General features: G+C 65.7%; 99 protein-coding genes and 2 tRNA genes (1 of these 101 running past the window's edge). 49 read left to right on the top strand and 52 right to left on the bottom strand.

Translation table 11 applies throughout. The features are described 5' to 3' along the window. Positions 1 to 4: 4 nt before the first annotated feature. The 3 genes from ASD75_RS08635 to ASD75_RS08625 all read left to right on the top strand — a co-directional run bounded on the left by ASD75_RS08635 (position 5) and on the right by ASD75_RS08625 (position 2,557). A complete protein-coding gene (locus ASD75_RS08635) occupies positions 5 to 718 on the top strand; it encodes a protein-L-isoaspartate O-methyltransferase (RefSeq protein WP_056744775.1) in 714 nt (237 codons plus the stop codon). Positions 719 to 751: 33 nt separating this feature from the next. After that, positions 752 to 1,105, top strand: coding sequence for a rhodanese-like domain-containing protein (locus tag ASD75_RS08630; RefSeq protein WP_055401749.1), 354 nt, complete (start codon positions 752 to 754; stop codon positions 1,103 to 1,105). Between the two features lie 117 nt (positions 1,106 to 1,222). Then, a complete protein-coding gene (locus ASD75_RS08625) occupies positions 1,223 to 2,557 on the top strand; it encodes a TolC family outer membrane protein (protein WP_056744773.1) in 1,335 nt (444 codons plus the stop codon). A gap of 52 nt (positions 2,558 to 2,609) precedes the next feature. On the opposite strand, the gene ASD75_RS08620 is transcribed toward ASD75_RS08625, so the two are convergent. Genes ASD75_RS08620 through ASD75_RS08610 form a run of 3 tightly spaced genes read right to left on the bottom strand, consistent with a single transcriptional unit; the run spans position 2,610 to position 6,168 of the window. Further along, positions 2,610 to 3,983, bottom strand: a complete 1,374-nt coding sequence (locus ASD75_RS08620) for a 3-deoxy-D-manno-octulosonic acid transferase (RefSeq protein ID WP_056744771.1) — start codon at positions 3,981 to 3,983, stop codon at positions 2,610 to 2,612. After that, complete coding sequence (locus ASD75_RS08615) at positions 3,980 to 4,759, bottom strand: carbon-nitrogen hydrolase family protein (RefSeq protein WP_056744769.1); 780 nt, start codon at positions 4,757 to 4,759, stop codon at positions 3,980 to 3,982. The genes ASD75_RS08620 and ASD75_RS08615 overlap by 4 nt, the downstream gene beginning before the upstream one ends. 20 nt (positions 4,760 to 4,779) lie before the next feature. Further along, positions 4,780 to 6,168, bottom strand: a complete 1,389-nt coding sequence (locus tag ASD75_RS08610) for a phosphomannomutase/phosphoglucomutase (protein WP_056744767.1) — start codon at positions 6,166 to 6,168, stop codon at positions 4,780 to 4,782. Positions 6,169 to 6,331: 163 nt separating this feature from the next. Here ASD75_RS08610 and ASD75_RS08605 point away from each other — a divergent pair, with 163 nt between their 5' ends. The 5 genes from ASD75_RS08605 to ASD75_RS08585 all read left to right on the top strand — a co-directional run bounded on the left by ASD75_RS08605 (position 6,332) and on the right by ASD75_RS08585 (position 14,007). After that, on the top strand, positions 6,332 to 7,933 hold the full coding sequence (locus tag ASD75_RS08605) for a DNA-3-methyladenine glycosylase 2 family protein (protein ID WP_235511582.1): 1,602 nt from the start codon (positions 6,332 to 6,334) through the stop codon (positions 7,931 to 7,933). An 80-nt stretch (positions 7,934 to 8,013) separates the two neighbouring features. Then, positions 8,014 to 8,565 (top strand): methylated-DNA--[protein]-cysteine S-methyltransferase, encoded by a 552-nt coding sequence (locus tag ASD75_RS08600; RefSeq protein ID WP_056744763.1) that lies wholly within the window; start codon positions 8,014 to 8,016, stop codon positions 8,563 to 8,565. Further along, on the top strand, positions 8,562 to 9,488 hold the full coding sequence (locus tag ASD75_RS08595; protein WP_056744761.1) for a DMT family transporter: 927 nt from the start codon (positions 8,562 to 8,564) through the stop codon (positions 9,486 to 9,488). Before ASD75_RS08600 ends, ASD75_RS08595 begins: the two co-directional genes overlap by 4 nt. Positions 9,489 to 9,645: 157 nt before the next feature. Further along, positions 9,646 to 13,467: an EAL domain-containing protein gene (locus tag ASD75_RS08590; RefSeq protein ID WP_056744759.1), complete on the top strand. Its 3,822-nt coding sequence runs from the start codon at positions 9,646 to 9,648 to the stop codon at positions 13,465 to 13,467. A gap of 93 nt (positions 13,468 to 13,560) precedes the next feature. Continuing rightward, the gene (locus ASD75_RS08585) at positions 13,561 to 14,007 is read left to right on the top strand and encodes a GNAT family N-acetyltransferase (RefSeq protein ID WP_056744757.1); all 447 of its coding nucleotides are present in this window, start codon (positions 13,561 to 13,563) and stop codon (positions 14,005 to 14,007) included. A 25-nt stretch (positions 14,008 to 14,032) separates the two neighbouring features. Here the strand turns inward: ASD75_RS08585 and ASD75_RS08580 are convergent, their stop codons facing one another. Further along, positions 14,033 to 15,934, bottom strand: coding sequence for a propionate--CoA ligase (locus ASD75_RS08580; RefSeq protein ID WP_056744755.1), 1,902 nt, complete (start codon positions 15,932 to 15,934; stop codon positions 14,033 to 14,035). Between the two features lie 186 nt (positions 15,935 to 16,120). On the opposite strand from ASD75_RS08580, the gene chrA reads away from it, so the two are divergent. Then, complete coding sequence (chrA, locus tag ASD75_RS08575; RefSeq protein ID WP_056744753.1) at positions 16,121 to 17,473, top strand: chromate efflux transporter; 1,353 nt, start codon at positions 16,121 to 16,123, stop codon at positions 17,471 to 17,473. Positions 17,474 to 17,558: 85 nt separating this feature from the next. On the opposite strand, the gene ASD75_RS08570 is transcribed toward chrA, so the two are convergent. The 4 genes from ASD75_RS08570 to ASD75_RS08555 all read right to left on the bottom strand — a co-directional run bounded on the left by ASD75_RS08570 (position 17,559) and on the right by ASD75_RS08555 (position 22,091). Continuing rightward, positions 17,559 to 18,161, bottom strand: coding sequence for an isochorismatase family protein (locus ASD75_RS08570; protein WP_056744751.1), 603 nt, complete (start codon positions 18,159 to 18,161; stop codon positions 17,559 to 17,561). A gap of 88 nt (positions 18,162 to 18,249) precedes the next feature. Next, the gene (locus tag ASD75_RS08565) at positions 18,250 to 19,164 is read right to left on the bottom strand and encodes a ribose-phosphate diphosphokinase (RefSeq protein WP_056744748.1); all 915 of its coding nucleotides are present in this window, start codon (positions 19,162 to 19,164) and stop codon (positions 18,250 to 18,252) included. Positions 19,165 to 19,166: 2 nt separating this feature from the next. Next, the gene (locus ASD75_RS08560) at positions 19,167 to 20,696 is read right to left on the bottom strand and encodes a thymidine phosphorylase family protein (protein WP_082564975.1); all 1,530 of its coding nucleotides are present in this window, start codon (positions 20,694 to 20,696) and stop codon (positions 19,167 to 19,169) included. Positions 20,697 to 20,918: 222 nt separating this feature from the next. Beyond that, positions 20,919 to 22,091 carry a PQQ-dependent sugar dehydrogenase gene (locus ASD75_RS08555; protein WP_056744746.1) on the bottom strand — a complete coding sequence of 391 codons (1,173 nt, stop codon included), beginning with the start codon at positions 22,089 to 22,091 and terminating at the stop codon, positions 20,919 to 20,921. Between the two features lie 195 nt (positions 22,092 to 22,286). Between ASD75_RS08555 and ASD75_RS08550 the strand changes: the two genes are divergently transcribed. After that, positions 22,287 to 22,874 (top strand): C40 family peptidase, encoded by a 588-nt coding sequence (locus ASD75_RS08550; RefSeq protein WP_056062930.1) that lies wholly within the window; start codon positions 22,287 to 22,289, stop codon positions 22,872 to 22,874. 44 nt (positions 22,875 to 22,918) lie between these two features. On the opposite strand, the gene ASD75_RS08545 is transcribed toward ASD75_RS08550, so the two are convergent. Beyond that, positions 22,919 to 23,359, bottom strand: coding sequence for a hypothetical protein (locus ASD75_RS08545; protein ID WP_235511581.1), 441 nt, complete (start codon positions 23,357 to 23,359; stop codon positions 22,919 to 22,921). A gap of 169 nt (positions 23,360 to 23,528) precedes the next feature. On the opposite strand from ASD75_RS08545, the gene ASD75_RS08540 reads away from it, so the two are divergent. The 3 genes from ASD75_RS08540 to ASD75_RS08530 all read left to right on the top strand — a co-directional run bounded on the left by ASD75_RS08540 (position 23,529) and on the right by ASD75_RS08530 (position 25,182). Then, the gene (locus tag ASD75_RS08540) at positions 23,529 to 24,236 is read left to right on the top strand and encodes an adenylate/guanylate cyclase domain-containing protein (RefSeq protein ID WP_056744744.1); all 708 of its coding nucleotides are present in this window, start codon (positions 23,529 to 23,531) and stop codon (positions 24,234 to 24,236) included. Positions 24,237 to 24,319: 83 nt separating this feature from the next. After that, the gene (locus ASD75_RS08535; protein ID WP_056744742.1) at positions 24,320 to 24,571 is read left to right on the top strand and encodes a GlsB/YeaQ/YmgE family stress response membrane protein; all 252 of its coding nucleotides are present in this window, start codon (positions 24,320 to 24,322) and stop codon (positions 24,569 to 24,571) included. 95 nt (positions 24,572 to 24,666) lie between these two features. Further along, complete coding sequence (locus ASD75_RS08530; RefSeq protein ID WP_056065019.1) at positions 24,667 to 25,182, top strand: hypothetical protein; 516 nt, start codon at positions 24,667 to 24,669, stop codon at positions 25,180 to 25,182. 81 nt (positions 25,183 to 25,263) lie between these two features. Here the strand turns inward: ASD75_RS08530 and ASD75_RS08525 are convergent, their stop codons facing one another. From ASD75_RS08525 to ASD75_RS08515, 3 genes are all read right to left on the bottom strand, one after another. Next, a complete protein-coding gene (locus ASD75_RS08525) occupies positions 25,264 to 26,943 on the bottom strand; it encodes a DUF6351 family protein (protein ID WP_156400978.1) in 1,680 nt (559 codons plus the stop codon). Positions 26,944 to 27,132: 189 nt separating this feature from the next. Beyond that, positions 27,133 to 28,170, bottom strand: a complete 1,038-nt coding sequence (locus tag ASD75_RS08520) for a tripartite tricarboxylate transporter substrate binding protein (RefSeq protein WP_199170814.1) — start codon at positions 28,168 to 28,170, stop codon at positions 27,133 to 27,135. 71 nt (positions 28,171 to 28,241) lie between these two features. After that, positions 28,242 to 28,718, bottom strand: a complete 477-nt coding sequence (locus tag ASD75_RS08515) for a DUF3237 domain-containing protein (protein WP_056744740.1) — start codon at positions 28,716 to 28,718, stop codon at positions 28,242 to 28,244. 162 nt (positions 28,719 to 28,880) lie between these two features. On the opposite strand from ASD75_RS08515, the gene ASD75_RS08510 reads away from it, so the two are divergent. From ASD75_RS08510 to alkB, 5 genes are all read left to right on the top strand, one after another. Then, positions 28,881 to 29,753 carry a helix-turn-helix transcriptional regulator gene (locus ASD75_RS08510; protein ID WP_233584251.1) on the top strand — a complete coding sequence of 291 codons (873 nt, stop codon included), beginning with the start codon at positions 28,881 to 28,883 and terminating at the stop codon, positions 29,751 to 29,753. 38 nt (positions 29,754 to 29,791) lie between these two features. Further along, the gene (locus tag ASD75_RS08505; protein WP_056744738.1) at positions 29,792 to 32,602 is read left to right on the top strand and encodes a DEAD/DEAH box helicase; all 2,811 of its coding nucleotides are present in this window, start codon (positions 29,792 to 29,794) and stop codon (positions 32,600 to 32,602) included. A gap of 227 nt (positions 32,603 to 32,829) precedes the next feature. Then, positions 32,830 to 33,963 carry a bifunctional DNA-binding transcriptional regulator/O6-methylguanine-DNA methyltransferase Ada gene (ada, locus tag ASD75_RS08500; RefSeq protein ID WP_056745157.1) on the top strand — a complete coding sequence of 378 codons (1,134 nt, stop codon included), beginning with the start codon at positions 32,830 to 32,832 and terminating at the stop codon, positions 33,961 to 33,963. Continuing rightward, positions 33,960 to 34,715 carry a 2OG-Fe(II) oxygenase gene (locus ASD75_RS08495; RefSeq protein WP_156400977.1) on the top strand — a complete coding sequence of 252 codons (756 nt, stop codon included), beginning with the start codon at positions 33,960 to 33,962 and terminating at the stop codon, positions 34,713 to 34,715. Before ada ends, ASD75_RS08495 begins: the two co-directional genes overlap by 4 nt. Before the next feature lie 55 nt (positions 34,716 to 34,770). Then, positions 34,771 to 35,424: a DNA oxidative demethylase AlkB gene (gene alkB, locus ASD75_RS08490; protein WP_056745153.1), complete on the top strand. Its 654-nt coding sequence runs from the start codon at positions 34,771 to 34,773 to the stop codon at positions 35,422 to 35,424. 25 nt (positions 35,425 to 35,449) lie between these two features. Here the strand turns inward: alkB and ASD75_RS08485 are convergent, their stop codons facing one another. After that, positions 35,450 to 36,562, bottom strand: coding sequence for a DUF3592 domain-containing protein (locus ASD75_RS08485; RefSeq protein WP_056744736.1), 1,113 nt, complete (start codon positions 36,560 to 36,562; stop codon positions 35,450 to 35,452). A 309-nt stretch (positions 36,563 to 36,871) separates the two neighbouring features. On the opposite strand from ASD75_RS08485, the gene ASD75_RS08480 reads away from it, so the two are divergent. Beyond that, on the top strand, positions 36,872 to 37,393 hold the full coding sequence (locus tag ASD75_RS08480) for an EVE domain-containing protein (RefSeq protein WP_056744734.1): 522 nt from the start codon (positions 36,872 to 36,874) through the stop codon (positions 37,391 to 37,393). Between the two features lie 31 nt (positions 37,394 to 37,424). Here the strand turns inward: ASD75_RS08480 and ASD75_RS08475 are convergent, their stop codons facing one another. Continuing rightward, the gene (locus ASD75_RS08475; protein ID WP_056744732.1) at positions 37,425 to 40,229 is read right to left on the bottom strand and encodes a PAS domain S-box protein; all 2,805 of its coding nucleotides are present in this window, start codon (positions 40,227 to 40,229) and stop codon (positions 37,425 to 37,427) included. Between the two features lie 152 nt (positions 40,230 to 40,381). Between ASD75_RS08475 and ASD75_RS08470 the strand changes: the two genes are divergently transcribed. Continuing rightward, positions 40,382 to 40,885 (top strand): flavodoxin family protein, encoded by a 504-nt coding sequence (locus tag ASD75_RS08470; RefSeq protein WP_056744730.1) that lies wholly within the window; start codon positions 40,382 to 40,384, stop codon positions 40,883 to 40,885. Between the two features lie 103 nt (positions 40,886 to 40,988). Here the strand turns inward: ASD75_RS08470 and ASD75_RS08465 are convergent, their stop codons facing one another. The 4 genes from ASD75_RS08465 to ASD75_RS08450 all read right to left on the bottom strand — a co-directional run bounded on the left by ASD75_RS08465 (position 40,989) and on the right by ASD75_RS08450 (position 44,541). Next, complete coding sequence (locus ASD75_RS08465) at positions 40,989 to 41,603, bottom strand: exosortase H-associated membrane protein (protein ID WP_056744728.1); 615 nt, start codon at positions 41,601 to 41,603, stop codon at positions 40,989 to 40,991. Continuing rightward, on the bottom strand, positions 41,593 to 42,108 hold the full coding sequence (gene xrtH / locus ASD75_RS08460) for an exosortase H (protein WP_056744725.1): 516 nt from the start codon (positions 42,106 to 42,108) through the stop codon (positions 41,593 to 41,595). The genes ASD75_RS08465 and xrtH overlap by 11 nt, the downstream gene beginning before the upstream one ends. A 208-nt stretch (positions 42,109 to 42,316) precedes the next feature. Then, entirely contained in the window at positions 42,317 to 43,285 is a 969-nt protein-coding gene (locus tag ASD75_RS08455; RefSeq protein WP_056744723.1) for a class I SAM-dependent methyltransferase, read from the bottom strand. A 158-nt stretch (positions 43,286 to 43,443) separates the two neighbouring features. Next, the gene (locus ASD75_RS08450) at positions 43,444 to 44,541 is read right to left on the bottom strand and encodes a GlxA family transcriptional regulator (RefSeq protein WP_235511580.1); all 1,098 of its coding nucleotides are present in this window, start codon (positions 44,539 to 44,541) and stop codon (positions 43,444 to 43,446) included. Between the two features lie 138 nt (positions 44,542 to 44,679). Here ASD75_RS08450 and ASD75_RS08445 point away from each other — a divergent pair, with 138 nt between their 5' ends. Beyond that, complete coding sequence (locus ASD75_RS08445; protein WP_056744719.1) at positions 44,680 to 47,052, top strand: penicillin acylase family protein; 2,373 nt, start codon at positions 44,680 to 44,682, stop codon at positions 47,050 to 47,052. A gap of 23 nt (positions 47,053 to 47,075) precedes the next feature. Here the strand turns inward: ASD75_RS08445 and ASD75_RS08440 are convergent, their stop codons facing one another. Next, the gene (locus ASD75_RS08440; protein ID WP_056744717.1) at positions 47,076 to 47,708 is read right to left on the bottom strand and encodes an NUDIX domain-containing protein; all 633 of its coding nucleotides are present in this window, start codon (positions 47,706 to 47,708) and stop codon (positions 47,076 to 47,078) included. A gap of 158 nt (positions 47,709 to 47,866) precedes the next feature. On the opposite strand from ASD75_RS08440, the gene ASD75_RS08435 reads away from it, so the two are divergent. After that, positions 47,867 to 48,628 carry a DeoR/GlpR family DNA-binding transcription regulator gene (locus ASD75_RS08435; protein ID WP_056744715.1) on the top strand — a complete coding sequence of 254 codons (762 nt, stop codon included), beginning with the start codon at positions 47,867 to 47,869 and terminating at the stop codon, positions 48,626 to 48,628. 8 nt (positions 48,629 to 48,636) lie between these two features. Here the strand turns inward: ASD75_RS08435 and ASD75_RS08430 are convergent, their stop codons facing one another. Beyond that, positions 48,637 to 49,542, bottom strand: a complete 906-nt coding sequence (locus ASD75_RS08430; protein ID WP_056744713.1) for a LysR family transcriptional regulator — start codon at positions 49,540 to 49,542, stop codon at positions 48,637 to 48,639. A 181-nt stretch (positions 49,543 to 49,723) separates the two neighbouring features. Here ASD75_RS08430 and ASD75_RS08425 point away from each other — a divergent pair, with 181 nt between their 5' ends. Then, positions 49,724 to 50,689 carry a DMT family transporter gene (locus ASD75_RS08425; protein WP_056745151.1) on the top strand — a complete coding sequence of 322 codons (966 nt, stop codon included), beginning with the start codon at positions 49,724 to 49,726 and terminating at the stop codon, positions 50,687 to 50,689. Between the two features lie 113 nt (positions 50,690 to 50,802). Here the strand turns inward: ASD75_RS08425 and ASD75_RS08420 are convergent, their stop codons facing one another. From ASD75_RS08420 to aceE, 5 genes are all read right to left on the bottom strand, one after another. Continuing rightward, positions 50,803 to 52,224, bottom strand: coding sequence for an aspartate kinase (locus ASD75_RS08420; RefSeq protein ID WP_056744710.1), 1,422 nt, complete (start codon positions 52,222 to 52,224; stop codon positions 50,803 to 50,805). A gap of 191 nt (positions 52,225 to 52,415) precedes the next feature. Then, entirely contained in the window at positions 52,416 to 54,479 is a 2,064-nt protein-coding gene (locus ASD75_RS08415) for a hypothetical protein (protein ID WP_235511579.1), read from the bottom strand. Positions 54,480 to 54,760: 281 nt separating this feature from the next. Next, entirely contained in the window at positions 54,761 to 56,611 is a 1,851-nt protein-coding gene (gene lpdA, locus ASD75_RS08410; protein WP_056744706.1) for a dihydrolipoyl dehydrogenase, read from the bottom strand. A 19-nt stretch (positions 56,612 to 56,630) separates the two neighbouring features. Then, positions 56,631 to 58,289 (bottom strand): dihydrolipoyllysine-residue acetyltransferase, encoded by a 1,659-nt coding sequence (gene aceF / locus ASD75_RS08405; protein ID WP_056744704.1) that lies wholly within the window; start codon positions 58,287 to 58,289, stop codon positions 56,631 to 56,633. A 19-nt stretch (positions 58,290 to 58,308) separates the two neighbouring features. Beyond that, positions 58,309 to 61,017, bottom strand: coding sequence for a pyruvate dehydrogenase (acetyl-transferring), homodimeric type (aceE, locus tag ASD75_RS08400; protein ID WP_056744702.1), 2,709 nt, complete (start codon positions 61,015 to 61,017; stop codon positions 58,309 to 58,311). Between the two features lie 167 nt (positions 61,018 to 61,184). Between aceE and ASD75_RS08395 the strand changes: the two genes are divergently transcribed. The 5 genes from ASD75_RS08395 to ASD75_RS08375 all read left to right on the top strand — a co-directional run bounded on the left by ASD75_RS08395 (position 61,185) and on the right by ASD75_RS08375 (position 68,129). Beyond that, positions 61,185 to 63,746, top strand: a complete 2,562-nt coding sequence (locus ASD75_RS08395; RefSeq protein WP_056744700.1) for a PAS domain S-box protein — start codon at positions 61,185 to 61,187, stop codon at positions 63,744 to 63,746. Next, positions 63,743 to 64,369, top strand: a complete 627-nt coding sequence (locus ASD75_RS08390; protein ID WP_007848524.1) for a response regulator transcription factor — start codon at positions 63,743 to 63,745, stop codon at positions 64,367 to 64,369. Before ASD75_RS08395 ends, ASD75_RS08390 begins: the two co-directional genes overlap by 4 nt. Before the next feature lie 73 nt (positions 64,370 to 64,442). Further along, positions 64,443 to 65,297, top strand: a complete 855-nt coding sequence (gene folD / locus ASD75_RS08385) for a bifunctional methylenetetrahydrofolate dehydrogenase/methenyltetrahydrofolate cyclohydrolase FolD (RefSeq protein ID WP_056062998.1) — start codon at positions 64,443 to 64,445, stop codon at positions 65,295 to 65,297. Between the two features lie 69 nt (positions 65,298 to 65,366). Further along, the gene (locus ASD75_RS08380) at positions 65,367 to 67,412 is read left to right on the top strand and encodes a M3 family metallopeptidase (RefSeq protein WP_056744698.1); all 2,046 of its coding nucleotides are present in this window, start codon (positions 65,367 to 65,369) and stop codon (positions 67,410 to 67,412) included. 60 nt (positions 67,413 to 67,472) lie between these two features. Further along, on the top strand, positions 67,473 to 68,129 hold the full coding sequence (locus ASD75_RS08375) for a glutaredoxin family protein (protein ID WP_056744696.1): 657 nt from the start codon (positions 67,473 to 67,475) through the stop codon (positions 68,127 to 68,129). Positions 68,130 to 68,263: 134 nt separating this feature from the next. Here the strand turns inward: ASD75_RS08375 and rpiA are convergent, their stop codons facing one another. Further along, positions 68,264 to 68,953 (bottom strand): ribose-5-phosphate isomerase RpiA, encoded by a 690-nt coding sequence (rpiA, locus tag ASD75_RS08370; RefSeq protein ID WP_056744695.1) that lies wholly within the window; start codon positions 68,951 to 68,953, stop codon positions 68,264 to 68,266. Between the two features lie 36 nt (positions 68,954 to 68,989). On the opposite strand from rpiA, the gene ASD75_RS08365 reads away from it, so the two are divergent. Further along, on the top strand, positions 68,990 to 70,042 hold the full coding sequence (locus ASD75_RS08365) for a quinone-dependent dihydroorotate dehydrogenase (protein ID WP_056744691.1): 1,053 nt from the start codon (positions 68,990 to 68,992) through the stop codon (positions 70,040 to 70,042). A 129-nt stretch (positions 70,043 to 70,171) separates the two neighbouring features. Here ASD75_RS08365 and ASD75_RS08360 read toward each other — a convergent pair whose 3' ends face one another. The 16 genes from ASD75_RS08360 to uvrB form a co-directional block, all read right to left on the bottom strand. Then, positions 70,172 to 70,492, bottom strand: a complete 321-nt coding sequence (locus ASD75_RS08360) for a hypothetical protein (protein ID WP_056745150.1) — start codon at positions 70,490 to 70,492, stop codon at positions 70,172 to 70,174. A gap of 17 nt (positions 70,493 to 70,509) precedes the next feature. Further along, complete coding sequence (locus ASD75_RS08355; RefSeq protein ID WP_056744689.1) at positions 70,510 to 70,905, bottom strand: phage holin family protein; 396 nt, start codon at positions 70,903 to 70,905, stop codon at positions 70,510 to 70,512. Positions 70,906 to 70,950: 45 nt separating this feature from the next. Next, a complete protein-coding gene (locus ASD75_RS08350) occupies positions 70,951 to 71,253 on the bottom strand; it encodes a DUF883 family protein (protein ID WP_008904788.1) in 303 nt (100 codons plus the stop codon). A 144-nt stretch (positions 71,254 to 71,397) separates the two neighbouring features. Beyond that, positions 71,398 to 72,495 carry an NAD(P)/FAD-dependent oxidoreductase gene (locus ASD75_RS08345; RefSeq protein ID WP_056744687.1) on the bottom strand — a complete coding sequence of 366 codons (1,098 nt, stop codon included), beginning with the start codon at positions 72,493 to 72,495 and terminating at the stop codon, positions 71,398 to 71,400. A gap of 35 nt (positions 72,496 to 72,530) precedes the next feature. Beyond that, the gene (locus ASD75_RS08340) at positions 72,531 to 73,568 is read right to left on the bottom strand and encodes a histone deacetylase family protein (protein ID WP_056744684.1); all 1,038 of its coding nucleotides are present in this window, start codon (positions 73,566 to 73,568) and stop codon (positions 72,531 to 72,533) included. Positions 73,569 to 73,723: 155 nt separating this feature from the next. Beyond that, positions 73,724 to 73,798: transfer RNA gene (locus tag ASD75_RS08335), tRNA-Val, on the bottom strand. A 51-nt stretch (positions 73,799 to 73,849) separates the two neighbouring features. Beyond that, positions 73,850 to 73,924: transfer RNA gene (locus ASD75_RS08330), tRNA-Val, on the bottom strand. Between the two features lie 37 nt (positions 73,925 to 73,961). After that, complete coding sequence (dnaQ, locus tag ASD75_RS08325) at positions 73,962 to 74,675, bottom strand: DNA polymerase III subunit epsilon (RefSeq protein WP_056744681.1); 714 nt, start codon at positions 74,673 to 74,675, stop codon at positions 73,962 to 73,964. Continuing rightward, on the bottom strand, positions 74,675 to 75,013 hold the full coding sequence (fdx, locus tag ASD75_RS08320; RefSeq protein WP_056744679.1) for an ISC system 2Fe-2S type ferredoxin: 339 nt from the start codon (positions 75,011 to 75,013) through the stop codon (positions 74,675 to 74,677). Before fdx ends, dnaQ begins: the two co-directional genes overlap by 1 nt. Before the next feature lie 42 nt (positions 75,014 to 75,055). Continuing rightward, positions 75,056 to 76,927: a Fe-S protein assembly chaperone HscA gene (gene hscA / locus ASD75_RS08315; RefSeq protein WP_056744677.1), complete on the bottom strand. Its 1,872-nt coding sequence runs from the start codon at positions 76,925 to 76,927 to the stop codon at positions 75,056 to 75,058. Between the two features lie 80 nt (positions 76,928 to 77,007). Continuing rightward, positions 77,008 to 77,526: a Fe-S protein assembly co-chaperone HscB gene (hscB, locus tag ASD75_RS08310; RefSeq protein ID WP_056744674.1), complete on the bottom strand. Its 519-nt coding sequence runs from the start codon at positions 77,524 to 77,526 to the stop codon at positions 77,008 to 77,010. An 85-nt stretch (positions 77,527 to 77,611) separates the two neighbouring features. Then, positions 77,612 to 77,935, bottom strand: a complete 324-nt coding sequence (iscA, locus tag ASD75_RS08305; RefSeq protein ID WP_056063043.1) for an iron-sulfur cluster assembly protein IscA — start codon at positions 77,933 to 77,935, stop codon at positions 77,612 to 77,614. A 25-nt stretch (positions 77,936 to 77,960) separates the two neighbouring features. After that, positions 77,961 to 78,362: a Fe-S cluster assembly scaffold IscU gene (iscU, locus tag ASD75_RS08300; RefSeq protein WP_056744672.1), complete on the bottom strand. Its 402-nt coding sequence runs from the start codon at positions 78,360 to 78,362 to the stop codon at positions 77,961 to 77,963. A gap of 39 nt (positions 78,363 to 78,401) precedes the next feature. Further along, positions 78,402 to 79,622 (bottom strand): IscS subfamily cysteine desulfurase, encoded by a 1,221-nt coding sequence (locus ASD75_RS08295; RefSeq protein ID WP_056744670.1) that lies wholly within the window; start codon positions 79,620 to 79,622, stop codon positions 78,402 to 78,404. 115 nt (positions 79,623 to 79,737) lie between these two features. Further along, positions 79,738 to 80,274: a Fe-S cluster assembly transcriptional regulator IscR gene (iscR, locus tag ASD75_RS08290; protein ID WP_015013980.1), complete on the bottom strand. Its 537-nt coding sequence runs from the start codon at positions 80,272 to 80,274 to the stop codon at positions 79,738 to 79,740. Between the two features lie 251 nt (positions 80,275 to 80,525). Next, positions 80,526 to 82,616 (bottom strand): excinuclease ABC subunit UvrB, encoded by a 2,091-nt coding sequence (gene uvrB, locus ASD75_RS08285; protein WP_056744668.1) that lies wholly within the window; start codon positions 82,614 to 82,616, stop codon positions 80,526 to 80,528. A gap of 105 nt (positions 82,617 to 82,721) precedes the next feature. On the opposite strand from uvrB, the gene ASD75_RS08280 reads away from it, so the two are divergent. Both ASD75_RS08280 and ASD75_RS08275 read left to right on the top strand, forming a co-directional pair. Then, complete coding sequence (locus ASD75_RS08280) at positions 82,722 to 83,918, top strand: amino acid aminotransferase (protein ID WP_056744665.1); 1,197 nt, start codon at positions 82,722 to 82,724, stop codon at positions 83,916 to 83,918. A gap of 34 nt (positions 83,919 to 83,952) precedes the next feature. Continuing rightward, positions 83,953 to 84,525: a nucleotidyltransferase family protein gene (locus ASD75_RS08275; protein WP_235511578.1), complete on the top strand. Its 573-nt coding sequence runs from the start codon at positions 83,953 to 83,955 to the stop codon at positions 84,523 to 84,525. Positions 84,526 to 84,641: 116 nt separating this feature from the next. Here the strand turns inward: ASD75_RS08275 and ygiD are convergent, their stop codons facing one another. After that, positions 84,642 to 85,547 carry a 4,5-DOPA dioxygenase extradiol gene (gene ygiD, locus ASD75_RS08270; protein ID WP_056744662.1) on the bottom strand — a complete coding sequence of 302 codons (906 nt, stop codon included), beginning with the start codon at positions 85,545 to 85,547 and terminating at the stop codon, positions 84,642 to 84,644. Between the two features lie 134 nt (positions 85,548 to 85,681). On the opposite strand from ygiD, the gene ASD75_RS08265 reads away from it, so the two are divergent. The 4 genes from ASD75_RS08265 (at position 85,682) to ASD75_RS08250 (ending at position 90,708) form a co-directional block, all read left to right on the top strand. Then, on the top strand, positions 85,682 to 86,572 hold the full coding sequence (locus tag ASD75_RS08265) for a CoA transferase (RefSeq protein ID WP_056744660.1): 891 nt from the start codon (positions 85,682 to 85,684) through the stop codon (positions 86,570 to 86,572). Positions 86,573 to 86,588: 16 nt separating this feature from the next. Continuing rightward, positions 86,589 to 87,293 carry a cold shock and DUF1294 domain-containing protein gene (locus ASD75_RS08260; RefSeq protein WP_056744659.1) on the top strand — a complete coding sequence of 235 codons (705 nt, stop codon included), beginning with the start codon at positions 86,589 to 86,591 and terminating at the stop codon, positions 87,291 to 87,293. A gap of 200 nt (positions 87,294 to 87,493) precedes the next feature. Further along, complete coding sequence (locus ASD75_RS08255) at positions 87,494 to 87,955, top strand: hypothetical protein (RefSeq protein ID WP_056745148.1); 462 nt, start codon at positions 87,494 to 87,496, stop codon at positions 87,953 to 87,955. Between the two features lie 320 nt (positions 87,956 to 88,275). Beyond that, positions 88,276 to 90,708, top strand: coding sequence for an EAL domain-containing protein (locus ASD75_RS08250; RefSeq protein WP_235511577.1), 2,433 nt, complete (start codon positions 88,276 to 88,278; stop codon positions 90,706 to 90,708). A 144-nt stretch (positions 90,709 to 90,852) separates the two neighbouring features. On the opposite strand, the gene ASD75_RS08245 is transcribed toward ASD75_RS08250, so the two are convergent. Continuing rightward, the gene (locus ASD75_RS08245) at positions 90,853 to 93,267 is read right to left on the bottom strand and encodes a YgiQ family radical SAM protein (RefSeq protein ID WP_056744655.1); all 2,415 of its coding nucleotides are present in this window, start codon (positions 93,265 to 93,267) and stop codon (positions 90,853 to 90,855) included. Positions 93,268 to 93,458: 191 nt separating this feature from the next. Between ASD75_RS08245 and ASD75_RS08240 the strand changes: the two genes are divergently transcribed. Both ASD75_RS08240 and ASD75_RS08235 read left to right on the top strand, forming a co-directional pair. Continuing rightward, complete coding sequence (locus tag ASD75_RS08240; protein ID WP_056744653.1) at positions 93,459 to 94,421, top strand: bifunctional helix-turn-helix transcriptional regulator/GNAT family N-acetyltransferase; 963 nt, start codon at positions 93,459 to 93,461, stop codon at positions 94,419 to 94,421. A gap of 63 nt (positions 94,422 to 94,484) precedes the next feature. Next, positions 94,485 to 95,030: a GNAT family N-acetyltransferase gene (locus tag ASD75_RS08235; protein WP_056744651.1), complete on the top strand. Its 546-nt coding sequence runs from the start codon at positions 94,485 to 94,487 to the stop codon at positions 95,028 to 95,030. Between the two features lie 41 nt (positions 95,031 to 95,071). Here ASD75_RS08235 and ASD75_RS08230 read toward each other — a convergent pair whose 3' ends face one another. Continuing rightward, the gene (locus ASD75_RS08230; RefSeq protein WP_056744648.1) at positions 95,072 to 95,272 is read right to left on the bottom strand and encodes a hypothetical protein; all 201 of its coding nucleotides are present in this window, start codon (positions 95,270 to 95,272) and stop codon (positions 95,072 to 95,074) included. A 226-nt stretch (positions 95,273 to 95,498) separates the two neighbouring features. On the opposite strand from ASD75_RS08230, the gene ASD75_RS08225 reads away from it, so the two are divergent. The 3 genes from ASD75_RS08225 (at position 95,499) to ASD75_RS08215 (ending at position 97,978) form a co-directional block, all read left to right on the top strand. Continuing rightward, positions 95,499 to 96,092: a YigZ family protein gene (locus tag ASD75_RS08225; RefSeq protein ID WP_056744645.1), complete on the top strand. Its 594-nt coding sequence runs from the start codon at positions 95,499 to 95,501 to the stop codon at positions 96,090 to 96,092. Positions 96,093 to 96,246: 154 nt separating this feature from the next. After that, positions 96,247 to 97,662, top strand: coding sequence for a dihydrolipoyl dehydrogenase (locus ASD75_RS08220; protein ID WP_056744644.1), 1,416 nt, complete (start codon positions 96,247 to 96,249; stop codon positions 97,660 to 97,662). Positions 97,663 to 97,762: 100 nt separating this feature from the next. Next, entirely contained in the window at positions 97,763 to 97,978 is a 216-nt protein-coding gene (locus ASD75_RS08215; RefSeq protein ID WP_056744641.1) for a YjfB family protein, read from the top strand. A gap of 28 nt (positions 97,979 to 98,006) precedes the next feature. On the opposite strand, the gene ASD75_RS08210 is transcribed toward ASD75_RS08215, so the two are convergent. From ASD75_RS08210 to ASD75_RS08195, 4 genes are read right to left on the bottom strand one after another with little or no spacing between them, the layout of a single operon-like run. Next, positions 98,007 to 99,152, bottom strand: coding sequence for an FAD-binding oxidoreductase (locus tag ASD75_RS08210; protein ID WP_056744639.1), 1,146 nt, complete (start codon positions 99,150 to 99,152; stop codon positions 98,007 to 98,009). A 13-nt stretch (positions 99,153 to 99,165) separates the two neighbouring features. After that, positions 99,166 to 100,728: an amidase gene (locus ASD75_RS08205; RefSeq protein WP_056744636.1), complete on the bottom strand. Its 1,563-nt coding sequence runs from the start codon at positions 100,726 to 100,728 to the stop codon at positions 99,166 to 99,168. 34 nt (positions 100,729 to 100,762) lie between these two features. Further along, positions 100,763 to 101,749 (bottom strand): tripartite tricarboxylate transporter substrate binding protein, encoded by a 987-nt coding sequence (locus tag ASD75_RS08200; RefSeq protein WP_056744633.1) that lies wholly within the window; start codon positions 101,747 to 101,749, stop codon positions 100,763 to 100,765. 58 nt (positions 101,750 to 101,807) lie between these two features. After that, positions 101,808 to 103,172 (bottom strand): D-serine ammonia-lyase, encoded by a 1,365-nt coding sequence (locus ASD75_RS08195; protein ID WP_056744631.1) that lies wholly within the window; start codon positions 103,170 to 103,172, stop codon positions 101,808 to 101,810. 93 nt (positions 103,173 to 103,265) lie between these two features. Between ASD75_RS08195 and ASD75_RS08190 the strand changes: the two genes are divergently transcribed. The 4 genes from ASD75_RS08190 to ASD75_RS08175 all read left to right on the top strand — a co-directional run bounded on the left by ASD75_RS08190 (position 103,266) and on the right by ASD75_RS08175 (position 107,117). Then, positions 103,266 to 104,243: a LysR substrate-binding domain-containing protein gene (locus ASD75_RS08190; RefSeq protein WP_056744629.1), complete on the top strand. Its 978-nt coding sequence runs from the start codon at positions 103,266 to 103,268 to the stop codon at positions 104,241 to 104,243. A 70-nt stretch (positions 104,244 to 104,313) separates the two neighbouring features. After that, entirely contained in the window at positions 104,314 to 104,616 is a 303-nt protein-coding gene (locus ASD75_RS08185; protein WP_056744627.1) for a helix-turn-helix transcriptional regulator, read from the top strand. 44 nt (positions 104,617 to 104,660) lie between these two features. After that, entirely contained in the window at positions 104,661 to 106,013 is a 1,353-nt protein-coding gene (locus ASD75_RS08180) for a type II toxin-antitoxin system HipA family toxin (RefSeq protein WP_056744625.1), read from the top strand. A 42-nt stretch (positions 106,014 to 106,055) separates the two neighbouring features. After that, positions 106,056 to 107,117 (top strand): phytanoyl-CoA dioxygenase family protein, encoded by a 1,062-nt coding sequence (locus ASD75_RS08175; protein WP_235511576.1) that lies wholly within the window; start codon positions 106,056 to 106,058, stop codon positions 107,115 to 107,117. 111 nt (positions 107,118 to 107,228) lie between these two features. Here the strand turns inward: ASD75_RS08175 and ASD75_RS08170 are convergent, their stop codons facing one another. Together ASD75_RS08170 and ASD75_RS08165 are read right to left on the bottom strand one after the other, a co-directional pair. Beyond that, positions 107,229 to 107,936, bottom strand: coding sequence for a VIT family protein (locus ASD75_RS08170; protein WP_056744623.1), 708 nt, complete (start codon positions 107,934 to 107,936; stop codon positions 107,229 to 107,231). Positions 107,937 to 108,050: 114 nt separating this feature from the next. Continuing rightward, positions 108,051 to 109,325: a sorbosone dehydrogenase family protein gene (locus ASD75_RS08165; RefSeq protein WP_369817465.1), complete on the bottom strand. Its 1,275-nt coding sequence runs from the start codon at positions 109,323 to 109,325 to the stop codon at positions 108,051 to 108,053. A 130-nt stretch (positions 109,326 to 109,455) separates the two neighbouring features. On the opposite strand from ASD75_RS08165, the gene ASD75_RS23675 reads away from it, so the two are divergent. Next, positions 109,456 to 109,629: a hypothetical protein gene (locus tag ASD75_RS23675; protein WP_156400975.1), complete on the top strand. Its 174-nt coding sequence runs from the start codon at positions 109,456 to 109,458 to the stop codon at positions 109,627 to 109,629. 31 nt (positions 109,630 to 109,660) lie between these two features. Then, a complete protein-coding gene (locus ASD75_RS08160; protein ID WP_056063117.1) occupies positions 109,661 to 109,945 on the top strand; it encodes a DUF6150 family protein in 285 nt (94 codons plus the stop codon). Between the two features lie 59 nt (positions 109,946 to 110,004). Here ASD75_RS08160 and ASD75_RS08155 read toward each other — a convergent pair whose 3' ends face one another. Next, the gene (locus tag ASD75_RS08155; protein WP_056744619.1) at positions 110,005 to 110,850 is read right to left on the bottom strand and encodes a fumarylacetoacetate hydrolase family protein; all 846 of its coding nucleotides are present in this window, start codon (positions 110,848 to 110,850) and stop codon (positions 110,005 to 110,007) included. A gap of 256 nt (positions 110,851 to 111,106) precedes the next feature. On the opposite strand from ASD75_RS08155, the gene ASD75_RS08150 reads away from it, so the two are divergent. From ASD75_RS08150 to ASD75_RS08140, 3 genes are all read left to right on the top strand, one after another. Beyond that, the gene (locus ASD75_RS08150; protein ID WP_056745143.1) at positions 111,107 to 111,703 is read left to right on the top strand and encodes a chromate transporter; all 597 of its coding nucleotides are present in this window, start codon (positions 111,107 to 111,109) and stop codon (positions 111,701 to 111,703) included. Beyond that, positions 111,700 to 112,314: a chromate transporter gene (locus ASD75_RS08145; RefSeq protein WP_056063123.1), complete on the top strand. Its 615-nt coding sequence runs from the start codon at positions 111,700 to 111,702 to the stop codon at positions 112,312 to 112,314. Before ASD75_RS08150 ends, ASD75_RS08145 begins: the two co-directional genes overlap by 4 nt. Before the next feature lie 78 nt (positions 112,315 to 112,392). After that, positions 112,393 to 113,089: the 5' portion of an aldo/keto reductase gene (locus ASD75_RS08140; RefSeq protein WP_056744617.1), read on the top strand. Its footprint extends 260 nt past the window's final position; the window shows 697 of its 957 coding nt (coding positions 1-697); it begins with the start codon at positions 112,393 to 112,395; its stop codon lies off the right edge, out of view.

Genomic DNA, 113,089 nt, shown 5'->3' with positions numbered 1-113,089 from the left:
TCCCATGAACCTGCCCCTGAACACGTCCGCCAACATCAGCGATCCCATCGCCCAGGCCCGCTACAACATGATCGAGCAGCAGATCCGCCCCTGGAATGTGCTCGACGCCGACGTGCTGGACCTGCTGGCCGTGGTGCGCCGCGAAGACTTTGTCCCCCCTGCCTACCGCAGCCTGGCCTTCATGGACATTGAAGTGCCCTTGCTGGGCAACGACGCTGAAGAAGCCGTGCGCAAAGGCCACAGCATGCTGCAACCCCGCGTGGAAGCGCGCGTCCTGCAAGACCTGCGGATTTTGCCCACTGACCGTGTGCTCGAAATCGGCGCCGGCTCGGGCTACATGGCCGCCCTGCTGGCCGCCCGCGCCGAGCGTGTGGTGTCCCTCGAAATCCACCCCGAGCTGGCCGAAATGGCCCGCGAGAACCTGCGCGACGCGGGCGTGCAGAACGCCGACGTTCGCCAGGCCGATGGAGCCCGCGATGCCATCCCTGACGGCCCGTTTGACGTGATTGTGCTCAGCGGCTCCGTGGCCGAGGTGCCCAGCCACCTGCTGTCCCTGCTGCGCGATGGGGGCCGCCTGGGCGCCATCGTGGGTGGCGAGCCCGTGATGCGTTTCACCCTGACCCGCCGCACCGGCGACCGCTTTGAGACCACATCGCCGTGGGACACCATCGCGCCGCGCCTGGTGAACTTCCCCGAGCCCTCTGGCTTCACGTTCTGACCCCCTGCCCTTCGGTTGCCTTCGGAGTTTTGCATGATCGATCACGTCCGCCCCGCCCAGCTGTCTGCCTGGTTTGCCGCAGCACCTGAAGGCAGCCAGCCCCTGGTGCTGGACGTGCGTGAGCCTTGGGAGCTGCAGACCGCCAGCGTGCGCGCCGACGGGTTTGAGCTGGTGGCCATCCCCATGGGCGAGTTGCCCGCGCGGCTGGCCGAGCTGGAGCCCGCCCGCCAGGCGCAACGCCCTATTGCCTGCCTATGCCACCACGGCGCCCGCAGCCTGCGCGTGGCCTCGTTCTTGCAGCACCACGGGTTCGAGCATCTGGCCAACATCACCGGCGGTATTGACGCCTGGTCGCACGAAAGCGATCCGGCGGTGCCGCGCTACTGACGCCCTTTGTGGTTGATGGACCGTTGTTGATGGACCGCACTTGCCGCACCCATGCCCCAGTGCTGCCCGCCGCTGCCCACCCCGATTCGATTCGCAGACTCTTCCGAAGGACCCCCAATGACACCGTTTAGGCCCCTGTCCCTGTCCATCCTGTCCCTGGCGCTGGGCGCAGCGCTGTGTGCGCCAGCCCAGGCCCAAAGCCTGCTGCAACTGGTGGAATCGGCCCGCACCTATGACACGGCCTGGCAGTCGGCGCGTGCGCAACTGGACGCCGCAGCCCGCAAGGCCGACCAGGCCCGCGCCGGCCTGCTGCCGTCCGCCGCACTCACCGGGGGCCTCACCCGCTCCAACGTGGAGCTGAGTAAACCCAAGATCGAGAACACCGGTACGGCACAGACCGTGGGGGTCAATGCCTCCCAGCCGCTGTACCGGCCTGCCAATCGCATCACGCTGGAACAAGGCCAACGCGGCGTGGATGTGGCCCAGGCCCAGCTGGATGCCGCCACCCAAGACCTGCTGGTGCGGGTGAGCCAGGCCTACTTCGACGTGCTGGCTGCACAAGACACGCTGACCTTTGTGCAGGCCCAGAAGGCCGCCGTGTCCGAGCAACTGGCCGCCGCCAAGCGCAATTTCGAGGTCGGTACCACCACGGTGACCGATTCGCGTGAAGCCCAGGCCCGTTACGACCTGGTGATTGCCCAGGAGATCGCCGCCGAGAACGATCTGCGCGTCAAGCGCCTGGCGCTGGACCAGCTGGTCGGCATCGCCGGCACCAAGCCGCAGCCCCTGGCACTGCCGGTGCAACTGCCTGGCGTAGTGCCGGACAACCTTGCCACCTGGGTGGACACCGCCCGCGACCAGCAGCCCGGCGTGCGCCAGGCCGCCATTGCGCTGGACATTGCGCGGCTGGAGACCAAAAAAGCCGAAACCGGCCACCTGCCCACGGTGGACCTGCAGGCGGGCTACAACGTCACGCGCAACCTGCACGGCACCATCACCTCGCCCGGCGTCACGGCCCGCAGCAATGCCGCCAGCGTGGGCGTGGCGCTGAACTTGCCCCTGTTTGCAGGCTTTGCCGTGCAAAACCGCGTGAAGGAAACCCTGGCCCTCGAAACCAAGGCCGAGGCCGACCTCGAAACCGCCCGCCGCAACGTGGCCCAGGCCACGCGCGCGGCGTTCTACGGCGTGCAGTCCGGCCAGGGCCAGGTGCAGGCCCTGGAAGCGGCCGAAGCCTCCAGCCAGAGCGCGCTGGACGCCAACAAGCTGGGCTACCAGGTGGGTGTGCGCATCAACATCGACGTGCTCAACGCCCAAAGCCAGCTCTACCAGACCAAGCGTGACCTGGCCCAGGCCCGCTACAACGTGCTGCTGGGCGGGCTCAAGCTGCGCCAGGCGGCAGGCACGCTGTCGCAGCAGGACATCGAAGCGGTCAACGCACTGCTGGCCAAGTAATGGGTCCTTGCACCCCGCGCCGGGGTGCATCCCGTGCATGAATTGCTGAGGCCTAGTGCAGGCCGCCCTCAGGCTGCACCAGTGCCACAATCGCACGCGCCGTGGCCTGCGCAGCCCCTCGGTGCGTGGCCGCGAACCGGGTGGCCCGCTCGCTGGCCTGTTCGTGGGCGCGGGCGTCCCCCGCCAGCGCTGCAGCCTGTGCCATTCCTTGTGCCAGGTCGGGCACCCGCTGGGCTGCCCCCGCCGCGCACGCCAGTTCGGCTGCCTCGGCAAAGTTGAAGGTGTGCGGGCCCAGCACCACGGGGCAACCGCAGGCAGCGGCCTCGATCAGGTTCTGGCCGCCCAGTGGGGCGAAGCTCCCGCCCAGCAAAGCCACATCGGCCAGGCCGTAATACAACGCCATTTCGCCGATCGAGTCCCCCAGCCACACGTCAGCGGCCGCAGGTGCCGCCGCCCAGGTGCTGCGGCGCGACACCGACAGGCCGGCCCGCTGCAGCAGCTGGTGGACCTCGTCAAACCGCTGCGGGTGGCGCGGCACGATGAGCCATTGCACGGGGGGGAAATCGTCGCCAGATGCTTCACTATTGATAGCTGCCAAGGCCTGATCCACTAGCGCTTGGGGCGATTTTTGCCGTATTTTCTGGATCTGCTCCAGCCACATGGCCTCCTCGCCCTCGCGGCTGCTGGCCAGCAAGACCACCGGGCGGCCAGTGCGCGCGCGCCACTCGCGGCCCCGCTCCAGCAGCTGTGCGTCGGGCACCACGTCAAACTTGAGGTTGCCCAGCACACCACGCACCGGCGCGCCCATGGCCGCGAGCCGCGTGGCGTCTTCCTGCGTCTGGGCCCAGACTGCCGTTAATCCGCCATACGCAGGCCGCGCCAGGGCTGACAGGCGCTGCGCCTTGCGCAGCGATATCTCGTTGAAGCGCGCATTGGCCAGCACCAGCGGAATGCGCCGCTGCCGGCAGCCCGCCACCAGGTTGGGCCACACCTCGGTTTCCATCAGGATGCCGATGGCCGGGCGGAACTTGCGCAAAAACCGACCCACGGCGCCCGGCGTGTCCCAGGGCTGCCACACCTGCACATCGCCCGGCAGCAGCAGCTTTTCGCCCTCGGCCCGCCCTGTGGCGGTGCCGTGGGTGAGCAACAGGCGCATGCCCGGCAGCTGTTCACGCAACTGGGCCAGCAAGATGGCGGCGGCCCGGGTTTCGCCCAGCGACACGGCATGCACCCACACAAACCGCCCCAGCGGGTCGGTGCTGCTGTGGGGCATCAGGCTGTCGATGGGTGCCGGGTAGCGGCCAAAGCGCTCTCCCACCGCGTAGGCGTAACCCGGCTCGGCTACTGCACGGCGGCGCAGCTTGCGGCGCAGCAGCGGCTGCGCGCTCCAGGTCAGCAGCGAATACAGGGCCCGCGCGGCGTTCATGCGGGCACAGACAGGCTCAGCACACCACCCGCCCAGCCGCTGTCGCTGCGCTGTGCCCAGACGATGCAGGGCGCGTCACCGGGCGCCGCCACCACACAGCGGCCACCGGGCGCCCAGAAGGCGCTGCGCCCCGCACTCACGTAGCCACCGGACGTGCCGCTGTAGTTGGCGGCAAGCACCGCCATGTCGTGGTCGCGCGCGTAGCCTTCCAGCATGGCCGATTCGGCCGCATAGGCCTTTTCAGAGATCAGCACGCCCGCCGCATACAGGGCCGCGCCTGCCCCGCGGGCCGCCTGGGCATGCTCGGGATGGGTGATGTCGGCGCACACAGCCAGTGCCGTGGGCTCGCCGGCCACCAGTTGCACCTGCGCGTCGTCCATGCCCACGCTGGCAAATTGCTCTTCGCTGTCGTGCAGATGGCGCTTGCGGTACAGCGCTACGCTGCCGTCCGGCCCCAGCAGCCAGGCACCAATGGCGGGCAATGCGCCCTGCTGCGCAGGCTCAGCCGGAGCACCCACCACCAGGGCCATGCCATGGCTTTGGGCGGCCTGGCGCAAGGCCAGCAGCACAGGGTGGTCGGCCGTCAGTACATGGTCTGCCATGAGCGCGGGCTCGTAGCCCATGAGCGACAGCTCCGGGAACTGCAGCAGTTGCACGCCCTGGTGGGCGGCAGCCCGCACGCAGGCCAGGTGCGTTTGCAGGTTGCGCTCCAAGTCGCCCGGCGCCGACGGCGTCTGGGCGGCAGCGACACACAGGGGGGTGGAGAGCGACAGCATCGGGCGTGCGGCAGGCAATATCAGTGGCTGGCTGCGCCCACATGGGCGTCGGGCTTGACCCGGTGCAGCAGCGCCAGCATGGCGGCCTCGATGCGTGCCAGGGCTTCGGGCGTGTGGCCCTCAAAGCGCAGCACCAGCACGGGGGTGGTGTTGCTGGCGCGGATCAGGCCAAAGCCATCGGGCCAGTCCACGCGCAAGCCGTCGATGCTGCTGATGGCGGCGGGCGCGGCAAAGGTTTCTGCGGCCAGGGCCTGCAGCTCGGCCGTCAGGCGGTGCGGCTCGCCCTCGGCACAGGCCACGTTCAGCTCGGGGGTCGAAAAGCTGGTGGGCAGCGCGTTCAGCACGGCGCTCGGGTCGCTGCTGCGGCTCAGGATCTCCAGCAGGCGGCAGCCGGCATAGGTACCGTCGTCAAAGCCGTACCAGCGCTCCTTGAAGAAGATGTGGCCGCTCATCTCGCCACCCAGGGGAGAGTTCGTCTCCTTCATGCGCGCCTTGATCAGCGAGTGGCCGGTCTTGAACATCACCGGCACGCCACCGGCCGCTGCAATGGCGGGGGCCAGGCGCTGGGTGCACTTCACGTCAAAGATGATCTCGCCGCCGGGCACGCGCGAAAGCACGTCTTGCGCAAACAACATCATCTGGCGGTCGGGGAAGATGTTGGTGCCGTCCTTGGTCACAATGCCCAGGCGGTCGCCGTCGCCGTCAAAGGCCAGGCCCAGTTCGGCATCGCTGGCCTTCAGGGCGTCGATCAGGTCACGCAGGTTTTCAGGTTTGCTCGGGTCGGGGTGGTGGTTGGGGAAGTTGCCGTCCACCTCCGAGAACAGCTCAATCACCTCGCAGCCCAGCGCACGGAAGATGGCCGGGGCCGACGCGCCAGCAATGCCGTTGCCGCAGTCCACCACGATCTTGAGCGGCCGGGCCAGCTTCACGTCACCCACAATGCGTTCGCGGTATGCGGGCAGCACATCCACGTGGCGGACCGAGCCACCGGCCACCAGCTGCCAGCTTTCCTGCTCCATGGTGCGGCGCAGGCCCTGGATCTCATCACCATAGATGGCGCGGCCGTTCAGCACCATCTTGAAGCCGTTGTAGTCCTTGGGGTTGTGGCTGCCGGTGACCTGGATACCACTGGAGCACAGCGTGCTGGCCGCAAAGTAGAGCAGCGGCGTGGTGACCAGGCCCACGTCGATCACCTCGATGCCCGCCTCCACCAGCCCCCGGATCAGCGCCGCCGACATGGCCGGGCCGGACAGGCGCCCATCCCGCCCCACCGCCACGGTGGTCTGCCCTTCCGCGCGTGCTGCGGTGCCAAAGGCCCGGCCCAGGCCCAGGGCCACGTCTTCGTTCAGGGTGGACGGCACGATGCCGCGGATGTCATAGGCTTTGAAGATGGCGGGGGTCGGTTGCACGCAGGGGGGCCTTTCGTGATGGGGTTGAAAAGTCCGCTGCATTGTAGGCGGCGGCCCTGGGGGTGTTTGTCAGTCGATGCCTCAGGCGTGCGCCCTGCCCTTGCCAAAGGCACAGGTCCGAAAACGGCCAGTGGTACGAATCCAGGCTCCTATGATCTGGCCCATGACCCCGACCGCCCCCCCCTCGTACACCGCCACGGATGTGGCATCCGACGAAGGCCGCTACCTGGCGCTGCAGGCGCGCGACGCGCGGTTTGACGGGCATTTTTTCACCGGAGTGACCTCCACCGGCATCTACTGCCGCCCCGTCTGCGCCGTGCGCACACCCCGGCGCGAGAACTGCCGGTTTTTTGCGCTGGCGGCGCAGGCCGAAAGCGCCGGGTTTCGCCCCTGCCTGCGCTGCCGGCCGGAGCTGGCCCCCCAGGCGATGGTGTGGTCGGTGCAGGACGCCAGCGGCATTCTGGTGCAGCAAGCCGTGCGCCTGCTGGACGCGCCCGACCTCTGGCCCACACCGGCCGCACCCGGCGAGGGCAGCGCCACCGTGGCCCGCCTGGCCGAGCGACTGGGCGTGAGCGACCGGCATCTGCGCCGCATTTTTGAGGCGGCCCTGGGCGTTTCGCCGCTGCAATATCTGCAGACACGGCGGTTGCTCACGGCCAAGCAGCTGCTCACCGACACCGCCATGCCCGTGACGCAGGTCGCACTGGCCAGCGGGTTCGCCAGCGTGCGCCGCTTCAATGCCGCCTTTGTGGGGCACTACGGGCTTAACCCCACCCAGCTGCGGCGCAACGGCGGTGGCAGCGCCGCATCGGGCGCGGGGCGCACCAGCGCCGTGCGCCTGGCGTGGCGCCCGCCACTGGACGTGGCGGCGTTGCTGGCCTTTTTTGAAAAGCGGCAGTTCCATGGCGTGGAGTGCGTGGTGCATGGTGCGGACGGCCCCGGCCTGCGCCGCACCGTGCGGCTGGCCAGGACCTGCACCGGCCTGCCGCAGGAGACCACCGGCTGGCTGAGTGCCCGTTTTGACCTGGCGCGCCACCAGGTGCTGCTGCAGACCAGCGACAGCCTGTACCCCGTGCTGCCGCTCGTCATCCGCCGCGTGCGCGCCATGCTCGACCTGGACGCCGACCCCGCGGCCATCAACGCCGTGCTGCACCCGCACTTTCCGGAGGGTGATGGCCTGCGTGTGCCCGGAGCGTTTGACGGCTTTGAGCTGGCCGTGCGCGCCGTGCTGGGCCAGCAGATCACCGTGGCGGCCGCGCGCACGCTGGGCCAGCGGCTGGTGGAGCGGCTGGGTGAACCGATCGCCACGCCCTGGCCCGGGCTGCACCGGCTGTTTCCCACCGCAGCCACCCTGGCCCGCGCCGATGGCGACACGCTGGGCCAGCTGGGCATCGTGCGCCAGCGTCAAGCGGCCATCGTGGCACTGGCCCGCGCGGTGGACAGCGGCAGCCTGCCCCTGCACGCGGGCGCCGACGTGCCCAGCACCACCGCCGCCCTGTGCGCCCTGCCCGGCATTGGTGACTGGACGGCGCAGTACATCGCCATGCGGGTGCTGCGCTGGCCCGACGCCTTCCCGGCGGGGGACGTAGCGCTGCACAAGGCGCTGGGGGTGCAGCAGCACAAGAACCCCGCACGCGCCGCGCAAGAGGCCTCGCAGGCCTGGCGACCCTGGCGCAGCTACGCGGTGCTGCGCGCCTGGGCTGCCGGTGGCAGCAGTGCCGGAGCGGCTCAGCCTACAGATGCTCAGAAACTATCAAAACAGTAGCAAACAAGGCAATAAACACTGGCGCATAGTGCCAATTTCGACCCAAAACGGCCTCTCCCACTCTTTCAAGACCTCTCAGCATGCAGTTCCACTCTTTCACCGTGCAGGCACGGGCCGACACCCCGCTGGGGCCCGTGCGGCTGGCCGCATCCCCCACCGGCTTGTCGGGCGTCTGGTTTGAAGGCCAGCGCCACGAGCCCACCTCTCACCTGCACGGCACTAACGCCTGGGCAATGGGGCCGGGCCATCACCCTGTGCTGCAAGAAGCCGTCCACCAGCTGCAGCAATACCTGGGCGGGCAGCGCCAGCATTTCGACCTGCCGCTGGACCTGTCGGGGGGCACGGCATTCCAGCAATCGGTGTGGCGCGCGCTGCTGCAGATTGGCCGGGGCCAGACCATCAGCTACGGCATGCTGGGCCGCCAGCTGGGCAACCCCAGCGCCGTGCGGGCCGTGGGTGCCGCCGTGGGTCGCAACCCGCTGAGCGTGGTGGTGCCCTGCCACCGTGTGCTGGGTGCCGACGGCAGTCTGACGGGCTATGCAGGCGGCCTCGATCGCAAGAGGGCTTTGCTGACGCTGGAGAATGCACCCCTTTTGGCCGCCGCAGCCCACCCCATGAAAGCCACCGCATGAACAGCCCCGCCACCCGGCCCGTCTCCACCTGGATAGGCGAATTCATCCTGCTGGCCGCACTCTGGGGCGCGTCGTTCCTGTTCATGCGCCTGGGTGCGTCGGACTTTGGTCCCCTGCCCACCGCCGGCCTGCGGGTGGCGTTGGCCACGGTGTTCCTGTGGCCCATCATGCTGCGCCAGGGCCACTGGCCTGCGCTGCGCCAGCACTGGCGGCCCATCCTGTTTGCGGGGGTCATCAATTCGGCGATTCCGTTCTCGCTGTTTTCCTGGGCGGTGCTGCACATCGCCACGGGCCTGACCTCGATCCTCAACGCCACGGTGCCGCTGTTTGGTGCGCTGATCGCCTGGATGTGGCTGGGTGACCGCATCAACCGCCTGCGCTGGGTGGGGCTGGCCCTGGGTTTTGTGGGCGTGGCCCTGCTGGCCTGGCGCGCACCTGCCGGCACCGGGTTCAAGACCGACCACGCCCACTGGGCGATTGCGGCCTGCCTGCTCGCGTCGGCGTTCTATGGCGTGTCGGCCAGTTTTGCGCGGCGCCACCTCACGGGGCTGCCGCCGCTGGCCACGGCCGCCGGCAGCCAGCTGGGCGCCGCGCTGGGCCTGGCCTTGCCCACGCTGTGGCTGTGGCCGGCGCAGATGCCCGGTGTACGCGCCTGGGCGGCCATCCTGGCCATTGCCGTGCTGTGCACCGGCATTGCCTACATCCTGTACTTTCGCCTGATCGAGCACGCGGGCCCCAGCCGCGCGCTGGCCGTGACCTTCATCACCCCGGTGTTCGCCGTGCTGTATGGCACGCTGTTCCTGGGCGAGACCATCACGCCGTGGATGGTGGGCTGCGCGCTGGTGATCGTGTGCGGCACTTTGTTGTCAACCGGACTTATCAGGACGCTGCGGCCCGCCCGGCCCACCTCAGAACAGGCCTAAACTTGGCGGATGGTTTTTTTATCGGGTGCATGCCTTCTGAGCAAGGCCACATGCGGCACAGGTCGCGACATGCACCCGCTCCTTCTTTTGGCTTGTCCGCCACGTTCCAGACCCGCAGCCGCCCGCTTCAGCGACCAGACCACCCAAGGAAAACACCATGGGTAACAACACGCTGCTGGCGGGCACTGCCCTCATGCTGCTGCTGCTGGTGCCGGTCTGGCTGTCGCCGCAGGAGTCTCTGCACCCGTCCCGGCGCACCCTGATCCTGCTCGGCGTGGCAGGCGGGCTGGTCTCCATCGCAGCTTTCGAGGCGCTGCGCTGGAATGCGCCGGAACTCCACATCGTGGCCTACCCCACCGCCACGGCGTTCGTGGCGCTGTTTTTTGGCGTGCCGGCGGCGGCCATCACCGCCGTGCTGGCCTTGCAGGCCGCGCTCTGGACAGACACCTCGGCCGTCTGGCCCGCCACCACCGTTCTGGGCGGCGCGCTGGCTACCGGCTGGGCGTGGCGCCGCCTGGGACAGCGCTGGGCCTGGCCCGACTGGGCGCCACTGGCCGGACTGACCCTCACACTGCCGCTCGTGGTTTCGCTGGTCACAACGGCCACCAGCGCGGCCCCCGAAGGCACCAGCAACATGCACTGGCACCACGGCGCCGGCGTGCTGATGCTCGGGATTGGCTGGCTGGTGATTGCCAGCCGGGCCCGCGCCGAGCTGGCGCGCAACGAGATCCAGCAGACGCTGGGCCAGCAGGAGCACCAGCTGCGCCTGGCGCTGGATGCCCTGGGCGGCGGCCGCTGGGAATGGGATGTGGTCGAACGCCGGTTTTTGTGTGATGGCCGGTTTTACGAGGCCTATGGTATTACCAATGCCGACTTGCAGTCGCCCGACCTCTGGCAGCGCTGGTACGCCCGGCGCCACCCGCTGGACGCTGAACGCAATGCCGCCAAGCTGGCCCGTGCCATGGACGGGCTGGAGGAAAGCTACGAGGCCGAGTTCCGCGTGATGGACACCCAGGGGCGGTGGCGCTGGCTGATGTCCCGCGGCACCGTCGCCCGGCGCGATGCGCAGGGGCGCCCGGCCAGCCTGATCGGCATGGACGTGGACATCACCGCCCACCGCGAGACCGAGGAGGCCCTTCAGTCTGCCGAGGCCAAATACACCACCTTCTACCAGACGCTGCCCGACCCGGCAGGCATCACCCGCATAACCGACGGGCGCTACATCGATGTGAACCCGGCGTTCTGCGAGCTGCTGGGCTTCACGCGCGAGGAGGTCCTGGGCCGCACCTCGTCGGAGCTGCACATCTGGGCCAACGAGCACGAGCGCAAGCGGCTGCTGGACACCTATCAGCGAGAAGGCAAGGTGGACCGGTTGCCCCTGGTCGCGCAAAGCAAGGGGGTGCAGGTTCCGGGCCTGATGTCGGCACGCTCTGTGCTTGTGAATGGCGAAAACTGCTTTGTTTTCGTTTTCCACGACATGACCGAAGCCCAACGCACCAGCGACGAACTTCGGGCGCTCTACAACCAGCTGCAGCAAGCCGGCCGACTGGCCCGGCTGGGCGCATGGGAGGACGAGCGTGGCCGCGGCCTGGTGTACTGGTCGGACGTTTGTTTTGACATCCACGGCCTGTCACCCAACCAGCCGCCCCCCAGCGACTACATCGACCGCCATGTGGCCCCGCAGTACCGCGAGCCGCTGCGCGAAAAATTCCGCCAGAGCATCCGTTCACGCGCTGAGTGGAGCATGGAGATGGAGGTCTATCACGCCGACGGCCATCTTTTTTGGGTGCGCGCCCGGGGCGAGCCGGTGATCGAGAACGGCCGCGTGGTCAGGGTGCGCGGCGTGATGCAGGACATCGACGAAGCCAAGCGTGCCGAGCAGCGCCTGCGCCAGTCCGAGGAGCGCTTCTCGCGCATCTTCCATCTCATGCCCTACCCCATGGGCCTGTCGCACCGCAGTGACGGCCGCTATGTGGACATCAACCCCGCCTGGGTCGACATGCTGGGCATTCCCCGCGAGGAAGCCATTGGCCGCACCGCAGTGGAGCTGGGCATCTTCACCGCCGAAGACCGCCAGCGCCTGATGGAGCAGGTCAGCCAGAACGGCCACCTCAGCGATTACGAAGTGACCTTGAACGTGCGCAGTGGCCCCCGGCGCACGGTGCTGCAGTCCATGCGCGCCACCGAGTTCGATGGCGAGCCCTGCTGGTTGTTTTCGGTGCACGACATCACTGACCGCAAGCGCAACGAGGTGCAGGTGCGTGAACGCGAGGCCCTGCTGTCGCTCACCATCTCCGCCGCATCGCTGGGCCTGTGGGACTGGGACCTGCAGACCGGCCTGGTCACGGGCGACCGCCGCTGGCGTGCCATGCGCGGGCTGCCGGTGACCGGCGACACCTCAGCGGCCGTGCAATGGACCACGGCCATTGCGCCGGACGACATCGACCGCATCACCATCGAGCTGTCGCGCCACACCGCCCACCTGGGCACACCGTTTGACGCCACCTGGCGGCTGAACCAGCCCAACGAGCCGGTGCGCTGGGTGCGCAACCTGGGCAAGATCGTGGGCTTTGACGAGCAAGGCCGCCCGGCCCGCATGCTCGGTGTGGCCATCGACGTGACCCCCCAGCGCGAGCAGGAGGTCATGCTGCAGCGCCTGGCGCTGTACGACGCCCTCACCGGCCTACCCAACCGGGTGTTGCTGGCGCGCAAGCTGCAGGAATGCATGGCCCAGGCCCGTGACACCGGCAAGCAGCTGGGTGTGGCCTACCTCGACCTGGACGGCTTCAAGCCCGTCAACGACCGCCTGGGCCACGGGGCGGGCGACCGCCTGCTGGTGGTGGTGGCCGGGCGGCTCACGCGCGCACTGCAGCCGCTGGACACGGTGGCCCGGCTGGGTGGCGACGAGTTCGTGATCCTCATGCCTGGCCTCGGCTCGGTGAGCGACTGCGAACGCATGCTGGAACGCGTGATGGAAAGCGTTTCGGCCCCCTACACGCTGGACACCGAGCGCGTGGTCGTCACGGCCAGCATCGGCTACACCATCTTTCCGCAGGACGACGCCGACGCCGACACCCTGCTGCGCCATGCCGACCAGGCCATGTATGCCGCCAAGCAGGCGGGGCGCAACCGCTTCCACCAGTTTGACGCCGCCCAGGAGCGCGCCCTGCAGCTGCTGCGCGCGCAGGGGCACTACCTGCGCGAGGCACTGGCGCAAGCCCAGTTCATGCTGTACCTGCAGCCCAAGGTGGACATGCGCAGTGGCACGGTGGTGGGCGCCGAAGTGCTCTCACGCTGGCAGCACCCCGAGCGCGGCCTGGTGCCCCCCGGCGAATTTTTGCCGCTGCTGGAGGGCACCGATCTCGAGATCGGCTTTGGCGAATGGGTGGCCGAGGCCGCGCTCACGGTGCTGGAGCAGCTACAGGACCGGGGCATGCCCATGCCGCTGAGCATCAACATTGCTGCCCAGCACCTGCAGCAACCAGACTTTGCCGACTGGGTGGCTGGCTGTCTGGCGCGCCACCCCCGGGTGCCCGCGCACCTGGTCGAGATCGAGATCACGGAAAGCGCCGCCCTGTACGACCTGAGCGCCGTCGCCGACACCCTGAACGCCCTGCGCGCCATGGGCGTGACGGTGGCGCTGGACGACTTTGGCACCGGCTATTCGTCGCTGACCTACCTGCGCCGCCTGCCCATGGACACGCTCAAGATCGATCAGAGCTTTGTGCACGGCATGATGGGCGACCCGGGGGACCTGGCCATCGTGCAGGGTGTGATCGGCCTGGCACGCTCGTTCGGCTACCGGGTGATCGCCGAAGGGGTGGAAACCGTCGAACAGGGACAGATGCTGCTGCAGCTTGGCTGCCTGCAGGCGCAGGGCTACTGCATTGCCCGGCCCATGCCGCTGGAGGATTTCATCGGCTGGACGCCCACCTGGCAGCCGCCTGCGGGGTGGCAGCGGAACCGGCCGGTTTTGTAGCATTAAAACCTTGCCAGGTGCTAGTATCGTATGCGTCAGCAGCTATGAGTTTGGTAGCAATCAAGCATATTCTTCGCCCCCTGGAGGCTGGCCTTGAACATCCGTGAACTCAGCGCCGAAGACCTGGCCCCCCTGCTCAGTCTGTACACCCACCTGCACGCGCAAGACGACCCGCTGCCCCCACTACCCGAGGTGCAGACCGTGTGGGCCGAGGCGCTCGCCAACCCACGCATTCGGTACTTTGGTGGGTGGGATGAGGGTGCGCTGGTCTCGTCCTGCACGCTGACCGTCATCCCCAACCTCACGCGTGCATGCCGTCCCTACGGCGTCATCGAGAACGTCGTGACGCACTCGTCCCATCGCGGCCAGGGCTGGGGGCATGCGCAGCTGCAGCACGCCCTGGCCCATGCCTGGCGAGAGCACTGCTACAAGGTCATGCTGATGACGGGCCGCAAGGACGAAAACACCCTGCGCTTTTACGAGCAGGCGGGGTTTGACCGGCAGGGTAAACAGGCATTTGTTGCCAGGCCACCGCAGTGACCCGCCGGCCCGGGCGGGCCTGAACTCAGCCCACCAGGTCCTTCACCTGCTGCAGCGCCGCCGGGTCTTCCATCGTTGTCAGGTCGCCCGGGTCGCGCCGCTCGGCCACGGCCTGCAGGGCGCGGCGCAGCAGCTTGCCGCTGCGGGTCTTGGGCAGCACGGTCACAAAGTACACACGCGACGGCCGCGCCACGGCGCCCAGCTGGTGGTCCACCTGCTTCATCACCTCGCCTTCGAGCTTCAGGCGTGCAGCGTCATCGGTAAGCCCTGACGCATCACGCGCCACGGCAAACGCCATCGCCACCTGGCCTTTCAGGCTGTCGGCCACGCCCACCACGGCCACTTCGGCAATGTTGGGGTGGGAGGCAATGCTCTCCTCGATCTCGCGCGTGCCCAGGCGGTGGCCGGCCACGTTGATCACATCGTCCGTGCGGCCCAGGATGAAGTGGTAGCCGTCGGCATCGCGGATGCCCCAGTCAAACGTGCTGTAGATGAGGCGGCCGGGGATGCTCTTCCAGTAGGTGTTCACAAAGCGGGCGTCATCGCGCCACACCGTCTGCATGCAGCCGGGGGGCAGCGGGCCCTCGATGGCTACCACACCCTTCTGGTTGGCACCGGTCAGTTCTTCGCCCGTGGCCTCGTCGATCAGCTTCACGCCATAGCCGTACATGGCTTTGCCGGGGCTGCCGAAGCGTGTGGTCTGCTGCTGCACGCCGTTGGCAAGGGTCAGGATGGGCCAGCCGGTTTCGGTCTGCCAGTAGTTGTCGATGATGGGCACGGCCAGCGCGTCGCTGATCCACTGGGCCGTGGGCTCATCCAGCGGCTCGCCCGCCAGCCACAGGGCCTTGAGGCTTTTCACGTTGTACTTGGCCAGATAGGCCGGGTCCTGCTTCTTGAGCACCCGCACCGCCGTGGGGGCCGAGAACATGTGCGTGACCTGGTACTTCTCGACGATGCTCCACCACACGCCCGCATCGGGCCGCGTGGGCAGGCCTTCGTACATGATAGTGGTCATGCCCGCGATCAGCGGGCCGTAAACGATGTAGCTGTGGCCCACCACCCAGCCGATGTCGCTGGTCGCAAAGTACACATCGCCCGCCTTGGCGTCAAAGATGTGCTTCATGCTTGCCGCCAGCGCCACCGTGTAGCCGCCGGTGTCGCGCTGCACCCCCTTGGGCTTGCCGGTGGTGCCGCTGGTGTACAGCGTGTAGCTGGGGTGGGTGGACTCGACCCATTCGCAGGGCACCACGGTGTTCAGGTGCTGCTCTCGCAGCGGCGCCCATTCGTGGTCGCGGCCTGCCTGGAGGTGCATGGGGGCCAGGCCTCGGTTCACCATCAGCACGGCGCTGGGCTTGTGTTTGGACAACGCAATGGCCTCGTCCAGCAGCGGCTTGTACGGCACCACCTTGCCGCCGCGCGACCCGGCATCGGCGCTGACCACGGCCACCGGCTCGGCATCTTCGATGCGCGAGGCCAGCGAGCCCGAGGCAAAGCCGCCAAACACCACCGAATGCAGAGCGCCAATGCGCACGCAGGCCAGCATGGCAAACGCGGCCTCGGCAATCATGGGCATGTAGATGAGCACGCGGTCGCCCTTCTTCACGCCCAGGCCTTGCAGCACTGCCGCCATGCGCTGCACCTCGGCATGCAATTCGGCAAAGCTGTAGCTGCGTTCGGTGTCGGTTTCTGTAGAGATCGCCACCAGCGCGGCCTGGCTGGCGCGCGTGGCCAGATGGCGGTCTACCGCGTTGTGGCACAGGTTGGTGGTGCCACCCACAAACCATTTCGCAAACGGCGGGTTGCTGTAGTCGCACACCTGCTGCGGGGGCGTCTTCCAGTCGATCAGCTTCGCCTGCTCGCTCCAGAAGGTGTCTCGGTGCTCGATGGACTGGCGGTAGAAGTCGGCGTAGGTGCTGTGTGCGGTCATTGTGGGTGTCTCCTCGGCATCTCTCTCGCCCTGCCAGGACAGCAGGTTTTGAATTCATAATTATTCATGACGGGCTTGCGGCAAACTGACGCTGCCAACCCTCTGCCTCGTCATCCATGGCTCCAGATGCAGCAGGCATATTGATATGTCGGCAAACGTCATACCGGCCTGTCACACTCCCGGACCATGCACCCAGCACCGTCCCCTGCCCCCACGTCCGTCCCGTTCCGCGACGCCTTTCTGTTCTGGCTGAAGCTCGGGTTCATCAGTTTCGGCGGGCCTGCAGGCCAGATCGCCATCATGCACGCCGAGCTGGTGGAACGGCGCCGCTGGATCAGCGAAAACCGCTTCTTGCACGCCCTCAACTACTGCATGCTGCTGCCTGGCCCCGAGGCGCAGCAGCTGGCCACCTACATCGGCTGGCTCATGCACCGCACCTGGGGCGGCATCGTGGCGGGGGCGCTGTTTGTGCTGCCCTCGCTGTTCATCCTGATCGGGCTGTCGTGGGTGTATCTGCGTTTTGGCGATGTGCCCGTGGTGGCAGGCATCTTCTACGGCATCAAGCCCGCAGTGACGGCACTGGTGCTGCATGCCGCGCACCGCATCGGCACCCGCGCGCTCAAGAACGGCTGGATGTGGGGCATCGCTGCCGCATCGTTTGTGGCGATCTTCGCGTTCGACACGCCCTTCCCCGCCATCGTGCTGGCGGCCGGGCTCATCGGCTACTTTGGCGCGCAGCGCTGGCCCGCCGTGTTTGCATTGGGGGGCGGCCATGCCAATGCCCACAAGGGCTATGGCCCTGCGCTGATCGATGACGACACGCCAACGCCTGCCCATGCGCGCTTTTCTCGCGTCCACCTGGTCAAGGTGTTGGTGGCAGGGCTGGTGCTGTGGCTGGCGGCCATGGGCCTGCTGGTGGCCACGCAGGGCTGGCACGGCACGCTCACGCAGATGGGCTGGTTCTTCACCAAGGCGGCCATGCTCACCTTTGGCGGCGCCTATGCTGTGTTGCCTTATGTGTACCAGGGCGCGGTAGAACACTACCAGTGGCTCAGCGCCCCGCAGATGATTGACGGCCTGGCCCTGGGCGAGACCACGCCCGGCCCACTGATCATGGTGGTGGCGTTTGTGGGTTTTGTGGGCGGCTGGCTGCAGCAGGTGTGGGGGCCGGACGCCCTCTTTGCAGGCGCCGTGGCTGCGGCCACGGTCGTGACCTTTGTGACCTTTTTGCCCTCGTTCATCTTCATCCTGGCGGGCGGCCCGCTGGTGGAGGCCACGCACGGCAAGCTGGGATTTACCGCTCCACTGTCAGCCATCACGGCTGCTGTGGTGGGCGTGATCCTGAACTTGGCGCTGTTTTTTGCCTACCACCTGCTGTGGCCACAAGGATTTGGCGGCCACTTCGATGCCGTGTCGGCGGTAGTCGCCGTGGGTGCGCTGGTGGCACTGTTCCGCTTCAAGCTGGGCGTTATGCCGCTGCTGGGCGGCTGTGCCCTGGTGGGCCTGGCAGTCAAGCTGGCAACGCCCTACTTCGCCTGACCGGAAGCTGCATCAGTCACTATTATTTTGATAGCTGCCAGCGCATGAAAATCATGCGCTAGCAGCCAATTTGGCTTGAAAAGCGCTATTTGATCAGCCCGAGCACATCCTTGAACGCCGGGTGCTCGCAGCTGCCCAGCCATTCAAACGCCACCATCTCGGTGGTCACCAGCTCGGCGCCTGCGCCGGCCAGGCGGTCGAAGGCGGCGTCGCGGTTGCGTTCGGTGCGCGAGCCGCAGGCGTCGGTCACCACCCACACTTCAAACTCGTCGTCGATCAGGTCCAGCGCGGTCTGCAGCAGGCAGACATGGGCTTCGCACCCGGCAATGACGATTGTGCCGCGCTCTGAGGCCAGCGGGGCAGGCTTTTGCAGGTGCTTGGGCAGGCTGCGCGCGTTGCCGCCCTGGGGCTTGGCGGGAGGGCGCAGCCATTCGCCCAGGCCTTCTTCGGCGGCGCTGAAGTGCATCTTGGCCAGGGTTTTCTGGCACAGGGCGCGCAGCGCGGCGTCGTTGGCGCCCAGTCGCGAGGGGTTTTGTTCGGTGCCCCACACGGGCACATCCAGCATGCGGGCGATCTCGGCCAGGCGGCGGGCGTTGGCCAGCACGGCGGGGCCTTCGTGGATGGCGGGCATCAGGCGCTCCTGGTAGTCGACCAGGACGAGTTGGGATTCGGTGGCGTCAAGCAGCATGGTGGGACCGTTTCTGTGTTCGTTGAATCGCTGTGCGGGCGCAGCGAGGAAGGCAATGGCACATTGTCGCAGCCCGAGCCCGGGGTTTTCAGGTGCGAAGGACGGACTGCAGCGCCGTGGCCAGCGGCCCGGCCATGGCCACGGCGTTGCTCGGGTGCGGGATGCAGTCCGTGCTCCACACCTCCCCCACCCCGGCTTCATGCAGCACCTGCAGCGCATCGCCCGCAAACAGCGCATGCGTCACCGCCACATCCACCGAGGCGGCACCCGCCTGCAGCAGCAGCCGCGCGGCCAGCGCCAGCGTGCGGCCGGTGCTGGCCATGTCGTCCAGCAGCACCACCGCCCTCCCCTGGGCGTTGAGCGCGGGCAGTTCGATGGCCACGTGGCGGTCGCCATGGCGCACCTTGGTGCACACGGCATGGTCAAAGCCGTGGCGCGCGGCGGCCTGGGCGATCCACTGGGCGGATTCGCCATCGGGCCCCACCAACAAAGCATTGGGGCGGCGTTCAGCAATCAGATCGGCCAGCGGCTCGGCACCGCTGAGCACCACGGCCTGCGGCACGGGGATGGCCTGCTCCAGCCGTTCGATGCGGTGCAGGTGCGGGTCCACGGTGATGACGGCATCGAACAGCCCGGCCAAAAACCCACCCACCACCTGCTGGCTCACGGCCTCGCCGGGGTGGAAGGCGATGTCCTGCCGCATATAGGCCAGGTACGGCGCCACCAGCGTGAGGTGCTGCACACCCAGGCTGCGGGCCGTGCGTGCGGCCAGCAGCAGCTCCACCAGCTTTTCATTGGGCTGGTGCAGGCTGCGCAGCAACAGGGCGTGGCGTGGGAGGCGGCCAGTGGTCTCGTTCACCGGCAGGCGCAGCTTGAGTTCGCCATCGGGAAAACGGTGGCGTTCGATGGCCTGGGCAGGCAAACCGGCGGCCTGCGCCAGGCGCAGCGCAGGCGCGGCTTCGTCGTCGAAATACAGCAAACAGGCGGCTTCGGGCGGTGTCATGGTCAGAACTCCACAAACACGCGCGGCACCTCGTCGGCCGTGCCCAGCCGGTAGCCGCTGTCGCGTTCGCACGCGTGGCGCGCAAACTCGAGGTCCGCCGGGTAGCTGGCGTGCACGCGGTACAGCAGGTCGCCCGCCGCCACGGTGTCGCCCAGCTTGTGCATCAGGTCCACCCCGGCGCCGGGCACCTTGGGGGCCCCTGCCAGTCGGGCCACGCGGGCGATCTGGTAGTTGTCGATGCCCGCCACCACGCCGCTGGCGGGCGCCACCACGTCCAGCGTCAGCACACCCAGTGCCGGGTGGTTATGGTCAAACCCCGTGCTGCCCTGAGCGGCGATGATCGCGTTCATGCGCGCCAGCGCCCGGCCGGAGTCAAGGATGTCGCGCGCAATCGCGTAGCCGTCGCCGCCGCGCACATCAGGGTCGCACTCGATCAGGCGTCCGGCCAGGCGCAGCGCCTTCTGCCGCAGGTCGTCAGGCGCGCGCGGGTCGTTCTGCAGCACGCGCATCACATCGCGCGCCTCCAGCACCGGGCCCACGCCGTTGCCCACGGGCTGGCGGCCATCGGTGATGACCACGTCCAGCGACAGGCCCATGCGCCGCGCCACATATTCAAACAGGCGGCGCAGGCGCTGCGCGTCGGGCATGGACCGCACCTTGGCCGTGGGGCCGATGGGAATGTCGAGCACCAGGTGCGTGGCACCGGCCGCCACCTTTTTGGACAGGATGGACGCCACCATCTGCCCGGCAGAGTCGATGGACAGCGGCCGCTCCACCGAGATCAGCACATCGTCGGCGGGCGACAGATTGGCCGTGCCGCCCCAGGCCAGGCAGCCCCGGTAGTCGCGCACGATGTCGGCCAGTTGCTCCAGCGGCAGCTCTACCTTGGCCAGCACCTCCATGGTGTCGGCCGTGCCGGCAGGGGATGTGATGGCGCGCGAAGACGTCTTGGGGCACAACATGCCGTGCGCCGCGACGATGGGCACAACCAGCATGGTGGTGCGGTTGCCCGGAATACCGCCGATGCAGTGCTTGTCCACCACCAGCGGTTCGTGCCAGTCCAGCCGCCGGCCGCTGGCCACCATGGCATCGGTGAGGAAGAACACCTCCTCCCGGTCCAGCTCGTTGCGGTGGCAAGCCACCACAAAGGCGGTGAGTTCGATCTTGGAATACCGGTGGTCGGCAATGTCACGCACGATGGCGCCAAAGTCCTCCCGCGTGAGGCGCTCGCTGGCGATCTTGCGGAACAGCGCGCCCATGGACTCGGGCGGCTCGGCCTGTGCCACCGACACGGTGTGGCCGTTGTCCACGCTCAGCTGGGCAAACGCGTCTTCCGACAGGCCCAGCTCGTGGCAGCCCACGATGGCAGGGTCGTCCACCACGTTCACCGTGGCCAGGATGCGGCGGCCGTTGGCGCGCACCTCGATCTTGGACAGCGCCTGGAAGCCCTCGGCCCGGTACACGGCGCAGTCGCGGTGCAGGTAGGCGACGTTTTCTCGCCAGGTGTCGATCGCCACACGGCGCAGGGCCAGCTGGGACCGGGCGGGCGTGCTCGCCAGATCGTCGGGCGCGGTGCCCGGATTGACCGAGGCCGCAGGAGGAGCGGAGGGCGCGGCAGGGGAAGAGGTGGTGGGCTCAGCATGCATCGCACCAGCCTATACCGAAAATACGCGCCCAGCCTGCGGGATCACCCCGGGTCCGCCGGTTCGGTCACCCATCTCCGGGCTTGCTTGACCTGCATCAAGCAAAACCGGTCATGGGGCCGCAGCGGGCTGCAAGCGCAGCAACCGTCCCTGCGGGCTGTCGGTCAGCAGGTACAACAAGCCGTCTGGCCCCTGGCGTACGTCGCGGATGCGCTCGCCATTGCCTTGCAACAGCCGCTCCTCCTTTTGCACCTTGCCGCCAGACACTTCCAGCCGGTGCAGGGTGCCGAACTTGAGCGACCCGACGAACAAACTGCCCTGCCACGCCGCGCCGTAGCGCGTGCTGGTCAGAAACGCCATGCCCGAGGGGGCGATGGACGGTGTCCAGTGGTGCAGTGGCTGTTCCATGCCGGAGCGGGCCGTGCCCTCGCCCATCTTTCCGCCGCCGTAGTTCTCGCCGTAGGTGATGACGGGCCAGCCGTAGTTGCGCCCGGGCTGGGGCAGATTGATTTCGTCACCGCCCTGCGGGCCATGTTCGTGCATCCACAGCTTGCCGTCGGGGGCCATCGTGGCGCCCTGGGGGTTGCGGTGGCCGTAGCTCCAGATCTCGGGCAAGGCGCCGGGCTGCTTTACGTACGGGTTGTCGGGCGGCGCTGCTCCGTCGGGCGTGATGCGGATGACCTTGCCGTGGTGGTTGTCGAGCTTTTGGGCGTCGTCCTTGCGGTGATAGCGCTCGCCCAGCGCCACAAACAGGTTGCCGTCGCTGGCCTGGGCAATGCGGCAGCCAAAGTGCAGCGCGCTCTCCACCTTGGGCCGCTGGCTGAAGATGACGCGCACCTCCTGCAGGCTGCTGGCGTCGGCCGACAAGGTGGCGCGCGCCACCGCCGTGCTGTTGCCTGCCGCGCCGCCCGCTGCGGGCTCGGCAAAACAGAAGTAGATGCGGCGGTTGCGGGCAAAGTCGTTGTCGGTCACCACGTCCAGCAGGCCGCCCTGCCCGCCTGCCGCCACTTGCGGCACTCCCGCCAGCGCAGGCCCCACCTTTCCGGCCGCGCTGACCACGCGCAGACGCCCCGGCCGCTCGGTCACCAAGAACTGACCGCCCGGCAAAAAGGCCACCGCCCAGGGGTGGACCAGGCCGGTGGCCACCGGCACCAGCGACACCGCCGGCGGCGGCACGGGGACGCCTTGCGCCTGGCTGCCTGCGTGCGCACCGGCCGCTATCAAACATATAGCTACCCGTGCTTTGTTCACTAGCACTACCTGCCGATTTAGAGTCCAACCCATGCTCTCAAGCTCCTTTTGGCCCGTAGCCTTGCCACCGACCGCACCCGGGGCGGAGGCAAGCCAGTCTGGCGCGCATCTTGCAAGCGGCTTTTGCCTGTGAAAACACTGCGCCCATCGATTTATCTGAATCAAATCAACAGCTTGCAAAAATGCTTATTTTTGATAAATAACCATACCGTGTTACCCTTCGCCCCCATGTCCAGATGGTTTTGCATCCTCATCCTTGCCTGCGCCACCGCTGCGCATGCGGCGCCCCAGGGCACCAATTCTGACGATATGGACCGCTTGCTCGCGGACAAAGGGCTGTTTACCCGACTCGAAGACGTGAGCCACAAGGTGGCTGACAAGGCCCAGACCGTAGCAGGCCGCGCGGGTGACCTGGTGGTCAACGCCATGGGTTTTTTGGGCGTGCCCTACAAGCGTGGCGGCAACAGTGCCGAGACCGGCTTTGACTGCAGCGGCTTTGTGCGCGCTATCTATGAGCAGACGGTGGGGCTTTTGCTGCCCCGCCGTGCTGATCAGCAGGCAGCCGCCACCCAGGTCATCGACAAGAAAGAGCTGCAACCCGGCGACCTGGTGTTCTTCAACACCATGCGCCGCAACTTCAGCCATGTGGGCATTTATGTGGGGGACGGCAAGTTCATCCACTCGCCCCGCAGCGGCTCGGAGATCCGGGTGGAAGACATGGGCGTCGCCTACTGGGCACGCCGCTTCAACGGCGCGCGCCGTGTGACGCCGGGCGAAGGTGTCGAGAGCGCCCAGGCGCCCCAGGCGCAGAAATAAATCGTAAAACGCTCCCGGCTTCCCCCATTGGCGGGCCGTGGTGATCAGGGCTTGACCACGTACACCGTCTCGGTGCTGCGGATCGGGCCGCCAGTCACATTGACCGGCCCTGCAGACGGATCGCCCCGCAGCAGTGCCTTGGCTGCTGCCATGTCCGACTGATATCGCGCCCGGGCCTCGGACTCACACCGCTTGCGCTCCGCCGTCGGCATGGACCTGCACTCTTCCAGGCTCACCTTGAGCCCGCCCCCCGCTTCACGAATGGCCGACTGGTAGCGCTGCTGCGGCGTGGTGTCAGGCACGGCACCGCGCGCCAGGGATGCCTCGTCGCTTTGCGCCTGGGCGGCAGTGGGAAACGACAGCACACCGCCCAAGGCCATGGCGGCTACCAATACGGCGGCCGGGCGAGCCACCAACCGGCTCCATGACGAGCGCTGGGCCCCGGCCGGTGCAACGGAGTACGAAATGAATGGGGTGGATGACATAGTGAACATGGTGGGTACACCTTTCTGTCTTGAGAGAAGTCTGCGGCAGTTGTGGGTACGACAAGCACCCCACCACCCTTTGCGAACCTCACTGTAGCCCCGGGCACAACCTGCGCGGCGCCAGCACCGGCCGCGCTACCATGTCGGACACCACCCACAGGGCGTTGCCATGCACCACACCCCCGCGCTGCCCCCCGATGCTGCGACTGCACACGACAAGGGCTATCTCCGGCGCCTGCTGTCAGAGCGCAACCAGACCCCAACCGCCGGCACCGGGGCGATTGACGCCGCCATTGAACAGGCGTTTGTGCGCAGTGTCGCCATCCTGGTGCTGGACATGTGCGGCTTCTCCCGCATCACCCAGCGCCACGGCATCATTCACTTCCTGGCGATGATCCACCAGATGGAGCAGGCAGCGCGCCCTGCCATCGAAGGCAACGGCGGTGAGGTCATCAAGCAGGAGGCCGATAACCTGTTTGCGGTGTTCGCCACGCCCGAGCAAGCCCTGGAGGCCGCGCTGGACACCCTGCGCGCCCTGGGCGCCATGAACACCGTGTTACCGCCCGAGCGGGCGCTGAACGTGAGCGCAGGCATTGGCTTTGGGCCCACCCTGGTGATTGCACGCGAGGACCTGTTTGGCCCCGAGATGAATTGCGCCTGCAAGTTGGGCGAAGACATTGCCACAGCCAACGAGATCCTGCTCACCGAGGCGGCTTGGGCCAGCCTGCCGAACGGGCGCTACGTGTGCTCGCGCACCGACCACCAGATATCGGGCATGGACCTGCATGCGCACCGCTTTGAGCACTGCCTTTTTGAACGCCCCCTGCATCCGTGGGACTCCACACGGCACAGCACCACCTTGCCTGGGGGACGCTGACAGGGGACATTGTCCGACAGCGCTTTGACTGCCCCATCTGTAAAGTGACTCTATCGTCTGAACCAACTATCAAGGGGAAAAACATGCTGTCACTTCTGGGGATGTTGCTGATTGGTTTGGTGGTGGGCTTGATTGCCCGTGCCGTCAAACCCGGGGACGACAAGCTGGGCTGGATCATGACGGCGCTGCTCGGTGTAGCCGGCTCGTTTCTGGCCAACTACGTGGGCATGGCCATGGGCTGGTATGCGCAAGGCGACAGCGCTGGCTGGATTGCATCAGTGCTGGGCGCCGTCGCTCTGCTGGTGGTGTACGGCCTGGTCAAGGGCAAGTCCTGAGAGGTCCTGGATCTTGCCCCGCTCGCTGAGCTGCCCGCCATCTGCGCTTTGAATCACGCACTTTCGTCCGATCACCCTCCATCACGTTGTCACCCATGCCCACCTCATTGCAAATGGCCGCTGGAGACCCTGAACTGGCTGCGGTTGTACGCCGCGCCCGCAAGCTGCTGCACCGCCGCGCCATGGTGGCGGCAGCGGCCAGCGTGGTCCCGGTGCCGGGGCTGGACTGGGCGGTCGATGCTGCCCTGCTTTCCCGCCTGATTCCACAGATCAATACCGAGTTCGGCCTGTCGGCCGAGCAGATCGACCAGCTGGACCCGAAAAAGCGGGAGCAAGTGCAAAAGGCGGTGGGCCTGGTGGGTTCGGTGCTGATCGGCAAGCTCATCACCCGCGAACTGGTCATCCGTGCCACCCAGACGGTGGGTTTGCGCCTGAGCACCAAGCAGGCAGCCAAGTACGTGCCCCTGGCGGGACAGGCCATCGCGGCCACCCTTGGCTACGCCACCCTGCGCTACCTGGGCGAGCAGCATTTGCGCGACTGCATCCGCGTGGTGCAACAAGCCCAGCTGCGGTTGCCGCCGCCCGTGGAGTCCTCAACGGTCAAGCGCTGACCCCAGGACCCGGGTGTACAGACCCAAAAAAAGGGCCCGAGGGCCCTTTCCGCTTTATTGCAGCGTCGCTCAGGCCGCGCGTCAGCTGGCCGAGCAGACAAAGCTGCTGGCGTCTTCCACACTGCCCGAGCCCTTGTACTTGGCAAACTGCGGGTAGGGGCACAGCGGACGCGTGCGGTTGGGAAAGTCGGTGTTTGTGGGCAGCGCCTTGGCCGCAATGCTTTGCGGTGCAATGCCCTTCTCCACCCAGTCCACCATGGTCTGGATCGAATCGAAGTTGTCGGTGGCCGGCCCCCCCGAGCAGTGGTTCATGCCCGGCACCAGGAAGGTTCGCGCAAAGTTCTGCGTGGCCGCCATGCCGCCGTTGTTAGCGGCCAGACGTTCGTAGTAGTCCACCGTGTCAAACGCCGAGAAGATCGGGTCAGACATGCCATGGATGAACAGCAGCTTGCCGCCGCGCTGCTTGTAGGCCGCCAGTTTGTCGTCGGCATAGGTGTCGTAGACGGCAGAGTACGCGGCCATGCGTGCGGGGTCGGTATCAAAGTTGAAGGCCAGCGGGTTGAACGAGAGATCCGGCGGTGTGAAGAACTCGTTGACCAGGGCATCCACCATCAGCGTGATGTAGCGTGCGTCGGGTGTGGCCGTGGTCGAGTTACCCAGCGTCCAGGACCGCCAGCCGGGAGCCGCCAGCCCGGCGTCCCAGGGTTGGCCGGTGTACAGCGCCTTGCCCACGGAGTTGCGGGGCCCGGCAAACACGCTCTTGAGCGCACCCACCTGGGCGGACGACAGGCAGCTGTCGGTCTTGCCGCCCGCGCATTGCAGCACGCTGGGGTCAAACGCCTTGCAGGCGTTGACGTTCTGGGCCAGGCCGTCCACCACGCCATCGGCCGCGTCGCAGCGGGCATTGACCGCAGTGGCCACCAGTTTCAGGTCGGTGTTGCTGAAGGCGCGCGACAGGATGCGGTTGCCACTGGCGTCTTGGGGCGCAATGGCGTTGAACTGGATGGTGTTCCACATGGCGGCCACCGTGGCACCGCTGGACACGCGCATAGCGGGCGCTCCGGCGGTGATGCCGTCAAAGTAGTCCGGGAACCGCTGCGAGAACATCATGCCCTGGCGCCCGCCGCCGGAGCAGCCAGAGAAGTAAGAGTAGTCGGGCTTGCGGCCGTAGCGCGTGCTGATGAGCGACTTGGAGGCCACAGCCGTCTTGTCGTAAGAGTTGTAGGCATGGTCGGTGCGCGCCTGCGGGTCGGCGCCAAAGCTGGCGCTGGTGCCGGTATGGCCCGCATCGGTGGACACCACCGCAAAGCCCTGCCCCAGTGGCGATGGCGTGCCGCCCGAAATGCTGGAGCTGAGCGAGGTGTCGCGCAGGATGCCGTCGTTGCCGCCCCCGCCGATGAACAGAAAGCGTCCGTTCCAGCGGTCGGGCAGGCTCAACTGAAAACCGATTGCATAGTTCTTGCCATCCACACCCACACGCGGATTGATGGCACCCGTGACCACACAGTGCCCGGGCAAAAAGTCGCCCGTGGCAGCGCCGCCGGGGCGGCGCGTGCCCGGCGGCACATAGCTGGTGGACAAGTTGGTGTTGCTGAGCTGCGCGTTGGTGCTCAATGCGGCGCAAGCGGCGGCCGGGTTGGCGCTCTCGGTCACCAGCACAGCGTTGCCGCCGCCGCAGGCACTGAGCAATAACGGCAGCAGCACGGCGGCGGGCAGCGCAACGCGTTGCGCGATGGGGGTATCCAGCGAAAGGGACGGCATGGTGGTCTCCTCGGTTGATCGGTCTTGTGGGGTTGAACCTTTGGCGCAGCAACGCCCGGCGACGGCCGTCAGGGCGTCGCTGAGGAAGGTGCGCGGATTTTTTGGTAATCGGACGGCGTTGCCCCTATCGCCTGGCGCCGCCCTGCGAGCGGAATGCGTAGCGCCCGGCAATCACTGGGCAGTGCCGACTCAGTCGGCCTTGAAGCCCGTGGCGGCCACGGCCTTGCCCCAGGTCACCGTGTCGGCCGCGATGATGCGGGCGAACTCCTCGCGGTTGGTGCCCGTCACGCGGAAACCAGCCTCTTCCATCTTGGCCTTGCCCTCAGGCGACTGCACGGCCTTGATGATGTCGGCGCTCAGCTTGGCGACGATCTCGGGAGGCGTCTTGGCCGGGGCCACGATGCCAAACCAGGAGTTGAACTCCAGGCTGGGGTAGCCCTGCTCCTTGATGGTGGGCACATCGGGCAGTGCGTTGGACCGGGTGCCGCCTGTGGTGCCCAGCGCTACCAGCTTGCCAGCCTTCACGTTGGGCGCAGCCAGGCCCACGCTGGCAAACACGCCCTGCACATCACCGCTGAACAGGCCGCCCAGCGCGTCGGTGGTGTTCTTGTAGTGCACCGGTTCGGGCTTGAGCTTCACGGCCTCGCCAAACATGAAGGCGCCAAAGTGCCCCGGGGTACCCGCGCCAAAGGTGGCCAGGAACAGGCCCTTTTGCTGCTGGGTCCAGGCCACAAAGTCCTTCACATTGCGCGACGGCACCTTTTGTGGGTTGACGAGCAACGCGAAGTCGGCGGTGACCACCTGGCTCACGGGCGCGAAGTCCTTTTGCGGGTCGTAGGGCAGCTTGTTGTAGCTGCTGGGCGCAATGCTGAGCTGTCCGGTTTCGCCCAGCATCAGCGTGTAGCCATCAGGGGTGGCGCGTGCGGCCTCGGTCGCAGCGATCAGGCCCCCGGCGCCGGGCTTGTTGTCCACGATCACGCCCAGGTTGCCCCAGCCTTCCGACAGCTTCTGCGCCAGTAGCCGCGCCACGATGTCCGGCCCGGTGCCTGCGGGAAAGCCCACGATGATGCGCACCGGCTTGTTGGGGTAGCCCGCCGTCTGCGCCAGGGCGCCAGTGGCGGGGGCCAGGCCCGCCACCACCGTGGCTGCCAGGCAGACGCTGCGCAGGGCATGCCGACGGGAGAAGCTGCGGGACAGGGTGCGGGTGAGCGTCGAAAAAGAGGTCATGACAAGGTCTCCAGGGTGTTGTTGTGTGCTATCGGTCATCAAAAAAAGTGAAATGCGTGACTGCTGTGCGGCTACATCAGCTCCCAGAACCGCATGGCTACTGCATCGGGAAACCGCGCACCGGTGCCCGTGAACATGCGCTCCCCGATCCATCGCAGTGTGGGAGACGCTGTCTCGAACTGGGGGCTGCAGCGAAAGTAGATCTGTGCCGGGTCCACCACCTCGCCACGCACCAGGCGCGCCATCAGCTCGGGCGGCCCGGACCGCACGGCGCGGTTTTGCACATAGATCAAGTCGCCACCATCCGCCTCCAGCGTGTAGCGCGCGTCCAGCTCGGCCAGGGTGTCGCTCACGATGAGCTGAAAATCCGCCCCGCCGGGCATCACCCGGGCCTGCCAGCCATCGCCCTGGGCCTTACCGCCCAGGATGGGGATGAGCCGACGCAGGCCGTGTACGGTGCGGCCCACCTCCTGGGGCACGCCCACCTCCACGCGCAGGTCGGCAAAAAATCGCAAACGGGGTTCCACAAAGTGCACGGGTTCGGTCATGGGCTCCATCTTTCGGGTGTCTGGCAGGCAAGCGGCCAGGGGCGGCGTGCACCCAGCCTGCTTGCGGGGTTGCACCTAGCGTAAATCCCGTGGCGCTTGACCCCTGTCATCCCTGAAGATGACAGCAATGACAAAGCCCACCCGGCATACCCCGCGCAACCCATGAGGCACTGGCTCCCTGCAAGCACATCCGGCGGCGGCATCACGCCCCCGCCCAACCTCACGGGCTCGGCCCTGGGCGCCATGGTTCACCAGCTGGGCGACGACGGGTTCGCCTGCGGCATGCTGCAGGAGCTGGCACCCGTGCTGCCCGCAGCGTCGTGGTCGGTGTACCGCACCGGGCGCCATTGCAAACCCACCTTGTTCATGTCGGCCAGTTACGGCATTCCCGACACCACGCAGGACTGCTGGTGGGCGTACCTGTCAGGCCCCTACCGCACCGACCGCACCTGGGGCCGCTCGCTGGACGAAGCCGCACCGGCCGAAGCGCCCACCCAGTTGTGCCACCTGACGGCGCCCGAGGTGGACGCAGAACACCGCGCCCGCGTATACGAGGCCCATGGCGTGGCCGAGCGGGTGTCGGTGGTCGAACATGAGAGCGATGGCTCGGTCTTTGCCGTCAACTTCTACCGCCACCAGCACCAAAAGCCGTTCCAGGACCGGCAGATCAGCGACTTTGAGGGCATGGCCCCGGTGCTGCTGGCGCTGACCCGCAAGCACATCGCCCTGGCCCAGCGCCCCGGGGTGTTGCAACCCGCACTGCAGCCCCCGTCACAGGCCACGGCCCCCGCGCTGTCCCACAGCCTGCCCGCGCTGCGCGAACGCCTGCTGCGCGCCCACGCAGGGCTGACCGAGCGCGAGCTGGACGTGTGCGCCCGCCTGCTGCAAGGCATGACGCAGGAGGGCATTGCCTGCGACCTGGGCCTGAGCCTTCCCACTGTCAAAACCTACCGCAACCGCGCATTCAGCCGCCTGGGCATCCACTTTCGCAACGAGCTGTTTGCACTGGCGCTAGGCACCCAACGCAGCGTTTAGACGAAAGGGCACGCCACGCATGGGCACAATGCCAGCCCATGCCCAGCCTGCCGCAGTCACCCGTTCCACCCACGCCCCCCGCAGGCCGTGCCCATGTGGTTGCGCAATGGGCCCAGGCCCTGCGCAACCGGGCTGACAGTGCCGCCCTGCAGCAGCTGCCCCCGCTGACCGACGCCGAGGCCGCGCAGGTCATGGCCCAGCTGCGGGGCGACGGCAGCCACCCGCCGGGCCACAGCCCGGCGCCCAACACACCCGATGGCGTCGTCCCCGGCCACTTTCGCCCGCGCATCACCCTCATGACGCTGGGTCGGGGCGATGGTCTGCTGGGCATGGCGCCCCAGGGCAAGCTGGGCCCGCGTGGTGACAGCGTGACGCTGGTGCAGATTGACTGGACCTACCGCACCGACGATGGCGCCACCTGGCAGACGCCGGCCCCCACCTCCATCCTCAACGCGCGCTCGGCCCCGGTGCAAGACCTGTTCGACACCGGTGGCCCGGTGGTGCGCATGCAGCGCAACCTGGCGGCTGAAGCCGACGCCATGGACCGCGTGTGGGACCTGGGCCTGACCCCTGTAGACCCCAAAAGCCTGCAGTGGCGCCACCGGGCAGCCGCCACCACGCTGGGCCCTGTGTGGACGCTGGCGCAGGAGGCGCACTTTGGCGACTTCTGGGCCGACGTGGTTCCCGAGTTGCGAACCGAGGGCTGGAGCGTGGTGGTACACCCCGGCTTTGCGCACGAAAGCGTGCCCGTGTCGCGCTGGAAGCTGGTCATCGCCCCCGACACTGGCGAGCTGCTGGCCAAGGAAGTCGATGGCCCGCTGGGCACACGCCAGCGCCCCGTGCAAAAGCTCATGCTGCCCGAGCGCGAGGGCGCCTGGCTGCTCAGCCTGGGCATCGAGATCGACGGTGAAACGCTGGACCTGGCCCCCATGCTGGCCGACCTGTTGCGCCGCGACGCCTGTTGGCTCAACGCGCAGCAGATGGCCGCCATCGACGACATCGCCATCATTTCGCTGCGCGCACCCGGCGGCAAACGCATCGACGCGCCCGCCGGGCCGCTCAAGGCCATCGTGGGCGCCATGGTCGACCTGCTGACCGACCCCACCCGTAACCAGCGCAAGGATGGCGATCCGCTGCACCTGGGAGCGTGGGAGGCCCGCCGCATCGAAGCCCTGCGCGCCGGGCTCGTGCAGGTGCACCGCGTGGGCACGGTGAATGGCTGGAACAACGACTGGCAGCTGCAGGGCGACGTGGGCCTGGCGCAGCTCGCCAAGCGCCTGCGCTCTATCGGTGCGCCCCAGCCGGTGGCCGCACCGCAGGGCCTGCAGGTGCAGCTGCGCCCCTACCAGCTTGAAGGCCTGGCCTGGCTGCAGTACCTGCGCGCCCAGGGCCTGGGCGGCATCCTGGCCGACGACATGGGCCTGGGCAAAACCGCACAGGCGCTGGCCCATGTGCTGACCGAAAAAGAGGCCGGGCGGCTGAAGCGACCGGCGCTGGTCGTGCTACCCACCTCGCTGCTCTTCAACTGGCAGGCCGAGGCCGCGCGCATGGCGCCCAGCCTGCGCGTGCTGGCCCTGCATGGCGCCGACCGTGGCAAACGTTACCTGCACATCGCTGACCACGACCTGGTGCTGACCACCTACCCACTGCTCTGGCGCGATGTGGATGCGCTGACCGCCGAGCCCTTTCACTTGCTGATCCTGGACGAGGCCCAGATGGTGAAAAACGCCGGCAGCCGCAGCGCCCGCGCCCTGCGCAAGCTGCAGGCGCCGCACCTGCTGTGCCTGACTGGCACGCCGCTGGAAAACCACCTGGGCGAGCTGTGGGCGCAGTTCGACTTTTTGATGCCCGGCTTTCTGGGCGATGTGCGCAGCTTCAACGCCCGCTGGCGCAAGCCCATCGAGGAAAACGGCGAAACCCTGCGCGCCCAGCTGCTGTCGCAGCGTGTGCGCCCCTTCATCCTGCGCCGCCGCAAGCAGGACGTGGCCACCGAACTGCCGCCGCGCACCGAGACCATCCTGCGCGTGCAATTGCAAGGCAAACAGCGCGAGCTGTACGAGGCGGTGCGCACCACGGCCGACAAACAGGTGCGCCGCGCGCTGGAGCGCCAGAGCTTTGACGGCGCGCAGATCACCATCCTGGATGCATTGCTCAAGCTGCGCCAGGTTTGCTGCGACCCGCGATTGGTGAAGGGGACGACGAAGACAGCCCACGCCATGGAGCGCGCCAAGCTCGAACTGCTGGCCGACCTGCTACCCGCCCTGGTCGATGAAGGCCGCCGCGTGCTGGTGTTCTCGCAGTTCACCGAAATGCTGGGCCTGGCAGCCGAGCTGCTCGGCACCCTGGCCCTGCCCTACCTCACCCTCACCGGCCAGACGCCACCCCGCCAGCGTGGCGCGGTGGTGCGGCAGTTCCAGTCGCAGGACGCAACCAGCGCCCCCATCCTGCTGGTCAGCCTCAAGGCCGGGGGCCTGGGCCTGAACCTCACGGCCGCCGACACCGTGATCCACCTGGACCCCTGGTGGAACCCCGCCGTGGAAGAACAGGCCACCGCGCGCGCCCACCGCATCGGGCAGGACCAGCCGGTGTTCGTCTACAAGCTGGTGGTGGAAGGCAGCATCGAAGAACGCATGCTGGAGCTGCAGGCCCGCAAGGCCGCGCTGGCCCAGGGCGTGTTGGGGCACGATGCCGAAGGCGCAGTCAAGTTCAGCGAGGCCGACCTGCACGCGCTGCTGGCCCCCTTGACCGAACCGGCCAACAACCCGCTGGGCATCCCCGGCGAAGACGCGCTGCGCTGGGGTGGCACGGGCAAACGGCGGCCCCGGCCGCTGCAGCCACCTGAAACCTGAGTTTTGGGCGTTTTTACCTTGTAGCGCCAGTAAATCATGCGCTGGCAGCTATCAATAAGTGAGCAAACTCATCCGTGCGGGGAGCATTGCGCAAAAGCGCAGAATTCAAAAGCAAGCTTCGGAGTGCGCCCCACGGCCTCCGTCCCTAGAGTGCATGGCATTGCAACCCACCTTGTGAGCCCTGCACCATGATGAATGTGACCGCCCTTCTTCCCCGCAGCACCCCCATGCCCATCCGCCACCGTCCCAACACCAAAGCCGCGCAGGCAGCCGCCACCCAGGCAGACCCGCGCTGGGCGGCAGTGGTGGCGCGCAGCACTGAGGCCGATGGAACGTTCTGGTACTCGGTGCAGACCACGGGCGTGTACTGCCGCCCCAGCTGCGCATCGCGCACACCCCGGCCAGAGAACGTGCTGTTCCATGCCAGTTGCGACGATGCGGAGCGCGCCGGGTTCCGCCCCTGCCAGCGCTGCAAGCCGCGCCAGGCCACCGCGCTGTCGCACCACGCGGCGCTGGTGACGGAAGCCTGCCGCATCATCGAAAGCGCCGGGCCCGGTGAGGCCCCCACCCTCGATGCACTGGCAACCCGCGTGGGGCTGAGTGCCTCGCACCTGCACCGCATCTTCAAGCAGGCCACGGGCCTCACCCCCAAGGCCTATGCGGTGGCCCAGCGCGCGCAGCGGCTTCGCAGTGCGCTCGACAGCCCGACCATGGACTCGGTGACGGACGCCATCTATGGCGCGGGCTACCAGTCCAGCAGCCGGTTTTACGAACAGTCGGCCCAGGTGCTGGGCATGCGGCCCAGCCAATATCGCGCACGGGGCGCATCGCAAGACATCCGCTTTGCCATCGGCCAGTGCTCGCTGGGCGCCATTCTGGTGGCGCAGAGCGACCGGGGCATCTGCGCGATCTTGCTGGGCGACGACCCCGACGCGCTGCTGCGCGAGCTGCAGGACCGGTTTGCGCAGGCCCGACTGATTGGCGGCGACGCCGCGTTTGAAGCCCTGGTGGCGCAGGTGGTGGCGTTTGTTGAGGCCCCGGGCCTGGGGCTGAACCTGCCGCTGGATGTGCGCGGCACCGCGTTCCAGCAGCGGGTGTGGCGGGTGCTGCAGGCCATCCCGGCCGGGCAGACGGCCAGCTATGCCGAGGTGGCCCAGCGCATCGGCGCGCCCACTGCCGTGCGGGCCGTGGCGCAGGCCTGTGCGGCCAATGCGCTGGCGGTGGCCATTCCCTGCCACCGGGTGGTGAAAAGCGATGGCACGCTGTCGGGCTACCGCTGGGGCGTGGAGCGCAAACGCGCCCTGCTGGCGCGCGAGTGCGATGCTGAAGCGGCCCCGCTGCCAGCGGAGCGGGTGGCATGAGCGTGGCGGCTCTTTCCAGCCCGGGCACGCTGGCGGATAGCGTGTGGCACCAACGCGCGGCCACCATCGACTGGCAAACCGCCAGCGAGGTCCTGTGCCAGCAAGGCAATGCCGTGCTGCCGCAGTTGCTGAATACTGCCGAGTGCGCCGCCCTGGCGCAGTTGTACGGCCACGCGCAAGAGGGCACCTTTCGCAGCCGCGTGGTGATGCAGCGCCACGGCTTTGGCCAGGGTGAATACCGGTACTTCTGCTACCCGTTGCCCGACCTGGTGGCAGGTCTGCGCGAGGCGCTGTACCCGCATCTGGCCCCCATCGCCAACCAGTGGAACGCCGCGATGGGCATCGACGTGCGCTACCCCGCGCAGCATGCCGACTTCATCGCCCGTTGCCACGCCGCCGGCCAGGTGCGCCCCACCCCGCTGCTGCTGCAGTACGCCGCTGGCGACTACAACTGCCTGCACCAGGACCTGTACGGCGAGCATGTGTTTCCGCTGCAGGTGGCCATCCTGCTGTCGGAGCCGGGGCGAGACTTCACCGGCGGCGAGTTCGTGCTGACCGAACAACGCCCGCGCATGCAGTCGCGGGCCGAGGTGGTGCCGCTTTCGCGCGGCGACGCCGTGGTGTTTGCCGTGCACCACCGCCCCGTGCAGGGCACGCGCGGGCCCTACCGCGTGCAGATGCGCCATGGCGTGAGCCGCTTGCGCAGCGGGCAGCGGCACACGCTGGGCATCATCTTTCATGATGCTGAATGAGGTTGTCACCGCCAAAGCCGTTGCAGGCAGCCCCTCGCCAAAGATGACAGATGCCATGACTGCCAGCCTGTTCGACGACCCACCCCAGCCCGCCCGGGCACCCGAGGTGCTGGAGCCCGGCGCCCTGGTGCTGCGCGGCTTTGCGCTGGCGCAGGCGGCGGACTTGCTGGCTGCGGTGCAGCAGATCACCGCCCAGGCGCCCTTCAGGCACCTCGTCACCCCCGGCGGCCTGACCATGTCGGTGGCCATGACCAACTGCGGCGCGCTGGGCTGGGTGAGTGACCGCAGCGGTTACCGCTATGACCGCTCTGACCCCCAGACCGGCCAGCCCTGGCCCGCCATGCCGCCGCTGTTTCGCCAGCTGGCGCTCGATGCAGCGCAGGCCGCAGGCTTTGCCCACTTTGCGCCCGACGCCTGCCTCATCAACCGCTATGCCCCCGGCACACGCCTGTCACTGCACCAGGACCGCGACGAAGGCAACTACGCCCACCCCATCGTGTCGGTGTCGCTGGGTGTTTCGGCGATGTTTCTGTGGGGTGGTGCGCAGCGGGCGGACAAGACCCGCCGTATTGCGCTGCTGCACGGCGATGTGGTGGTCTGGGGCGGGCCTGCGCGCTTGCGGTTTCATGGGGTGCTGCCCTTGCCCGAAGCACACCACCTGCTGACGGGTGCACACCGCATCAACCTCACCTTCAGAAAGGCCGGTTGAAGTCGCCGGACCCACCCTGTTGAACTCAGCGCGTGGCGTAGCCGGTCCAGCCGCCGATGGATGCCAGCAGCTTGTCGGCCTGGGCGCGCCCCTTCAGGTCCTGGGCGATGGTGATCTGCCGCCCGCCCCGCAGCTCGGCCACGATGCGGAAATACACCTGGCGGTTGCCGTTGCTTTCGACCGTGTAGCTCTCCACCACCCGCAGCCGGGCAATGTCGTGCGGGGGCACCTGGTGCCAGCGCAGCATCAGGCCCAGCAGGCGACGCTCGGTGCGCAGGCCGGTGTGGTCCAGCTGCACGCGCAGGCTGTTGGCCAGGGCGTAGAAGCTGGCCAGCAGCACCACACCGCCCACACCGCCAAACAGCAGGCGGAACAACCACGGCGCCACATCGCCCGATGATTCCTGCTCCCAGGGCACCAGCGCCCCGACGGCCAAAAACACAGCCCCCACCAAGGCCAGCGCCAGCTTGAGTCCCCACCATCGGCCGGCAGGAAAGTACATGGCCACCCCGCCGGGCGTGCGCTCCACCCGCCCGGGCATGCCTGCCGCCAGCGCCTGGGCGCCACTGCCCGCACGGTCCTGCGCGGCCCGGGCTGGGCGCAGCACATGCACCAGCAGGCCCACACCCACACCGCCAAACACCACCACAAACACCATCTTCAGGGCCAGCAGGCCGGGCCGCAGGCTGCGGTCAATGACGGCGTCCGCCGGATCGGACGAACTGACCCAGACCTGAACGGGCACGCCATCGCGCAGTGCCTGCTCCAGCCGCGCACCGAGCGCTTCCTGAAAATCGCCCACGTTGTCGCCACCACCGCTGATCGCCACGCGCTCGCCCTGGTACTCACGGCCCGCCACCTGATAGCGGTAGGTGGCCTTGACGGTGTAGGAGCTGGATTTGCTGCTGCGGCTGGTTTCCAGCCGCGCAGCCACCACCGTGGCAGGAACGGGTTGCCACCACTGCATGCGTGCCCAGTCGTACAGCGTGGGCAGCACACTGAGCAGCAGCATGCCCACACCCACGGCTGCAAATGGCAGGGCAAACAGGCCCAGCAGCCAGCCCCCAGCGCGCTTGCCGCCACGGGCAGCCGGGTCGCGTGCACCCTGCGCATGGGTTGAGGGAGAGCGTTTGGTCATGGACAAAGTTCAGGGCAAATAAGACAACAAACCGACGCGGTGATGGCCCTGGTGAGTGCCGCCACATTCGGCCTGGACCGGGGCGACCAGCCTTGCACGGTCAGATTCTGCGGCGCGTCCCCGGGCTGCGCAATCTGCCATGCGGACAGCAGCCCATTTCAACGCGTTGGCAGCCGATTTATGGAGTTTTTGGCCAAAAGCGCTGGTGGAACATGCCTTTACAGCTATCATATAGATAGCAATTTCATTGCCTGCGACTTGGGCTACGGCGCCCGCCACCACCCTCGGCATCTTTGACAGAATGCGTCCATGGTCACCGCTCCCCCCCCTTCACACCCCTCGCACGCCGCCGCGGGCCGCCCGGCCCAGTTCTGGCTCATGAAGTCCGAGCCGGACGAGTGCTCCATCGACGACGCTCTGGCCGCGCCCAAAGCCACCGTCCCCTGGACCGGCGTGCGCAACTACCAGGCCCGCAACTTCATGCGCGATGCGATGCAGGTGGGTGACGGCGTGCTGTTCTACCACTCCAGCTGCCCCGAGCCCGGCATCGCCGGCCTGGCCCGCGTGGCCAGCGGCACCCGCCCCGACCCTACCCAGTTCGACCCCACATCGCCTTACCACGACCCCAAGTCCCCGGCAGACAACCCTCGTTGGCTGTTGCTGGACGTGCAGGCCGTGCGCAAGACACGGCTGATCAGCCTGGCCGAGCTGCGCGCCCACCCGGCACTGGCGGACATGCGGGTGCTGCAAAAGGGCAGCCGCCTGTCGATCACGCCGGTGGAGGCGTCTGAGTGGGACTACATCACTGGGGTGCTGATGCGGGGCGACTGATAGGTATTGGTGCAGCGGGGCCCAGGAAGGGTCACAAGCTGCGCTCGGCCGACACATGCCCCTTGTCGGCGTACATGGCCTGGTCCGCCGCACGCAGCAGCTCGAACGTGGTGGTGCCATCGCGGGGGTAAAGGGCGGTGCCGACGGCGGCCGACACGCTCACCACGCGGCCCTCACCCAGATCGATGGGCTGCTCGATGGCCGCCATCACCCGGCGCAGCGCCTGGTCGACCTCGGCCGGGTCCTTCACGGCGGTGAGCACCAGCACAAATTCGTCACCACCGATGCGGGCCGCCGTGTCGTTGCCCCGCACCTGCTTCAGCAGGCGGCGGGCGGTGACCTTGAGCACCTCGTCGCCCATGTCGTGCCCGTAGCGGTCGTTGATGGGCTTGAAGCCGTTGAGATCGAGATAACACACTGCCGCCTGGGTCTGGGTGCGGTCGCTCAGGGCAAAAGCCTGGGCCATGCGGTCGGCCAGCAGCAGCCGGTTGGGCAGGTGGGTGAGCCCATCGTGGAAGGCGATGTGCTCCACCTGCTCCTGGTACTGCTTCATGGCGGTGATGTCCTGCATGAGCCAGAGCGACTCGCCCTGCCCCTCCAGCAATACCCCATTGACGTCGATCCACACGATCTCTCCCGTCACCTTGCGCATGCGGCGCTGCTGCCGGTAGTGCTGGCCCGAGGCCAGCACCGCGTAGGCATCGCGGCCAAAAGCCAGAAAGTCCTCCTGGTCCACGTACATCTCTTCCGTCGTGCGCCCCTGCAGCGTGCCGGGCGCATAGCCAAAGATGCGTTCCAGCGCCGGGTTGCGCCAGACGATGACGCGGTCCTTGACCTTGGCGATGCCGATCAGGTCGTTGTCCAGCATCGCCTGCTGTTCCAGGTTCAGGGTGTGCAGCTGCTGGCGCGCGGCGTGCAGCTCGCTCACGTCGTACATGATGGAGCGGCTCATCACATAGTCGCCCTGCGCATTGAGGATGGCGGTGGACGACACGCTCACCCGCCGCTGGACGCCGCCACGGCCACACAGGTTGAACTCCAGCGGTCCGATCTTGCCCGTCTGCAAGAACACCGGAAAACACGCGGTGAACAGCGCCTTGCCCTCGTCATCAAAAAAGTCTGCGGGGCCCAGCTTGCCGATGACCTCCTCGCGCGGCAGGCCCAACCACTGCAGGGTGAGCAGGTTCAGGTGCACATATTTGCCCTGGTGGTCCAGCGCGTAGTACCCGCAGGGCGCGTGGTCATACAGGTCCTGGAATTGCTCTGAGGCCTTTGCCAGCTCGGCCTCCAGCTGGCGGCGCTCGGTGATGTCACGCCCCACAGACTGCCATTCCACCAGCTGCCCCGCATCGTCAAACAGCGCACGGTTGCTGAACTGGCACCAGCGGATGGAACCATCGCCCGACACCACGCGGTTTTCGATCACCACCAGCGGATTGCGAGGGTGGATGGCGGCGAGCTTCTGTGTGACCAAGGGCAAATCATCCGGGTACACGATGGGCGACCATACTCGCCCCAAGACATCCTCGCGGCGCAGATGAAAGAGCCTGCAGAACGCATCGTTCACAAACGTCATGCGGTTGTTAGCGTCAAAGCGGCAGATGATCTCGGTCTGGTCTTCGAGAATCGACAGGTAGCGCTGCTCGCTTTGCTGCAGGGCCTGGGTGCGCTCGATCACGCGATGCTCCAGCTCGGCGTTGGCCTGCTCCAGCGCGGCCTTGCCGTCTATCAGGCCCAGGGTCATGTTCTGCAGGGCGGAGCGCAGATGCTGGAACTCCACCGTGTCCATTTCAAAATCAAGCGCCGCCACCTGGCCCGAGGCCTGCACCTGGCGAGCCGCCTCGGCCAGCCGCTCCACCGGCTGGCTAAAGCGCCGCGCCGCCCAGTAGGCCAGAGCCACCAGCAGGGCCGCCATCAGTCCCAGCAGCAGCGCGAGCAGCGTGTGCAAGCGGTTGATGGGCGCAAGCGCCATCTCCAGCGGCTGCCGCGTGACCAGCATCCAGCCCAGGTCCGTGACCGTCTGCGCACGCACCGGCACCACGGCGGTCAGGTACGTCTCCTTGGGGTCATCGCCCCAGGACATGACCTGGAACGTACCCTGAGACGGAAGAATGGGCAGCGCCGCACGGGGCTGCTCGACCGCGCCTGCAGTATTGATGACGCCATCCTTGTTCACCAGCAGAACCTCCAGCCCGCCTGTCATCGGGGACTGTGGTGTGGCGCGGCGAATGATGTCCTGCACCCAGGCCCAGTTCACATGGGCCGACACCACGCCTTTGAGTACCGAGTCCTGTCCCCGGACGGGCGACGCATAGTCCATGAACCGCAGAGGCACCGGGCTGCCGGGTGCGCGCAGCAGTTTATCCAGCAACACCGCATCGTGGGCATCGCCCACATAGGGTCCTTGCTGGCCCGCGCTGAACCAGGGGCGCTGCGACACGTTTTGTCCCCGCAGCAGGTTGCCGGTGGACACCTGCACCACGCCCTGCGCGTCGGTCACGCCAATCCATGAGTAAAACGGGTAGGACTGGCGGATTTGCTCCAGGTGCGCCTGCAGTTGGGGTGCGTAGCCGTCGTCACGGGTCAGCATGGGCAGGTAGCTGAGCAACGCGATCTCGCGCTCACGCTCTTGCATGCCCTGGGCCAGCGCCAGCGCGATGGGCTGGCTGGCACTGACCAGTGATTGGCCACTCAGCTCGGTCAGGTGCCGCGTCAGCACCTGGTCGGCCACCAAGCCAATCGCCAACCCCGCCAGGACGGCCGTACCGCCAAACAGCAAGGTCAGCCGCGAGCGTGTGGTCTGCAGCCATGAAGACACAGCAGGCATCAGGGTCATGAGGCAGCGGGCATTTCAGTGTTTGACAGCCGTCGATTCTGGCATCGAAAGCGCTGTGCAAGTCGCCGCCCGGCAACGCTGCAGGGTGGTAGAAACCCGTTCGGTGACGCGCCCTGCTTCGCTGCCAGTGCCGCTGCCTCTATGCTGCCCCCATGACCGCTGCCAAAACCCTGCTGATCGTCTACCACTCCCACACCGGCGGCACCCGGCAGATGGTGGACGCGGCCTGCGCGGGAGCGGTGGCAGCCGACAGTGGCGTGGAGGTGCGGCTGCTGGCCGCGCCCCAGGCCCAGGCCGCCGATGTGCTGGCGGCGGACGGCTATCTGTTTGCCACCCCAGAAAACCTTGCAGCTGTCAGCGGCCTGCTCAAGGATTTTTTTGACCGCACCTACTACGCAGCGCTCGACCAGATCAATGGCCGCCCCTACGCCACCCTGGTCTGCGCCGGCAGCGACGGAACCAATGCCGCCCGCCAGATCGCACGCATTGCCACGGGCTGGCGCCTCAGGCCGGTGGCGGACCCGCTGATCGTCTGCACCCACGCGCAAACACCCGAAGCCATCCTGGCTCCCAAGCAGATTGAACCGGGCGACCTGGAGCGCTGCCGCGCGCTGGGCGAGGCCATGGCGGCAGGGCTGGGGATGGGGGTGTTTTAAGAACCTGTTCCAAGAGCCGGTTCAAAGAGCCGACCTTGATGGCGCCGGTGCGTGCTGACAGGCTTTCATGGCCCGCCCCGAGCCCGCTACCGGCAAGCCAACGCTACACCGTGCCGCGATGAACGGCAGCTGCCGCCCGTGCTTGTGCGTGCAGCTTGGCCAGGAAGGCCCTGTCAAGCCATAGCCACAGCATGACTGGCGCCAATGCGGTGAATATGAACAGGTTGAAATGGTAGAAAAACGCCACTGCATCGGCGATCCACTCTGGCGCGCGGGTCTGTGCCAGAACCTCGGGGCCGGCTCTGTTAAAGACATCGTTGCACCATTGCAAACCGACGTTGATTGTCTGGATAGGCAGCATGGCTAAAGAACCGATGAGCAGCTTGGTCCCCCAGCCTTTTGGCATCGACGCTATCACCAATGCCCAAAAAATCACGATGCCGTAACCCCAGAGACGGTAATCCACCATCGGAGCGAGCTTGCCTGAACGGTACTGGCCGTTTTGCACGGAAACCACCTTGAGCGCGGTGTTCAGCACGCCCACCGACTCCTTGGTGTCATAACTTTGCGCCCACTGGAATGTCATGGTGGCGGTCTCACCAGCCATGAAAAACACGGGCTTGGCGAGCTGCGGCGCAAAGTAGTACCACACCGGCATGAGGCATAGCAGGCTGACAATAGCCACCAGCAAGAATCGCCCGACCGAACTAAGCCGCATGGTTGACCACCGGTGCAGACGAAGGTTGTTGCTTGGCAATCCAGCGAATCCAGAGCATCCAGACCACGAGCACATCCAGCATGATGAGCGCCTGCCAGAGGTACAGGTGGGCGAACTCAAAAACCGTCATGTTCCACTTGCCCAGGTAGTACAGGCTGATGATGCGCAACAGGTTGACAACCTGCACGGCGGCAATGCCTATCCCAATGCCGACCAGCTTGTGTTTCCACTGGGACGGAAAGGCAATCATGCCTGCGATCAGGATGATCGCGGCTTCCACGCCGTTGCAGCCAGCCTCTATGGATACCGCAAATCCAGTGGCTTTGCTCATGAGGATCCGGCCATGGTGCACCACATCGGCATCGAGTGGACTCATCAACGCTGCGCTGGCGCTTGCGAGGAGGCCGGTCCAGGGTTGAATAGCGACCCGTTGCACGTCATCGAGCATGTCGATGCGAAAGAGAACGGCCAGGACCGCAATGAATATGAGAAAGAATCTGACCATGAAAAGATAAAGGCAAGCCTGTAAAGCGCTCAGCGCTCATGCGACGACGGCGGCAGGCGGATGCAGAAATTCAGGATGTGCAGATGCAAGCCATAGAGCAGCGCGCAGAATATCAGAAGCTCCCGCCAAAGCCGCCACTATTTGCGCAAGACTCCCCCGACCCGGCGGTGCCTTTACGCGCAGCTTTCCGGCCAAGAAGTCCCGAACATCACGGCAGAGGGACTGGCAGGGGCTGAGCGGCATACACCAGCACCTTCAGCGCCCGCTCCGGCTCCACATCCGCAAACACGGGGGGATTGGCCACGCGCTCCACAAACCGCAGATCGGGCGCCAGCTCCTGCATCTGGTCCTGCAAGAAGGCCAAGCCCAGCTCTGGCGCATTGAGGCACAACAGCGCGTGGCCGCCGGGGGCCAGCAGGTCGGGCAGCCGACGCATCAGGCGGGCGTAATCCTTGGTGGCGACAAAGCTGCCCTTCTGGTAGCTGGGCGGGTCCACGATGACCAGGCCATATGGGCCGCCGCGGTTGATCTTGCCCCAGCTGCTGAAGATGTCGTGCGGCAAGAAGGTGGCGCCCGTGGTGATGCCGTTGAGCTGGTGGTTCTGCTGCCCGATGCCGATGGCGCCATGGCTCATGTCCACGTTGACCACCTGTTTGGCGCCCGCCTGCAGCGCCACCACCGAAAACGCACAGGTGTAGGCAAACAGGTTCAGCACCTTGAGGCCATAGCGGTCTGCACTGCGCGCTGCGGCGTAGTTGCGCACCCATTGGCGGCCTGCGGCCATGTCCAGAAACAGGCCGTGGTTCTGGCCGCGCAGCACATGCACGCGGTAGCGCACACCCGCTTCGGTGACCACATGGGGGTCGGGCACCGCACCTGCCATCAGGCGGGTTTCGCTGCGTCCCTCGATGCGCAGGGCCTCGCCCCGGTGCTGGAAGACCCAGTTCAGCGGCTGGCCTTCCGGCGCAATCTGGGACCAGCGTGTCTGCAGCGCCTCACCGATGGTCTCCAGTTCAGCGTCGCTGGCCGGCGCAAAGCTCGTCAGCACGAACACCGGCGGATACGCATCCAGCACCCACTGCTCGCAGCCCGGAAACAGCCCACCCCGGCCGTGGAAGACGCGCTGGGCGTCGGTGGGCGGGGGCATGGAGGCAATGGCGTCGAGCAGGGCTTGCATGGAGAAAAGGGCTGGCAAAAAACAATTTCAGAATCAAAACGGCATGATGCGCTAGTCCAGCATGCCTGGGCAGCTATTGATTCAATAGCAATTCAGCATTATCGCCGCCAGCACTGGCGCAGACACCCACCAGCGACAGCGAATGGCCGTGGGCCCGGCTACACCCGCCCGTCGGTGCCAGGCAGCCCCTGCCGCCCCAGCCACTGTTTGCGCGATGTGCGCAGCTTGAAGCGCTGGCGGTACGCCCCTGGCGTCACCCCGGCCACGCGGGTGAACACTTTGCGAAAACTGCCTATGTCGTTGTAGCCGCATTGCTGCGCCACATCGTCCACCGTGAGGTAGGTGGTCTGCAGCAGCGCCTGGGCCTGGGCAATGCGCAGCCGGTGCAGGTAGTCCTGCGGTGTTTCGCCATGCACCTGGGCAAACCAGCGCAGCAAGGTGCGCGGGCTGGTGGCAGCGGCGCGGGCTGTGGCCTGCAGGCTGTAGGGCTCGTTGCGGTGGTCCTGCAGCCAGCGCCGCGCCTGCTCCAGTGCGCCGGCAGCCAGGGGGTGGCCCGTAGGGGTCTCCATGGCGGTGGTGGCGGTCAGCTGGCGCTGCGGGTCAAACAGCAGCGCGTGCGATGCGGCCTGCGCCAGCTCGGCCGCCGGTGTCTGGGCCAGCAGGTCCAGCATGGCTGCCAGGGTGTCCTGCAGGGATGCGGTGGTCCACAGGGCACCGTCACGCTGCCAGGTTCGTTCCCGCTGCCAGGCCACCTCGGCCACATCGGCCGTCCTTGCCACACTCTCTCTGGACTGCAGCACGATGGACGGCGCAAACACCCACGGCAGCGCCGCCTTGCGCCCAGCCAGCAAGCCACAGTGCGCCAGCAGGCTGGACCCGTTGAACAGCGCAGCCACCCGCCCGCCCCGCTGCAGGTGGCCCTGCAGCATGGCGCCAAAGTGCTCGCTGTAGCGCCGACTGATCTCACGCAACTGCGGCCCCGTGGGGACCAGCCAGCCGGGGATGACGACCACATCCAGCGGCTCCGAGCCCAGTTCCGCGCCGGGCACTGGCGGTGGGGTGGCGTCGCGCTCGTGCGGCATCTGCAGCCACAACCAGCGCACCACGGGCTGCGCGCCCCCGAGGCGCATCGCCGCCAGCATGTTCATGGCGCGCAGGGCGTCCACCGCAGCGGCGGCGGTGCTGGCAATGCTGCCGTGCCCCCAGAGGATGCCCACGTTCAGGCAGGACGGCGGCGCAGTGTTGGCAGGGGACATGGTGGCGATCTTGCCACCCTTTGTGGCCAAACCGCCACCGCTTCGCGGTGTTACCGGGCAGTAGCATGACCGTGCGACGACAGCGCCCCGCAGCCGTTGCCCTGCGCTGCGGGCCCACATAAACGGAGACACCCACCCATGCACGAATCCTCAACCCATCGCGGCCTCTCGATGGCCCTGACCACCCTGGCCGCGGCCTGCACCGCCCTCTTTCTGGCGGGCTGCGCCAGCCAGCCAGGCGCTGCACGCGCAGATCGCAGCGTGACCATTGAGCGCACCACCTACGGCATTCCGCACATCACCGCGAACGACCCCGAATCACTGGCCTACGGCGTGGCCTATGCCTATGCCCAGGACAACGTCTGCATGACGGCCGACCAGCTCGTGACCGCGCGCGGCCAGCGCAGCAGCACCTTCGGCGCCCAGACCATCGGGCTGCTGGGTCGCCGCTACATCCCCAATGCGCAGATCGACCTGTTCATGGCAGCCCACATGGACGACGCCATGCTGGAGCGCGCCTGGGCCAAGACCAGTGCCGAAACGCAGGCCCTGGCGCGTGGGTATGTGGCGGGCTACAACCGCTTCCTGGCCGACAACGCCGCCACCCTGCCCGATGCCTGCCGGGGCAAGCCCTGGGTGCAGCCCATGACCATTGCCCAATACCGCCGCATGGCCGAGGTGGTGGCCGTGCAGGCAGGTATTGCCGCGCTGGCCGATGGCATGCTGGGCGCCCAGCCGCCCGCGGCCAAGGCCGCGCAGGCGCCCTCTGCTGACGTGAACCTGGCCGATGCCGCGCAGGCGCTGCGCGACGTGGGCCTGCTCGACTCGCCCCTGGGCTCCAACGCCTGGGCCTTTGGCAAGGATGTGACGGCCAACGGCAGCGGCATGCTGCTGGGCAACCCGCACTTCCCGTGGAGCGGCCCCAACCGTTTCTATGAAATGCACCTGACCATGCCCGGCCAGATGGACGTGATGGGCGTGGGCATTGGCACCTACCCCATGGTCTCCATCGGCTTCAACAAGGACGTGGCCTGGTCGCACACGGTGTCCACCGGCAAGCGTTTCACCTTCTACGAAGTGACGCTGGCCGAGGGCGACCCCACCACCTACCTGGTGGACGGCAAGCCCGAGAAGATGACCGCCCGCAAGGTCAGCGCCCAGATCCCCGGCCCGGACGGCAAGCTGCAGACGCAAGAGCACACGGTGTGGTCCACCCGCTGGGGCCCGCTGGTGGTAGTGCCCCGCGCGGGCCTGACCTGGAACGCCAAGACCGCCTACGCCCTGCGCGACGCCAACACTGGCAACACCCGCATGATGGACGCGACCCTGGCCTTTGCCCGCGCCCGCTCGGTGCAGGACCTGCACAAGGCGCACGCCAACCTGGGCCTGCCCTGGGTGAACACGCTGGCCGCCGACCGCAGCGGCCAGGCCATGTATGCCGACGTGAGCGTGGTGCCCGATGTGGATGCCGCCCAGCTCGCCCGCTGCGCACCCAGCCAGCCCGCCGCCGCGCTGCGCGCCGCTGCCGGCCTGGTGGTGCTGAACGGATCACGCGCTGACTGCGACTGGCGCCGCGACAGCGCATCGCCCGTGCCGGGGCTCATCCCCATCGGCCGCATGCCCGTGGCCTTCCGCACGGACTGGGTGCACAACAGCAACGACAGCTTTGTCTACACCCACCCCGGCCAGAAGTTTGAGGGCATCTCGCCCCTGGTGGGCGACGCCAGCCTGACACGACCACGCACCCGCGCCGGTCTGGCCGAGATTCCTGAAATGCTCGGCCGGGGCAAGGTCACGCTGCAGGCCATCCAGGGCCAGTTGTTTGAGAACCGCAACTTCATGGCCCAGGTGGTGGTGCCCGACCTGCTGGCCGCGTGTGACAAGGCCCCCACGGCAGAATCCCGTGACGGCTGCGCGGCCCTCAAAGGCTGGGACCGCCGCAACAACATCGATGCACGCGGCGCCCATGTGTTCCGCGAGTTCTGGCGCACCGCGCGCAACATCCCCGGCGTGCACCGCGTGCCCTTCGATGCGCAACAGCCCGTGGCCACCCCTGCAGGCCTGAAGATGGAGGACGCCGCCACCGCCGCCAAGGTGTGGGAGGCGCTGGACGGCGCCGTCAAGGCCATCCGCACCAGCGGCTACACGCTCGACGCCACGCTGGGCAGCGTGCAGCGCCCCGCCATCACCGAAGAAGCGATTGCGCTACACGGCGGCGAGGAGTTTGAAGGCGTGCTCAACAACCTGGGCCGCCAGGAGCCCGCGCCCATCAACAAGGCAGGCTTGCGCATCGACTACGGCACCAGCTATGTGCAGACCGTGACCTTCGACGCCAAGGGCCCAGTGGCCCAGGCCATCCTGACCTATGGTCAGTCCACCAACCCCGCGTCGCCCCACGCCAACGACCAGATGCGCGAGTTCTCGGCCAAGCGCTGGCACACCCTGCCCTTCCACCGCGACGACGTGGTGAAGGCGCGCGTGGGCGAGCCGCTGCGGCTGGTGCGGCCTTGAGCGCCTGCGGGCACTGCGCCTTTTTACAGGGCGGTGCATCGCAGGTGCAAGGCCACATGCTGCAGCAGCATGATGGTCTTGCCGTCCTGGATCGTGCCGTTGGCAATGCCGGCCAGGGCGTCGGCCAGCGGCATCTCGATCACCTCGATGTCCTCGCCCTCTCCCTCCAGGCCGCCGCCGCTGCGGATGCGGTCGCCGGGTTCGTACTCGGCCACGAAAAAGTGCAGCTTTTCCGTCACCGAGCCAGGGCTCATGTAGGCCTCGAACACCTTGCGCGGCTGGCGCACGCGGTAGCCGGTTTCTTCCTCGGCCTCGCGGCGGATGCAGGTTTCGGGGTCGTCGCCGTCGAGCAGGCCCGCACAGGTCTCGATCAGCAGGCCGTCAGCGCAACCGTTGAGAAAGGCGGGCAGCCGGAACTGGCGCGTCAGCACCACGGTGCTGCGACGCGGGTCGAACAACAGCAGTGCGGCGCCATTGCCCCGGTCGTAGGCCTCGCGGCTCATCGTCTGCCATTGGCCGTCGCGCCTGCGCAGCGAGCAGGTAACCCTGCGCAGCACGTACCAGTTGTCGGAGAGCACCTGCACATCCAGCAGTTTCACATGCTCGGTGCGGGCGTTCAGCTCAGCGATGGGGACTTCAGGCACAGGGCGGCTCATGCAATGCTCCCCGCCGGCGGGCTTGGGTAGCGACGCACGGCAAGCGCCAGCGCGAAGGCAGTGTGGTCAGGTGATGAATGCATGGTTTTGACAAGATTGATTTACGCAATATCATGCACAAACATGCAAATTCGTGCAATCAATTCGCGTAACCCTTCATGCTGACCACCCAACGCAAACAGCTTCTGCTCGACCGCCTGCGTCGGGACGGCCAGATCGTGGCCAAGGCCTTCAGCGAGGAGCTGGGCATCTCGGAAGACACCGTGCGGCGCGACCTGCGCGAACTGGCTGCGGAGGGCCGCTTGCAGCGCGTGCACGGCGGCGCCCTGCCCGCCTCGGCCGCAGTGGGCAGCTTGCAGGTGCGTGAGCAACTGGCCCCCGAAGACAAACGCGCCCTGGGCCGCGCCGGGGCCGCGCTGGTGTTGCCCGGCCAGGTGGTGATCCTGGATGGGGGTACCACCTCACTTCAGGTGGTGCAGCACCTGCCGCTGGACTTGCGCGCCACTGTGGTCACGCACAGCCCCACCGTAGCGGTGGCGCTGGCTGGGCACACGCAGGTGGAGGTGCTGATGCTGGGAGGCAGGTTGTTCCGCCACTCCATGGTGAATGTGGGCGCCAGCGTGGTCGAGGCAGCCGCGCAGTTACGGGCCGACCTGTACCTGATGGGCGTGACCGGCGTGCATGCCGAGGCCGGTCTGACCACGGGAGATTTTGAAGAAGCCGCCGTCAAACGTGCCCTGCACCAGCGGGCGGCAGAAACGGTGGTGCTGGCCTCGATCGACAAGCTGGGCACGGCATCGCCGTTCAGCGTGGCCCCCTTGCGCGAACTGGCCGCGCTGATGGTGCCTGCCGCCACACCGCAGGCGCTGCGCAAAAAGCTGCAGGCCGGAGGGGCCAAGGTGGAGATCGCAGCAGCCTGATCAGGCCATCAGGCAGTAGCGGCGCCAGCGCCCTGGCGCAGGTGCGCGACCAGCGCCGCAGCAAAGCCCGTCAGCACCGCCCCATTGCGCACGCAGATCTGCAGGTCGCGCTGCGCCCAGGGCTCGTCCAGCTCGACCAGCACCGGCGGCTCGCTCAGACCCGCTACCTGCAAGGCCGCTCCCCGGGGCACCAGGCCAATACCAACGCCCGCGCCCACCATGCGGCACACGGCCTCGAAGCTGCGCACCTGAATGCGCACGTCCAAGTGCCGCCCCAGCGCGGCGGCGGCATTGGTCGTGAAGGTGTGGATGGCCGAGCCCGCGTGCAGCATCACAAAGGCCTGGTCCAGCACCTCGGCAAACCCCACGCGGCCGCACGCCGCCAGCGCATGGCCTGCGGGCACGATGAGCACCAGGCGGTCCTGCCGGTAGGGGGACAACTCCACACCCGCGCCCGTGCCACTGTCGGCCAGCACACCCACCTCGATCTCGCCGCTGGCCACTGCGACCACGATCTCTGCGCTGGTGCGCTCCTCCAGGCTCACGCTCACCTGCGGATGCTGCTTCAGGAAACCCGCCAGGTCGTCGGGCAGAAAAGTGTACGTGGCATGGGTATTGGCCCACAGGCTCACATGGCCCCGGATGCCGGAGGCAAAAGGCGAGAGGTTGGCATGCATCTGCTCGACGCTGGCCAGCACCTGGCGCGCATTGCGCAGCAGGGCCTCGCCCGCCCGGGTCAGCGCCACGCCCCGGGTCTGGCGCTCAAACAGCGAGGTGTTCAGCGCCTCCTCCAGCCGCCGCAGCCGGTGGCTGGCCGACGACGGCGCAAGGTAGGCGCGTGCAGCGCCGCGCGTGAGGTTGCGCTCTTCGGCAATGGCGACAAAAAGGCGCAGATCGATCAGGTCATAGGTCAATGGAGGCCCCTCTCTCGTTCGTTTTTTACGAACGCATGGTTGCGGCAATGCCAATTGTGCCTGCCGTGCCTACGAGGCACTATCGCCGCATCCTTTCATATTGCCACTGCCCCATGTGCACTGCGTTCGCTGTTTTCGCATGGTCTGGCAGTTTCTACGCCACCCCACCCACCATCCCCCCATGCCCTGGAAACACTGGTCCGCCGAACGCCTTGGCCTCCTCCTTGCCATCCTGGCAGCGCTGGGCTTCTCGTTCAAAGCCATCTTCGTGAAACTGGCCTATGCGGTGCCCCAGGCCACGCCAGTGGATTCCGTCACCCTGCTGTGCCTGCGCATGGCGTTTTCCGTGCCGGTGTTTGCCTGGGTCGGCTGGCGCGCCAGCCGCGACCTGGCCCCACTCACCCGGCGCGACTGGCTGCTCGTGATTGCGCTGGGCCTGTTGGGCTACTACGGCGCGAGCATCCTCGACTTCATCGGCCTGAAGTACATCACCGCCAGCCTGGAGCGGCTGATCCTGTTCACCTACCCCACACTCACGATCCTGATCGGCGTGCTCTTCATGGGCAAACGTGCCTCCCGCCGGGAGCTGGGCGCGCTGCTGCTGTCCTACGCGGGCATTGGCCTGGCCTTTGCGCACGACCTGCACATTGCGGGCGACACGCGCGCCGTGCTCATCGGTGCGGGCTTTGTGTTTGGCTCGGCGGTGTCCTATGCGTTCTACCAGGCAGGCAGCGAGCCCGCCATCCGCAGGCTGGGCGCTGCGCGCTTCACGGCACTGGCGATGCTGGTGTCCACCGGCGCCACGCTGTTGCATTTTGTGGTGTCACAACCTGCGGGTGCCTTGATTCAGCCTGCGCCGGTCTACCTGCATGCGCTGGGCATGGCCGTGTTCTCCACGGTGTTGCCGGTGTTCATGGCATCGGCCGCAATCCGCCGCATTGGCGCATCCAAGACCGCGCTGATCGGCACGCTGGGCCCCATCCTCACCATTTTTTTTGGCGTCTGGCTTCTGGATGAACCATTGACGTGGTGGCAGATGGGTGGTGCGGCGCTGGTGCTCGCGGGCGTAATGCTGATCAGCAAAATCAGCATACAACCTGGCTTGAGGCGCTGGATGAACAGGACTTTTCTGCTCTACAAAAAGTAGCACAGCACTCGTCCCCCACGATCTGCCGATTCACTGCGCTCCAACGCGCGATGGCAGACGTGGACGCAAAAAAGCCCGCACGGAGCGGGCTTGAGCCGAAGGTGAAACCCCGTTCAGGCGCGCGGAATGGGGGCGCCCGAGTTCACGCACAACGCCATGTTCAGCGCCTTGATCGCCGTCTTGTAGTCCTCGCGTTCGATCACGAACTGCATGTTCACCTGGCGCAGGGTCTGCGAGACGCAGTTCACATTGACGCTCGCATCGGCCAGCGCCTGTGCGGCCTTGGCCAGCACGCCTGGGATGCCAATGTTGGAGCCGATGGTGCACACAATCGCGCTGGGCTTGATCGTCACGATCTGGTAGCCCTCCTGCAGCTCGGCCACCAGCTCGGGCGTGACCTGGTTGTCCCACACCAGATGGGCGATGGAGTTGGCGTTGGTTGCCTTCAGGATATAGCTCACATCGTGCTTGCAGAACACGTTCATCAGGCCCGCATCAAAGCCCACCGTGCCCACCATGCTGGGGTCATGGATCTCGATCAGCGTGACCTTGTCGGTGCCCGTGACGATCTCCACACGCGCGCGCTCGCCCACAAAATCCTTGGTGATCAGCGTGCCGGGGTGGTCGGGCTCAAAGGTGTTCTTGAGGCGGATCGGGATACCGGCCAGCTCCATGGGCTTGGCGGCCTTGGGGTGGATGGCTTCCATGCCCACGTCGGCCAGCTGGTCGGCCACGTCGTAGTTGGTGGCGCCCACCACGATGGCGTTTTCCAGGCCCACGAGGTTGGGGTCGGCAGAAGACAGGTGGAATTCCTTGTGGATCACGGCCTCTGCGGGGCGCACTTCCACGGCGATCTTGCTGAAGGTGACCTCGGAATAACCGCGGTCAAACTCGCGCATGATGCCTTCGGTGCCCTTGGTGTAGCCGGTGGCCACCACCACCTTGTCGCTCAGGTCGATGCCTTTAAAGCTGTTGGCAATGCGCTCGTCAATCGTCCAGGCTTCGTTGTCGTCAAAACCGGCCAGGTCCATCAGCATGGCATTCACGCCATTGGCCTTGAGGATTTCGACCGAGTTGAATGCGCTGTGCGACTCGCCAATCGAAGCCAACACTTCGCGCGCCGCGAGCAACACATCCTTGCGGCTGAGATAGCCGCTGGCCAGCACGTGCTGCATGGCGTTCAGATATTCACGCGCCTGGCCAATGCGCTGGTCGATGAAGGCATCGGCCACATCCAGCGGCAATCCCAGGTCAGCGTAGCCGGCGTTCAGCTTTTTGAGGCTGACCGCCAGTTGGGTCAACGCATCTTGGTAACCCTTGCCTTCGGCAAACAGGGCATAGATGCCGCGCTCGCCCGTCTTCTTGTGCTCCAGCAGCTGGTTCGTCACGCCCGAATAGGCGGACACGACATAGATCCGGCCATTAATGCGCTTGGGGTCGTGCAGCACGATGTGGCGCAGCACATCGCCAAAGGCGGTCATGGAAGTGCCGCCGATTTTCTCGACAGAGATCTTGGAGTTTTGAACGTCTTGCATGGACAGGCTCAGGGGAGCAAACAAGTGAATAAGCCGGGCGGAAGTACTGCCCCCCGGCTGCGCGGCAGCAAACCCGGTATTTTCCACCACTTTTGTCGGGGCACTTTGAGGCGGGCCGATAGGCGACAGCTCGATCCCGCATTAGCGGACCGCGAGGTCACAAGCAGAATGAGCCACCAACCTATCCGGTACTACAGATCGGCCCTCAACACCCCATTGCGCGTCGTAATGAAAAGCACAGCGTCTTTCACTGCAATTCCTTCTGGCGGTGGAATCACACTTGGCAACGCACCAGGCACAAAACCGAATCTACCGGCCGTGCCGACCACGGTACTCACCGCACCGCCGACGCTGATTTTGCGCACCACAGCATTGTTGCGATCAGCCACATACAAGTTGTCCTGACTGTCGATCTTGACATCCACGGGAAGCCAGAACCTCGCCTGCGCTGCCGCACCGTCGCTGTAGCCTGGGACGCCGGGTTGACCCGCAATGGTACTGACCAAGCCCGCTGGAGTGACTTTGCGGACCACGTGATTGGCGGGATCCGCCACATACAGATTGCCTGCAGAGTCCAGCGCGCCACCGCCAATGGAGGAAAACCGAGCGGAATCCCCCATGCCATCCACCAGGCCCTGAACGCCTGCCTTGCCCGCCAGCAGACTCACAGTCTTGTCCGAATTGATTTTGTAAATTGCTCCATACGGCCTCGTCGGGACAAGAATGGGTAGGCCTGCGGCCGGCACTGTCGAGCCTGCGGCTACATACACCGCACCGGAGCTATCTACCGCCAACACCTTTAGTCCATCGGGCAGACTCTCGCTGCCTTCAAAGAATGATTTGACTGTGCCGTCGGGAGCAATCACTCGAATGCGCCTCCCACCGCCGACGTATGTATTGCCTCGTCGATCTACGACCGCTCCGCTCATCGCATTTTGATATTCCATGCGAACGATACTCGTTGTGCCCCCTTCTGGGCTTATGCGGCGCAGAGAGTAGGAGTCGTCAATGTGGCCCGACAAGTGGCTGTTGGGATTAACGAACCGGTCGAGTATCACCAGATTGCCATTCGCATCGATGGATGGGCTGCGCGGATCAGAGAACTGTGCAACGCTGCCAATTCCATCCCCCTCACCCACCATTCCCTTATGGCCCGCATAAACACTTTCAACACCCTGAGTATCAATTTTCAGGATGGCAGTATTCCCAAAAACAGGTGCATTCCCGCCAGCTCCGAGCGCAGACAGGTAAAAGTTTCCAGCTGCATCCCGTGCAAACCCGGTAAAGCTGTACGACCAGCCTGAGCCCCATGCTTGTGTTGGCTGCCGAACAGTGGAGACCAAACCACCAGGCGTGACTTTACGGATAGCACCATTGCCTTCCAACACGTACAAGTTGCCCGCAGCATCGATCGTGATGGCTTGAAGCTCCACAAAACGCGCAGCGCTGCCCTGGCCGTCCACAGCCTGGCTTGACTCTTCCGAGCCGGCCAGTATCGTCATATCGCCCGCAGGCGACACTTTCCGAATCACAGGCTGGTTACGGTCAGCGATATAGATCGTCCCCTGTGCATCCACCACCAGGCCCGAGGCCAGGTAGACAAACGAAAACGCCGGAGTGGGTAGCCCCCGGGAACTGATGGCATTGACCAAAGTCTCCATTTGGCCGTTTGCCCCCAGCTTGCGCAGCTGGTTATTGGCGGTGAAATACACCGTACCCGCAACGTCCACCGCCAAAGGTTTGCCAACATGGCAGAAAACCATCGATGAACTCTGGCAGTTCCAATTGGTCGAGACGTTTGCCAGCGTGGTGACCGTGCCTTGAGGAGTCACCTTGCGTATGTAGTCCCCCTTGTCAGAGACGTACCAGTTGCCCTTGGCGTCCGCCGCAACAAACTGCGGATTCAAAAACTTGGCAGCAGCCCCTTGTCCATCCGCAAGTGCGGCGAGCATGTCGCCACCAGCCACTGTACTCACGGTACCGTCCGGAGAAATTTTGCGCAGCGCATGGTTGCCAGCTTCGCCCACCATGAGATTACCTGCGGGATCCACCGTCAGGCTTTGGATGCCATAGAAGGTTGCGTTACTGCGAGCCCCGTCCAAGTTACCAAGCCCCCCCACGTCTCCAGCGAGCAGGGCGATTTTTCCCGTCGAAGCGGATGGAGGGCTGACGTTATCTCCTCCACCTGAGCCACCGCATGCCTGCAAGGCCACGATACCTCCAAGCACCATTGCACGCCCGGTAATGCGGGCCAAGTCCATCCATTTCAAAATCGACTCCCTGATTGTTGGCGCCAGCCGACCATGGCCAACACCTAAACGACTACAACTGGACTGTGCATGCACAGTTCAAAGCAGTCTGCCATGGCAACAATATGGAATCGAATTGCACAACGCCATATCAGGTTTCTATCTGTAACAGCTCCAAGCCCTAAGGGTCTTCAAAATTTCCTGCGGTACAAATAGGAAGGCCGCACAGCCCTTAGAGCTTGTGCGGCCTGCGACCAAATCAGTGGTGGTTTGAGCAGATCGTCAGATCACTTCTTTTGCGGCGGCACATCCGTGCAGCTGCCATGCGCAATCTCCGCCGCCATGCCGATGCTTTCGCCCAGCGTGGGGTGCGGGTGGATGGTCTTGCCGATGTCCACCGCGTCGGCTCCCATCTCGATGGCCAGGGCGATCTCGCCGATCATGTCGCCCGCATGGGTGCCGACCATGCCGCCGCCCAGGATCTTGCCGTGGCCATGGGCTTCAGGCGAGTCGTCGAACAGCAGCTTGGTCACGCCTTCGTCGCGGCCATTGGCAATGGCGCGGCCAGAGGCCGTCCAGGGGAACAGGCCCTTCTTGACCTTGATGCCCTGGGCCTTGGCCTGGTCTTCGGTGAGGCCGACCCATGCCACTTCGGGGTCGGTGTAGGCAACGCTCGGGATCACACGGGCGTTGAAGGCGGCGGCTGCCAGTTCCTTGTTGCCCTGCAGTTCACCGGCGATGACTTCTGCCGCCACGTGCGCTTCATGCACCGCCTTGTGCGCCAGCATGGGCTGGCCCACGATGTCGCCGATGGCGAAGATGTGCGGCACGTTGGTGCGCATCTGGATGTCGACGTTGATGAAACCACGGTCCGTCACAGCCACGCCGGCCTTTTCGGCAGCGATCTTCTTGCCGTTGGGCGTGCGGCCCACGGCCTGCAGTACGAGGTCGTACACCTGGGGTGCGGGGGCGGTACCGCCCTCTTCCGCTGGCGCAAACGTCACCTCAATGCCTTCGGGCGTGGCCTTGGCACCCACCGTCTTGGTCTTGAGCATGATGTTGTCGAAACGCTTGGCGTTCATCTTCTGCCAGATCTTGACGAGGTCGCGGTCGGCGCCCTGCATCAGGCCGTCCATCATTTCGACCACATCGAGGCGCGCGCCCAGCGTGCTGTACACGGTGCCCATTTCCAGGCCGATGATGCCCCCGCCCAGAATGAGCATGCGCTTAGGCACTTCCTTCAGCGCCAGGGCGCCGGTGGAGTCGACCACGCGTGGATCATCGGGCATGAAGGGCAGGCGCACGGCCTGGCTGCCGGCGGCGATGATGGCCTTCTTGAAGGCGATGACCTTCTTGCTGCCCGTCTTCTCCTGCGCGGTGCCGGTGGTTTCTTCCACTTCGAGGTGGTTGGCCCCCACAAAGGCACCGTAGCCACGCACGGTGGTCACCTTGCGCATCTTGGCCATGGCGGCCAGGCCGCCGGTGAGCTTGCCGATGACTTTCTCTTTGTGGCCACGCAGCTTGTCGATGTTGACGGCGGGCGCGCCAAAGTCCACGCCCAGGTCGGCCATGTGGCTGACCTCGTCCATGACGGCTGCCACGTGCAGCAGCGCCTTGGATGGGATGCAGCCCACGTTCAGGCACACGCCGCCCAGGGTGGCGTAGCGTTCGACGATGACGACCTTGAGGCCCAGGTCGGCCGCGCGGAAAGCGGCGCTGTAGCCGCCGGGGCCGCCGCCGAGCACGAGCACGTCGCAGTCCAGATCAGCGGAGCCAGCAAAGCTGGATGCTACCGGATTGATAGCTGCTGGCACATTATTTACCTGCGCTACAGCCGGTTTCTGCTCAGAAACGGCAGGCGCTGAGGATGCGGCAGGCGCTGGAGCGGCTGCGCCTGCACCCTGCACTTCCAGTGTCAGCACCACCGAGCCTTCGGCGATCTTGTCGCCGAGCTTGACCTTGAGTTCCTTGACCACACCAGCGTGGCTGGACGGGATCTCCATGGAGGCCTTGTCGGACTCCACGGTGATCAGGCTTTGCTCGGCCTTGATGGTGTCGCCGGGTTTGACCAGCACTTCGATGATGGCCACTTCGGCGAAGTCGCCGATGTCGGGCACCTTGATGTCGATGATTGCCATGGTGTGTCTTGCCCTTTCGTTACATCACGATGCGGCGGAAGTCCGCCAGCAGCGAGGCAAAGTACACGTTGAAGCGTGCAGCAGCGGCGCCGTCGATCACGCGGTGGTCCCAGCTCAGGCTCAGGGGCAGCATGAGGCGCGGTGCAAATTGCTTGCCGTCCCACTTGGGCTCCAGGCTGCTCTTGCACACGCCCATGATGGCGACTTCGGGAGCGTTGATGATGGGCGTGAAGTAACGCCCGCCAATCCCGCCCAGGGAGCTGATGGAGAAGCAGCCGCCGGTCATGTCGGCCGGGCCGAGCTTGCCGTCGCGCGCCTTCTTGGCCAGGTCGCCCATCTCTTGGCTGATCTGGACGATGCCCTTCTTGTCAGCGTCGCGGATGACCGGCACAACGAGACCGTTGGGCGTGTCGGCCGCAAAGCCGATGTGGTAGTAGTTCTTCAGCACCAGCTGATCACCGTCGTGCGAGCTGTTGAACTCGGGGAACTTCTTGAGCGCGGCCACGGCGGCCTTGATCATGAAGGCGAGCATGGTGACCTTCACGCCGCTCTTCTCGTTCTCTTTGTTGAACTGCACGCGGAAGGCTTCGAGGTCGGTGATGTCCGCGTCGTCGTGGTTCGTGACGTGCGGGATGACGACCCAATTGCGGTGCAGGTTGGCGCCGCTGATCTTCTTGATGCGCGAGAGATCCTTGCGCTCCACCGGGCCGAACTTGGTGAAGTCCACCTTGGGCCAGGGCAGCAGGTCCAGGCCCACGCCAGAGCCACCACCGCCTGCGGGTGCCTTGGCAGCTTGTGCCTTGGTCTGCACGGCGCCTGCCATCACTTGCTTGGTGAAGGCAGCCACGTCGTCTTGCGTGATGCGGCCCTTGGGGCCGGTGCCCTTGACTTCGTCGATGGGCACACCCAGTTCGCGGGCGAACTTGCGCACCGAAGGCGATGCATGGGGCAGGCCTGCCGTGGGAGTGCCAGGCTGGTGGGCAGGGACAGCCACCGAGGCGGTGGCAGCGGCGGGTGCTGCGGCTGCCACCGCAGGAGCGGCCGCAGCCACTGGGGCTGGTGCCGGCGCAGCGGCCACAACCGGTGCTGCTACAGGCGCTGCAGCAGATGCCGTACCTTCAAGCAGAGCCACCAGATCACCAATGTTGACGGTGTCGCCAATCTTGACCTTGAGTTCCTTGAGCACGCCGGCGGCGGGCGACGGGATCTCCATGGAGGCCTTGTCGGATTCGACGGTGAACAGGGACTGCTCGACCTTGATGGTGTCGCCGACCTTGACCAGCATCTCGATGACGGCCACGTCCTTGAAGTCCCCGATGTCGGGCACGCGCACTTCGACCGGGCCTGTGGCCGCAGGGGCTGCAGCAGCAGGAGCTGGCGCAGGTGCCGCCACCGGGGCGGGAGCCGGCGCAGCGGCCGGGGCTGCGGCAGCGCCCGCGTCAGCGGACTCAACCACGGCAATCACCGAGCCTTGTTTGACCTTGTCGCCCAATGCAATCTTGAGTTCCTTGACCACGCCTGCGTGGCTGGATGGGATCTCCATCGATGCCTTGTCCGACTCGACCGTGATGAGCGACTGCTCGGCCTTCACGGTGTCACCCACCTTGACCAGCAACTCGATCACGCCCACTTCGTCGAAGTCCCCGATGTCCGGGACTTGAATGTTGACCAATGCCATTGTTCTGTCTCCGTTCGTTTTATGCGTAGAGCGGGTTGATCTTGTCAGCATTGATGCCGTACTTGGCGATCGCCTCGGCCACCTTGGTGGCGGGCAGCACGCCGTCTTCGCTCAGCGCCTTGAGGGCGGCCACGACGATGTAGTGGCGGTTCACCTCGAAGTGCTCGCGCAGCTTGCTGCGGAAGTCGCTGCGGCCAAAACCGTCGGTGCCCAGCACCTTGTAGTTGCGGCCCTTGGGTACGAAGGGACGGATCTGCTCGGCATAGGCCTTCATGTAGTCCGTGGATGCGACCACGGGGCCCGTGCTGGTGCCCAGCTGCTGCGCCACAAACGGCACACGCGGGGTTTCCAGCGGGTGCAGCAGGTTCCAGCGGTCCACGTCCTGGCCCTCGCGGGTGAGTTCGTTGAAGCTCGGGCAGCTCCACACATCGGCCTGCACGCCCCAGTCGGCGGCCAGCAGGGTTTGGGCGGCCAGCGACTCGCGCAGGATGGTGCCCGAACCCAGCAGTTGCACGCGCTTGTCACCCTCGGCGCCGGGCTTGCACAGGTACATGCCCTTGATGATCTGCTCTTCGGTGCCTTCCACGAGGCCCGGCATCGGGTAGTTCTCGTTGAGCAGCGTGATGTAGTAGAAGACGTTTTCCTGCTGCTCGACCATGCGCTTGAGACCACGGTGCATGATCACCGCCACTTCGTGGGCAAAGGTGGGGTCGTAGCTCACGCAGTTGGGGATGGTGTTGGCCAGGATGTGACTGTGACCATCTTCGTGCTGCAGGCCTTCACCGTTGAGCGTGGTACGGCCCGAGGTGCCGCCCAGCAAGAAGCCACGGGCCTGCATGTCACCCGCAGCCCAGGCCAGGTCGCCAATGCGCTGGAAGCCGAACATCGAGTAGTACACGTAGAACGGCACCATGATGCGGTTGTTGGTGCTGTAGCTGGTGGCGGCAGCGATCCAGCTGGCCATACCGCCGGCTTCGTTGATGCCTTCCTGCAGGATCTGGCCGGCCTTGTCTTCCTTGTAGTACATCACCTGGTCGCGATCGACCGGGGTGTACAGCTGGCCCTTGGGGTTGTAGATGCCGATCTGGCGGAACAGGCCTTCCATGCCGAAGGTGCGGGCCTCATCCACCAGGATGGGCACCACACGCGGCCCCAGGGCCTGGTCGCGCAGCAGTTGCGTGATGAAGCGCACGTAGGCCTGGGTGGTGGAGATTTCACGGCCTTCGGCCGTGGGCTCCAGGATGGCCTTGAAGGTCTCGATGGCGGGCACGGTGAAGTGCTCGTCCGCCTTGGGACGACGCTTGGGGAGGTAGCCACCCAGGGCCTTGCGGCGCTCGTGCAGGTACTGCATCTCCGGGGTGTCATCGGCCGGCTTGTAGTACGGAATGTCAGCCAGCTGGCTGTCCGGGATCGGGATGTTGAAGCGGTCGCGGATGTACTTGATGTCCTCGTCCGACAGCTTCTTGGTCTGGTGCACGGTGTTCTTGCCTTCACCGGCCTTGCCCATGCCATAACCCTTGACGGTCTTGACCAGCAGCACGGTGGGCTGGTTCTTGTGCTCATTGGCAGCGTGGAAGGCGGCATACACCTTGGCGGGCTCGTGGCCGCCACGGCGCAGCTCGAACACCTCTTCGTCTGTCATGTGCTCGACGAGCTTGAGCGTCTCGGGGTACTTGCCGAAGAAGTTCTTGCGCACGAAGGCGCCATCGTTGGCCTTCATGGCCTGGTAATCGCCGTCCAGCGTTTCCATCATCAGCTGCTTGAGCTTGCCGGTCTTGTCGCGGGCCAGCAAGGCATCCCAGCCATTGCCCCACAGCAGCTTGATCACGTTCCAGCCCGCGCCGCGGAACTCGCCTTCGAGTTCTTGCACGATCTTGCCGTTACCCCGCACTGGGCCGTCCAGGCGCTGCAGATTGCAGTTGATCACGAAGACCAGGTTGTCGAGGTTTTCGCGCGCGGCCAGGCCGATGGCGCCCAGGGATTCGGGTTCGTCCATTTCACCGTCACCGCAGAACACCCACACCTTGCGGTTTTCGGTGTTGGCAATGCCACGGGCGTGCAGGTACTTGAGGAAGCGGGCCTGATAGATGGCCATCAATGGCCCCAGGCCCATGGACACCGTAGGGAACTGCCAGAACTCGGGCATCAGCTTGGGGTGCGGGTAGCTGGACAGGCCCTTGCCGTCCACTTCCTGGCGGAAGCTGTCGAGCTGCTCTTCGCTCAGGCGGCCCTCGAGGTAAGCGCGCGCATAGATGCCGGGGGCGCTGTGGCCCTGGATGTACAGCAGGTCACCGCCGTGGTCTTCGCTGGCGGCATGCCAGAAGTGGTTGAAGCCCGCACCGAACATGCTGGCCACCGAGGCAAACGAACCAATGTGACCGCCCAGGTCGCCGCCGTCGGCAGGGTTCAGGCGGTTGGCACGCACCACCATGGCCATGGCGTTCCAGCGCATGTAGGCGCGCAGGCGCTTTTCGATGGCGATGTTGCCAGGGCAGTGCGCCTCTTTTTCCGGCTCGATGGTGTTGACGTAACCCGTGTTGGCAGAAAACGGCAGGTCGATGCTGCTCTGGCGGGCGTGTTCAAGAAGTTGTTCCAACAGGAAGTGGGCGCGCTCTGGGCCCTCCTTGTCGATCACGGCGGACAGCGCGTCCATCCATTCACGGGTTTCTTGCTGGTCGGTATCGGAACCGATGCCGAAACCGGCCTGAGGGTCGGGCTGAGCTGACATGCTTTGTCTCCTGTAGGTGTGGCAGCAATTTAGTACGTTGGCTCTAGTTTCGCATATTTTTTCGTAATTTCAAATGGTGCCTATTCATTTCATATTGCAATAATTTGCTGCAAGCGCACATGATGCAGAAGGCCTGAGCACTCCCGGGGCTCCTCTACACTCCCTACATGGATTCGATGCCCACCACCCCCTCCCCCACGGCCACGACCGTGGCAGCGCCGATACGCTGGTGGCGCAAGTGGTGGCGCGGCTTGTCGCCCACCCGGCAAGACCGTTTTGCCGCACTCGCCCCCCTCGCGGCAGTGCTGATGTTCTTGGCCGCCATCGTTGCGGCGTTCTGGTACCTGCGCGCCGAAGAAGCCGAACGCGAACAAGAAGCCCTACGGCGCGACGTGGAATACGCCCAGCAGCGCGTACGCCTGCGCCTGCTGGAACGGCAAGAGCAACTCATGCGCATCGCACGCGATGTGTCCAACCAGGACCTGGGTAAGGCAGAGTTCATCAGCCGCGCCGAGGCACTGATCAGCCAGTACCCTGAGCTGCAGGCCATCACCTGGATTGACGACCGCCGACGCATCCGCGCAAGCCAAGCCGCCCCGACACTGGCCAGTGGTGAGCTGCGCATCGCAGGCGAAGTCCTCAAGCCCGGGGACACCGCCGACACCTTTGGCCTGGCGCGGGACCTGCAGCAACCGGTGTACGCGCAGCCGGCCGCCACGTCGGGCGATGCGACCCCATTGCTGCAGTTGCAGGTACCGCTCAACAACCAGGGCAAGTTCAGCGGCGTGGTGCTGGGTGAATATTCCATCGACAGCCTGCTGCGCTACGGCACCCCCACCGAAGTGCTGGCGCGCTACGCGGTGACGCTGCTCGACAGCAAGAACCAGGTGCTGGCGGGCACGCCGCTGGGCCCGCGCAACAAGGCCACCCAGTTGCTCCCCTGGACGCCCAAGGCCAACGAGTACGAGGTACCGGTCTCCCCCGTTGGCAACGGTCTGGTGCTGCGCGCCCAGGCCTACCGCACGTCGCTTGGCGTGGTGGGCAGCGGGCTGTTCTGGCTGGTGGGCACGCTGAGCGCGATGACGGCCTGGATGCTGATCGCCACCTGGCGCCACACCCGTCGCCGCATGCAGGCGCAAGAGGCCCTGGTGGCCGAGACCAACTTTCGCCGGGCGATGGAAAACTCCATCCTCACCGGCATGCGCGCCCTAGACATGGAAGGCCGCATCAGCTATGTGAACGCCGCCTTTTGCCAGATGACGGGCTGGAGTGCCGAAGAGCTGGTGGGCCTGAAGGCCCCATTCCCCTACTGGCCTGAGGCCGATCACGAAACCCTGCAGGCCAAGCTGCGCGACGAACTGCGCGGCAACACCATGGCAGGCGGCTTTCAGGTGCGCGTCAAGCGCAAGAGCGGGACGCTGTTCGACGCCCGGCTCTATGTGTCTCCGCTGATCGACGCCCATGGCCAGCAGACGGGCTGGATGACCTCGATGACCGACATCACCGAGCCCAACCGCATCCGCGAACAACTTTCCGCATCGCACGAGCGCTTCACCATCGTGCTGGAGTCGCTGGACGCCTCGGTGTCGGTGGCCCCCCTGGGCAGCGAAGAGCTGCTGTTTGCCAACAAGCTCTACCGCCAGTGGTTCGGGTCGCAAACCGGCGGGCACCTGCAACTGGTGGCGCAGGCAGGCGTGGTGCCGATTGCGGGCAAGGAGCAAAGTGGCATGGACGATGAGGACGGCCTGATGGGCCTGCCCACCGACACGCTGACCAGCGCCCGCAGTGAAAACGCCGAGATCTACCTGCCCGACCTGGGCAAGTGGCTGGAAGTGCGCTCGCGCTATCTGAACTGGGTGGACGGCCGCCTGGCCCAGATGGTGATTGCCACGGACATCACCCCCCGCCGCCTGGCTGAAGAGCAGGCCCAGCGGCAGGCCGAGCGCGCGCAGTCGGTCAGCCGCCTCATCACCATGGGCGAGATGGCGTCCAGCGTGGCGCACGAACTCAACCAGCCGCTCACCGCCATCAACAACTACTGCAGCGGCATGGTTTCGCGCATCCAGAGCGGCCAGCTCACCGAAGAGGCCCTGCTCACCGCCCTGCAAAAGACAGCCCACCAAGCGCAGCGCGCAGGCCAGATCATCCAGCGGATCCGCTCGTTCGTGAAAAAGAGCGAGCCCAACCGCACGCTGGCCGATGTGCATTCGATGGTCAACGAAGCCGTCGAGCTGGCCGACATCGAACTGCGCCGACACAACGTGCGCCTGACGCACTACGTCGCCGCGCGCCTGCCGCAAGTGATGGCCGACACCATCCTGATCGAGCAGGTGCTCGTCAACCTGATGAAGAACGGCGCCGAGGCCATCCAGCACGCCGACCGCCCCGCGCCCAACCGCAGCGTGGAGCTGCGCGTGGTGCCCAAGCAGATCGATGACCGCCAGGTGGTCGAGTTCTCGGTGCAGGACACCGGCAAGGGGCTGGCCCCCGAAGTGCTGGACCGCCTGTTCGAGGCCTTCTTCTCTACCAAGCAGGAAGGCATGGGCATGGGCCTCAATCTGTGCCGCAGCATCGTCGAGTCCCACCAGGGCCGGATGCAGGCGGAGAACCTCTACAATGGCTCGGAGGTTACAGGCTGCAGGTTCTCCTTCTGGCTGCCGCTTGCCAAGCCTGCTGATGCCACTACAAATTCTGTAGCAAACGAACAAAACCCAAGGACTGTTGCATGAGCTTGATTCCGAAAAAAGGCACTGTTTACGTTGTGGACGACGACGAAGCAGTTCGCGATTCCCTGCAGTGGCTGCTGGAAGGCAAGGACTACCGGGTGCGTTGCTTTGATTCGGCCGAGACGTTTCTCTCACGCTACGATCCGCGCGAGGTGGCCTGCCTGATCGTGGACATCCGCATGGGCGGCATGACCGGCCTGGAACTGCAGGACCGCCTCATTGAGCGCAAATCGCCGCTGCCCATCGTGTTCATCACCGGCCACGGCGACGTACCTATGGCCGTGAACACCATGAAGAAAGGTGCACTGGACTTCATCCAGAAGCCTTTTGACGAAGAAGAGCTGGTGGGCCTGGTCGAGCGCATGCTGGACCACGCCCGCGAAGCCTTCGCGGGCTACCAGCAGGCCGCCAGCCGCGACGCCCTGCTGTCCAAGCTCACCAGCCGCGAGGCGCAGGTGCTCGAACGCATCGTGGCCGGTCGCCTGAACAAGCAGATCGCTGACGACCTGGGCATCAGCATCAAGACGGTGGAGGCACACCGCGCCAACATCATGGAAAAGCTCAACGCCAACACGGTGGCCGACCTGCTCAAGATCGCTCTGGGGCAGAACGCGCCCAAGGGCTGATTGCTCCCATTTTGATAGCTACCAGCGCATATTGCACTAGCGCTACCAGCCATTTTGACTTGTATTTTCTGACATGACAGCCCAACTCATCGACGGCAACGCCCTTTCCCGCCAACTTCGCAGCGAGGTGGCGCAACGCGCTGCCGCCCTCACCGCCCGTGGCCACCAGCCTGGCCTGGCGGTGATTCTGGTGGGCGAAGACCCGGCCTCGGCCGTGTATGTGCGCAACAAGGTCAAGGCCTGCGAGGACAGCGGCGTGCGCTCCATCTTTGAAAAGTACGACGCCGATCTGAGCGAGGCTGCGCTGCTGGCACGCATCGAAGCCCTCAATGCCGACCCCACGGTGCACGGCATCCTGGTGCAGATGCCCCTGCCCAAGCACATTGACCCGCACAAGGTCATCGAGGCCATTGCCACCTCCAAGGATGTGGATGGCTACTCGGTGCTGTCGGCTGGCGAACTCATGGCGGGGCTGGACGGTTTCCGCCCCTGCACGCCCTACGGCAGCATGAAGCTCATCGAGTCCACCGGCCAGTCGATCAAGGGCAAACATGCCGTGGTCATCGGGCGCAGCAATACCGTGGGCAAGCCCATGGCCCTGCTGCTGCTGCAGGCCAATGCCACGGTCACCGTCACCCACAGCGGCACCCCCGACCTGGGCTACCACACCCGCCAGGCAGACATCGTGGTGGCTGCGGTCGGCCGCGCCAACACGCTCACCGCCGACATGGTCAAGCCCGGTGCCATCGTGATCGACGTGGGCATCAACCGCAAGGCCGACGGCAAACTGTGTGGCGATGTGGACTTTGAGGGCGTCAAAGAGGTGGCGGGCTGGATCACCCCCGTCCCTGGCGGGGTTGGACCCATGACCATTACCATGCTGCTGGTGAACACCATCGAAGCCGCCGAGCGGGCTGCCGCGCGCTGACCGCGCCCGGGGAAGACGCCAGCCGCTTTGCAACTTGAACCTGCGCCGCCTGGCGCCATCTAATCCCGCATGAGCAACGCCCTTCTCGACTTCTCCGACCTCCCCGCCTTTGACCGCATCACCCCACAGGACGTAGCCCCTGCGGTTGATGTGCTGCTGGAGCGTGCCAATCAGGCTCTGGAGACCGTCACGGCGCCCGACTTCCCTGCCCGCTGGGATGCCATCGCCAAGGTGCTGGATGTAGCCACCGAACAGCTCGGCCGCGCCTGGGGCGCTGTCAGCCACCTCAACAGCGTTGCCGACACACCGGAACTGCGCGCGGCCTACAACGCCGCCCTGCCCCGCGTCACGGAGTTCTGGACCCGCCTGGGCGCTGACGAACGCCTCTATGCCAAGTACAAGGCCATCGACCCCGCCACCCTGACGCCCGAGCAACGCCAAGCCCACCGCAACGCGGTGCGCAACTTCGTGCTCAGCGGCGCTGAGCTGACCGGGGCCGCCAAGGAGCGCTTCGCCCAGATCCAGGAACGCCAGGCCGAGCTGAGCCAGAAGTTCAGCGAAAACGCGCTGGACGCCACCGATGCGTATGCCTACTACGCCACCGCTGAGGAACTGGACGGTGTGCCGGCCGATGTGCAGCAAGCCGCTTTGGCGGCCGCACAGGCGGACGGGAAACCAGGCTACAAGCTCACCCTGAAAATGCCTTGCTACCTGCCGGTGATGCAGTTTGCCACCCGCAGCGACCTGCGCGCCAAGCTATACCGCGCCTATGTCACCCGTGCCTCGGACCAGGCCGAAGGCGAAGGCCAGAAATTCGACAACACCGCGCTGATTGGCGAAATCCTGGCCTTGCGCCGAGAAGAAGCCCAGCTGCTGGGCTACGCCAACTTTGGTGAAGTCTCCGTGGTGCCCAAGATGGCCCAGTCGCCCGCCGAGGTTGTCCAGTTCTTGCGTGATCTCGCCCGCCGCGCCCGGCCCTATGCCGAAAAGGACGTGGCCGACCTGCGCGCCTTTGCGGCCGAACACCTGGGCCTGGCCGATCCGCAGCCCTGGGACTGGCCCTACATCTCTGAAAAGCTCAAGGAAGCCCGCTACGCCTTCAGCGAGCAGGAGCTCAAGGCGTACTTCACGGCACCCAAGGTATTGGCAGGCCTGTTCAAGATCATTGAGACGCTGTTTGAAGTGTCCATCCGCCGCGACACGGCACCGGTGTGGCACCCTGCGGTGGAGTTCTATCGCATCGAACGCAACGGCCAACTGGTGGGCCAGTTCTACCTCGATCAGCCCGCGCGCACCGGCAAGCGGGGCGGCGCCTGGATGGATGACGTGCGCACGCGCTGGCAGCGCCCCGACACCGGAGTGCTGCAAACACCGATTGCCCACCTCGTCTGCAACTTCGCGGACGGTGTGGACGGTAAGCCGCCACTGTTGACCCATGACGACGTGATCACGCTGTTCCATGAATTTGGCCACGGACTGCATCACATGCTGACCCAGGTGAACGAACGCGATGTTTCCGGCATTGGCGGCGTCGAATGGGACGCCGTGGAGCTGCCCAGCCAGTTCATGGAAAACTTCTGCTGGGAATGGGATGTGCTCAGACACATGACGGCCCACGTGGACACCGGCGCGCCGCTGCCGCGCACGCTGTTTGACAAGATGATCGCCGCCAAGAACTTCCAGAGCGGCATGCAGACCCTGCGCCAGATCGAGTTTGCCTTGTTCGACATGCTGCTGCACACCGAACACGACCCGGCCCAGGACTTCATGCCCCTGCTGACCCAGGTGCGCCAGGAAGTGGCCGTGCTGCAGCCGCCCGCGTTCAGCCGCACGGCCCACACCTTCAGCCACATCTTTGCCGGGGGCTATGCAGCGGGGTACTACAGCTACAAATGGGCCGAGGTACTCAGCGCCGACGCCTACGCCGCCTTTGAAGAAACCGCCGGTACCGACGGCTTGCCCAGCACCGAAACCGGGAGACGCTACCGTGAGGCCATTCTGGAAGCGGGTGGCAGCCGCCCCGCCATGGAGTCCTTCAAGGCCTTCCGTGGCCGCGAGCCCAGTCTGGATGCCCTGCTGCGCCACCAGGGCATGGCGGAAGAACTGACCGCCTGAGTGCGGTCTGTCGCCTGGCCTCTAAAAAACCACAGCCCCACAAGAATGAGGAGAACCCGCATGCCCCGTACTACGTTCGCTCCTGCCGCTGCCTCCTTGTTGATGGCCCTCGCCTCAGTGGGGGCCCAGGCGCAGAATGTCTATCGCATTGTCGGGCCCGACGGCAAGGTGACTTTCTCGGACCGCCCTCCGGCCGAAACCACTGCACCGCCCGCGCGCAGCCCTGCAGCCCCGGCTGCCGCGACCGCAAGCCCGGCAGCGGTCAATGGAGCGTTGCCTTACGAACTGCGCCAGGTCGCCAACCGGTACCCGGTGACCATCTACACCGGCAATGACTGCGCACCCTGCGGAAGCTTGCGCAACATGCTGACATCACGCGGTGTGCCCTATACCGAGCGCACAGTGGCCAGCAATGAGGACATTGCCGCACTGCAACGCCTGAGTGGCAGCACCAGCCTGCCTTTTGGCACCATTGGCGGCCAGCAACTGGTGGGCTTTTCTGACGCGGAGTGGATCCAATACCTCGACGCAGCGGGTTACCCCAAACAATCCCAGTTGCCCAGCAACTACCGCCAGCCAGCGCCCACCCCGCTGGTTGCGGCCAAGCCGGTGGAGTCCGCACCCGCCGCCGAACCGAAAGCGCCGGCACGGCCCGCGCTCCCTCCACCGGTCAATGACGGCCCAACACCAAGCAATCCCGCCGGTATCCGGTTCTGACACTGTGACGTAGCCGCCTCCAGGCGGCTACGTCCTTCCATTCACCTCCACACAACAGAAAAGGGGCCTCCAGAGGCCCCTTTTGTATTGGCGAACTACGGTGGTGGACTTGTCCCCCACCCCTCCACCATTCCTCAATAGGTGATGGTCTTCACGCCCTGCGCCGTACCCAGCAGGCACACGGATGCCTTCTGGTGGGCAAACACACCCACGGTCACCACGCCAGGCCATTGGTTGATCTCTGACTCGAACGCCAGCGGGTCGGTGATGGACAAGCCCTTCACGTCCAGAATGTGCTGGCCGTTGTCAGTCACCAGTGGCTGTCCGTCCTTGAGTCGCAAGCTGGCCTGTCCACCCATGGCGGCAAAACGGCGCGCAATGTGATTGGCAGCCATCGGGATCACCTCCACCGGCAACGGAAACTGGCCCAGGGCCTTCACCAACTTGGATTCGTCGGCGATACACACAAAGCGCTCGGCCAACGCTGCCACGATCTTCTCGCGTGTCAGTGCAGCGCCGCCACCCTTGACCATGTAACCCTGGCCGTCGATCTCGTCCGCGCCGTCGATGTAGACGGAGAGCGATGGCACCTCATTGGCATCGAACACGGCGATACCCAGTGCCTTCAGGCGTTCTGTGCTGGCTACGGAGCTGGAGACAGCGCCCTTGATCTGGTCCTTCATGCCCGCCAGGGCGTCAATGAACTTGTTGACGGTGGAGCCGGTGCCCACCCCCACAATCTCGCCAGGCACCACGTATTGCAGCGCGGCTTGGCCTACCAGGGTCTTGAGTTCGTCTTGGGTCAGGGGAGTGGTGGTCGTCATGGGAGAAAATCGGGGGTAATCCTGAATTATCTCCCCATGTCCCTGATCCCCTACGCCCTCACCCGCCCCTTTCTCTTCGGCATGGATGCCGAGGCCGCCCACGAACTCACCATGGACATGCTGGCGCGCGGGCAGCGCACGCCGCTGCAATGGGCCTGGTGCAACGAAACTGTGAACGACCCCATCACCCTGGCGGGGCTGAAGTTTCCCAACCGCGTGGGCATGGCGGCGGGCCTGGACAAGAATGCGCGCTGCATTGACGCGCTGGGCGCCATGGGTTTCGGTTTTGTGGAAGTGGGCACCGTGACCCCCAAAGCGCAGCCGGGCAACCCCAAGCCGCGCATGTTTCGCCTGCCCGAGGCCCGCGCACTCATCAACCGTCTGGGCTTCAACAACGAAGGCCTGGATGCCTTCCTGCGCAATGTGCAGCAGGCGCAGTTTCGCAAGCAGAACCGTCAGCACCCCATGCTGCTCGGTCTCAACATCGGCAAGAACGCCACCACCCCCATCGAGAACGCCACCAGCGACTACCTGATCTGCCTGGAGGGCGTATACCCCCATGCCGACTACGTGACGGTCAACATCAGCTCACCCAACACCCAGAACCTGCGCGCATTGCAAAGCGATGCCGCACTGGATGCACTGCTGGGAGCGATTGCCGAGCGCCGTGAGGCGCTGGCCACCCAGCACCAGCGGCGCGTGCCGGTTTTTGTGAAGATTGCACCGGACCTAGATGAAGCCCAGGTGGCAGTGATCGCTGCCACGCTGCAGCGCCACGGCATGGACGGTGTGATTGCCACCAACACGACCATCAGCCGCGCTGCGGTGCAGGGCATGCGACACGCGGAAGAGACGGGGGGGTTGAGTGGCACTCCGGTGCTGGAAGCCAGCAACCAGGTCATTCGGCAGCTGCGCGCAACCTTGGGCAGCGAATTCCCCATCATTGGTGTCGGCGGCATCATGAGCGCCGACGACGCAGTGAGCAAGATTCGCGCAGGGGCAGACGTGGTGCAGATCTACACCGGCCTGATTTATGAAGGCCCTGCGCTGGTCGTGAAGGCCGCCAAGGCCATCAAGGCCTTGCGCTGACCCCTCGGGCCACAAACGCTCGACCACATGGCCCCATAAGAAAACGGAGCCTCTGGCAACAGGGCTCCGTTTCAGTTTTCGGGGTGGGTTTGAGCAGCGGGACGCCGCCCTCCGCAACCCCGCCAGTGGTCAGCGCCGCAAGCGCATCAGCATCGGCAGGACAATGCCCGCCCACCGGATCAACCTGCGCGGGCCGGCCACCAGAGCGACACCGGCCATGGCCGCCACCGCCAGCGGGTGTTCGCGCGCGAACCCGGCGGCGCGCAGCGCCAGCGAGGCATCTCCACCGCCCGTGGCGCCTCCGGCTTGCTCCGCGAGCGCGCGGGCCTGGGCCCGGGCCACGCGGCGGGCACGCAGCCGCTCGCGCTGCAGTTCAATTCGGTCAAGCACACGCTGCTGCTCCGGCGTAGCCACCAGCCTTACCGTGGGCGCAGTCTGCGGTGTACCAATTGTTGGGTAGGGGGTGCTCACAAGCGCTCCTTGATGTCACGCCAGTCCTGGGCCAACTCTCGCCGCGTCAGCGCAAAGCCGCTGCCCGCGCGCTGCGCCACAGACACCAACGACACCGTGGCGGCGGCCCAGCCTGCAGCCCACACGGCAGCCACCACCCACGCCACCAGCGTGCGTTGCGGTGAGTCCCAAAAGTGCACCAGCACCGCCAGCGACACCATGATCAGGGCCACCACCGTGAGCCCAACGACCAGAATGGTCAGCACCAGCAGTTGTTGCAGCCGCTGCCTGAGGTCCGCCCATTCCAGGCGGGCCAGATCCATCCGGTCTTCGGCGGCGATGGCGCCCTCGATCAGGTTGGCACGCCAGCGGGCGGCCAACCCTTCCAGACCGAGCAGCGAGAGCCAATTCATGTCTTGTTGCCTCTGTGGCGTGCCGTCATGGGAGGACAGCGACGATCAGCGGCGTGCAAGCAGAAAGCCAACCAACGCACCCACGGCCAATGCGGCACCCGCCACACGCCAAGGTTCGTCATGGGCGTAGCGGTCGGCTGCCAAAGCGGCTTCCTTCGCTTGGCGGGCGGCGTCCTGAGCAGCGCGCACAGCGGATTCACGCACGTTGTGCATGCCATCGTCCAGGCGCTGTCGCAGCAGCTTGATTTCAGGCACTGCGTCCAGGTCCTTGTTGGCCAACAGCCCCCGCAGATCGGAAACCAGCTTTTCCAGTTCACCCTGGGTGGTCGTGGTGTCAGAAGCAGTCATACAAGCCTTTCTATGTAGTGCCAAAAGTGATGGAAAACCCCGCACGCGAACGTTGGGACTGAAGTTCATCTTAGCCATCCGTGCAGAAACCCCTCGTAGGACGGGGACGCAAGAGGTTACTGATTGCAAATGACTTGCCGCAGATCAAACCAGCGCAGCCACATGCTCCGCAATGGCCAGGGCACTTGTCAAGCCAGGCGACTCGATGCCAAAGAGGTTGACCAGCCCCGCCACCCCATGGGCAGCAGGCCCTTGAATGACGAAGTCGGCAGCGGGTGCACTGGGCCCGTGGATCTTGGGGCGCATGCCCGCGTAGCCCGCCGCCAGAGCGCCATCTGGCAAGCCCGGCCAATATTTGCGCACCTCGGCATAGAAGGCATCGCCGCGCGCGGGGTCCACCTGCAGATCGTCGGGCGAGTCCACCCATTGCACGTCCGGGCCAAACTTGGCCTGGCCGCCCAGGTCCAGCGTGAGGTGTACACCCAGCCCAGCCGCCTCGGGCACCGGGTAAATCAGTCGGCTGAACGGCGCCTTGCCCGTCAACGTGAAATAGTTGCCCTTGGCGTAGTAAGCGGTGGACACATGCTGCAGGGCCAGCCCGGCGAATCGCGCAGCCAGCGCGGGGGCGTGCAACCCGGCGGCGTTGACCAGGGTGCGCGCGCGGAGACGCGTGCCATCCACCGCTTCCAAATCAATAGCATCAGAGCCAATAGATGCTAGCGCCAGTGGCGAATTCAGCGCTACAACACCACCCGCATGCTCCAGATCGCCCTGCAACGCCAGCATGAGCGCATGGCTATCGACGATGCCGGTGCTGGGCGAGTGCAAGGCACCAACGCAGGCCAGCGCGGGCTCCATCGCCAGGGCTTCTTCGCGGCTGAGGCGTTGCAGGTCCAGCACTCCGTTGGCACGGGCCCGCACCTGGATACCTTCCAGGCTGTCCAGCTGGGCGGCAGAGGTGGCCACCAGCAGCTTGCCGCAGCGGCGGTGGGGCACACCGCGCTCCGTGCAGTAGGCGTAAAGCAATTCCTTGCCCCGCACGCACAGCCGGGCCTTGAGCGAACCTGCGGGGTAATACAGCCCGGCATGAATCACCTCGCTGTTGCGCGAACTGGTGCCAGTGCCGATGGCGTCCTCTGCCTCCAGCACCATCACCTCCCGCCCCTGGAGCGCCAGTGCACGGGCCACAGCCAGACCCACCACGCCCGCGCCTACCACCACACAATCCACCGTATCGATCATCAGTGCGTCTCCTGCATCACCTGCCGGGTGCCGCGTCAGGCCTGCTCAAAGCCATCGAGCACGTTGACGGCATTGGTGCCCAGCTCGGCCGCCGCATAGCCGCCTTCCAGCACGAACACCGTGGGCAACCCCAGCCGTGCTAGCCGCTCGCCCAGGCGGGTGAAATCTGAAGATGCCAGTGCAAACCGCGAGATGGGATCGCCCTCAAAGGCATCCAGCCCCAGAGAGATCACCAGCCCGTCGGCGCGGTAATCCGTGATGCGCAGGCAGGCTTGCTCAAGTGCATCGAACCATGTTGCTGCGCTGGTGCCCGCAGGCAAGGGCAGGTTCAGGTTAAACCCAACACCAGCCCCCTCGCCCGTCTCGTCGGCGTGGCCCAGGTAGAAGGGGTACTCCGTGTGCGGGTCACCGTGCATGCTGATGAACAGCACATCGCTGCGGTCGTAAAAGATGCTCTGCGTGCCGTTGCCGTGGTGGTAGTCCACATCCAGCACCGCCACACGCTGGGCGCCCTGGTTGCGCAGGGTTTGCGCTGCCACGGCGGCGTTGTTCAAGAAGCAATAGCCCCCCATGAAGTCCGGGCCCGCATGATGCCCTGGCGGCCGTGTGCAGCAAAACGCGGCGCGCGTCCCCAGCGCAACGCGTGCCGCCGCGCTGGCAGCAGCATCGGCCCCCGCCTTGGCTGCGGCCCAGGTTCCTGCCGCCATGGGTGTACCGTTGTCCATGGAGTACAGCCCCAGCCGTGCGACAAAGTTATCGGGTTCCACATCACTGCGCAGCGTGCGCACCGGCCAGACAGACGGAAAAGGCTGCACTGACGCATTGGCTGGGTCCAGTGCCAGCCACTGTTGCCAGGCGGTCTGCAGAAAGGCCAGATAGCGCGGCGCATGCACCTGCGCCAGCACGGCATTACAGTCCACATCGGGCAACACCAGGGCGTGGCTGCGTGTGCGCAGGGCGTCTTCCACATAGTCCACACGTTCGGGTTTTTCAAAACAGGGCACGCGCTCGCCCCGAAAGAATTCGTGGGCCGGTGCATGCCCCTGGTGCAAGGGATTGTGGAAGGTGATCATGGATGCAGCGTTGCAGGTACGGGCGACAAATGTAGCGCGCAAGCCTGCGTTGTACGCCGCTTTGGCGAATGGTCGCTGCACTTTGCAGCTTGCAGACAGGCGGACGAGCCAAGAAAAAACCCCTGCAGGTCAGGAACCTGCAGGGGTTTTTGAATTGGTGGGTGATACATGGATCGAACATGTGACCCCTGCCGTGTGAAGGCAGTGCTCTACCGCTGAGCTAATCACCCGTCGCAAGCACCTTGGAGAAAGATACCGCTGCGAAAAGTCTGGCAGCAACATGGTGGGTGATACATGGATCGAACATGTGACCCCTGCCGTGTGAAGGCAGTGCTCTACCGCTGAGCTAATCACCCTTGTCGCTGCGACAGCCTTCTATTATGGCACAGCTTTTCAGGCCGACTGGAGAGTTCGCCAAATTGTTTTGCCACCGCTGGCCTTGTCGATCTGCATGAGCACCTCGGCATGGGCTGCCTGCTCCTGCTCGCTCGCCCGGAGCACCGGCAGCGCAAGGCCACGCAAATCGATGGCTGCCACCTTCACGCCGTCAGCGCTGTCATGGCCATCGTCGGCGATCAGCAAGGCATCCTGCCCGCGTGTGAGATTGATGTAGACGTCGGCCAGCAGCTCGGCGTCGAGCAAGGCGCCGTGCAGCGTACGGCCCGAGTTGTCCACGCCCAGGCGGTCGCACAGGGCGTCCAGCGAGTTGCGCTTGCCCGGGTACATCTCCTTGGCCATGGCCAGCGTGTCGGTCACGCTTTGCACATAGGTGCCAAACGCCGGGCGCCCCACCAGCTCCAGTTCCTTGTTGAGAAAGCCTACGTCGAACGCTGCGTTGTGGATGATGATCTCGGCGCCCTGCAGGTACTGCAGGATGTCGTCCACCACGTCGGCAAATTTGGGTTTGTCCTTCAGGAACTCGTTGCTGATGCCGTGCACCTTCAGCGCATCTTCATGGCTGTCACGGCCAGGGTTGAAGTACAGATGCAGGTTGTTGCCGGTCAGCTTGCGGTTGAGCAGCTCCACGCAACCCAGTTCAATGATGCGGTCACCACCTTCGGCCGAAAGGCCGGTGGTCTCAGTGTCCAGGACAATTTGCCGGGACATCAGTGGTTTTCCTTGGCATGGTTGATCGTGTACTTCGGAATTTCAACGATCAGGTCGGTCTGCGCCAGGATGGCCTGGCAGGACAGGCGCGACTGCGGCTCCAGGCCCCAGGCGCGGTCCAGCAGGTCTTCTTCCTCTTCTTCTGCCGCATTCAGCGAGTTCAGCCCCTGGCGCACGATGACGTGGCAGGTGGTGCAGGCACAGCTCATGTCGCAGGCATGCTCGATGTTGATGTGGTTGTCCAGCAGGGCCTCACAGATCGAGGTGCCTGCGGGCGCCGTGATCTCAGTGCCAGCGGGGCAGTATTCGGGATGGGGAAGGATCTTGATGACAGGCATGGGGTGGTCTTTTTCTTGTTCAGAGGGATGCGCTGGCTCGTATCACAGGCTCGCAACGTTCTTGCCGGCCAGGGCCTGCTGGATACCGCGGTTCATGCGCTGGGCTGCAAACGCCTCGGTGCCCTTGGCCAGGGCTTCCGCGGCGGCCTCGATGGCCGCGGCATCGTCGGCGTCGCGCTGGTGGCGCAAGGCCACCATCAGAGCGTCGATGGCAGCCCGCTCCTTGGGGCTGAGCACGTCGCCATCCGCGTCAAGCGCGCTTTGCGTGGCAATCAGCATGCGGTCGGCGTCCACGCGGGCCTCGACCACGGCACGGGCTTTCATGTCCTGCGCGGCCGTGGCAAAGCCATCCTGCAGCATGCGCGCGATCTGATCGTCCGTGAGGCCATACGACGGCTTCACGTCAATGCGGGCCTCCACCCCACTGCCCTGCTCTTTCGCGGCCACGCTCAGCAGGCCATCGGCATCGACGGTGAAGGTCACACGGATACGCGCAGCGCCTGCCGCCATCGGGGGAATACCGCGCAACTCAAAGCGCGCCAGGCTGCGGCAGTCCTGCACCAGGTCACGCTCGCCTTGCACCACATGGATGGCCAGCGCGGTCTGTCCGTCCTTGTAGGTCGTGAAGTCCTGCGCCTTGGCGGTCGGAATGGTCTCGTTGCGCGCAACAATGCGCTCCACCAACCCGCCCATGGTTTCGATGCCCAGGGACAGCGGAATCACGTCCAACAGCAGCAGGTCGCCAGCCGTGTTGTTACCGGCCAGCTGGTTGGCCTGGATGGCGGCACCCAGCGCGACCACTTCGTCGGGATTCAGGTTGGTCAGTGGCTTCTTGCCAAAGAACTCCGCCACGGCCCGCTGGACCTGCGGCATGCGGGTGGAGCCGCCCACCATGACCACGCCCTGCACTTCATCGCGCGCCAGATGCGCATCGCGAAGGGCACGGCGCACAGCCGCCATGGAGCGGGCGGTCAAATCGGCCGTCACCGCGTCAAAATCCAACCGTTTGACGTCAAATTGCACAGAAGCGCTAGATAGCTCTGCCTTGAATGCTACCAAATCAGTAGCAGTCAAGGCCTCCTTGCAGGCGCGTGCAGCCATGCGCACGGCCGACTTGTCGGCTGGTGTGACCGCCTGTTGCCCCACCTGCTGCAGCACCCAGTCTGCCAGCGCAGCGTCGTAGTCGTCGCCTCCGAGGGCAGAGTCGCCGCCCGTGGCGATCACTTCGAACACGCCCTGCGTCAGGCGCAGGATGGAAATATCAAACGTACCCCCACCCAGGTCATAGACGGCGTAGACGCCCTCGCTGGCGTTGTCCAGGCCATAGGCAATCGCCGCCGCAGTGGGCTCGTTGATCAGGCGCAGCAGGTTGATGCCAGCGAGCTTGGCCGCATCCTTGGTGGCCTGGCGCTGGGCGTCGTCGAAGTAAGCAGGCACGGTGATCACTGCGCCATACAGATCATCATTGAAGGTGTCTTCAGCGCGGTAGCGCAGCGTGGCCAGAATCTCGGCACTGATCTCGACGGGCGACTTGTTGCCATCCACCGTGGCCAGGCTGACCATACCGCCCTCGCCGCCATCAGCAGCTGTCACGAAGTCGTATGGCAGCTTGCCCGCTTCCGCCACGTCCTTGAGGCCACGCCCCATGAAGCGTTTGGCCGAGGCAATGGTGTTGCGTGCATCCTGGGCCTGCGCCGCCACGGCGTCATATCCGATCTGGCGACCGCCGTTGGCCAGGTAGCGCACCACCGAGGGCAGCAGCACCCTGCCCTGTGCATCGGGCAGGCATTCGGACACACCATTGCGCACAGCGGCAACCAGAGAATGGGTGGTGCCCAGGTCAATGCCCACCGCGATGCGCCGCTGGTGCGGGTCGGGGGACTGGCCGGGTTCGGAGATCTGCAAAAGCGCCATGAAATTTCGGGTCTCAACGTGGTGGGGGACGCCATCACCTCAGCAAGCGACAGGGGCCCCAGGGGGAAAGCAAAACCGCTCTATTGTCCCAGTTGCTCTCGGCGACGTTCTATGTCGTCCGCAAATCGCGCAATGAACATGAGGGCTCTGACCTGGCGGGCCGCGCCGGCATAGTCCTGCTGCTGGTCGATGAGTTGCTCGCACTGCGACAGAGCGGCACGCCGGGCTTGTTCCACCTCATCGTCCAGTGCGTCCAGCTCGCTGTCTGCGCGGGCATCTTCCAGTGCCTCGCGCCATTCCATCTGCTGCATCAAAAACGCAGCGGGCATGGCGGTGTTGTCTTCGGCACGGATAGGCGCTCCGTGCAGTTCGCACAGATAGGCCGCCCGGCGCATGGGGTCCTTCAGGCGTTGGTAAGCCTCGTTGATGCGCACGGACCACTGCATCGCTACGCGCTGCGCCGCAGCGCCTTGCGCAGCAAACTTGTCGGGGTGGGCTTCGCGCTGCAGTTCCTTCCAGCGCGCGTCGATGGCGCTGCGTTCTTGTGCAAAGCGGCACGCCAGGCCAAACAGTTCGAAGTCGTCAGATTGCAGATTCATGCGCAAGGGGGCGTGAAGAAAATCCAAGAAAAAACCGCCAGCACAGAGCGCGTTGGCGGTTTGGCGTTACATCAGCTGAAGACGTTCAGACGCGGAAGCTCTCCCCGCAACCGCAGCGATCACGCTCGTTGGGGTTGTTGAACTTGAAGCCTTCGTTCAGCCCCTCACGGACAAAGTCCAGCTCGGTGCCATCGATGTAGGCCAGGCTCTTGGGGTCAATCAGCACCTTGACGCCGTGGTTTTCAAACACGATGTCCTCGGGCTCGCTCGCGTCCACATACTCCAGCTTGTAGGCAAGCCCCGAGCAGCCGGTCGTCTTGACCCCCAGACGCACGCCCAACCCCTTGCCACGGCGGGCAAGGTAGCGGTTGACGTGCCGGGCTGCAGCTTCTGTCAGCGTAATGGCCATGTCTCTCGATCTATCCGTCAAACAATCAGGCGGCAGTGGCCGTGGCGGCGTGCTTGGTCTTGTAGTCCAGCACAGCTGCCTTGATGGCATCTTCCGCCAGGATGGAGCAGTGGATCTTGACGGGCGGCAAGGCCAGCTCTTCGGCGATCTCGCTGTTCTTGAGCGCTGCGGCTTCGTCCAGCGTCTTGCCCTTGACCCACTCGGTCACCAGCGACGAGGAGGCAATCGCCGAGCCACAGCCGTAGGTCTTGAAGCGGGCGTCTTCGATCACGCCGGTTTCAGGGTTCACCTTGATCTGCAGCTTCATCACGTCGCCGCAGGCAGGCGCGCCCACCATACCGGTGCCCACCGAATCGTCACCCTTGTCGAACGAACCCACGTTGCGGGGGTTCTCGTAATGGTCAACCACTTTGTCTGAATAAGCCATGATGTGTACCTCTTCAATGCGTCCAGAATGTGTGCGGAATCAGTGAGCAGCCCACTGGATGGTGCTGATGTCGATGCCGTCCTTGTACATCTCCCACAGCGGGCTCAGTTCGCGCAGGCGGGCCACGTTCTCGCGAATGGTGGAGATGGCGTAGTCAATCTCTTCCTCGGTCGTGAAACGGCCGATGGTCATGCGCAGGCTGCTGTGGGCCAGCTCGTCGCTGCGGCCCAAAGCGCGCAGCACATAGCTGGGCTCCAGGCTGGCAGAGGTGCAGGCCGAGCCCGAAGACACCGCCAGGCCCTTGATACCCATGATGAGCGATTCGCCTTCGACGAAATTGAAGCTCATGTTCAGGTTCTGCGGCACACGACGCTCCAGGCTGCCGTTGATGTAGACCTGTTCGATGTCCTTGAGGCCGTCGAGCAAGCGCTGCTGCAGGGCCTTGGCCTTGGCGTTGCTCTCGGCCATTTCTTCCTTGGCGATGCGGAAAGCCTCGCCCATGCCCACGATCTGGTGCGTGGGCAAGGTGCCCGAACGCATGCCGCGTTCATGGCCGCCACCGTGCATCTGGGCTTCCAGCCGCACGCGGGGCTTGCGGCGCACGTACAGCGCACCGATGCCTTTGGGGCCGTAGGTCTTGTGGGCGGTCATGCTCATCATATCGATGGGCAGCACGTTCATGTCGATCTCGACACGGCCCGTCGCCTGGGCGGCATCCACATGCAGCAGGATGCCCTTCTCACGGCACAGGGCGCCAATGGCGGGGATGTCCTGGATCACACCGATTTCGTTGTTCACGAAGAGGATGCTGATCAGCACGGTGTCTGGACGGATGGCAGCCTTCAGGGCATCCATGTTGACCAAGCCGTCTTCCTGCACGTCCAGATAGGTGGCTTCAAAGCCTTGGCGCTCCAGCTCGCGCATGGTGTCCAGCACGGCCTTGTGCTCGGTCTTAAGGGTAATGAGGTGCTTGCCCTTGCCCTTGTAGAAATGCGCAGCGCCCTTCAAGGCCAGGTTGATGGACTCTGTCGCGCCGCTGGTCCAGACGATTTCGCGGGGGTCGGCACCGATCAGGTCCGCCACCTGCACACGCGCTTTTTCCACCGCCTCTTCGGCCTCCCAGCCCCATGCGTGGCTGCGCGATGCCGGGTTACCAAAGTGCTCACGCAACCAAGGAATCATGGCGTCCACCACGCGGGGGTCTACCGGGGTCGTGGCGCCATAGTCGAGGTAAATGGGGAAGTGCGGGGTCATGTCCATGGCTGGCTCAGTAAAGGGTTCTGGCTGGCAAACAGAAGAGGCAGAACAAACAAGAAAACGATTAAAACGCGGTCAGGGCAGTGCCGACCCCAGGGCCAGCACCACGCCTCTGAAGTCAGGATTTGGCGAAAACATTACCCAACGCGAACACCGAGTTCGGGGCATTCACGCGGATGGGCTTGACCACCGGGGTGGTGGAGATGGCGCGGCGCACCACGGGCTTGTCTTCGATTTGCACGCCCTTGGCGAGCTGCTCGTCCACCAGTTTTTGCAGGGTGACGGAATCCAGGAATTCGACCATGCGCTGGTTCAGCGAGGCCCACAACTCGTGCGTCATGCAACGACCGGCTTCACCCAGGCAGTTTTCCTTGCCACCACATTGGGTGGCGTCGATGGGCTCGTCCACCGAAACAATGATGTCTGCCACGGTAATGTCGCCCGCCTTGCGGGCCAGCGTGTAACCGCCGCCGGGGCCACGGGTGGATTCCACCAGCTCATGGCGGCGCAGCTTGCCAAAGAGTTGCTCCAGGTACGACAGCGAAATCTGCTGACGCTGGCTGATGGCAGCCAGCGTGACGGGGCCGTTGTTCTGACGCAGGGCCAGGTCAATCATGGCGGTGACCGCAAAACGGCCTTTGGTTGTGAGACGCATCGCAAGCTCCTTGTGCTAAGGCTTGTTCGTTGAAGAAACCGCCTGCGCTGACTGTTTGCCAGCGAGGCACCGTCTCCGCCCCTTACTCCGCACAGTCACCTGCCACGGAGCCCTTCATCGTTGGGCTGTTTTGTTGAGTGTTTTGTGCAAGTATAGCACAAATCCCTATTGATTCTGTCGGGTTAAAAAACCAAATAGTTATTAATCGACTCAATAGTATTTTCTCATCGCATTCCCAATCGCAATCCCTTTTACAAGGCCACGGAATCGCTGCCGTGCGCGCCAAAGGCCTGGTCCTTGAGACGCGTGAGCTGGTCGCGCACCCGGGCCGCCTGCTCGAACTCTAGGTTGCGCGCATGTTCCAGCATGAGCTTTTCCAGGCGCTTGATCTCGCGTGCCACGTCTTTCTCGGACATGTCCTCCACCTGCGCGCGCTGCAATGCTTCCTGCTCCAGGCGCTCGGCGTCCTTGCCGGCTTTTTCGCTGTACACGCCGTCAATCAGGTCTCTTACCCGCTTGACAATGCTGCGCGGCGTGATCCCGTTGGCCTCGTTGTATGCGATCTGCTTGATGCGCCGGCGTTCCGTCTCACCCATGGCTTTTTTCATGGAGTCGGTGATGCGGTCGGCGTACAGGATGGCATGGCCGTTCAAGTTGCGCGCTGCACGGCCAATGGTCTGTATCAGGCTGCGCTCGGCGCGCAAGAAGCCCTCCTTGTCCGCATCGAGGATCGCCACGAGTGACACCTCAGGAATGTCCAGCCCCTCGCGCAGCAGGTTGATGCCCACCAGCACGTCAAACGCCCCCAGGCGCAGGTCACGGATGATCTCCACCCGCTCCACGGTGTCCACATCGCTGTGCAGGTAGCGCACCTTGGCACCGTTGTCGGTGAGATAGTCGGTCAACTGCTCGGCCATGCGCTTGGTCAACGTGGTAATGAGTACGCGCTCATGCTTTTCTACACGAATGCGTATTTCTTGTAGCACGTCATCCACCTGATGGGTGGCTGGACGAACTTCCACCACCGGGTCCACCAAGCCCGTGGGGCGCACTACCTGATCCACCACCTGGCCTGCATGGGTCTTTTCGTAGTCGGCGGGCGTGGCCGATACAAAGATCACCTGCCGCATGCGTTGCTCAAACTCCTCGAACTTGAGCGGTCGGTTGTCCAGGGCCGAAGGCAGGCGAAAACCATATTCGACCAGCGTGGTCTTGCGCGAGCGGTCGCCGCTGTACATCGCGTTGAGCTGGCCGATCATCTGGTGGCTTTCGTCCAGAAACATGATCGCGTCCTTGGGCATGTAGTCGGTCAGCGTGCTGGGCGGATCGCCCGGCGCCGCGCCGGACAGGTGGCGCGTGTAGTTCTCGATGCCTTTGCAGTGGCCCACTTCGCTCAGCATTTCCAGATCAAATCGCGTGCGCTGCTCCAGCCGCTGCGCTTCGACCAGCTTGCCGTCAGCCACCAGCTGCTGCAGGCGCTCGGCCAGTTCCAGCTTGATGGTCTCGACCGCCGCCAGCACCTTGTCGCGCGGCGTCACGTAGTGGCTGCTGGGGTACACGGTAAAACGCGGGATCTTCTGCTTGACGCGGCCCGTGAGCGGGTCGAACAGCTGCAGGCTCTCAATCTCGTCGTCAAACAGCTCAATGCGAATCGCCAGCTCGGAGTGTTCGGCCGGGAACACATCGATGGTGTCGCCCCGCACACGGAACTTGCCTCGGCTGAAATCCGCCTCGTTGCGCTGGTACTGCATGCGGATCAACTGGGCGATCACGTCCCGCTGCCCCAGCTTGTCCCCCACCCGCAGCGTCATCACCATACGGTGGTAGCTCTCGGGCTCGCCAATGCCGTAGATGGCCGACACAGTGGCCACGATCACCACATCGCGCCGCTCCATCAGGCTCTTGGTGCAAGACAGCCGCATCTGCTCGATGTGCTCGTTGATCGCGCTGTCCTTCTCGATGAACAGGTCGCGCTGCGGCACGTAGGCCTCTGGCTGGTAGTAGTCGTAGTAGCTGACGAAATATTCCACGGCGTTCTTGGGAAAGAACTCGCGGAACTCGCTGTACAGCTGCGCGGCCAGTGTCTTGTTGGGCGCAAAGATGATGGCCGGGCGTCCCATGCGTGCGATCACGTTGGCCATGGTGAAGGTCTTGCCCGATCCCGTCACACCCAGCAGCGTCTGGAAGGTTTCCCCATCATTCAGTCCCTCCACCAGCTTGTTGATGGCCTCGGGCTGGTCGCCTGCCGGTGGATACGGCTGGAACAGTTCAAACGGGGAATCGGGGAAGCGGACGAACTCGCCGTCTTGCTTTTCAGTTATGACTTCTGTGATATCCGGCATGGGGGCGGTCAACGGGTGGTGAAGGCGGGCCGTTAAAATCGGCCGAACCCGGCACAGTACACCACGCCCGGATTCTTCGCTACTGACAACCTTTCAAGGATTTTCATGTCTCTGTTCACCGCCGTCGAAATGGCCCCCCGCGACCCCATCCTGGGCCTCAACGAGCAATTCAACGCCGACACCAACCCCAACAAGGTCAACCTGGGCGTCGGCGTTTATTTCGACGACAACGGCAAGCTGCCCCTGCTGCAATGTGTGCAGGCCGCAGAAAAGACCATGATGTCCACCCCCACGGCCCGTGGCTACCTGCCCATCGACGGCATCGTGGCGTACGACAACGCCGTCAAGAGCCTGGTGTTCGGCGCTGAGAGCGAACCCGTGAAGTCTGGCCGCGTAGCCACCGTGCAGGCCATCGGCGGCACCGGCGGCCTCAAGATCGGTGCCGATTTCCTGAAGAAGGTCAGCCCCAACGCCAAGGTGCTGATCTCCGACCCCAGCTGGGAAAACCACCGCGCGCTGTTCACCAACGCCGGTTTTGAAGTCGATACCTACGCCTACTACGACGCTGAAAAGCGCGGCGTGAATTTCGAAGGTTTCCTGGCCAGCCTGAATGCAGCCGCCCCCGGCACTATCGTCGTGCTGCACGCCTGCTGCCACAACCCCACCGGCTACGACATCACCGCCGCGCAGTGGGACCAGGTCATCGCCGTCGTCAAGGCCAAGGGCCTGACGCCCTTCCTGGACATGGCCTACCAGGGCTTTGGCCACGGCATCGCCGAAGACGGCGCCGTGATCGGCAAGTTTGTGGCTGCCGGCCTGAACTTCTTTGTGTCCACATCTTTCAGCAAGAGCTTCAGCCTGTACGGCGAACGCGTGGGCGGCCTGTCGGTGCTGTGCGCCGACAAGGAAGAAGCCGGCCGCGTGCTGAGCCAACTGAAGATCGTGATTCGCACCAACTACTCCAACCCACCCATCCACGGTGGCGCAGTGGTGGCCGCCGTGCTGAACAACCCTGAGCTGCGCGCGATGTGGGAAAAAGAACTGGCCGAAATGCGCGTGCGCATCAAGGCCATGCGCCAAAAGCTGGTGGACGGCCTCAAGGCTGCGGGAGTGAAGCAGGACATGTCCTTCATCACCACCCAGATCGGCATGTTCAGCTACTCCGGCCTGTCCAAGGACCAGATGGTTCGCCTGCGCAACGAGTTCGGCGTGTACGGTACCGACACCGGCCGCATGTGCGTGGCCGCCCTGAACAGCAAGAACATCGACTACGTCTGCCAGGCCATTGCAAAGGTCGTCTGAGCACGATGAGGAAGCGGCGCTCGCGCGCCGCTTTGTGAGCGAAACGCTCCAGAACCCGCACAACGCGGCCCTTCTGGAGCGTTTGCCGTTTCTGGGCCTGCCCGACGCGTGGCTGGTGGCGGGCTGCCTGTTCCAGACGGTGTGGAACCTGCACTCTGGCCTGGAGCCCACCGCGAACATCAAGGACTACGACCTGTTCTACTTCGACGGCAACGACTTGTCCGAATCGGCGGAGCAGCAGGTGCAAGCCCGCGCCACCGCCCTCTTCGCCGACCTGCCCATCACCGTCGAAGCCAAGAACCAGGCCCGCGTGCACCTCTGGTACGAGCGCTGGTTTGGTTACCCGTATGCGCCGCTGCAGTCCGCCCGCAACGGGATCGAGCGTTTTCTGGTGCCCTGCACCTGCGTGGGCCTGCAACCTGCCATCACCCCCGGCGTTGCTCGGCCCACGCTGTACGCGCCGTACGGACTGGAAGAGCTGTACGCAGGACTTCTCAAACCCAACCCCGCCTGCCCGCACCTGCCGTTGTTTGAGGCCAAAGCGCAAAGCTACCGCGAACGCTGGCCGTGGCTGACGATCCAGACCGCAGGTCACGCGACGGCCTGAAGACGCCCCACCGCTGCGACGCGGCGATTTCAGGCATTTTTGGCCTCAAGCGCTAGATGTACATGCGTCAATAGCTATCAAAAAAGAAGCAATCAATCGGCTTCAGAAAGCATCCATCAGCCCCACAGCACCGACCGCATCGAGATCGATGCCGACTGATAGCCCGTGTTGAAAAAGCGGGGCATCTCGCTGGGCAGCACGGCTCCCGCTGCGTAAAGCAGCGGCAGGTAGTGCTCGTAAGTGGGGTGCGCCTGCTGGGCCACGGCGCCCAGGTTCTGGAAGTCCTGCAAGGCGCCCAGCTGGCCCTTCTTGATCTGCTCCTGCACCACGGTGTCGAACTCCGTGGCCCAGTCGTAGGCTTCGTTGGCAGCCGAGCCACGGCGGGATGCGCGCAGGTTGTGCACGATGTTGCCGCTGCCCACAATGAGCACACCCCGCTCGCGCAGGGCCTTGAGTTGCTGGCCCAGTGCATAGTGCTCGGCCGGTGCTCGGCTGTAGTCCATGCTGAGCTGCATCACCGGGATACGCGCCTGGGGGAACATGGGCTTGAGCACCGACCAGGTGCCGTGGTCCAGCCCCCACTCGCCCTCGTCCACGCCGAGGGCGGCGCCCGTGGCGGGGGATTTCAGCTCCTTGGCCAGGCTGCGCGCCACGGCCGGTGCGCCAGGCACGGGGTACTGCTGGTCGAACAGCGCCTGCGGGAAGCCGCCAAAGTCGTGAATGGTTTTGGGGTTGGCCATGCCGGTGAGCTGCCAGCCACCACGCGTGAGCCAGTGGGCCGACACACACAGGATGAGCTGCGGCTGCACGGCGCGCGCCATCAGTTCCGTACCCATGGCCTGCCAGCTGCGGCGCCAGGCGTTGTCCTCGATGGCGTTCATGGGGCTGCCGTGGCCCACAAACAGCACAGGCATGCGGGGCGAGGGCTTGAGCGCCTGCAATGCAGATGCCGTGGCGGCGCTGCTCAGGGACGTGGTCATGAAAGCTCCCGGAAAGGCGGCCAGGCCCGTGAGGGCGGCCAAAGAGGTTCTGCGTTGCATGGGTCAGGGAGCGTAACAAATTATGTATAACGCAGGGAGTGAGCCCGCGCACGCCCCTGAAGTTCCGGCGCCGCGCCTTCCTTTCAAAACCACAACACCGAGACAAGCCACCACCCATGACAAACGCCCTGCCCCAGCCCCTGCGCAACACCCGCGTCCTGAGCCTTGCACTGAACCTGCCTGGCCCCGCCGCCCTGATGCGCTGTGCACGCATGGGCGCCGAGTGCACCAAGCTCGAACCGCCCCCGCCCCTCGGCTACCCCAGTGCCGACCCGATGGGCATCTACAGCCCTGCGGCCTATGCCACGCTGCACCAAGGCGTGCGCGTGGTGCATGCCCACCTCAAAACGACCGAAGGCCAGGCCACGCTGCATGCAGAGCTGGCAAGCACCGATGTGCTGATCATCTCGTTCCGTCCGTCGGCCTTGGCCAAGCTGGGCCTCTCCTGGGAGGCGCTTCAATCAAAATATCCACGCCTCTCGTTGGTACGCATCGTGGGCGCGGCGGCCGAGCGGGCCGAAGAGCCCGGCCACGACCTCACCTACCTGGCCGACGCCGGCCTGGTGACCGGCACCGAGATGCCACCCACCCTGTACGCCGACATGGGTGGCGCCCTGATGGCCAGCGAGGCCGTGCTGCAGGCCCTGCTGGAGCGCGCCCACACCGGCAACGGCGTGTGCATCGAAGTCGCCCTGGCCGACGCCGCTGCCTGGCTGGCCCAGCCGCGCGACTGGGGCCTGACCACCCCCGAGGGCGACGTGGGGGGCAACCACGCAGGCTACCGCATCTACCCCTGCGCCGACGGCCGCGTGGCCGTGGCCGCGTTGGAACCCCACTTCGCCGCCAGCCTGTGTTCTGCCGCAGGCTTGCCCGCCACGGGCGACCCGCAGGTGCTGCGCGCCCCCGCCACCCACGCGGCCGTGGCGGCGTTCTTGCGCACACAGACCCGCGCGCAGCTTGATGCTTTGGCGGTGGCGCACGACATTCCTTTGCACACCCTGGCCTGAAAGCATTTCCTGACCGATGCAGAAACAAGGCACCGTCGTCCGCTGGGACGCCAGCCGCGCCTTCGGCTTTATCCGCAGCCCTGACACGTCCGCCGATGTGTTCTTTCATGTGCGGGACTACCGGGGTACCGCCCCGCCCCGCGAAGGGCTCGCCGTGGTGTACGAGGAGATTCATGTCGGCGGAAAAGGGCCCCGGGCTATGGCGGTGTTGCCCGCTGCAAACGCGGGTGGCGCGTTCCAGCCCCGCAGCACGGCACCAACGCAGCCGCCCCCTGCGCACCCAACGCGGCGCGCGCCGGTGCAACGGGCGGGGCAACCTCCGGCCGCCAGGCGCAGGCGCCCTGTGGCGGCCATCGAACCGACCACTCCCACCGGCTCGGCGCTGATACGGCTACTCATGCTCGGCTGGGCGGGGCTGCTGGCCTGGGGCCTCTGGGCAGGCCGACTACCGTGGTGGGTGCTGGGCGCGGCGGTCGCCGTCAACCTCCTGACCTTTCTGGTCTACGCCATCGACAAAAGCGCCGCGCAAAACGGCCGGTGGCGCACCAAGGAAAGCCACCTGCACCTGCTGAGCCTTGCAGGCGGCTGGCCCGGCGCATGGTGGGCCCAGCAGTGGCTGCGGCACAAATCCCGCAAGGCGGAGTTTCGCGCGGTGTATTGGGCGACGGTGGTGCTGCATTGCGCGGCGCTGGGGGCCTGGCTGGGCGGATGGCTGGGCTAGCAGATACGGTCAAAAACTTACAAATTGATAGCAACCAACCCATGAAGCACTAGCGCACCAAGCGCTTTTTTCACATATTCTTGTGACCCAGCCCACTGCAACGCAAAGCGGGCTGACGCACGGATGGCCCGCTGGCCTACACAGCACGCTGGGAGGCCCGGTTTCAATCCCAAAGGTCTGAAACACTTCGGGAGATGCCCATGAAACCCCTCGTCCTTGATTCCACCATGACCACCATGGGCGGCGTTTTCTACCCCACCGGCCAGGTGTTTGCGCTGTTCCCCGACGAGGACTGCGCCCGCCAGGCCGCACTCGCATTGCAGGCAGCAGGCCATCAGGGCGATGTCGCCTACGCCAGCCCCGAAGTCATCCTGCAAGAAATTGTGCACACCCTGGGCACTGCAGATGCGCCGCTGCCATCTGTGGGCGCCGAAGGCGACATGGTGCGGCGCATTGCCGACCTGGCGGGCTCCGGCCACCACGGCATTCTGATCGCAATGAACGACAAGGACGACACCGACACGCTGGTGGCAGCCATTGCCCCCGAAGGCGCGGTCACGGCGTTCTATTACCGCACCTTCATCATCGAAGACCTGATCTCGCAGCCCGCAGACGATGGCCCGCAGTCCGTGCTGGTGGGCACCCACGCTGCGGCGCCGTAAACACCGGCTTCTGTCAGGCCGGGCAACACCTGGGCGGAGCCAGCGATGGCCCGCCGCGCGCAGGTTCAGGTGCGGGTGCGCATCGGCATGGCGGCCATTCCCCGCAAGCACAAGGGGTTGCCAAACTTTGCATGCGCTGGCAAGTTGATCTCTATATAGTGGGCCGGAAGCACCGCACCGCCGAATCAGCCACGCGTCCCAGGACAACCCTGGACCGCAGGCATTGATGGAGCATGCGGACACACTGATGAGGGCGCGCCGGATGGGGCCACCAGGCATCACTGGCGCAAGCAGCTTGGCACGAGGCGAGGGACCCATCCATGGATGTATTGCAGCCGGTCGAGCGAAGGCCTGTGCCGTTGACGTTGCGGGTGACCTGGCCTTTCATCACCATGGTGTTGCTGCTGGCGGTGTGCGCCACGGCCAGCCTGCATGTTTTGTCCTCGGTGCGTGCCTTCGTCGCTGGCGAAAGCCTATGGACCAAAGGCCAGAAGGACGCCATCTATTTTCTCAACCAGTACGCCATCACCGGCTCCCCCCAGGCCTTTGAAGGGTTCACCCGCGCCATGGAGATCCCGCTGGGCGACCGGGCGGCCCGGCTGGCCCTGGAGCCAGGCCAGGTGCAGACGGATGTGGCGCGCGACGGCTTTCTGCGCGGTGGCAACCACCCCGATGACATTGACGGCCTGATCTGGCTGCTGCGCTACTTTGACGGCTTTGATCTGGTGAAGAAGCCGGTAGACCAATGGCTGGTGGGCGACGAGTACATCCGTGCGCTGCGCGAGCTGTCGCACGAGATCCACCAGCGCAACACCGCCGGCACAGCGGACGCCCCCACCCGCGAACGGTGGCAGAACACCATCCGCGAGATCAACGCGGGCGTGACCCCGGCGGCCCGGAACTTCAGCGAGGCCCTGGGCGAAAGCTCGCGCCACATCGTGCTCCTGCTGATGTGGACCAACATGGGCATGGCCCTGGTGCTGATTCTTCTGACCCTGTGGCACACGCACAAGTTGCTGGCCCAGCGCCAGAACGCGGAGCGCGCCCTGGAGGTCGAGCGGGAACAGGCGCGCACCACGCTGGCCGCCATTGGCGATGCCGTGGTGACGACCAACATCCACGGCGAGGTCACCTACATGAATCCTGCCGCAGAAACCTTGCTGGCCCGCCCAGCCGCCCAGGCCACTGGGCAACCTCTGGCGCAGTTGCTGGTCTTCGAAGGTGATGCACCACCCCTGTCGGCCGACGCCCTGGTGCAGACGCTGCTGCGCAGCGATGGTGCCGCCAAGGGCAACATCCACCGCACGCTGGTGCGACCGGACCAGAGCATCGTTCCGGTGAGGCTGGTGGGCTCTCCCATCCGGCACCGGGGTGTGCTGACCGGGGCGGTGCTGGCGCTGCACGACGTCACGCGCGAGCAACACTACGTAGAGCAGCTCTCGTGGCAGGCCAGCCATGATGCGCTGACGGGCCTGGTGAACCGGCGCGAGTTCGAGCACCGGCTTGAAGCCCTGCTCAACCACCCGCGCCAGCCGGGCCGTGAGGGCTCGCTGCTCTACGTGGACATGGACCAGTTCAAGCTCATCAACGACACCTGCGGCCACCAGGCCGGCGACGAGATGCTGCGGGAGGTCTGTCGCATGCTGCAAAGCCACCTGCGCGAAGGGGACACGCTGGCACGGCTGGGCGGCGACGAATTCGGCATCCTGCTCAAGGACTGCCCCGTTGGCCCCTCGGCGCGCATTGCAGAGCAATTGCGCCAGGCTGGCCAGGACCTGCGCCTGGCGTGGGAAGGCCAGCAGCTCAGCACGGGCCTCTCCATCGGCATGGTGCAGCTCATCCCAGCGCTCACCTCCATCCAGGAGGCCATGCGCGTGGCCGACATGGCCTGCTACCGTGCCAAGGAAGGTGGGCGCAACAGGGTGTTCATCTACCAGCCCGAAGACATCGAGATGACCCGGCGCGAAGGCGACATGGACTGGGTGCGGCGCCTGCGCCTGGCGCTGGAGCACAACCGTTTCCAGCTGTACGCGCAGACCATCCGCGCGCTGCAAGGCACCGGTGATGAAGGCCTGCACATGGAGGTGCTGCTGCGCCTGCGCGAGGAGGAAAACGGCCAGCTGGTAGCGCCCGGCACCTTCATCCCGGCCGCCGAGCACTACGGGATGATGCCGTCCATCGACCGCTGGGTGATCCGCCACACACTGCAGGCGCTGGCGCAGCACCAGCGCACACCGGGCGCCCAGCCGCTGCACACCTGCGCCATCAACCTCTCGGGCACCAGCCTGGGCGACGACAGCCTGCTCAAGTACATCCGTACCACGCTCAACGAATCCGGGCTGGACCCCGCGCTGCTGTGCTTCGAGATCACCGAGACCAGCGCGATATCGCACCTGCCCAACGCGGTGCGCCTGATGAAGGAGCTGCAGCAACTGGGCTGCAGGTTCGCGCTCGATGACTTCGGCGCGGGCATGTCGTCCTTCACCTACCTCAAGCACCTGCCGGTGAACTACCTCAAGATCGACGGCGCTTTCGTGAAGGACCTTCTGCAAGACCCCACCAACCATGCCATGGTGGAAATGATCCACCGCATCGGCCACGTGATGGGCAAGCAGACGATTGCCGAGTTCGCCGAGTCCGAAGCCACCGTGGATGCATTGCGACTCATCGGCGTGAACTACGCCCAAGGCTATGCGGTGGCAAAGCCCGTGCCGCTGTCGGAATGTCTGGCGAGGGACTACACGACCACCTGACCACCGCGCGGGCCTGGCGCGCATGAGCTCCGCCACCCCGCCGATGCGGTTGGTGCGGCATGCCAGCGCCCCGTTTCAGCCTGCAGATGCAATGGGCAGATGGACGCCCTGCCCGCCCCGCCACGCAAGCACGCTGGCAGCGGACTATCGCGCTTTCTTGAACGGTTTGCCGCCAGCAGCCGGCTTGGCCGCGCCCCCGGTCACGCGCGGCGGCAGGCCCGTGTGTTGGGTCAGGATGCGGCCTTTCGTGGGCTGCTGCACCGTGCGCGACGCAGGTGCCACGGCGGGCTTAGCCCCTGTCGGGGTCGAGTTCTTGCGCCGCGCACTCTGGTAACCACCGTCGGTGAGCGGCTGGAAGGTCGGAATCAGGTGGTGCTTGCCGTTACCGATCAGGTCCGCCCGGCCCATGGCCTTGAGCGCATCGCGCAGCAGCGGCCAGTTGTTCGGGTCGTGGTAGCGCAGGAAGGCCTTGTGCAGGCGGCGGCGCTTTTCGCCGCGCACGATGTCCACAGACTCTTCATCCACATCGCGCATTTCGCGGCGCACGCGGGTCAGCGTGTTGCGGCCCGAGTGGTACATGGCCGTGGCCGTGGCCATGGGGCTGGGGTAGAAGGTCTGCACCTGGTCGGCGCGGAAGCCGTTCTTCTTCAGCCAGATGGCGAGGTTCATCATGTCCTCGTCACTGGTGCCCGGGTGCGCGGCGATGAAGTACGGGATCAGGAACTGCTTCTTGCCCGCCTCTTCGCTGAACTTCTCGAACATCTGCTTGAACTTGTCATAGCTGCCGATGCCCGGCTTCATCATCTTGGTGAGCGGGCCCTGCTCTGTGTGCTCGGGCGCGATCTTGAGGTAGCCCCCCACGTGGTGCTGTACCAGCTCCTTCACGTACTCCGGCGATTTCACCGCCAGGTCGTAGCGCAGGCCCGATCCGATGAGTATCTTCTTGATGCCCTTGAGCGCGCGGCCACGGCGGTAGATCTTGATCAGCGGGCCGTGATCGGTGGTGAGGTTCTGGCAGATGCCGGGGTACACGCAGCTGGGCTTGCGGCAGGCGGCCTCGATCTCGGGGCTGCGGCAGCCCAGGCGGTACATGTTGGCCGTGGGGCCACCCAGGTCGCTGATGGTGCCTGTGAAGCCCTTGACCTTGTCGCGGATGTCCTCGATCTCCTGGATGATCGAATCTTCCGATCGGCTCTGGATGATGCGGCCCTCGTGCTCGGTGATGGAGCAAAAGGTGCAGCCGCCAAAGCAGCCGCGCATGATGTTGATGGAGAACCGGATCATCTCCCACGCGGGGATCTTGGTCGCGCCGTCATGGCTGCCGTTTTCGTCGGCGTAGCTAGGGTGCGGGCCACGCGCGTAAGGCAGGTCGAACACGTAGTCCATCTCGGCCGTGGTCAGCGGGATGGGGGGCGGGTTGATCCACACATCACGCGCCGTCACACCCTCGCCATGGGCCTGCACCAGTGCACGCGCGTTGCCAGGGTTGGTCTCCAGGTGCAGCACGCGGTTGGCGTGGGCGTAGAGCACGGGGTCGCTTTTGACCTGCTCGTAGCTGGGCAGGCGGATCACGCTCTTCTCGCGCGGGGGCACCTTGAGCTTGGCCTTGAGCGCCGGATTGGCAACAAACTGGATCGGCTGAATGGCAGGGTTGGGGCTGTTTTGGCCGGTAGCGCCGGTGTTATTTGCGGTGCCCGCTACAGAATCAGTAGCATTCCCATCCTCTTTGCTGCAGGTGCTGCCTTGGGCCGCAGCCTGCTCGCTGGTGGTCATGTACGGGTTGATGTGCGCCTCTACGCGGCCGGGCTCGTCCACCGTGGTGGAGTCGATCTCGAACCAGCCCTTGCCGCTCTCGTCGTCCGGTCGGCGCACAAAGGCCGTGCCGCGCACATCGGTGATCTGCTCCACCGGTTCACGCGCTGCGATGCGGTGGGCTACTTCAACAAGCGCACGCTCGGCGTTCCCGTACAGCAGCAGATCGCACTTGCTGTCCACCACGATGGAGCGGCGCACCTTGTCGCTCCAGTAGTCGTAGTGGGCGATACGGCGCAGGCTGCCTTCAATGCCGCCCAGGATGATGGGCACGTCCTTGTAGGCCTCGCGGCAGCGCTGGCTGTAGACGATGGCCGCACGATCGGGGCGCTTGCCGCCCACATCGCCAGGGGTGTAGGCGTCATCGCTGCGGATCTTCCGGTCGGCGGTGTACCGGTTGATCATCGAATCCATGTTGCCCGCCGTCACGCCCCAGAACAGGTTGGGCTTGCCCAGCGCTTTGAAGGGCTCGGCGCTCTGCCAATCGGGCTGGGCGATGATGCCCACGCGAAAGCCCTGCGCCTCCAGCGTGCGGCCGATCACGGCCATGCCAAAGCTCGGGTGGTCCACATACGCGTCGCCCGTCACCAGGATGATGTCGCAGCTGTCCCAGCCCAGTTTCTCCATCTCGGCGCGGCTCATCGGCAGGAACGGTGCCGTGCCAAAGCGCTTGGCCCAGTACGGACGGTAGCTGGTCAAGGGCTTTGCGGCGCGCGCAAAAAAGGAGACGTCAACGGGGGCGTTCATGCAAAGGGGGTCGCGGCCGCCCCCGGTGCGATGGGGGCCTTCGTGGGGCGCGTCTGTGGTGGATAACCCGTGATTTTACGTTGGCGGACGGTTTTTGTCGCCTTGGCGGCCCTTGCCCCTCACTGTTACAGGCTTGATGGCCGTCAGACATATACTTGCTTTTGTCAATTAATTAACTGACAGAGGCATTTATGAGCGACAACACCTCTACCCTTCCCGAGTCCGTCCCGGTGCCTGCGAGTGCGGTGAAAGCCGTGCGCCGGTTCAACCGCTTCATCACCCGCCGCATTGGCGTGCTGGACCCGTACCTGGGCAGCAAGCTGTCGCTGACCGACGTGCGCGTGCTCTACGAGCTGGCCCATCGCGAGGCCCCTGTGGCCAGCGAACTGGCGCGGGAGCTGGGGCTGGACGGCGGGTACATGAGCAGGATATTGCGGCGTTTTGAGCAGGCCGGGTGGATAGAACGGCACGCCAACACCAAGGACGCGCGGCAAAGCCTGGTCACGCTCACCGCGGCTGGACGCGAGGCGTTCGAGCCGCTGCAGCAGCGTTCGCGCGACGAAGCTGCCGCACTGCTGGCCCCCTTGCCCCCGGCTCGGCGCCAGGAGGTCGTGGAGGCCATGGAACGGATCGAAACCCTGCTGTCCTCCCCCTCCAACGCGGCGGATGGCACCCGAATCGCCGTCCTGCGCGACCCTTTGCCCGGCGACATGGGCTGGGTAGTGCAGCAGCATGGCGAGATCTATGGGCGCGAGTACGGCTGGGACAACCGTTTTGAGGCCTTGGTGGCAGACATCGCAGCGCAGTTCTTGCGCAAGTTCCAGCCCGCATGGGAGAAAGCCTGGATCGCCGAGCTGGATGGCGAGCGCGTGGGCTCGGTGTTTGTGGTGCGCAAATCGGCCACCACGGCGCAGCTGCGCATGCTCATCCTCAGCCCCAAAGCCAGGGGCCTCGGCCTGGGCGCCCGCCTCACCGACGAATGCATTGCCTTTGCACGTGCAAGAGGTTACAAAAAGATGGTTCTCTGGACCAACAGCTGCCTCACGGCTGCGCGTGGCATCTACGGTCAGCGCGGTTTTCGGCTGGTCAAGACCGAGCCCTACGAAGGCTTTGGTCAGCAATTGGTGGGAGAGACCTGGGAGCTAAAGCTTTGAAATGAGGCAACACGACCCGCTGCCCGACCAGCGGCCTTCAACGCGAGGCCACGGAGTATCTCTATGACTTTGTCCGATTCGCTTTTGATTCGCCCGGTCACGGCCGACGATGACCTCGCACGCCTGACCACCCTCATCCACTGCGCCTATGCACCCCACGCGCTGCGGGGTCTGCGCTACTGGGGCACCCACCAGTCTGTGGAAGATACTGCGAAGCGGTTTGCTTCAGGCACGGGGTTGGTGATGCTGGACGGCGAAGACTATGTGGGCACTGTCACGCTGCGACCGCCGCAACCCGAATCCTCCGTGCCGCTGTACCGCGACCCTTCGGTGTGGTCTTTGTGCCAGTTCTGCATCACCCCTGACACCAAAGGCCAGGGTTACGGCAAACAGCTGCACGCCTATTCCCTGGATTATGCCCGCAAGGCAGGTGCCCGGGTCATGGCGCTGGACACTGCGCAACCCGCCACGGCCTTGATAGCGATGTATGAATCCTGGGGTTACAGGGTGGTCGGCGAGTGCGACTGGCGCCCTTTGACCAACTACACCAGTGTGCTCATGGCACGCGACCTGGGCGCAGCAGACGGTTGCATGGGCAACACCGGCTGACGGGACGCTGCGTGGCTTGTTACGTTACGCAGCACGCCGTATCACCACTCGCCGATTTCCCGCACGCGCTGAGCCAGGTCCGGCATCTCGTCGTCGTGCTCTTCCATTGCGTTTGGCATCGCGCCGGTCGATGCCACCGTGCTGGCACCCGATGCGTGGGAGACCGAGGGAGAGATTAAACGGCCAAACAGATGGCTGGCGAGAGAGGTAGGCAAAGGTGCAGAGAGCGAAGTGGCAAACATGGCGGTTCCTTTTCTGATGGCCCGGGTGCTTTCAAATGAGTAGCAACAGCGTAGGCCACAGCAACAAGTCCGCAGTGTAGGAACGCACGCCTACGGCGTGTGTGACAGAACGCACATTCCCAACGCGATTTGTGCCGATCCACACCCTTCAGGGTCCGGGCTGTGACTTCCGTCACACACGGCTCCCTGCTGGCACCCAAAGCGCTCGCCGTACACTCGCTGCCCCATGCCCCAGACTCTGGCTGCCCCGGCGCACAGCGAACTCATCATCAAGAAAAGCCGCTTCATCGGCTGCGTGCAGCCCATGGCCGACCGCGCCAGCGCTCAGGCGGCAGTGGATGCGCTGTGGAAGCAACACCCTGGCGCAGCCCATATCTGCTGGGCGCTACTGGCGGGCGGACAGTCAGCTGCGGTGGACGACGGCGAGCCCGGCGGCACCGCCGGCCGCCCTATGCTGGACGTGTTGCGCCACCAGGACCTGGAAGGCGTGCTGGCCACGGTGGTACGCCACTTTGGCGGTGTCAAGCTGGGCGCGGGCGGCCTGGTGCGCGCCTACACCGACACAATTGCCCAGGCACTGCTGACGGCCCCCAAGGTCACGCTGCAGCGCATGGCCCTGCTGCAGTGCCAGGTGCCCTATGCCCTGGAAGGCCTGCTGCGCCGCGAAATTGAAGCTGCTGGCGCCGAATTGGTGGACGTGCAGCATGGCACCCTGGTCACCTTGCAGCTGCGCCTGCCCCAGACGCAAGCCACCCCTTTTGTGCAACGCATCAACGACCACGGGCAAGGCCGAGTGGGCTGGACGGACCCCGAGGCCTGATCGGACGCCGAGACCGGGCCCCCAAAGGGCAACCAGCTCGGTTTTCACATGCGCGCAAGCGCCCTCAGCGGCCTCACTGAAACGGCCTGTGCGCCTACAACGTTGCGGCGGCTCGCGCATCACACTCCGGGTTTTCAGACTCCGAGAAAGCCCCATGGCCCAACCGCTCGACACCATCATCATTGGCGCAGGCACGGCGGGCCTGGCCGCGCTGCGTGAAGTGCGCAAGCGCACCGACCGCTACCTCATTGTCAATGAAGGCCCCTGGGGCACTACCTGCGCCCGCGTGGGCTGCATGCCGTCCAAAGCGCTGATCGAGGCGGCCAACGCTTTCCACCGGCGCCACACTTTTGAAGCATTTGGCCTTCGGGGCGCCAGTGCATTGACCGCAGACCTGCCTTCCGTGCTCCAGCGCGTGCGCGCACTGCGCGACGACTTCGTGGCGGGCGCCCTCAAAGCCACCAATGAACTGGGCAGCAACCAGGTGTCAGGGCGCGCCACGCTGCTGGGACCGCGTTTGGTGGACATTGATGGCACGGCTTACGCCACGCGCAGCATCATCATCGCCACGGGGTCACGCCCACGTGTGCCCGAGGCATGGCTGGCATTTGGCGACCGCATGCTCACCACCGACACCTTGTTCGAACAACCAACCCTAGGCCCCCGCATTGCAGTGATCGGCATGGGCCCGATTGGAGTGGAGCTGTCGCAAGCGCTCGCGCGGCTGGGCCTGCAGGTGGCTGCGTTCACCACTGGCCACACGCTGGCTGGCTTGAGCGACCCAACGCTGAATGCCGAGCTGGCGGCCCTGCTCAAGCAGGATATGGTGCTGCACATGGGCGCCGAGGCGCAGCTGCGCGAAGTGCCTGGAGGCATTGAAGTCGCCAGCGGCGCCAACCGCGTGGTAGTGGATCAGGTCATCGCCGCCATGGGCCGGGTGCCCAACATTGAACACCTCGGCCTGGAGACACTGGGCGTCCCGCTGGATGCGCGCGGCCTGCCCACCGTAGACCCACAAACCCAGCAAATTGGCAATTTGCCGGTGTTTCTGGCGGGTGACGCCAACACCCACACCCCGTTGTTGCACGAGGCGGCCGATGAAGGCCATATTGCAGGCCTGAACGTCCTGGCCCCCACTCCCACGCGCTTTCGGCGCCGCACCTTGCTGTCCATCGTGTTCGCCGACCCCAACATCGCCATTGTGGGACCGCGCGTGGCCGACATGGACGCGCACAGCACCGTCACCGGCACCGCCAGCTACACAAACCAGGGCCGTGCCCGCACCGCCCAGCGCAACCATGGACGCCTGTGCGTCTATGCGGACCATGCCAGTGGTCGCCTGCTGGGCGCCGAGCTGTGCACCCCTGACGGCGAGCACCTGGCGCACCTGCTGGCCTTGGCCGTGCAGCAGCAACTGACAGTGCACGACCTCTTGGGCATGCCCTTCTATCACCCCACGCTGGAAGAAGGCCTGCGCACCGCCTTGCGCGACGCAGCCCGCCAGCTGCCACACACCCACGCCTCCGACCTGGCCGCCTGCCCAGCCCTTGGGGTACCCGCGCTGGACTAGGCGGAGCACTACAGAGCAGGTCCACGACCGCTGAACATGTAACAACGCTCAAGCCGCGTTCTGCCGCGCCGATAACCCACCATTGCCCCGAGGAGTCACCATGGACGTCGCCCTGACCAACAGCATCGTCAACACCGCTACCAACCTGGCCAGCGCCAAGACGTCGGACGCCTTGAACATGGTGGTACTGAAAAAGGCGCTGGACATGCAGGCCGTATCGGCCGCCACCATGATCGACGCCATGCAGCAGTCCATGCCCCAGCCCCAGCTGGCCACCAGCGGCACGCTGGGCACCAACGTCAACACCTTCGCCTGAGAGGCTGAGCCCCTCCCGTCTGGGCACCTCAGCGCAAACGCGCAGGCGACAGCCCTTCCACCCCCACGCCCTCGCGCACCAGCTCCTCGGCCAGCGGCTCGCCCCGCAACAGTTGCCGCGCCAGCAACGAGGCGCCCGCCGCGCTCTGAATCCCATACCCGCCCTGCCCGGCCAGCCAAAAGAAGCCGGGCACGTGATTGTCCCAGCCGATCACCATGTCGCCATCCGACACGAAGGAGCGCAGCCCGGCCCAGGTGTGCGACGGCCGGCGGATCTGGAAGCGGGTCATTTCCTCGATGTGATAAATCCCGGTGGCCACGTCGAGCTCTTCCGGCACCACATCGTGCGGATGTGTAGGGTCGGCATTGGCCGGTGAGCCCAGTAGTTGCCCCGCGTCGGGCTTGAAGTAAAAGCTCTCGTCGATGCCAATCACGGCTGGCCAGTGGGTGGCATCCATGCCCTCGGGCACCGGGAAGGTGAATGCCGTGCGGCGGCGCGGCTCCAGCCCGATGGGTGGCACACCGGCCAGGCCCGCCACCACATCGGCCCAGGCGCCCGCAGCATTGACGATGATGGGGGCAGCAAACACCCGCCCATCGGCCAGCGTCACTTGCCATACATCACCCTCGCGGCGCACAGCCATGACCTCGGCGTTCGTCAGCACCTGGCCGCCGCGCTGGCGCAGGCCGCGCAGGTAGCCCTGGTGCAGGGCGTTCACATCAATGTCGGCCGCCTCGGGCTCGCTCATGCCGGCTGCCACAGCCTCGGGTTTGAGGCAGGGCAGCATCGCCAGCAGCTCAGCCTTGTCCACCCATTGCACATTGGGCGAGGTGGCGTGCGCTTCGTCGTAGGTCTGCTTGAGCAGGTCCAGCTGGTCCGGCCCGGCCACATAGACCACGCCCCGGGGCGAGAGGATGGGGTCAGCGCCAAACTCCGCCGGCGGCGCGTCGTAAAACGCGCGGCTCGCCCGGGTCAGCGCCTGGATGTTGGGCGTGCCATAGGTCGCCATGTAGAGCGCGGCCGAGCGGCCGGTGGTGTGATAGCCGGGCTGCGATTCGCGCTCCAGCAGCAGCACGCTGGCGCTCTGCCCTGCGGCGCCGGGCTGCACCAGTTGCCAGGCCACGGAGGCCCCGGCAATGCCTCCGCCGATGACGATGGTGTCTACGGTTTGCATCTGCTCCTCCTGCTCAAACGGCCGACACCTGCGCTGCCGATGCCGCACGGTCGTCACGCGGCAGGCTGCGGGCATCGCGGGGGTCGGGTGCCACGGTCACGATGGAGGTCAGCGCGGGTTCGGCATTGGTTTGCATCAGCTTGGCGATGTCGGGCCGGGGCCGTGCCAGCCCAGCAATGCCCTTGAACGCCTGCTCCAGCGCATGCCCCACGCCCAGCGTGTGGCGGTCGGCACGGAAGCGCCCCACGATCTGCAGGCCAAACGGCATCCCGGCGTCGTCCAGCCCACAGGGCAGGCTCAGCGCCGGGTGGGTGGTGAGCGTGGTCACATAAGTCAACGCCAGCCATCGGTAGTAGTTGGCCTGCGGCTCGCCGTTGATATGGCTGGCAAACAGCTCGGTCCACGCAAACGGCGACACCGGCGTGGTGGGCGCCAGGATCACGTCGTACTCTTCGTACAGCTTCTGGAACCGCGCCAGGATGCGTGTCTGCTCGGCCTGCGCCCAGGCGCTGTCGAGCAGCGTCATGGCGGCGCCCATTTCGTAGTTGGCGCGGGTGTTGGGGCCCAGGGTGGCGGGGTCGCGCTCGTAGGCCTCGCGCGTGCTGGCCACAAAGGCTTCGGCGCGCAGCACGTCAAAGCAGCGGTGCACATCGCCCAGGTCAATGTCGATGGCGTCGCAACGCGCAAACAGGTGCTTCATGGCCTGTACCTTGCGGCGGAACACGGCGCGGATACCGTTGTCCACAGCGCAGGCACCAAAGTCCTCGGTATAAGCCACGCGCAGGCGGCTCAGGTCCACGGCTTCGGGCAGAAGGAAGCTCATCGGGTCCAGCGGGTAGCTCAGCGGGTCGCCCGCCGACATGCCGGCCGAGGCAGCCAGCTGCAGGCAGGCCTCCTCCACCGTGCGGCCCATGGGGCCGACCACCGAAATCGGCGTCCAGCCCAGCAGCTTGCGCGAGCTGGGCACCACGCCGGGCGAGGGCCGGAAGCCCACCACCCCGCAGATGGATGCAGGAATGCGCAGCGACCCACCCGTGTCCGAGCCCGTACACACCGGCAGCATGTCGCACGCCAGCGCAGCGGCCGAGCCGCCCGATGAGCCCCCAGCGTTCAGGTTGGGGTTGAACGGATTGCCCGTAGCGCCCCACACGGTGTTGCGCGAATTGGCACCCGCGCCCATCTCGGGGATGTTGGTCTTGCCCGTGACGATGGCGCCCGCCGCGCGCAGGCGCGCCACCAGTACGTTGTCCTCGGCCGGAATGTGCTCACGGTAGATCTGCGATCCATAGGTGGTCAGCAAGCCCGCCGTCGCCTCCAGGTCCTTCACGCCCATGGGCAGGCCATGCAGCAGGCCCAGGGGCTCGCCGCGCAGCACCGACTGCTCGGCGGCTTTGGCCTCGGTGCGGGCGCGGTCGTAGCAGGTGGCGGTGACGGCATTCACATGCGGGTTCACCGCCTCGATGCGCGCGATGCAGGCGTCGAGCAGCTCCACCGGCGAAATCTCGCGCGTGCCGATGTGATGGCGCAGTTCGTTGGCGGTCAGCTCAACCAGGGCTTGGGGGCTTGTTGTGGTCATCTCGGGCTTGTCTCCTTGTTCTGGTCACACGGGTTCAGTCTGCGGTGATGGCGGCACGCTGTGCAATGGCGCGCATCAGCGGCAGCTCCTTGTCGATCAGCTCGGCCAACACCTTGGACGAAGCATAGGACGGCTCGAACCCCACCGCGATCATCTTGTCACGCGTTTCGGGGTCCGACACCACCTGGGCCAGCGCCAGCTCCAGGCGTGACTTCACGGCCGGCGGCAGGCCACGCGGCGCCACCATGGCCAGCCAGGTGTCCATCTCCAGGCCGGGGTAGCCACTCTCCGCCAGCGTAGGCACCTTGGGCAGCAGGGCCGAGCGTTTGCCGGAGGTCACCGCAATGGCTTTGATCTTGCCGTCCTTGAGCTGCGGCAGCGCGGCCGACACGGTGTCCACCGTGAACGGGATCTGTCCGCCGAGCAGGTCGGTCATCGCGGGAGCGCTGCCCTTGTACGGCACATGCTGGATCTTGAGACCCGCCGCGTGGAAGAACATCTCGCCCGCAAACTGCGAGGTAGTGCCCGTGCCGAACGAGCCATACGAATACTTGTCGGGCGCCGCCTTCACAAGGGCCACGAACTGCTTCAGGTCGCTGGCCGGCACATCCTTGTTGGCCAGCAGAATCAACCCCGTGCGGCCCGTGATGCCAATGGGCTCAAAGCTCTTGACCGGGTCGTACGGAAGCTTGGCGCGCACGGCGGGGTTGACGGTGAAGGTGGTGCCCGAACTCATGAGCAGCGTGTAGCCATCCGGCGCGGCCCGGGCCACCGAGGTGGCGCCAATCACCGTGCCAGCGCCCGCGCGGTTGTCGATCACCACGCTCTGGCCCAGCTTGTCACCCAGCTTCTTGCCGATCAGACGGCCCAACACATCGGTGGCGCCACCGGGCGGGAACGGAATCACCAGCGTGATCGGCTTGGTGGGGAACGCAGCCTCCTGCGCCATGGCCGGAGTCCACGCAGTGGCCCCCAGGGCGGCACAGAGGACGGCAGACAAAAGCAGTTGCTTGCGGTTCATGGCGTGGCTCCAGATAAAAAAGTGAAAAGAAAAAAAGAGGAAAGAAGGTGGCGGGCCATCAGGCCTGCGCAGCCAGCACGGCCCGCCCGCGCTGCACAAAGCCTTGATACTGCGCATCGGGCACCAGCAGGCCGCCCGTGGTCCACACCAGGTGGGTGGCCTGGTGCAGCACGGCCTCAATGCCCGTGCTGCGCAGCCAGGCCTGCCCGGCCGTGGTACCCGTCAACATGGCCGGGCCGCTGAAGCCTGCGGCAGCCGAGGGCTCGATGCGCTCGCCCAGGGCATCCAGCACCCGCACCAGCTGCGCAAACAAAGTGTCGTCGGCCACCGTGAACACGCCCGACAGCAGCGGACGCATCAGCTCCGCCGCCAGCAGCGACGCACGCGGCACGGCCAGGCCATCGGCCTCGGTGCGGTTGGTCAGGCCCCAGTCGTAGACCGAGGGGTGCCGCCCCACACCTTGCGTTGCATCGGCCATCATTTGCACCATGAAGCACGGCGACTGCACCGGCTCGGCGAAAAAACAGTGCACATGCGGCCCCAGCACCTGCCGCATACCAAAGGTGATGCCCGCTGGCGCACCACCCACGCCACACGGCAGGTAAACGATGAGCGGGTGCTCGGCATCCACCGCCACGCCCTGCTCGGCCAGTTGCTTTTGCAGGTGCAGCGCCGCTGCGCTGTAGCCCAGCAGCAGCGAGAACGATTGCTCGTCGTCCACAAAGTGGCACTGCGGGTTGCTGGCCGCCTCGGCACGGCCTGCGGCCACGGCGCGTTCGTAGTCGCCCGCGTGCTCCACCACCTGCACGCCACGCTGGCGCAGGCGGTCTTTCTTCCATTCCTTGGCATCGGCCGACATGTGCACCGTGGCCTGAAAACCTAAGGCAGACGCCACCACACCAATGCTCATGCCCAGGTTGCCGGTGGAACCCACCGCCACTTGGTAACGACCCAGCAGCTCGCGCGCCTGCGGCGTCGCCAGCGCTCGGTAGTCGCCGCCGGGCTCTACCAAACCATGCTGCAGCGCCAGCCCCTCGGCAAACTCCAGCACCTCGTGCATGCCGCCGCGCGCCTTGATGGAGCCAGCGACGGGCAGGCTGTGATCGGCCTTGATGAACAGGCTCCCTTGCGCGTCGGCCATGCCCAGCGCGGGGGCCAGGGCCGCAGCAGGCAGCAGGGGCGACTCCACCACGCCTCCGGTGGCGGCGAGCTCGGGGAACACCTGCGCCAGCAGCCCGGCAAAACGGGCCAGGCGTGCAGCCGCTGCGTGCGTATCATCCAGACTAATGGTTCTGCCCAGTGCAGGCAGCGCGGCGGCGGGCTGTGCCTGCCGCGCCGGGTTGGTCCAGAGGGCGGGCTGGGCGTTGCGCAGGCGGGTGGCCAGCAAGGCATCGATGGCAGCTTGGGGTTCGGCAATCGTCATGGCGCGTTCATCTCGAAAAGTCTTGCCCCCATTCTTCGCCGGTCACGCCCCCGTCACAAACCATTTATATTGAGCGCATCATTAGTATTAATAATGGATATTCGCCTCTCCCCCTCCCTGCTCGCCTGGCTGCGCAGTTTTGATGCAGCCGCCCGCCACGGCAGCTTTACCAAGGCGGCGGCCGAGCTGTGCATCACACAGGGCGCCGTGAGCCAGCAGGTCAAGCAGCTCGAAGACTGGCTGCGCCGCCCCCTGTTCCTGCGCACGCCGCGCGCCCTGGTGCCGACGCCCGAGGGCAAATGGCTGGCCGTGGTGCTGCGAGAGAGCTTTGACGCCATAGAAAGCACCCTGGCCCAGATGCGCCAGCCGACAGAGGCCGCCACCGCCACGCTGAGCTGCTCGCCCTCGTTTGCCATGAGCTGGCTCACCCCCCGGCTGGGCGACTTCTTTCGCCAGCACCCCCACACCGGGCTGCGCGTGTTTGGCGAGTTCCACACGCTGGACCGCACCCGCATGGTGCGCGACGGCGTGGAAGCCGCCGTGCGCTTTGACCTGGGTGGTTACCGCGACCTGAATGCCACCGTGTTCCTGGACGAATGGCTCATTCCGGTGGCCAGCCCCGAGTTCCTGGCCCGACACCCTCCCATCAACGCGCCCGATGATCTGCACGGCGAATGGCTGCTGCACGACGGCAGCGCCTGGGAAGGCGCAGACACCTACGAAGAATGGCAACACTGGTTTGCGCAGATGGGCGCCGCACCACCGCCCTGGGCGGGCGGCCAGCAGTTCAACCTGTCGCAACTGGCCCTCGGCGCAGCGCTGGCCGGCCAGGGCATTGCCATGGGCCGCGCCGCGCTGGTGCTGCAGGATGTGAAGGCCGGGCGCCTGGTGCCGCTGCTGGGGCGCAGCGTGACATCGCGCGCGGCCTATTCGTTTGTGACCACCACGCACCCTAGCCCGGCAATGGAGCTGGTGAAAGAGTGGCTGCTGGAGGAGGCCCAGCGGTTTTGCACAGAGCGCAGCGAGGTATTGCCTCCGTTGGCTTCGTTGGCTTCGTTGGCTTCGTTCTAAACCGAGTCATGGCAGCGAAAATTTGTATATTTATATACTCTTTGTCTTAAAAAAGAGTATAAATATCATCATGCCAAACGATCTCATCCCCGCTCTCGCCGCCGCCCGCAAAGCCCACCAGATGACCCAGGCCCAGTTGGCCGAAAGTGCGGGTCTCTCCCGCATGACGGTGCAGCGCACCGAAGGCGGCGACCTGGACCCCCGCTATTCCACCCTGGCCGAAATGGCGCGGGTGCTGGGCATGGACATCATTGCCGTACCCAGCAGCCTGCGGCCCAGCCTGGAGGCATTCATTCAGGCCGGTGGCAAGTTTCTGGGCCAGCCCGAGGGGGTGGATGCGCCGCCCTCGGTGGTGGATAGCCTGCGCCGCTGACTCTGACGACGCACCACCCTACCGCACTGCCCAGCCCAAACCCCATGAGCACCTCCATCCGTTACCTGCGCCTGTACCTGCACCGCCCCCCGCAGGCGGACGGCAGTGCGGGCGAGTCAGGTACGACAGCCAAGCGTCGTGAGGCCATCGGCTACCTCTCGCAATACGGCGACATCCTGCGTGTGTCGTTTGACGAGAGCTACATCCGCAACCCGCAGCGCCCCACCCTGTCGCTCAGCTACCAGGGCGCGGACGAGGCCGCCACGCAGCAGATCCTGGCATCAGCACGCGATGCGCGGCTGGTGCGCACCGATGGGCGCTGGCCCGTGTACTTCCAGAACCTGCTGCCCGAAGGCCACAACCGCGAGCGGCTGGCGCGCGAGCGCGGCTGCAGCCCCGACGACGAGTTCGAGCTGCTGGCCGCTGCAGGCCATGATCTGATGGGCGCGCTGGAGGTGGAGCCCGTGCCCGCGCAAGACGGCATCCCGGACGTGGTGCGCTACTGGCACACCACACAGGGGCTCGATGTGCTGGAGCCAGGGTTTGTGGAGTTCCCGGTGGAAGACGCAGCCTCGCTCCCCGGCGTGGTGACCAAGTTCAGCGCGGTGCAGGACGGCCGCCGCTACACCGTGCACCGCCAGGGCGCGGCGGGCAGCGTGATTTTGAAGCTGCCTACCAGCGCGCACCCGGACCTGGTGGCCAACGAGTACACCGGCTACCAGCTGTGCAAGGCACTAGGGCTGAACGTGGCCGATGTGCGCGTCATCACCCGCGCCGAGGCCGACCTGCCCGACACCGTTCCCTTCAACGACATCCTGGCCGTGCAGCGTTTTGACCACCTGCCCGGCGGCGCCCGTGTGCACATGGAGGAGTTCAACCAGGTGCTGGGCTACACGCCCCGCCAAAAATACGGCAAGTCGCACGGCAAGGGGGTATTGCACGACTGGGCCACCATGCTGCGTGTGCTCAACCGCCTGAGCCGGCAGCCGGTGCAGGACACGCGAGAATTTCTCGCGCGCATGGTGGCCTTCATCCTGATGGGCAACACCGACGCCCACCTGAAAAACTGGGCCCTGATCTACCCCGATGGCCGCGTGCCCCAACTGGCCCCGCTGTATGACCCGGTATGCGTGGCCGCGTTTTTTGATGGCGTGCCAGACCAGCAGTACGCCGTGAACCGAGCCATCGACAAAACCCTGCGGGCGCTGACCTGGGATGACATGGAAGGCCTGATGAAATCCGCCGGGCTGCTGCGCGTGCCCCGGCACCTGGCGCTGCTGCGGGATGTGGTGAAGCGAGCCAGTAGCGAATGGCCGAACCTGCTGCGGGATGCCCCGTCCAGTGTACGCAGTACGGTAACCCAAAGGCTTGCGGGCGGCATAGCCCTGACTCCGTGATGATTGACCACACTGAACCGTCTTAGCTTTCTGCGTCCATCCATGTACACCCCCATCCAGAAATCCATGCTCGCGCCAGCCCATGCATCCTTGCCGCACGATGCGGAGGTGGGCGCCCTGCAAGTCCCACACATCAAGCGCTGCTGGGCGCGCTGGATGTCAACCCGGCAGGGGCTGGTTGCAGCAGGTGCGCAAGCTGAAGCCCACCGCACGCAGATCGTGCTGTCAGCGCTGGGTGTGGGGTTGGAGCAAACCATGCAGTACGTGATGCGCCAGGCCCCAGACTTTGCTACTTTTGAAGACTGGATCGTCCGCACGGGGGGCGTGCCCGACGCAATCACCGTGGAGCGACTTCAAGCGCTTGTGGAAGGCCATCCTGCACCGCAAGCCTTTGTGGAACTTCACGCCCAAATCGATGCCATGGAGCCGGTGCTGGATGCCGACGACCTGGCCCACTGGGAAACGCATGGCTATGTGGTCGTGCGCCAAGCCGTCCCCGCAGCCGACAGCGCCGCGGCAGCGCAGGTGGTGTGGGACGCAGTGCGGGCAGACCCTGCAGATGCGCAATCCTGGTATGCCCACGCCCCACGCAACACCATGGTGCAACTGTTTCAACACCCAGCTTTTGAAGTCAACCGCCGCTCCCTGCGCATCCACAAGGCGTTCGCCCAGCTATGGGGCACAGCCGACCTATGGCGCAGCACCGACCGGTGCGGCTTCAACGCGCCCGAGCGTCCCGGCTACCCCTACGGGGGCCAGGGCATGCACTGGGATGTGAGCCTCTACCAGCCCATACCCTTTGCCACCCAAGGCATCCTGTACCTGACCGACACGCCCCCCGAACAAGGCGCCCTCACCCTGGTGCCGGGATTTCATCGCCGCATGGGTGACTGGCTGAGCCAGCTCCCCGCGGATGCCGCTCCCCGCCAGCAAGACCTGCAAGCCCTGGGCGCCACGCCCATCGGAGCCGACGCAGGCGACCTGGTGATCTGGCACCAGGCCCTGCCCCACGGCCCCAGCCCCAATCGGGGCACACGGCCGCGGCTGGTGCAGTACATCAACCTGACACCTGCTCACGTGCCCTGTCATGAACACTGGGTTTGAAGTGCGGGGGAAGGAGCACAGCAGGCGCAGCAAAAACCAGAAAATTCATAGCATTCAAGGCATATAAATCAAGCACTTTGAGCCATTTTGAGCCGTACGCTCCAGCGGACATCACACCGGCGCCCCAAACCATGCACCCACCCCCGCCGTAATGGCCATGGCCAGAGCCCCCCAGAAGCTCACGCGCCAGGCCCCCACGGCCATGCTTGCGCCACCTGTGCGCGCTGCCACAGCCCCCAGCAGCGCCAAAAAGATCAGCGCCGAGCCCGCCACCGCATACAGCAGGCTGCTGGCGGGCGCCACCACGGCAACAGCCAGCGGCAGGGCTGCCCCTACCGCAAAGCTGGCGGCTGATGTAAGGGCCGCTTGCACCGGTCGGGCAGCCAGCGCTGGGGACACATTCAACTCGTCCCGCGCGTGTGCGCCCAGCGCGTCGTGCGCCATCAGCTGCGCTGACACCTGCTGGGCCAGCTCGGGGGTCAGGCCTCGGCCGACGTAGATGGCGGTCAGTTCGCGCGCCTCGGCCGCAGGGTCTGTGGCCAGCTCCGCGCGCTCGCGGTCAAGGTCTGCCTTTTCGGTGTCGGCCTGCGAATGCACCGACACATATTCGCCCGCCGCCATCGACATGGCGCCCGCCACCAGCCCAGCGACCGCCGTCACCACGATGGTGGACTGGCTCGATTGCGCAGCCGCCACGCCCACCACCAGGCTGGCGGTGGAGACGATGCCGTCATTGGCTCCCAACACAGCGGCGCGTAGCCAGCCAATGCGGTCAGAGCGGTGGCGTTCAAGGTGCAGGCGGCGTGCGGCTGAGGTCATGGGCGGGTTGTGGTGTGAGGTAAGAGTTCCTGCAGGGTAGGTGCCAATGAGGCACCCCGTCAAATCTACCGCTCGCTCAGTTGCATGAAGTACGGCCCAACAGTCATGCGCAGCTCAGGGACCGGGGGTACCCGTCACACGCCACACGGTGTTACCCACATCGTCGGCCACCAGCAGCGCACCGCGCGGGTCCACGGCCACGCCCACCGGGCGGCCCCAAGCCTTGCCGTCCGGGCTGACGAAGCCCGTGAGCACATCAACCGGCAGCCCCACAGGCTGGCCGTTGGCAAATGGCACAAATACCACCTTGTAGCCGCTGCGGGGCTTGCGGTTCCACGAGCCATGTTCACCCACATAAGCACCGCTCGCCAGCGCTGGCACCAGCGCCGGGCTGGTGGCAAACGCCATGCCCAGCGGGGCGACATGCGAGCCCAATGCATAGTCGGGCGCGACGGCCTGGGCCACCAGGTCGGGCCGGGGTGGCTGCGCGCGCACGTCCACGTTCTGGCCGAAGTAGCTGTAGGGCCAGCCGTAAAACGCGCTGTCTTTGACCGAGGTGAGGTAGTCGGGCACCAGGTCGTTGCCCAGCTCGTCGCGTTCGTTCACCACCGTCCATAGCGCGCCGGTGTCGGGTTGCCAGCCCAGGCCGTTGGGGTTGCGCAGGCCCGATGCAAACACGCGATGCGTGCCGGTCAGGCGGTCCACCGCCCAGATGGCGGCGCGCCCGGCCTCGGCGGTCATGCCGTTTTCGGCCACGTTGCTGTTGGATCCCACAGTCACATAGAGCTTGCTGCCGTCAGGGCTCGCGATCAGATTTTTGGTCCAGTGGTGGTTGATGGGGCCTGCGGGCAGGTCGATGAGCCTGGTGCCTGGGCCCACCAAACTCGTCTGTCCCGGGGTGTAGTCAAAGCGCAGCACCGCATCGGTGTTGGCCACATACAGGGCATTGCCCACCAGCGCCATGCCAAACGGCGAATTCAGATCGGCGGCAAAGGTGGTGCGGGTTTCGGCAATGCCGTCGCCGTCGGCATCGCGCAGCAAGGTGATGCGGTTGGCCGATGGCACACCGGCTCCGGCGCTTTTCATCACCCGCTTCATGACCCAGCCCTTGATGCCCTTGGCATCGTCAGGCTTGGGGGGCGCGTTGCTCTCAGCCACCAGCACATCCCCGTTGGGCAGTACCAGCAGCCAGCGCGGGTGGTCCAGCCCCGTGGCCAGTGCCGTCACTCGCAGGCCGTTCATCGGCACGGGCTGTGTGCCGGCTGGCCAGGCCTGGGCGGGTGCAATGTGCACGGTGGGCAGCAGCGCCGACGTGGGCGGGGGCAGCGTGGGCGACCGCCCCATGCCCGCTTCGGGCGGCAGGGAGACGGGGTCAGTGCAGGCACTCAAGGCGCAAAGAGTGCCGATCACGGCCACCACCCTATGCCTGCTGCGACTCCAGCCACTGTGCGCCTCGCAATGGGCGCGCCTGCCTTGCGCGCCATCAGAACCGGGGGGAGCACAACGGGGGAACAGAGACATGGCACACCTTGCAACGCAGCGCACAGGCTGCATCACGGGGCAGTGTGTGCCGCTGGCAGGAACCGGCCTGTCAGCCGGTGGCGCGAACGCCTGTCAGGCGCTGCGCTCGGGCCGCGCGCAGGGCGGGTATGTACCACTGCGCGCGGCCGTAGGGTTGCGCACCATGGGCTGATTCGCTTCGCGCTTTTCACAGGAGATTGCACATGGCAAAAATTCTGGTGGCCCCGCACGCCGCCGCTGCCGACGCCAAGGTGTTTGAGGTGCCCTATGAGAGCCAGGCCGACCTCTGCTGGTACGAAATGCCGCACGCGCAACAGGCCGAGGGCGACGCGGTATGGTGTTTTGTGGACCACGCTCCCCAGGCCACGTTCAGCATCTTCCGGGTCAAGTACGAAAGCCAGGCGGACCTCAAGACCTTCAAGGTCAAGTACCGGGAGCAGGCGGGCTGGCGCAACGCGGGCCACGCGCTGCGCGGCAAGCTGGACTGAGAAGGTCAGAGCAACGTGCTACATGGGGTGCAGCAGCAGCACGCAGCTGCGGCCCCTCGTCACCCCCCCACGTACTTCTGCAGCTGCTCGCCCAGCCCCGTGGCGCCCAGTCGCACCACATCACCGGGCTTGAGGAACCACGGCGCGGGCTTTTGCCCCAGGCCCACGCCTGCAGGCGTGCCGGTCAGGATGAGGTCGCCCGGCTCCAGGGTCATGAACTGGCTGATGTACGACACCACGGTGGGCACGCCAAAAATGAAATTGCGCGTGCTGCCGTTTTGCACACGTTGGCCATTCACCTCCAGCCACAGGTCAATGGCGTGGGGGTCGGCCACCTCATCGGCCGTCACCAGCCAGGGGCCGATGGGCGCGAAGGTGTCGTAGCTCTTGCCCTTGTCCCACTGCCCGCCACGCTCCAACTGCCAGGCGCGCTCGGACACATCGTTGGCCAGCACATAACCGGCGACATGGGCCAGCGCGTCGGCCTCGGACACATGGCGGGCGCGGGTGCCGATGACGATGCCCAGCTCCACCTCCCAGTCGGTCTTGGTGGCGCCGGGCGGTATCCGCACATCATCGTTGGGGCCACTCAGCGCGGTCACGGCTTTCATGAACAGCACCGGCTCGGCGGGCGGCTGCATGCCCGCCTCCTTGGCGTGGTCGGCATAGTTGAGGCCCACGCACACGATCTTGCCCACACCGCCCACCGGACTGCCCAGGCGGGGCGAGCCGTAGACGGCAGGCAGGCGGCGCGCGTCAATGGCGGCCAGCGCCGACAGGGCGCGCGGGCTGAGCTGCGCGGGGCCGATATCAGGCAACAGCATGGACAGGTCGCGCAGCGTGCCTTGGGCGTCCACCAGACCGGGGCGTTCTGCGCCAGGCTGGCCGTATCGAATGAGTTTCATGGTGTGTCCTTGTCTCTAGGGATGAATCCAGGGCCCGGGGGGCGTACCACCCGGCAGCATAGCGGCACACCGCCTTGCGCGCGTGCACCAATGGCCGCCCCGGGCTTGCCCGATGACGACGCCCCGACGCCAGCGCACCGCCTCATGCGCGCGTAACATCACGGGGGCCGCCGCATCACCAAACAGCTATCACAATGATAGCTATCAAGGCATGAATTACCGGCGCATCAGCCACTTTTCACTGAATCTTGCACCCATGGCACCCGCCACCGCCTTCCCCCCCCCCACCGAAACGCCTGCGCGCCCGCAGCCCCGCAACCCGACCGATCTGTTCTGGTCCTTCACCTGGCTGGCGCTGCAGGGTTTTGGCGGTGTTCTGGCGGTCGTGCAGCGCGAACTGGTGGAGAAAAAACGCTGGATGACGAACGAGGAGTTTGTCGAAGACTGGGCCGTGGCGCAGATCATGCCGGGCCCCAACGTGGTCAACCTCAGCATCATGATCGGGGACCGCTACTTTGGCCTGCGCGGCGCGTTTGCAGCGCTGGCGGGCATGCTGACGTTTCCGCTGATGCTGGTGCTGGCGCTGGCGGTGGTGTATGCGCAGTTCTCGGCCCAACCGGCCGTGGCAGGCGCGTTGCGTGGCATGGGGGCCGTGGCGGCAGGCCTGATTGCCGGGGTGGGTATCAAGCTGTTTGTCTCGATCCGCAACCATCCGCTCGGCCGCCCCCTGTGCCTGGCCATCACGGCGCTGACCATCGTGGCCATGGCCTGGCTGCGCTGGCCGCTGTTCTGGATCCTGCCGGTGATCGGCGGGGCCGCCTGCCTGCTCACCTGGAGAAAGCTCGCACCATGAGCAGCACCGCCCCCCTCACCGCGCCGCTGATGGCCCTGAGCATCGGCGACTGGCTCAACCTGTTCCTGTACTACCTGTCGCTGTCGCTGCTGGCTGTGGGTGGCGCCATTGCCACCGCGCCCGACATGCACCGCTTTCTGGTCGAGCGCCAGGCGTGGCTGACCGACCCGCAGTTCAACGCCTCCATCGCCATCGCCCAGGCCGCCCCGGGCCCCAATGTGCTGTTCATCGCCCTGCTGGGCTGGAACGTGGGCATCAACGCAGGCGGCCCCGGTGTGGCTGGCTGGCTGCTGGGCGCGCTGGGCATGGCGGTGTGCATGCTGGGCGTGATGCTGCCCAGCAGCCTGCTGACCTGGACGGCCACGCGCTGGGGCCACCGCAACCGCGAGCGGCGCGGCGTGCGCGCGTTCAAGCAAGGCATGGCCCCGGTGGTGATCGGCCTGCTGGTGGCTACGTCCTGGGTGCTGGCGCGCGCCCATGGCGAATGGACCACCGACTGGCCCCTGTGGCTGCTGACCGCCACGGCCACGGTGCTGGTGTGGCGCACCAAGCTGCACCTGCTGTGGATGCTGGGCGCCGGTGCGCTGCTGGGTGCGCTGGGGCTGGTCTGACGGTTTGGGAGGCCGGGGTTGCGCTGCGCAACCCCAGCTACGGGCACGATTTTTTTCTCTTTTTTGAAAGGCACATCCATGCAACTCCGTTTCCTCGGCCGCTCGGGCCTGCAGGTCTCGCCCTTGTGTTTTGGCGGCAATGTGTTTGGCTGGACAGCCGATGAAGCCACCTCGTTCGCACTGCTCGACGCGTGGGTGGACGCAGGCTTCAACTTCATCGACACCGCCGATGTGTACTCGCGCTGGGCGCCAGGGCACACAGGGGGTGAATCCGAATCGGTGATCGGCCGCTGGCTCAAGCGCAGCGGCAAGCGCCATCGCATCGTGCTGGCCACCAAGGTGGGCAAGGACATGGGGGACGGCAAGGTGGGCCTGCGCCCCGCCTACATCCGCCAGGCGGTGGAGGCATCGCTGCAGCGGCTGCAGACCGACCACATCGACCTGTACCAGTCACACGACGACGACACCACTGTGCCGCTGGCCGACACGCTGGGCGCGTATGCCGACCTGATCCGGGCCGGCAAAGTGCGTGCCATTGGTGCCTCCAACTACAGCGCCGCCCGCCTGCAGGAGGCCCTGCAGACCAGCGAACGCCTGGGCCTGCCGCGCTACGAAAGCCTGCAGCCGCTGTTCAACCTGTACGACCGCGCCGTGTTTGAAGACGCGCTGCAGCCGCTGTGTGTGCAGCAGCAGGTCGGCGTGATCAACTTCTACGCGCTGGCCGCCGGGTTCCTCACCGGCAAATACCGCACGGCAGCCGACGCCGCCAAGAGCG

This window comes from Acidovorax sp. Root568, assembly GCF_001427445.1.
In the GTDB taxonomy this organism is placed as follows: Bacteria; Pseudomonadota; Gammaproteobacteria; order Burkholderiales; family Burkholderiaceae_C; genus Acidovorax; species Acidovorax delafieldii.
This window is presented reverse-complemented; position numbering and strand designations above follow the sequence as displayed.

Excerpts from the sequence above, each read along its gene's own strand:
- ASD75_RS08635 (WP_056744775.1), top strand. The coding sequence starts at position 5 with ATGAACCTGCCCCTGAACACGTCCGCCAACATCAGCGATCCCATCGCC.
- ASD75_RS08630 (WP_055401749.1), top strand. The coding sequence starts at position 752 with ATGATCGATCACGTCCGCCCCGCCCAGCTGTCTGCCTGGTTTGCCGCA.
- ASD75_RS08625 (WP_056744773.1), top strand. The coding sequence starts at position 1,223 with ATGACACCGTTTAGGCCCCTGTCCCTGTCCATCCTGTCCCTGGCGCTG.
- ASD75_RS08620 (WP_056744771.1), bottom strand. The coding sequence starts at position 3,983 with ATGAACGCCGCGCGGGCCCTGTATTCGCTGCTGACCTGGAGCGCGCAG.
- ASD75_RS08615 (WP_056744769.1), bottom strand. The coding sequence starts at position 4,759 with ATGCTGTCGCTCTCCACCCCCCTGTGTGTCGCTGCCGCCCAGACGCCG.
- ASD75_RS08605 (WP_235511582.1), top strand. The coding sequence starts at position 6,332 with ATGACCCCGACCGCCCCCCCCTCGTACACCGCCACGGATGTGGCATCC.
- ASD75_RS08600 (WP_056744763.1), top strand. The coding sequence starts at position 8,014 with ATGCAGTTCCACTCTTTCACCGTGCAGGCACGGGCCGACACCCCGCTG.
- ASD75_RS08595 (WP_056744761.1), top strand. The coding sequence starts at position 8,562 with ATGAACAGCCCCGCCACCCGGCCCGTCTCCACCTGGATAGGCGAATTC.
- ASD75_RS08590 (WP_056744759.1), top strand. The coding sequence starts at position 9,646 with ATGGGTAACAACACGCTGCTGGCGGGCACTGCCCTCATGCTGCTGCTG.
- ASD75_RS08580 (WP_056744755.1), bottom strand. The coding sequence starts at position 15,934 with ATGACCGCACACAGCACCTACGCCGACTTCTACCGCCAGTCCATCGAG.
- chrA (WP_056744753.1), top strand. The coding sequence starts at position 16,121 with ATGCACCCAGCACCGTCCCCTGCCCCCACGTCCGTCCCGTTCCGCGAC.
- ASD75_RS08570 (WP_056744751.1), bottom strand. The coding sequence starts at position 18,161 with ATGCTGCTTGACGCCACCGAATCCCAACTCGTCCTGGTCGACTACCAG.
- ASD75_RS08565 (WP_056744748.1), bottom strand. The coding sequence starts at position 19,164 with ATGACACCGCCCGAAGCCGCCTGTTTGCTGTATTTCGACGACGAAGCC.
- ASD75_RS08555 (WP_056744746.1), bottom strand. The coding sequence starts at position 22,091 with ATGGGTTGGACTCTAAATCGGCAGGTAGTGCTAGTGAACAAAGCACGG.
- ASD75_RS08550 (WP_056062930.1), top strand. The coding sequence starts at position 22,287 with ATGTCCAGATGGTTTTGCATCCTCATCCTTGCCTGCGCCACCGCTGCG.
- ASD75_RS08545 (WP_235511581.1), bottom strand. The coding sequence starts at position 23,359 with ATGTCATCCACCCCATTCATTTCGTACTCCGTTGCACCGGCCGGGGCC.
- ASD75_RS08540 (WP_056744744.1), top strand. The coding sequence starts at position 23,529 with ATGCACCACACCCCCGCGCTGCCCCCCGATGCTGCGACTGCACACGAC.
- ASD75_RS08535 (WP_056744742.1), top strand. The coding sequence starts at position 24,320 with ATGCTGTCACTTCTGGGGATGTTGCTGATTGGTTTGGTGGTGGGCTTG.
- ASD75_RS08530 (WP_056065019.1), top strand. The coding sequence starts at position 24,667 with ATGCCCACCTCATTGCAAATGGCCGCTGGAGACCCTGAACTGGCTGCG.
- ASD75_RS08525 (WP_156400978.1), bottom strand. The coding sequence starts at position 26,943 with ATGCCGTCCCTTTCGCTGGATACCCCCATCGCGCAACGCGTTGCGCTG.
- ASD75_RS08520 (WP_199170814.1), bottom strand. The coding sequence starts at position 28,170 with ATGACCTCTTTTTCGACGCTCACCCGCACCCTGTCCCGCAGCTTCTCC.
- ASD75_RS08515 (WP_056744740.1), bottom strand. The coding sequence starts at position 28,718 with ATGACCGAACCCGTGCACTTTGTGGAACCCCGTTTGCGATTTTTTGCC.
- ASD75_RS08510 (WP_233584251.1), top strand. The coding sequence starts at position 28,881 with ATGAGGCACTGGCTCCCTGCAAGCACATCCGGCGGCGGCATCACGCCC.
- ASD75_RS08505 (WP_056744738.1), top strand. The coding sequence starts at position 29,792 with ATGCCCAGCCTGCCGCAGTCACCCGTTCCACCCACGCCCCCCGCAGGC.
- ada (WP_056745157.1), top strand. The coding sequence starts at position 32,830 with ATGCCCATCCGCCACCGTCCCAACACCAAAGCCGCGCAGGCAGCCGCC.
- ASD75_RS08495 (WP_156400977.1), top strand. The coding sequence starts at position 33,960 with ATGAGCGTGGCGGCTCTTTCCAGCCCGGGCACGCTGGCGGATAGCGTG.
- alkB (WP_056745153.1), top strand. The coding sequence starts at position 34,771 with ATGACTGCCAGCCTGTTCGACGACCCACCCCAGCCCGCCCGGGCACCC.
- ASD75_RS08485 (WP_056744736.1), bottom strand. The coding sequence starts at position 36,562 with ATGACCAAACGCTCTCCCTCAACCCATGCGCAGGGTGCACGCGACCCG.
- ASD75_RS08480 (WP_056744734.1), top strand. The coding sequence starts at position 36,872 with ATGGTCACCGCTCCCCCCCCTTCACACCCCTCGCACGCCGCCGCGGGC.
- ASD75_RS08475 (WP_056744732.1), bottom strand. The coding sequence starts at position 40,229 with ATGACCCTGATGCCTGCTGTGTCTTCATGGCTGCAGACCACACGCTCG.
- ASD75_RS08470 (WP_056744730.1), top strand. The coding sequence starts at position 40,382 with ATGACCGCTGCCAAAACCCTGCTGATCGTCTACCACTCCCACACCGGC.
- ASD75_RS08465 (WP_056744728.1), bottom strand. The coding sequence starts at position 41,603 with ATGCGGCTTAGTTCGGTCGGGCGATTCTTGCTGGTGGCTATTGTCAGC.
- xrtH (WP_056744725.1), bottom strand. The coding sequence starts at position 42,108 with ATGGTCAGATTCTTTCTCATATTCATTGCGGTCCTGGCCGTTCTCTTT.
- ASD75_RS08455 (WP_056744723.1), bottom strand. The coding sequence starts at position 43,285 with ATGCAAGCCCTGCTCGACGCCATTGCCTCCATGCCCCCGCCCACCGAC.
- ASD75_RS08450 (WP_235511580.1), bottom strand. The coding sequence starts at position 44,541 with ATGTCCCCTGCCAACACTGCGCCGCCGTCCTGCCTGAACGTGGGCATC.
- ASD75_RS08445 (WP_056744719.1), top strand. The coding sequence starts at position 44,680 with ATGCACGAATCCTCAACCCATCGCGGCCTCTCGATGGCCCTGACCACC.
- ASD75_RS08440 (WP_056744717.1), bottom strand. The coding sequence starts at position 47,708 with ATGAGCCGCCCTGTGCCTGAAGTCCCCATCGCTGAGCTGAACGCCCGC.
- ASD75_RS08435 (WP_056744715.1), top strand. The coding sequence starts at position 47,867 with ATGCTGACCACCCAACGCAAACAGCTTCTGCTCGACCGCCTGCGTCGG.
- ASD75_RS08425 (WP_056745151.1), top strand. The coding sequence starts at position 49,724 with ATGCCCTGGAAACACTGGTCCGCCGAACGCCTTGGCCTCCTCCTTGCC.
- ASD75_RS08420 (WP_056744710.1), bottom strand. The coding sequence starts at position 52,224 with ATGCAAGACGTTCAAAACTCCAAGATCTCTGTCGAGAAAATCGGCGGC.
- lpdA (WP_056744706.1), bottom strand. The coding sequence starts at position 56,611 with ATGGCAATCATCGACATCAAGGTGCCCGACATCGGCGACTTCGCCGAA.
- aceF (WP_056744704.1), bottom strand. The coding sequence starts at position 58,289 with ATGGCATTGGTCAACATTCAAGTCCCGGACATCGGGGACTTCGACGAA.
- aceE (WP_056744702.1), bottom strand. The coding sequence starts at position 61,017 with ATGTCAGCTCAGCCCGACCCTCAGGCCGGTTTCGGCATCGGTTCCGAT.
- ASD75_RS08395 (WP_056744700.1), top strand. The coding sequence starts at position 61,185 with ATGGATTCGATGCCCACCACCCCCTCCCCCACGGCCACGACCGTGGCA.
- ASD75_RS08390 (WP_007848524.1), top strand. The coding sequence starts at position 63,743 with ATGAGCTTGATTCCGAAAAAAGGCACTGTTTACGTTGTGGACGACGAC.
- folD (WP_056062998.1), top strand. The coding sequence starts at position 64,443 with ATGACAGCCCAACTCATCGACGGCAACGCCCTTTCCCGCCAACTTCGC.
- ASD75_RS08380 (WP_056744698.1), top strand. The coding sequence starts at position 65,367 with ATGAGCAACGCCCTTCTCGACTTCTCCGACCTCCCCGCCTTTGACCGC.
- ASD75_RS08375 (WP_056744696.1), top strand. The coding sequence starts at position 67,473 with ATGCCCCGTACTACGTTCGCTCCTGCCGCTGCCTCCTTGTTGATGGCC.
- rpiA (WP_056744695.1), bottom strand. The coding sequence starts at position 68,953 with ATGACGACCACCACTCCCCTGACCCAAGACGAACTCAAGACCCTGGTA.
- ASD75_RS08365 (WP_056744691.1), top strand. The coding sequence starts at position 68,990 with ATGTCCCTGATCCCCTACGCCCTCACCCGCCCCTTTCTCTTCGGCATG.
- ASD75_RS08355 (WP_056744689.1), bottom strand. The coding sequence starts at position 70,905 with ATGAATTGGCTCTCGCTGCTCGGTCTGGAAGGGTTGGCCGCCCGCTGG.
- ASD75_RS08350 (WP_008904788.1), bottom strand. The coding sequence starts at position 71,253 with ATGACTGCTTCTGACACCACGACCACCCAGGGTGAACTGGAAAAGCTG.
- ASD75_RS08345 (WP_056744687.1), bottom strand. The coding sequence starts at position 72,495 with ATGATCGATACGGTGGATTGTGTGGTGGTAGGCGCGGGCGTGGTGGGT.
- ASD75_RS08340 (WP_056744684.1), bottom strand. The coding sequence starts at position 73,568 with ATGATCACCTTCCACAATCCCTTGCACCAGGGGCATGCACCGGCCCAC.
- dnaQ (WP_056744681.1), bottom strand. The coding sequence starts at position 74,675 with ATGTCCCGGCAAATTGTCCTGGACACTGAGACCACCGGCCTTTCGGCC.
- fdx (WP_056744679.1), bottom strand. The coding sequence starts at position 75,013 with ATGCCTGTCATCAAGATCCTTCCCCATCCCGAATACTGCCCCGCTGGC.
- hscA (WP_056744677.1), bottom strand. The coding sequence starts at position 76,927 with ATGGCGCTTTTGCAGATCTCCGAACCCGGCCAGTCCCCCGACCCGCAC.
- hscB (WP_056744674.1), bottom strand. The coding sequence starts at position 77,526 with ATGAATCTGCAATCTGACGACTTCGAACTGTTTGGCCTGGCGTGCCGC.
- iscA (WP_056063043.1), bottom strand. The coding sequence starts at position 77,935 with ATGGCCATTACGCTGACAGAAGCTGCAGCCCGGCACGTCAACCGCTAC.
- iscU (WP_056744672.1), bottom strand. The coding sequence starts at position 78,362 with ATGGCTTATTCAGACAAAGTGGTTGACCATTACGAGAACCCCCGCAAC.
- ASD75_RS08295 (WP_056744670.1), bottom strand. The coding sequence starts at position 79,622 with ATGGACATGACCCCGCACTTCCCCATTTACCTCGACTATGGCGCCACG.
- iscR (WP_015013980.1), bottom strand. The coding sequence starts at position 80,274 with ATGCGTCTCACAACCAAAGGCCGTTTTGCGGTCACCGCCATGATTGAC.
- uvrB (WP_056744668.1), bottom strand. The coding sequence starts at position 82,616 with ATGCCGGATATCACAGAAGTCATAACTGAAAAGCAAGACGGCGAGTTC.
- ASD75_RS08280 (WP_056744665.1), top strand. The coding sequence starts at position 82,722 with ATGTCTCTGTTCACCGCCGTCGAAATGGCCCCCCGCGACCCCATCCTG.
- ASD75_RS08265 (WP_056744660.1), top strand. The coding sequence starts at position 85,682 with ATGACAAACGCCCTGCCCCAGCCCCTGCGCAACACCCGCGTCCTGAGC.
- ASD75_RS08260 (WP_056744659.1), top strand. The coding sequence starts at position 86,589 with ATGCAGAAACAAGGCACCGTCGTCCGCTGGGACGCCAGCCGCGCCTTC.
- ASD75_RS08255 (WP_056745148.1), top strand. The coding sequence starts at position 87,494 with ATGAAACCCCTCGTCCTTGATTCCACCATGACCACCATGGGCGGCGTT.
- ASD75_RS08250 (WP_235511577.1), top strand. The coding sequence starts at position 88,276 with ATGGATGTATTGCAGCCGGTCGAGCGAAGGCCTGTGCCGTTGACGTTG.
- ASD75_RS08245 (WP_056744655.1), bottom strand. The coding sequence starts at position 93,267 with ATGAACGCCCCCGTTGACGTCTCCTTTTTTGCGCGCGCCGCAAAGCCC.
- ASD75_RS08240 (WP_056744653.1), top strand. The coding sequence starts at position 93,459 with ATGAGCGACAACACCTCTACCCTTCCCGAGTCCGTCCCGGTGCCTGCG.
- ASD75_RS08235 (WP_056744651.1), top strand. The coding sequence starts at position 94,485 with ATGACTTTGTCCGATTCGCTTTTGATTCGCCCGGTCACGGCCGACGAT.
- ASD75_RS08230 (WP_056744648.1), bottom strand. The coding sequence starts at position 95,272 with ATGTTTGCCACTTCGCTCTCTGCACCTTTGCCTACCTCTCTCGCCAGC.
- ASD75_RS08225 (WP_056744645.1), top strand. The coding sequence starts at position 95,499 with ATGCCCCAGACTCTGGCTGCCCCGGCGCACAGCGAACTCATCATCAAG.
- ASD75_RS08220 (WP_056744644.1), top strand. The coding sequence starts at position 96,247 with ATGGCCCAACCGCTCGACACCATCATCATTGGCGCAGGCACGGCGGGC.
- ASD75_RS08215 (WP_056744641.1), top strand. The coding sequence starts at position 97,763 with ATGGACGTCGCCCTGACCAACAGCATCGTCAACACCGCTACCAACCTG.
- ASD75_RS08210 (WP_056744639.1), bottom strand. The coding sequence starts at position 99,152 with ATGCAAACCGTAGACACCATCGTCATCGGCGGAGGCATTGCCGGGGCC.
- ASD75_RS08205 (WP_056744636.1), bottom strand. The coding sequence starts at position 100,728 with ATGACCACAACAAGCCCCCAAGCCCTGGTTGAGCTGACCGCCAACGAA.
- ASD75_RS08200 (WP_056744633.1), bottom strand. The coding sequence starts at position 101,749 with ATGAACCGCAAGCAACTGCTTTTGTCTGCCGTCCTCTGTGCCGCCCTG.
- ASD75_RS08195 (WP_056744631.1), bottom strand. The coding sequence starts at position 103,172 with ATGACGATTGCCGAACCCCAAGCTGCCATCGATGCCTTGCTGGCCACC.
- ASD75_RS08190 (WP_056744629.1), top strand. The coding sequence starts at position 103,266 with ATGGATATTCGCCTCTCCCCCTCCCTGCTCGCCTGGCTGCGCAGTTTT.
- ASD75_RS08185 (WP_056744627.1), top strand. The coding sequence starts at position 104,314 with ATGCCAAACGATCTCATCCCCGCTCTCGCCGCCGCCCGCAAAGCCCAC.
- ASD75_RS08180 (WP_056744625.1), top strand. The coding sequence starts at position 104,661 with ATGAGCACCTCCATCCGTTACCTGCGCCTGTACCTGCACCGCCCCCCG.
- ASD75_RS08175 (WP_235511576.1), top strand. The coding sequence starts at position 106,056 with ATGTACACCCCCATCCAGAAATCCATGCTCGCGCCAGCCCATGCATCC.
- ASD75_RS08170 (WP_056744623.1), bottom strand. The coding sequence starts at position 107,936 with ATGACCTCAGCCGCACGCCGCCTGCACCTTGAACGCCACCGCTCTGAC.
- ASD75_RS23675 (WP_156400975.1), top strand. The coding sequence starts at position 109,456 with ATGGCACACCTTGCAACGCAGCGCACAGGCTGCATCACGGGGCAGTGT.
- ASD75_RS08160 (WP_056063117.1), top strand. The coding sequence starts at position 109,661 with ATGGCAAAAATTCTGGTGGCCCCGCACGCCGCCGCTGCCGACGCCAAG.
- ASD75_RS08155 (WP_056744619.1), bottom strand. The coding sequence starts at position 110,850 with ATGAAACTCATTCGATACGGCCAGCCTGGCGCAGAACGCCCCGGTCTG.
- ASD75_RS08150 (WP_056745143.1), top strand. The coding sequence starts at position 111,107 with ATGGCACCCGCCACCGCCTTCCCCCCCCCCACCGAAACGCCTGCGCGC.
- ASD75_RS08145 (WP_056063123.1), top strand. The coding sequence starts at position 111,700 with ATGAGCAGCACCGCCCCCCTCACCGCGCCGCTGATGGCCCTGAGCATC.